The following is a 112,439-nucleotide window of genomic DNA, read 5'->3' as shown; positions in this document are numbered from 1 at the left end:
GGTTGCCACCGCCGCGCTTGCCGCAGGTCCCGCCCTGGCCGCCGAAAAGGTGAACCTTGGCGTTTCGATCCCGGCCGCGACGCACAGCTTCATGGGCGGCATCAACTACTGGGCCAACCAGGCCAAGAAGGACCTGGAGAAGGAGCACAAGGACCTCAAGATCACCATCAAGACCGCGGCCAATGCGCCCGAGCAGGCCAACCAGCTGCAGGACCTCTCGACGGTGACCAAGATCAACGCGCTGGTGATCTTCCCCTTCGAATCCGCCGCGCTCACCAAACCGGTTGCCCAGGTCAAGGCCAAGGGCACCTACGTCACCGTGGTCGACCGGGGCTTGACCGACACCAGCGCGCAGGACGCCTACGTCGCCGGCGACAACACCGCCTTCGGCAAGATCCCGGCCGAGTACATCGCCAAGAAGCTGGGCGGCAAGGGCGAGATCGTGGCGCTGCGCGGCATCGCCACCACGCTGGACAACGAGCGCATGGACGCCTTCAACGGCGTGCTGAAGAACTACCCTGACATCAAGCTGCTGGACGCCAAGTACGCCAATTGGAACCGCGACGATGCCTTCAAGGTCACGCAGGACTACCTGACCCGCTTCAAGAAGATCGACGCCATCTGGGCGGCCGACGACGACATGGCCGTCGGCGTGCTCAAGGCCATCGAGCAGGCGAAGCGCGACGACATCAAGGTCATCTTCGGCGGCGCCGGTGCCAAGGGCATGGTCAAGACCATCCTCGACGGCAAGGACCCGCGCATCCAGGCCGACGTCAGCTACTCGCCGAAGTTCATCTACGACGCCATCAAGCTCACGGCCGAGGCGCGCCTCAAGGGCGAGAAGTTGCCTGCGACGACGATCATTCCCTCGGTGCTGATCACCAAGGAAAACGCCAAGGACTTCTACCACCCGAACTCGCCTTTCTAAGCTGCTGAAAACGGCTACCGGATGACCCAAACCCTCCCACGCAAGCTGCGCTACGCCATGGTCGGCGGCGGGCGCGATGCCTTCATCGGTGCGGTGCACCGCAAGGCGATCGCGCTCGACGGGCAGGCCGAGCTGGTGGCCGGCGCGCTGTCGTCCAGCGCCGAGAAGGCGAAGGCCTCCGGGCGCGAGCTCTGGCTGGCCGACGACCGCAACCACGGCGACTGGCGAGCCCTGCTGGACGACGAGCTGAAGCGCCCCGAGGAAGAGCGCATCGACTTCGTCTCCATCGTCACGCCCAACCACCTGCACTTCCCGGTGGCACAGGCCTTTGTCGAGGCCGGCTTCCACGTGGTGTGCGACAAGCCGCTGGTGCACACCGGCGCGCAGGCCGATGCGCTGGTGGCGGCCGTGGCGCGGCAGGGCACGGTGTTCGCCGTCACCTACAACTACACCGGCTACCCGATGGTGCGCGAGGCGCGCGAGATCGTGAGGAGCGGCCGGCTCGGCGAAATCCGCAAGGTGGTCGTCGAATACAACCAGGGCTGGCTCGCAACACAGCTCGAGAAGGAAGGCAACAAGCAGGCGGCCTGGCGCAGCGACCCCGCGAGGAGCGGCGCGGCCGGTGCCATCGGCGACATCGGCTCGCATGCCGAGAACCTGGTCGCCACCGTGACGGGCCTCGAGATCGAGAGCCTCTGCGCCGACCTGAGCGCGCTGGTACCTGGCCGCGCACTCGACGACGACGGCAGCGTGCTGCTGCGCTTCCGCGGCGGGGCGCGCGGCGTGCTGATCGCATCGCAGGTCAACACCGGCCTGGAGAACGACCTTCGCCTGCGCGTTTCCGGCACGCTGGGCACGCTGGCCTGGCGCCAGGAGCAGCCCAGCGAGCTGCTGCACCTGCCGCATGACGGCCCGCGGCGCGTGCTGACCCGCGGCGCACCGTGGCTGGGCGAATCGGCGCGGCGCGCGAGCCGGCTGCCCAGCGGGCATCCGGAGGGATTCATCGAGGCCTTCGCCAACGTGTATGCCGGCGTCGTGGCCGATGTTCGCGCGCGGATCGCCGGACGACAGGCCGACGCGCTGGACGCCGACTACCCGCGGGTGGAGGACGGCGCGCGCGGCGTGCGCTTCATCGAGCGCGTGGTGGCGTCGGCCGGGAGCGAGGCGAAGTGGACGGCGTGGTGAGGGCCCGATCGCCAAGAAGTACCTTCGCCAGCCGCGCGAGGGCTGCTTCGGCGGTGGGCTCGATCGCTGTCGAGCAGGCCAGCATCAGGTTCAGCCGCTGGCCCAGGCCTTCCACCATCACCCCGCTGTCGCGCTCCCGCGTGACGCCGCTTGCGTCCTGCGCGCACGCCATGGCCGTGCAGACCCGGCTCGCATAGCTGCCCGCCGGCACCCCGTAGACCACCACCGGCTTGCCCAGCGCCACTGCGAAGCCGACCTCGAACACGGTGCCCGAATCCGGCTCGAGGCCGCGGAAGTCCATCAGGTTGGCAATGACGCCGTCGGCTTTGCGGATCAGTGCGACGTTGCCCTCGTAGATGCGGCGCGCCCGCTCGTCGTCGCTGCCCGTGAAGTCCGCGCCCAGGCCGTCGTCGGTGGGCTCGATGCCCTCCAGGCCCAGGCGCTCGCAGGCGGCCTTCAGATCCCGGTAGATCCGCTCGAAGTCGCGAAAGAAGATGTCCGGGCCGGCGAGATAGACGCGAGGCCGGGGCGGTCGGGGCTGGTGCATGGTCGCGTTCATGTTCACGGGGCGTGGCTCGCATTCTCCGGCACGCGAGGGCCCGGCGCACGTGCGCCGAGGGGGCGTAGGTGCGGTCCCACAGCAGTTACGTCCCTGCGCTGCCGGCCCTGCTCCGCGGGCGAAATCAGCATTCACCATCCGCACGTGGTCGCTGCTGCATCCGCGGCGCGCACGGTCGGTGCTTCGATGTGAAGGGGAGATGTATGGACGCCGACAGCATGCAAGCCCTGTGGGTACTGGGCATCATCGTGGTTCTGGCCCTGGTCGCGCTGGCCGCCTACTTGTTCTACCGAAAACGCCAGTCGGCCCTGCTCGCGGCGCGCTTCGGCGACGAGTACGAGCTCGCCCTCAAGCAGCATGGCAGCCGTGCGAAGGCAGAAGCCGAGCTCCGGCAGCGCGCGGCGCGCGTCGAGCAGCTGCACATCGTTCCCCTGGCACCGGGCGAAGCCGCGCGCTTCAGCAGCACGTGGAACAGGGTGCAAGCCGAGTTCGTCGACAACCCGACAGGCGCGGTGACGCAGGCGGACCAACTGGTGCGCGAGCTGATGCAGAAGCGCGGCTATCCGATGGGCGACTTCGAGCATCGCGCAGCCGACATCTCAGTGGACCATCCGGCGGTGGTGAGGAACTACCGCGCGGCGCAGGCCATCCACGCGCGCACCCTGAGCGGCGAGGTCGAGACCGAGGAGCTGCGCAAGGCCGTGGTGCACTACCGTGCGCTGTTCGATGAATTGCTGGAGGTCCGCGTCGAGGACCCGCAGCGGGGCATGCCGGGAAGACCGGTGGAGGCACGATCATGATCTTCGATACCAAGCGGAACGAGCGTAAAGAACGGGACGTTGCGGCCCGAGCCGAACAGGGCCGGAATGTGGATGCCGGCCTTGCGCCGGACGACCTCGAGCGGCCGGTCGCACAGCAGCCGCAGCAGCGACACGACCTGGAGCAGTCGCAGATGTCACAGGCGTCGCAGGTGGCACAGCAGCCACGGCAGCCGCAGCCACAGCCACAGGAGCCACGCATGGCCCAAGCTGATGGCGCCGACGAGTCCCTGGCCCCGCTCTTCACGCCCGAGGCAGCTCGGGACTTCCGTGCCAGCTGGGATGCCGTGCAGATCGGCTTCGTCGACGACCCGCAGCGGGCCGTGCGCCAGGCCGATGAGCTGGTTCGGCAGATGCTGCAGAACCTGTCGCAGACCTTCTCGGACGAGCGGGCGGGATTGGACGCGCGCGGCGACGGCGTGGCCGATGCCGCGTCGACGGAGAAGCTGCGCGTGGCCCTGCGCCGCTATCGCGCCTTCATGCAGCGGCTGCTGTCGCTGTGAGCCGGAGATCGTGATGGCGCAAGGAAGAACGCAAGCGGACTCGCCGCCGCGCGACATCGCCAAGGCGCCCGGCAACAAGCCCTTCCTGCGGCAACGCGTCGGGGCTGCCGGGCCGAAGCGGCGCTATTCCGAAGGCGCGAGCACCGGACGCAGCGCAAAGTCGACGGCCGGCGGCGCCACCGGCCAGTTGACCGCGAAGGACTGACTACTCGGCGCGGATGTCGTTGTCCTTCACCACCTTGCCCAGCAGCGCGTAGTAGTCCTTGGTCAGCGCGGCCAGCTGCTCGGGCGTGCCGCCGCCAGGATCGTCGCCGCGGTCGGCAATGGTCTTCTGCACCGCAGGGTCCTTGAGCGCGCTGTTCATCGCGGTGTTCACCTTCTTCACGATGTCCGCGTTCAGGCCGGGCGGTCCGTACAGGCCGATGAAGGAGATCACCTGGAAATCCTTGATGCCCTTCTCCGCCGCCGTGGGCACGTCGGGGAAGGCCGGCACCCGCTTGGGGCCGGTGGCCATCAGCGCCTTGAGCTGGCCGGACTTGAGGAAGGGTGCGACCACCGAGGAGGCGTCGAACATGGCCGGCACGCGGCCGGCGATCAGGTCGGTCATCGCCGGCGCGCTGCCCTTGTACGGCACATGGCTCATCTTCGGCTTTCCGATGCGTTCGCGGAACAGCTCCATCGTGGTCTGCACCAGGCTGCCCGGTCCGCCGGAGGCGTAGTCGACGGTCTTGCCCTCCTTGTCCTGCGCCTTGACCCACGCGATGAAGGACTCGAGGTCCTTCACCGGCAGACTGGCCGGCACCACCAGCATGAGCGAGGAGGTGAGCAGCAAGCCGATGGGCGTCATCTTGAGCGGGTCCGCCACCGGGCTGTTACGGTAGGTGTGCGGGTTCAGCACCATGTTGCTGCCGTTGCCCACCAGCAGGCGATAGCCATCGGGCGGGGACTTGAGCACGTAGTCGGTGGCGATGTTGCCGTTCACGCCGGCCTTGTTGTCGATCACCACCGGCTGTCCCAGGCTGGCCTGCATGCCGGCCGTGAGGATGCGGCCCGCGAAGTCCGTCTGGCCGCCCGGCGGATAGCCCACCACCAGGGTGACGGACTTGGTGGGCCAGGCCGCCTGGGCATGGGCGAAGGCGGGAAGCAGCCCGGCGCCGAGGCCGCCGAGGCCAAGTCGTAGGGCGCTGCGGCGCGACAGAGAGGCATCGGACTCGATCGGCATCATGTTCTTTCTCGGACCTTGGCAAGGTCTGCGCAGCCATCATAGGAGCGCCCCGCACCGCCCACAAGGGCGGCAGCGCAGAGCCGCGTGCAGCCCGCCAGCGGCGTCGGCGCGTTCCTACGTGCGGCGGCGGCCTGTCCGGCCCCGGCCGTCGGTGTCCTCCGCTCGCGATGCGGCGGCCGCGCCCCGTAGTGTCGGCTTCCCATGTGGAAAGGAGCGCGACATGAACGAGCCCCAAAAGCCCAAGAGCCCCGACATCCAGGGCGAAGGCAATTACGAAGCCGCCCGGCACTACGACAAGGCCACGACGGACTTCGTGAAATCGGGCAAGGTCGACGCGGCGGCGCGCGAGGCGCGACCGAAGAGCGAGGCCGAAGCCGAAGCGATGCGCAAGGCCGAGCAGGAGGGCAAGTCGCATGCGAAGGGCGAGGACCCGGCCTTGCGCAAGGGCGGCGCCTCGAACAAGGGCAGCGCCTCGAAGTAAGGCAAGGTCTTGCGCGGAAGGGCCGGGCTGCAGGCCGCGGGCGGCATCAGCCGCGTGAGGCCACAATCCGGCTATGACCGAGCACGAGTTCCTCAATCCCTACACCCACGGCTTCGCGCGCCTGGCCGTCGCGGTGCCGCGCAACCGGGTTGCCGACCCGGTGTTCAACACTGCCGAGACCCTGCGGCTGTACCGCGAGGCCGCGGCCGACGGCGCCGTCCTGGTGGCCTTCCCGGAGCTCGGTCTCTCGGCCTATACCTGCGACGACCTGTTCCACCAGGCCGCGCTGCTCGATGCCTGCGAGCGCGCCCTGCTGGAGGTGGCCGCCGCGTCGCGCGGCATCGGCGCGGTCGCAGTGGTGGGCCTGCCGCTGCGCGTGGACCACCGGCTCTTCAACTGCGCCGCGGTCGTCGCCGATGGGCGAGTGCTGGGCGTGCTGCCCAAGACCTACCTGCCGAACTACGGCGAGTTCTACGAGGCGCGCCAGTTCAACGGCGCCGACACCGCGCTGGCCACGGAGCTGGTGCTCGGTGGCCAGCGCATTCCCTTCGGCACCGACCTGCTGTTCCAGTCGCGCCAACTGCCGCTCTTCAAGCTGCACGTCGAGATCTGCGAAGACGTGTGGGTGCCCATCCCGCCCTCCAGCTATGCCGCGCTGGCAGGCGCGACGGTGCTGGTCAATCTCTCGGCTTCCAACATCACGATCGGCAAGTCGGACTACCGGCACCGCCTGGTCAGCCTGCAGTCGGCGCGCTGCCTGGCGGCCTACCTCTACAGCTCGGCCGGCATCGGCGAGTCGACCACGGACCTGGCCTGGGACGGTCAGGCGCTGATCTACGAGAGCGGCGACATGCTGGCCGAAAGCGAGCGCTTCAGCAACAGCTCGCACATCGTCGCGGCCGACGTGGACCTGGAGCGCGTCTCGCGCGAGCGCATGCGGCAGAACAGCTTCGGCACCTCGGTCCACAAGCACAAGGAGGCGCTGGCGGGCTGGCGCACCGTCGAGTTCGAGTTGCCCGTGCCGGCGCAGGTGCCGCACGGCCTGCTGCGGCAGGTTGCGCGCTTTCCGTATGTGCCCTCGGACGCGGCCACGCGCGACGCACGCTGCAGCGAGGTCTTCAACATCCAGGTGCAATCGCTGGTGCAGCGCATCGAGGCGGCCCGCATCGACAAGCTGGTGATCGGCGTCTCCGGCGGGCTCGACTCCACCCATGCGCTGCTGGTGTGCGCGCAGGCGATGGACCGGCTGGGCAAGCCGCGCTCCGACATCCTGGGCTTCACCATGCCCGGTTTCGCGACCACCGGCCGCACGCTGGCGCAGGCGCACCGGCTGATGACCAGCATCGGCTGCACCGCGCGCGAGATCGACATCCGCCCCAGCTGCCGCCAGATGCTCGAGGACCTCGGCCATCCTTTCGCGAAGGGCGAGCCGCAGTACGACATCGCCTTCGAGAACGTGCAGGCCGGCGAGCGCACCAGCCATCTGTTCCGGCTTGCCAACTTCCACGGCGGCATCGTGGTGGGCACCGGCGACCTGAGCGAACTCGCGCTCGGCTGGTGCACCTACGGCGTGGGCGACCACATGTCGCACTACAACGTGAACGCGAGCGTGCCCAAGACGCTGATCAAGCACCTGGTGCACTGGGTCGAGACCACCAAGCTGCTGGGCGACCAGGGCAGCGCCGTGCTGCGCGACATCCTCGAGACCGAGGTCAGCCCGGAGCTGATCCCGGCGGCCGATGCGCCCGCGTCGGGCGAAGGCGTCGAAGCCCAGCCCGGCCAGCGCACCGAGGACACCATCGGCCCCTACGAGCTGCAGGACTTCCATCTCTACTACACGCTGCGCTACGGGTTCAGGCCGAGCAAGGTCGCCTTCCTGGCGCACGCGGCCTGGGGCGACCGCGAACGCGGACGCTGGCCCGACGAGTTGCAGACGGAGCGCAACGAGTACGGGCTGGCCGACATCAAGCGCCACCTCGGCACCTTCCTGTACCGCTTCTTCAAGACCAGCCAGTTCAAGCGCTCCTGCGTGCCCAATTCGCCCAAGGTGGGCTCGGGCGGCTCGCTGTCCCCGCGCGGCGACTGGCGTGCGCCCAGCGATTCGGAAGCCGAGGTCTGGCTCGAGGACCTGAAGCGCGTGCCGGCGCCCTGAGAAAGGTCGGCGCCTGCCGGCTCAAGCGCCTCGCGCCGCCACCGAGGCCGTGCGCAGGGTGATCGAATAGCGCAGCGATTCGACCGGGGTCAAGCGGTGCTGCCAGCGCCAGCGCGCGGGCCCGCGCATCCGGTAGAGCGAGCGCGGCTGCACCACCAGGTCGATGTGGGGGCCGGGGCGGCCGTGCGAATCCCTGACCGGCGGATAGGGCCTGAACTGCATCAGGCCCTTGCCCAGCAGCGAGATGCCCACGACCTCCTCGAACTCCGGCACGTCGCGGTGCCAGCCCAGCGGCGTGCCCGGGCGGTATTCCGCCACCAGCATGTGCACCAGCATCTCGGGCGCCACCTTCATCCAGCGCGCGACCCTGTCGCGCAGCGGCACCAGCTCGGGCGGCAAATCCGGCGAAGGCCGCAGCCGGTTGGCGTCGAAGTCGTAGTGGCCGCCGAAGCTGATGCCGCGGCGCCGTGCCGTGTAGTCCTTGTAGCGCATCTGCTCCAGTGGCAAGGCGCGCACGATGTGCAGCAAGTCCCGTTCCTCGCGCGGGTCGAGAAAATCGTCTTCGTAGCTCCAGCCCTCCAGCAGCGCGGCGGGCGTCTCGTCGAAGAGCGCGGCCTGCGCGGGGTGCGCTGCGGGCATGCTAGGCCGAAGCGTGCGTCCTGCGGTGCGTGAAGGCACCGCCGCGGCTCGCCCGCAAATGCCATTCGATGTCCGTCGCCCGGCTGCCGACGGCCCGCACCGCTTCGCGCAGACGGTCGTGCGAGACGTGGAGCCGGCGCGACCATTTGTCCAGCTCTCTGGCGCTGCTGATGTCGATACGTTCGGGCTGGGCGCTGCCGCGCGCACCGTCTGCCGGGGTCTTCATGGCTTCGCTCCTGTGGATGCTTGACTCGTCAGGGAGACCGTAGGGAGCTCGGCTTGGCTCATCTGTAGGAGATGAGCCATCCGGCCTGCCCGCCAAGCCGAACAGGCGGTTCGTTCGAGATGCCTGCCGCACGCGGCACGCAGGGCGGCGGCGAAAGCCCGGCGTCGTCGCGACGCGGGCCTACACGCGCGCCAGCGGAGGCGGGGCTAGCATGGCCAGTCATGCCCCCCGAAGACCTCGTCGTTGCGCGCCCCGAAGGCCTGTATTGCCCGCCCGGCGACTTCTACATCGACCCGTGGCGGCCGGTCGAGCGCGCGGTCATCACCCACGCGCATTCCGATCACGCGCGCATGGGCCATGGCCATTACCTCGCGCACGAGGACAGCGCCGGAACCTTGCGCACGCGACTGGGCGACATCACGCTGCAGACGCTTCCCTACGGCACGGCAATCGACCATCTCGGCGTGCGCCTGTCGCTGCATCCGGCCGGGCACGTGCTGGGCTCGGCCCAGGTGCGGCTCGAGCACGACGGCCGCGTGTGGGTCGCCTCCGGCGACTACAAGACCGAGCCCGACGGCACCTGCGCGCCCTTCGAGCCGGTGCCCTGCAACACCTTCATCACCGAGTCCACCTTCGGCCTGCCGATCTACCGGTGGCCGTCACAGGCCGCTCTCTTCGCGGAGATCGACGACTGGTGGCGCACCAACGCGAAGCACGGGCGCGCCTCGGTGCTGCTGTGCTATGCCTTCGGCAAGGCGCAGCGCATCCTGCACGGCGTGGACGCGAGCATCGGGCCGATCGTGGTGCATGGCGCGGTGGAGCCGTTGAACGCGGTCTACCGCGCGGCCGGGGTCGCGCTGCCGCCCACGCTGCGGGTGACGGATCCGGGCGTGGACGCGGCGCTGCTCAAGCGCGCGCTGGTACTGGCGCCGCCCTCGGCCGCCGGCTCGCCGTGGATGCGGCGCTTCGGCCAGTACTCGGATGCCTTCGCCAGCGGCTGGATGCAGCTGCGCGGCACGCGAAGACGGCGCGGCGTGGACCGGGGCTTCGTGATGTCGGACCACGCGGACTGGCCGGGGCTGCAGCAGGCCATCGCCGCGACCGGCGCCGAGCGGGTGTTCGTGACGCACGGCAGCGTGGCGGTGATGGTGCGCTGGCTGCACGAGAACGGCCTGGATGCGCGGGCCTTCCAGACCGAGTACGGCGACGAGGACATGGAAGGCGATGGGAACGCCGGGAGCCCCCGTCCCGACCTTGCCGCAGAGGAAGAAGTCCCCGGCGAGTCAGGAGCGACCGGCGCGCCATGAAGCAGTTCGCCGCGCTGTACCGCGAGCTCGATGCGAGCACCTCCAACCTCGTGAAGCAGGCGGCGCTGCAGCGTTACCTCCAGGCCGCCGACCCCGAGGACGCCGCCTGGGCCGTGTACTTCCTGGCGGGCGGACGTCCGCGGCAGCTGGTGCCGACCAAGCTGCTGCGGCTGCTGGCACAGCAGGCCGCCGGGCTGCCGGAGTGGCTGTTCGACGAGAGCTACGAGGCGGTGGGCGATCTGGCCGAGACCCTCTCGCTGCTGCTGCCGCCGCCCACCGAGGCGCACGACCTGGGCCTCGCCACCTGGATCGAGCGGCACCTGCTGCCCTTGCGCGGGATGCCGCCCGAGCCGCTCGCCGACGCCCTGCGCGCGCAATGGCGCCAGTTGGCGCCCGAGGAGCGCCTCGTCTACTTCAAGCTCATCACCGGCGCCTTCCGCGTCGGCGTCTCGCGCCTGCAGGTCACGCAGGTGCTGGCGGCGATGAGCGGCCTCGACCCGAAGCGCGTCGCGCAGCGGCTGATGGGCTACACCCACATCACGGGCCGGCCGACCGCAGCCGACTTCGCGGCGCTGATCGCGCCCGAGAGCGACAACGAGCAGGACCGGCAGGCGGGCGGGCAGCCTTACCCCTTCTTCCTTGCGCATCCCTTCGCATTGCCGCTCGATCAGTTCGATGCGGTGCTGGGACCGCCCTCGCAGTGGATCATCGAGTGGAAGTGGGACGGCATCCGCGCGCAACTGGTGCGGCGCGCCGGGCACGTGTGCCTGTGGTCGCGCGGCGAGGATCTGGTGACGGACCGCTTTCCCGAGCTGGCCGAGATGGGCCGGGCGCTGCCCGACGGCACGGTGCTCGATGGCGAGATCGTGGTCTGGCACAGGGATTCGACCTCGCCTCACGGCGAGGGTCGCGTGCAGCCCTTCGCCGAGCTGCAGAAGCGCATCGGCCGCAAGACGCTGACGCCCAAGCTGCTGCGCGAGATCCCCGTGGTGCTGCTGGCCTACGACCTGCTCGAATGGGAAGGCCGCGACCTGCGGGCGCTGCCGCAGCACGAGCGGCGCGTGCTGCTCGACGAGCTCATCGCGACGGTGCAGCACCCGTCGCTGATCGCGAGCCCGATGCTGCACGGCGAGAGCTGGCAGGACCTCGCGCGCCAACGCGAATCGGCACGCACGATGGGCGTGGAGGGCATGATGCTCAAGCAGCGCCACGCGGCCTACGGCGTCGGCCGCACCAAGGACGTGGGCCTGTGGTGGAAGTGGAAGATCGACCCGCTCTCGGTCGACGCCGTGCTGGTCTACGCTCAGCGCGGGCACGGACGGCGCGCAAGCCTCTACAGCGACTACACCTTCGCAGTGTGGGACGCACCGCCCGAGGTGGAAGGGCGCAAGCTCGTGCCCTTCGCCAAGGCTTATTCGGGCCTCAGCGATGCCGAGATGGCGCGTGTCGACGCGATCGTCCGGCGCACCACCATCGAAAGCTTCGGGCCGGTGAGGAGCGTGACGCCCACGCTGGTCTTCGAGCTCGGCTTCGAGGGCATCGCGCGCAGCGCACGGCACAAGAGCGGCATCGCAGTGCGCTTTCCGCGCATGCTGCGCTGGCGCGAGGACAAGCCGGTGGAGGAGGCGGACACCCTGCAGACGCTGGCGGCGCTGTTGCCGGAAGCGGCATCGACGCCCGCATGAGCAAGAGCATGATGCGGTCGGAAGAGTGGTTCGCGTCGCGTGGGTGGGCGCCCTTCGCCTTTCAGCGCGAAGTCTGGCAAGCCCTCGCCGAAGGCCGCTCCGGCCTGCTCCACGCCACCACGGGCGCCGGCAAGACTTACGCCGTCTGGCTCGGCGCGCTGCAGGCCTTCGCGACGAAGGCCGCGGGCAAGACGCCGCCGCCGCTCACCGTGCTGTGGCTGACGCCGATGCGGGCCCTGGCCGCCGATACCTTGCGTGCGCTGCAGCAGGCCCTCGACGCCCTGCAGCCCGGCTGGAGCGCAGGCGCCCGCAGCGGCGACACCTCCTCGGCCGAGCGCAGCGCGCAAAACATGCGCCTGCCGACGGTGCTGGTCACCACGCCCGAGAGCCTGGCGCTGCAGCTCGCGCGCGCCGATGCCAGGGAGGTGCTGGGCTCGCTGCGCCTGGTCGTGGTCGACGAATGGCACGAGCTGCTGGGCAACAAGCGCGGCGTGCAGGTGCAGCTCGCGCTGGCACGGCTGCGCCGCTGGAATGCGGGACTCTGCATCTGGGGCATGTCGGCCACGCTCGGCAATCTGCAGGAAGCCATGCGCACGCTGCTGGCCGGCGGCGACGGTGTTCTGGTGCAGGGCGAGGTGCCCAAGCAGCTGCTCATCGACTCGCTGCTGCCCGGGCGCGCCGAGCGCTTTCCGTGGGGCGGGCACCTGGGGCTCACCATGCTGCCGCAAGTCGTCGGGGAAATCGCCGGCAGCCCCAGCACGCTGGTCTTCACCAACACGCGCTCGCAGTCCGAGATCTGGTACCAGGCCCTGCTCGAGGCGCGGCCCGAGTGGGCGGGGCTGATCGCGCTGCACCACGGCTCGCTGGACCGTGCGGTACGCGAGTGGGTCGAGCTGGGCTTGAAATCCGGCGCGCTCAAGGCCGTGGTCTGCACCTCGAGCCTGGACCTGGGGGTGGACTTCCTGCCGGTCGAGCGCGTGCTGCAGATCGGCTCGGCCAAGGGCGTGGCGCGGCTGCTGCAGCGCGCCGGCCGCTCGGGGCATGCGCCGGGGCGGCCTTCGCGCATCACGCTCGTGCCCACGCACAGCATCGAGATCGTGGAGGGCGCCGCCGCGCGCGATGCCGTGGCGCAAGGTCGCATCGAGGAGCGCCGGTCGCCGGCGCAACCGCTGGACGTGCTGGTGCAGCACCTGGTCACGGTCGCGCTCGGCGGCGGCTTCGTGCCTGACGATCTCTATGCGGAGGTGCGCTCCACCGTGGCCTACGCCGGGCTGTCCCGCGAGAGCTGGCAATGGTGCCTGGACTTCGTCGCCCAAGGCGGGCCCTCGCTGGCGGCCTACCCCGACTACCGCCGCGCCGTGCCCGACGCCGAGGGTGTCTGGCGCGTGCCCGATACGCGTCTGGCGCGCCGGCACCGCATGAACATCGGCACCATCGTCAGCGACGCCAGCATGGCCGTGCAGTACTTGCGTGGCGCCAGGATCGGCAGCGTGGAGGAAAGCTTCGTCGCCCGCATGAAGCCGGGCGACTGCTTCCTGTTCGGCGGCCGGCTGCTGGAGCTGGTGCGGGTGCACGACATGACGGCCTGGGTGCGGCGCGCGAGCGGCCGCAAGCCCTCCGTGCCGCGCTGGAACGGCGGGCGCATGCCGCTGACCAGCACCCTGGCCGATGCCGTCGTGCGGCAGCTTGCGCTGGCCGATGCCGGCTGCTACGACACCCCCGAGCTGCAATGCGTCCGGCCGCTGCTCGAGATCCAGCAGCGCTGGTCGGCCCTGCCGGCGCCCGACACCCTGCTGGCCGAGTTGCTGAAGACGCGCGAGGGCTGGCATCTCTTCCTCTATCCCTTTGCGGGGCGGCTGGTGCACCTGGGCCTGGCCAGCCTGCTCGCCTGGCGCGTTGCGCAGCACCAGCCGCGCACCTTCTCGATCGCGGTGAACGACTATGGCTTCGAGCTGCTCTGCGCGACGGACCCGGACTGGACAGCGCTGCTGCCGCGGGTGCTGGCGCCGGTGGACGAGGTGCAGCTGCTGCACGAGGTGCTCGCCTCCCTCAACGCCACCGAGCTGGCGCGCCGGCGCTTCCGCGAGATCGCGCGCGTCTCCGGCCTGATCTTCCAGGGCTATCCCGGCGAGCGGCGCAGCAGCCGGCAGCTGCAGGCTTCCTCCTCGCTGTTCTACGAGGTGTTCTGCAAGTACGACCCGGCCAACCGGCTGCTGCAGCAGGCCGAGGAGGAGCTGCTCGCGCAGGAGCTGGAGATCGGCCGGCTGCGCGCCGCGCTGGCGCGCATGGCCTCGCAGCGGCTCATCGTGCGGACGCCGCAGCGGCCCACCCCCTTCGCCTTTCCGCTGATGGTCGAGCTGTTTCGCGAGAAGCTGTCGAACGAGAGCGCGGCCGAGCGTATCGCGCGCATGGTCGCTCAGCTGGAGCGGGCCGCGGGCGACATGGCCGAGGCGGCCGACCCTGATCGCGTGCGCAGGACACTGGCCTTCGAGAGGCCTGTGGAAGACGGCCAGGGGGACACCCGCGAAGGCGCACCGCGCCGCAGTTCACGCGGGCGCGGAAAAGTCCCGGAAGGGCGGAAGGGCGGGGGGTAGCGTGACAATTGACAAGATTCTGCCGCGCGACCTTCTGTGAAACTCCAACGCGTGCATGCCGCTTCCTCCTCCTGCCGGCTCGACATTGCCGGCCAATCCCTCGAGCTCCTTCCAGAGCGAGCCCTCTGGTGGCCGGCCAGCGAAACGCTCTTCGTGGCCGACCTCCACCTGGGCAAGGCGGCCAGCTTCCGGGCACTGGGGCAACCGGTGCCGCACGGCACGACGGCGCAGAACCTCGCCCGGCTCGACCGCCTGATCGAGCAGCACCGGCCGCGCGAGCTGGTCGTGCTCGGCGATTTCCTGCACGACGCGCAGGCGCGCACGCCGCAACTGCTGGCGAGCCTCCAAGCCTGGCGCGAGCAGCACGCAGACCTTCGCTGCACGCTGGTGCGCGGCAACCACGACAGCCATGCCGGCGACCCTCCGCCGGCGTTGCGCTTCGAGAGCGTCGACGAGCCCTACCTGAGCGGGCCCTTCGCCGCCTGTCATCACCCCCGGCCTCATCCGACGCACTTCGTGCTCGGCGGTCATCTCCATCCGGTCTGCAAGCTGCAGGGCAGCGGGCGCGACAGCCTGCGCATGCCCTGCTTCGTGCGCGAGGAACGGCGCCTGATCCTGCCGGCCTTCGGCGAGTTCACCGGCGGTTGGCTGATGGAGGCCATGCCGGGCCGGTGCTTCTACGGCATCGGCGGCGATGCCGTGTGGCCGTTGCCGATCTGAAAACTTCCACTCATGGCACAAGCACCCAAGCCTCCCCACCGCAACGACCTGCGCGAACATGCGGTCGAACTGATGATGCAGGCCGCTCCCCTGGCCGGCATGAGCCGCGCCGAAGCGGAGGTCGTGGTCGACGTCATGAAGCCGGTGCACGTGCTGGCCGACACGCTGCTGTTCGAGGAGGGTGACGCGGCCGACAGCGACTACCTGGTGCTGGTGCTCGAAGGCCAGTTGCGGGCGGTGAACAGCTCCGGCATCCCCGACGGCGAAGTCGTCATCACCGTGGTCGGTCCCGGCAGCCTGCTGGGCGAGATGGGTGTGATCGACGGCGGGCCGCGCTCCGCCAGCTGCACGGCGCTGACGGACGTCAAGCTGGGCGTGCTCCCGCGCGCTTCGCTGCTGGGCCTGATCGAGAGCCACCCGATGGTGGCGGCCCGGATGATGCTGGGCATCTCCACCATCCTGGCCGGGCGCCTGCGCGAAGGCAACCGCCGCATGCGCACGCTGTCGCAGGTGTCGCGCGCGCTGCAGCTGGAGCTGGACGCGGTTCATGCGGTCAACCGGCGGCTGCTGGAGGAGCAGGCCGGGCGCGGCGCCTGAACCTGTCGTCGGCTCCCTGAGCGACTTGGCCGGCGGGCCGGTGTCTTGCCACCGCGCCCGCCGGCTCGCAGAATTCTGTTTTGCACGGCACATGGCTGTTGGGGGATGCGATGAACCTCGACCCTGTCCCTCCCGCCGCGCTGGTGGTGGACGACGAGGCGGTGACCCGCCTGATGGTGAAGCGGACACTGGAAACCCTCGGCTGCGCTCCGGTCCTGGAGGCGACCGACGGAATTACGGCGCAGCAGGTCCTGCGCGAGCACCCGGACGTCGCCCTGGTACTGACGGACATCATGATGCCGCGGATGGACGGCCTGGAACTGCTGCGCTGGGGACGCGAGGCAGTCCCGGACGCCATGTGGATCGTCCTCTCTGGGCTGGAGACCTTCGACTCGGCGGTGACCGCGATCCGGCTGGGGGCGTTCGACTTCCTGCCGAAGTCGCCGCGCACGGAAGAGATGGGTGTCGCGGTGCGCAACGCGCTCGAGCGCCGGCAACTGCTGGCCGAACGGGAGCGCCTTCACCGGGAACTGAAGCGCAAGGTCTGCGAGCTCGAGGAGACTTCCGAAGTGCTGCGCCGCGATCTCGAGCGCGCGGAGGTGATCCAGCGCGCCTTGCTGCCGCGCAGCCCGCCCCCCATGGAGGGTTATTGCATCCAGGCGGTCTACCGCCCGGGGCAGCACGTGGGCGGCGACCTTTACGACGTGGTCCGGCTGGGCGAGCAGCACCTCGCCTTCTACCTGGCCGACGCCACCGGCCACGGCGTGACCTCGGCGATGCTCTCGGTGCTGTTCAAGCAGCGGCTGGTGCTGGTCGACCCGTCGACGGGCCTCGCGCTGCCGCCGGCGGAGGTCTTGGCCGCGGTGAACCGCTCGATCTGCGAGACGCACGCCGCGCCGGGACTGTTCCTGACGGCCGTCTTCGGCCTGCTGGATACCTCGGACGCCAGCCTCACGCTCGCATCCGCGGGCCATCCGCCCGTGCTGCACGCACGCGAGGGCCGGGAAACACGTCTGATCCGCCGCACCGGGCCCGCGCTCGGGCTGGCGCCGGACGCGCATTTCGCGCAGGAGCGTCTCGAGCTCCTGGCGGGCGACCGGATCCTGCTCTACACCGACGGGCTGCTGCCCTCCGGGTCGGAGCGCGAGCTGGAACTGCTGCAGCAGGTGCTCGCCCGGCCGCTCTCCAGCGCGCAGGAGGCGATGACCCAGCTTCACGGCGACACCCCGGCGGGAGCCGACCGGGACGACGTGACCATCCTGCTCATCGACGCGCACGCGGGCGCCTCCTGGTTCGACAACGGCGCCGAGCTGCCCGCAGCTGCCGCATCCGGCGCGCCGCGGCCCGAGTGCGAAGCGGTGTTCTACGGCGAAACTGTCGATGCGGCCTACCTTGCGCTGCGCAGCCGGGCCACCTGGATGCATTGCGATGCCTTCCATGAAACAGCACTGGCCGTGCTGGGCGGGCGGCGTCCGCTGGTGCTCGAGCTCTCCGGCTGCGAGTACATGGACAGCACCTGCCTCGGCACGGTGCATGAACTGGTCGCCCGCGGCGGGGTGGTGCTCGCGGGGGTGACGCCGGCCGTGCGCGCCCTGTTCGAGGAACTCAGCATGGAGCAGGTACTGGCCGCGGTCCGCGAGGACCTTCCCGCCGCGCCCGAGCTCTACGCGCTGGGCACGGGAGGCGACCTGGCCGCGGTGCAAAAGCGGATCCTGCAGGCGCACGAGGCCCTCTCCGGGCTGAGCGAACGCAACCGCGAGGAGTTCAAGGACGTCGTCGAGTCGCTGCGTGGCGAGCAGGATGGGGCGAGATGACCATCCGCGTGCTGCATCTCGAAGATGAGCCTGCCGATGCGCAGCGCATCGGGGCCGGGCTGCGGGCCGAGGACCTGGCCTGCGACATCACTTGGGTGCAAACGCGCGAGGACTTCATCGCCGCCCTGCAGCGGCAAGCCTTCGATCTGGTGCTGTGCGACTACGAAGTCGGCGGCATGGCGCTGCTGCGGCAGGTGCTGCAGCAGCATCCGGGCATTCTGCTGATCGTGGTGACCGCCGAGTTGATGTCCGAGGAGGAGGGCGTCGAGTGCCTGGAGGCCGGCGCCACGGACTACGTCATCAAGCGGCGCTTGCGCCGGCTGGGTTACTCGGTGCGGCGAGCGATCGCCGAACGGCAGCATATGGCGGCGCTGCGCCAGGTGGAGGACGACCTGCGTGCCCTGAATGCCGACCTGGAGGCGCGCGTTCACCTGCGCACCGCCGAACTGGAAACGGCCAACGCCTTCCTGAACTCGGTGATCCATCACATTCCCTACCAGGTCATCGTCAAGGACGCCAAGGACCTGAAGGTGATCCGCGTCAACCGGAGCGCGGAGGAAATGACGGGGCGCAGCGAGCAGGAGTTGCTCGGCAAGACGGCTTACGAATTCGTCAGTTCCAGGGAAGAGGCCGACTTCTTCACGGCCAAGGACCGGGAAGCGCTGGCCCTGGGCCGGGAGGTGGACATCCCCGAGGAGGAACTGCATAAGCGCGATGGCAGCGTGCACGTCCTCCACGCGAAGAAGATTCCCATCCTTGACGACACGGGCCAGGCCCGCTACGTGCTGACCATGTCGGAAGACGTGACGGAGAGAAAGAAGAAGGAGCGCGAGATCGAGCGGCTGAATGCGGCCCTGGCCCAGCGCAGCTCGGAGGTGGAAGCCGCCAACCGTGCCAAGAGCACCTTCCTGGCCACCATGAGCCACGAGATCAGGACGCCCATGCACGGCATGCTGGGCATGCTGGAACTGCTGAGCCTGACCGAACTGGACACCGAGCAGCGCGAGACGCTCGGGCTGGTGCGGGAATCGAGCCGGGCGCTGCTGCGCATCATCGACGACATCCTCGACTTCTCGAAGATCGAGGCCGGCAAGCTCGAGGTCCGCCCCGAGGTCGTCTCGATCAAGCGCGTGATCGAGGAGGTGCAGAGCATCTACCTGGGCAATGCCAGCAGCAAGGGCCTGATCGTGCGGCGGATGGTCGACCCGCGCATCAGCCCGGCGCTGCGGGTCGATCCGGTGCGCCTGCGCCAGATCCTCAACAACTTCGTCAGCAATGCAATCAAGTTCACGTCCGAAGGCTGGATCGACATCAACGTGCAATGGCTGGGGCGAGCGGATGGGCACGAAAGCCTGCGCTTCGAGGTGAAGGACACCGGCATCGGCATCTCGCCCGAGGACCAGAAGCGCCTGTTCCAGCCCTTCACTCAGGCCGTCGGCGACGAGGGGCGGCGGCGACCGGGCGGCACCGGCCTGGGGCTGGTCATCTCCCGGCAGCTGGCGCAGATGATGGGGGGCACGATCAGCCTGGAAAGCGCGCCGGGGAAGGGCTCCACGATCTCCCTGGAACTCTCGCTGCCCGTCGCCGAGCCCCTGCCAGGGAGCGGCGCCGACGCCGCGCGCGCATTCCCGGCGGGCGCGGCCATGCGCCGCATGGCGCCCGGCACCGCGCAGGCCGAGACGGAAGGAACGCTGGTGCTGCTGGTGGACGACCACCCCGTCAACCGCATGCTGCTGCTGCGCCAGGTGCGAACGCTGGGCTATGCCGCCCAGACCGCCGACGACGGTGTCCAGGGCCTGGAAATGTGGAAGTCAGGTCGCTTCGGGCTCGTCATCACCGACTGCCACATGCCCCACATGGACGGCTACGAACTGGCGCGCAGCATCCGCAGGCTGGAGTCCGACGCGGGGCGCGAGCGCGTGCCGATCGTCGCCTGCACCGCCAACGCGCTGCAGGGCGAGGCCGAGGCGTGCCTAGCCGCCGGCATGGACGACTTCCTGGTCAAGCCGGTGGAGCTGGCGCAGCTGACCGAAAAGCTCGATCGATGGCTGCCGCTTCCCGAGGCGCCCTCGGCGCCCGCCGCCGCCGCCGGAGCGAGCCCGCAGGCTGCCCCCTCCGCCGGCCCGATCGACCAGGCGCTCCTCACGGCGACATGCGGCGGCGACGTGTCGATGGTGGGCGAGGTGCTTGCAGCTTTCCGGCGAACCTGCGAAGACGACTCGGCCGGACTCGGGCGGGCAGTGGCCGTTGACGACGTCGCCCAGGTCACGCAGTTCGCCCACCGCATGGCGGGCGCCAGCAAGATGGTCGGTGCGCTCGCGTTCGCAGCCGCATGCGAGAACATCGAGCGCGCCAGCCGCACCGGCGACTGGAAGGCGGTTCTCGCCGGCATGCCGGCTTTCGAGCAGGAACGCACGCGCCTGGCGGCGTATTTCGAGGCTCGCAAGGAAGCGGCTTGACGCGCGAGCCTGAGGCGACCGCTACATCACCACCACCGGTTCATCGGGCAGCTCGTTGCGGTCGGGCTCGCCCTCGGCCAGCGGGAAGTGCGCCACCAGCAGCGCCGAGACTTCTTCCAGCGCCTGCGTGAGCCCGTCCTCGAAGCGGCCCTCGCGGAAGGCGGCGGCCATCCGCCTGGCCATCGCAGCCCATTCTTCCGTGCTCACGTGGGCATCGATCCCGCGGTCGGCCACGATCTCGATCGCGTGCTCGGCGAGCAGCAGGTAGATCAGCACGCCGTTGTTGTCTGCGGTGTCCCACACGCGCAGCTTGCCGAACATGGTGATCGCGCGCTCGCGCGCTGGCGCGCCGCGCCGGATGTAGGACCAGGGCAGCCCGGCCTCGATGCAGATGCGCACCTCGCCGCGATGCCGGCGCTCGCTGGCCGCGATCCTGCCTTTCAGGCGTTGCAGGGCCTCGGGAGGCAGGACGCGCCGCACGTCGGCCGCGTCGACCCAGCGGTGGCGCCACAGGCGTCGGAGCGTGGAAAGAAAGGAGTGCGTGGCCATCGCTACCAGTCCCCCGAGGCGCCGCCGCCACCGAAATCGCCGCCCCCGCCGGAGCTGAAGCCGCCGCCGGACGAGGACCCGCCGCCCCAGCCGCCGCCACCACCCCAGCCGCCGCCGAGCCCGCCGATGCCCGGCCCCCAGCCGCCGCCACGGCCGACGCGCCGTCCGGCGCCGGCGCCGAAGGCGCTCGACAGCAGCGTGAAGAGCAGCGCCGCAAGCCCCGCGAGCACGGCGATCACCAGGCTCGCGGTCAGCACCATCACCACCGCCCCGGTCACGCCGCCGAGCGCCACCGGCCCCAGCACCTTGCCGAGGATGGCGCGCGCGATCGGCGCGCCGATCAACACGCCGAAGAACAGGAAGATCGCCAGGTCGCCCCAGTCGAAGCCGTGCTCCTCCTGCCCGCCGCCGAAGTCGCCGCTCCTGGCATCGACTTCGGGCAGCGGCTCGCCCTTGACGCGCGCGATCAACTGGTCGGCCGCGGCGTCGAGTCCGCCCGCGAAGTCGTTCTCGCGAAAGCGCGGCTTCATCGCGAAATCGATGATGCGTGCCGCCGCGATGTCGGGCACCGCGCCCTCGAGCGTCTTTGCGACTTCGATGCGCATCTTGCGGTCGTTCTTGGCAACCACGACGAGGATGCCGTCGCCGACCTCCTTGCGGCCGATCTTCCAGGCATTGGCCACGCGGTTGGCGTAGCTCGCGATGTCCTCGGGTGCCGTGGTCGCGACCATCAGCACGACGATCTGCGAGCCCTTCTCCTGCTCGAAGGCGGCGAGCTTGGCTTCGAGTGCCTGGCGCTGCGCGGCGTCCAGCGTGCCGGTCTGGTCGATCACCCGCGCGCCGAGCGGCGGCACCGGCAGCAGGTCCTGCGCCTGCGCGCCCACGAGCGCGAAGGCCAGGAGGAAGAGAGCTGCCAGCGCGCGCCGGATGCGGGCGGCCGTCATCGAGGCTTACTTCTTCGGCTGCTGCTGCTGGCCGAAGTCGACCGTCGGCGGCGTGGAGATCTGGGCTTCGTTCTGCACGCTGAAGTTGGCCTTGGGGTCGTAGCTGAAGATCTTGGCCGTGATGTTGGTGGGGAAGCTGCGCGCCAGCACGTTGTACTCCTGCACCGTCTGGATGTAGCGGTTGCGCGCCACCGTGATGCGGTTCTCGGTGCCTTCCAGCGTCACGCGCAGGTCGCGGAAGGCCTGGTTGGCCTTCAGATTGGGGTACTGCTCGGCCACCACCATCAGGCGCGACAGCGCGCTGGAGAGCTCGCCCTGCGCCTGCTGGAAGCGGTTGAAGGCCTCGGGGTTGTTGAGCGTCTCGGGCGTGACCTGGATCGAGGTGGCCTTGGCCCGCGCCTCGATCACCTTGGTCAGCGTCTCCTGCTCGAAGTTGGCTTCGCCCTTGACCGTGGCCACGATGTTGGGCACGAGGTCCGCGCGGCGCTGGTACTGGTTGAGCACCTCGCTCCAGGCCGACTTGCTCGCTTCGTCGAGGCGCTGGAAGTCGTTGTAGCCGCAGCCCGCGAGCGACAGCGTTGCAAGGAGGATCAGGAGCCAGCGTTTCATGATCACCATATCGGAGCCTTCTTGGTCGTTCGTGCGAAGTGGCGAAGTTAGCATAGGCCGATGGCGGTCGATCCTCTTCAAGCATTGCAGGCCGCGAACCGCGGGGTACCAGCCCTGCGCCGGGACGAGGGCACGCTGCTGATCGCCGGCGCCACCGGCGCGCTGGGCCAGGAGCTGGTGCGGCGGCTCGCGGGTCGGCATCGCTTCGAGCACACGCGCGTGCTGGCGCGCGAGCCCATCCGCGACGGGCTGCGCGGCGTCGAGACCGTGCAGGCGCCGAGCCCCGACATCGCGCATTGGCCGCGCACCGCGGCGGACGCGGCGCTGGTCCTGTTCGAGCCGCCGCGCCTCTATTACGACCGCGAACGCGCGCTGTGGACGCCCGAGCCGGCGCAGCTGCCCGCGCTCGCAGCCTGGCTGAAGGCCTGCGGCGTGCGCACGCTGGCCGTCGTGCAGCCGCACGACCAGGGCCGGCTGCCGGAGGCGCTCAAGCGCGGCCTGGCGAGCCTCGACGAGGAGGCGGTGGTGGCCCAGGGCTTCGAGCGCGTGATCATCGTGCGCACGGCGCGCAAGCCCGCCGCGGCACGCTTCGCCAATCCGGCCGAGCGGCTGGCGGCCTGGATGCTGTCCATCGCGCGCTTCATGGTGCCGACCAGCGAGCAGCCGGTGCGCGCCGGCAAGGTGGCGGAGCTGGTCGACGTGGCGCTGCGCATCGCGCCGCCGGGGGTGCACGTGGCCGCGCCCGAGCTGGTGTGGCAGGCGGCACAAGGCGAATTGCTGGCTGTGGCCGAGGGCTGGCTGTTCGGCGGGCCGGGGCGAAGTCCGGGCTGAAGCGGCCTGACAAGCCCGCCATGCCGGGCTCATTGCGGCCTGCTGATGCGCGTGCGACCGATGCGCGTCGCGCGCCCGAGGCAAAATCGCCAGCTCCAGCCGCAGCCACCATGTCCAAGACCAAACTCCGCGCCGCCGCCGTGGCCGGCACTGCCGACGATATCGAGGCCACCTTCTACGAGGCGCTGCAGCGCGGCGACATCGACGGGCTGATGGCCTGCTGGGCCGACGAGGACGAGGTGTTCTGCGTGCACCCCGGCGGCCCGCGCCTGGTGGGCGCCAGCGCGATCCGGGCAGCCTTCGAGCAGATGTTCGCCAACGGCGCGATCCATGCCACGCCGGCCCGTGTGCGCCGGGTCGAATCGCTGGCGAGCGCGGTCCACAACGTGCTGGAGCGCATCGAGGTGCTGACGGCCGAGGGGCCGCGCCATGCTTTCGTGCTGGCCACCAACGTCTATCACAAGACCCCGCAGGGCTGGCGCATGGTGGCCCACCATGCGAGTCCGGGCATGGTTCATGCGCCCGACGAGGCGGACGAGATCCCGCAGGTTCTTCACTGATGCAATACGTCGCGCCACGGTGGTTGCCCGGCGGCAACCTCCAGACCATCTGGCCCGCGCTCTGGGCGCGGCGTGTGGAGGCGCCGTTGCCGCCCTACCGCCGCGAGCGCTGGACCACGCCGGACGGCGACTTCATCGACGTCGACTTCCTTGCGGCGGAAGGGCCCGCGCCGCGGCCGCTGCTGGTCCTGTTCCATGGGCTCGAGGGCTCGTCGAAGAGCCACTATGCCGAGGCCTTCGCGGCCCATGCGCTGGCACGCGGCTGGGACTATGCGGTGCCGCATTTCCGCGGCTGCAGCGGCGAGATCAATCTCGCGCCACGGGCCTACCACTCGGGGGACTTCGAGGAGGTGGGCTGGATTCTTGCGCGCCTGCGCCAGCGGCACGTGGGACCCGAGCGCAGCGCCGGGCCGCCCCAAGCAAGCGAGCGCCCCCTTGGGGGGCAGCGAGGACACGAAGTGCCGAGCGTGGGGGCGCCAATCTTCGCGGCGGGCGTCTCGCTGGGCGGCAACGCGCTGCTGCGGTGGGCCGAGGAGGCGGGCGCCGAGGCTTCGAAGCAGGTCGATGCGGTGGTTTCGATCAGCGCCCCGCTGGACCTCGCGGCCGGCGGGGCAGCCATCGGGCAAGGCTTCAACCGGCTGGTCTACACGCGCATGTTCCTGGCCAGCATGAAGCCCAAGGCGCTGGCCAAGCTCGCGCAGCATCCGGGCCTGTTCGACCGCGAGGCCTTGATGGCGGCGGCCGACCTGCATGCCTTCGACAACGTGTTCACCGCGCCGCTGCACGGCTTTCGCGACACCGACGACTACTGGCGTCGGGCTTCGGCCAAGCCGCACCTGGGTGCGATCCGCGTCCCGGCGTTGGTCGTGACGCGACCAACGATCCCTTCGTGCCGGCCGCCAGCCTGCCACGGCCCGAGGACGCGGGCCGCCACGTCACGCTGTGGCAGCCGGCCCACGGCGGGCATGTGGGCTTCCCGATGGGGCGGCCGCCGGGTCATGTGCGCGGCATGCCCGAACGCGTCGGCGACTGGCTGGCGCAGCATCTTTGACGCGGCTTCGTCCGATGGCGCAGGGGCACCATCCGCGCCAGAATCTGCGGCATGGACGACATCGTCAAACAGGCCATCGCCAAGTGGCCCAACGTGCCGCACTGCCATGGCTGGCTCGGCCTTGACGCGCGCGGCAACTGGTACCTGCGGGACGACCGCACGCAGGCGATGGGGCCCTTCCCGACCGCCAAGGGCTCGCTGCTGAAGCATGAGAAGCTGATCGACTTCATCCAGCGCAACTACGAGCACGACGAACGCGGTCAATGGTTCTTCCAGAACGGACCGCAGCGCGTCTACGTGGAGCTCGAGGCCGCGCCCTGGGTGTGGCGCGTCGGCGAGGACTTCAGCGTGCGATCGCATGCGGGCGATCTGGTCGAGCCTTCGGCCTGCCTGGTGGACGAGCAGGGGCGCCTCTATCTAACGACGCCGCTCGGGCTGGGCCTGGTGCACACGCAGGACATGGGCTTCGCGGCCGAGGCGGTCGAGCGGGGGCGCTGGGTGCCGGAGAACGTGCGTGCCGCGGACCTGCCGGGGCGCTATGGGTATGTCATGAGCCCGGCGGCGACCTCACCTGTCCAGGCACCGCACTGAGAGAAGCCGAACGCCGCACGCCCAAAAACAAAGAGCCCGCATTGCGGGCTCTTTGTCTTGGCGAGGTCCGGAGACCGCTTACGGCTTGGTGGCAGTTGCCGAGGCTGGTGCCGCTGCCGCATTCGCGGCCGGCGCTGCTGCCGCATTGGCTGCCGCGCCCTCCGGTGCGCCTGCGGCCGCCGGGCGGTCCGGCACCGGGAACTTGGCGCCGCCTGAATTGGCCAGGTAGACGACCGCACGGCCGATCTCGACGTCCTCGAAGTCGCCGCCGCCCTGCGGCGGCATGGCGCCCTTGCCCTTGAGCGCGTGTTCCAGCAGGGTCTCGTAGCCCTGGCCGATGCGCGGGCCCCAGCCTGCGGCGTCGTTGAGGTGCGGGGCACCTGGAATGCCCGGGGAGCCGTGGCAGGCCACGCACTGTGCCTTGAACACTGCCTCGCCGGTGGCCAGCGGCCGGTTGGCGTCGCGGATCTCGATCGAACCGACCTTCTTCAGGCGCTCGGCGAGCTCGCGGTCGCGCTCTTCCTTCGTCACGCCGTAGAGCGCCATGCCCGAGCCCTGCACTTCGCCCGAGGGGTGGTTGGCGGAGGTCACGTACGCGACCAGGCCGACAATGATCAGGATCGGCGCAATGAAGGAGAAGAAGACCGCCAGCAGCAGTTGTTTGGGGTTCTTGATCGGGCCCGTGTGGGCGTCTTCTGTGGCCTGGTAGTGCGCGTCGTCGCTCATTGGGTCCTCAGTGTGGGGGGCTCGTCGGGCTTTTTGTAATCAACCGCGGATTATAGAGAGCACCCGAAGGCGCCCCGTGACGGTCCCCCGGGCCTCAACGCGTGGCCCATCCGCCGCCCAGCGCCTTGTACAGCACCACCTGGTTCTGCAGTTGAGCGAGCTGGACCTGCACTGCAGCCTGCTGCGCGCCGTAGAGCGAGCGCTGGGAGTCGAGCAGGTCCAGCGCGCTCGCGATGCCGTTGCGGTAGCGCAGGTCCGAGAGCCTGAAGCGCGCCGATTCGGCTTCCGTCTGCGCGCGCAGGGCGCGCAACTGCTCGCTCAGGGTGGCGCGGCCGGCAAGCGCGTCGGCGACCTCGCGGAAGGCGGTCTGGATCGACTTCTCGTACTGCGCCACCGCGATGTCGCGGCCGGCCCTGGCCGAATCCAGCCCGGCCTGGTTGCGGCCCGCGTCGAAGATCGGCAGCGTGAGCTGCGGCGAAAAGGCCCAGGCCTTGGTGCCGCGGTCGAACAGGTTCGAGAACTCGCTGCTGGCGGTGCCGATCGAGGTGGTCAGCGACACGCGCGGGAAGAAGGCCGCGCGCGCCGCGCCGATGTTGGCGTTGGCCGCGATCAACTGCTGCTCGGCGGCGCGGATGTCGGGCCGCTCGCCCAGCAGGTCGGAAGGCAGGCCCGCGGGCAGTTCCGCCATCGGCGCAACCGCGCCCAGGCCGCGCGCGCCGCCTTCGGTGGCTTCCGGTGGCACCGGCGCGCCGAGCAGCAGGGCCAGCGCATTCTCGTCCTGCATGCGCAGGCGCTGCTGCTCCGCGTAGGAAGCGCGGGCACTCTCGGCCAGCGAATCGGCCAGGCGCAGGTCGATCTCCGAGACCACGCCACTGTCGAAGCGCAGGCGCGTGAGCTTCTGCGACTCCTCACGCGTGGCCAGCGTCTGGCGCGTGAGCGCGAGCAGCTCGTCGTCCGCGATCAACGTGAGCCAGCCGCTGGCCACCGCGCTGATCAGGCTGATCTGCGTGGCCTTGCGCGACTCCTCGGTGGCGAGGAACTGCGCCAGCGCCTGCTCCTTGAGGCTGGCGATGCGGCCGAAGAAATCGAGCTCCCAGGCCGTGATGCCGAGGCCGACCGAATAGGTCGATGCCACGCTGCCGCCCAGGCCCGCCGCCTGCAGCGGGTTGGGGCTCGAGCGCGAACCGCTGGCCGCCAGGTCGAGCGCGGGGAACTGCGCCGCGCGCTGGATCTGGAACTGCGCCCGGGCCTGCTCGATGTTGGCAACGGCCACGCGCAGGTCGCGGTTGTTGGCGAGTGCCGTCTCGATCAGCTTCGCCAGCCGAGGATCGGTGAAGTAGTCCTGCCAGGCCAGCGTCGACACCGGCGACGCGCTGGCCGCGGCGGGCTGCGCGCCGGGATAGCTGGCCGGCACCGGGGCCACCGGGCGTTCGTAGGTCGGAATCAGCGAGCAGCCGGCCAGGAACATGGCGGCTGCGCTGGCCAAGGCGGTCGAAGCGAAGTTTTTTTTGATCATTGGGCGGGGCTTTCCTCGATGCCTGCGGCCTGGGCGTGGCGCCTGTCGACCTCGCGCTGGCGCTCGCTGCCCTTGAACAGGCTGCGCACCACCACGAAGAACACCGGCACGAAGATCACGGCCAATACCGTGCCGGTCACCATGCCGCCGATCACGCCGGTGCCGATCGCGCGCTGGCTTGCCGAGCCTGCGCCCGAAGCCACCACCAGCGGCAGCACGCCGAGGCCGAAGGCCAGCGAGGTCATGATGATCGGCCGGAACCGCAGATGGGCAGCGGCCAATGCCGACTCGACCACACCCTTGCCCTGCGCCTGCAGGTCCTTGGCGAACTCGATGATCAGGATCGCGTTCTTCGCCGACAGGCCGATGATGGTGATCAGCCCGACCTGGAAGTACACGTCGTTCGAATAGGCGCGCAGCAGGGTCGCGAGCAGCACGCCCAGCACGCCCAGCGGCACGACCAGGATCACCGCCAGCGGAATGGTCCAACTCTCGTAAAGCGCGGCCAGGCACAGGAACACCGCGAGGATCGAGAAGGCGTACAGGACGATTGCCTGCGCGCCCGCAAGCTTCTCCTCGCGCGACTGGCCGGTCCATTCGTAGCCGAAGCCCGGAGGCAGCTGTGCGGCGAGCTTTTCCACCTCGGCCATCGCGGCGCCCGAGCTGTAGCCCGGCGCGGCCGAGCCCGAGATGCGGACGGCCGGATAGCCGTTGTAGCGCACCGTCTGCTGCGCACCGGTGATCCAGCGCGTGCTCGCGAAGGCCGACAGCGGCACCGGCTCGCCCTTGCTGTTGCTCGCGTTGAGCCTGAGCAGGTCGTCCGGCTGCATGCGCGCCGGCGCGTCGGCCTGCACCACCACGCGCTGCAGCCGGCCCTGGTTCGGGAAGTCGTTGATGTAGCTGGAGCCCAGCGCGGTCGACAGCGTGCTGTTGATGGCATCGAACCCCACGCCGAGCGCATTCGCCTTGTCGCGGTCGATGTCGATCTGCAGCTGCGGCGCGTCTTCCAGGCCGTCGGGCCGCACCTGCGTCAGCAGCGGGCTCTGGCTCGCCATGCCCAGGAGCTGGTTGCGCGCGTTGGTCAGCGCGTCATGCCCGGCGCCGCCGCGGTCCTGCAGGCGGAAGCTGAAGCCGCTCGCGTTGCCCAGCTCGGGGATCGGTGGCGGCGACAGCGGATAGATGAAGGCGTCGCGGATGCTCGACAGCGCCCCGAAGGCGCGGCCGGCCACCGCATCGGCCGACTGGCCCGGGTCGTGGCGCTGCTCCCAGTCCTTGAGCGTCACGAAGGCGAGGCCCGCGTTCTGGCCCTGGCCCGAGAAGCTGAAGCCGAGCACGCCGACCATGCTCTCCACTTCCGGCTGCTTCAGGATGTACTTCTCGACGTCCTGCATCACCGACAGCATGCGTTCCTGCGTCGCGCCCGGCGGCAGCTGCACGTTGACGATGATGTAGCCCTGGTCTTCCTGCGGCAGGAAGGAGGTCGGCAACTGCCGGTACACCAGCACCACCGCGCCGATGATTGCGGCGTAGATCACCAGGTAGCGCGCCGCGCGCTTGAGGATGCGCGCCACCAGGCTCTCGTAGCCCTTGGCGGTGCGCGTGAAGCCGCGGTTGAACCAGCCGAAGAAGCCGCGCTTCTCGTGATGGTGGCCGGCTTCCACCGGCTTCAGCAGCGTGGCGCAGAGCGCGGGCGTGAGCGACAGCGCCAAGAAGGCCGAGAAGCCGATCGACGCCACCATCACCGCCGAGAACTGGCGGTAGATGTTGCCGGTGGAACCCGCGAAGAAGGCCAGCGGCACGAACACCGAGATCAGCACCACCGTCACGCCGACGATGGCGCCGGAGATCTGGCGCATCGCCTTGCGCGTGGCTTCGAGCGGGGAGAGTCCCTCCTCGCTCATGATGCGTTCGACGTTCTCCACCACCACGATCGCGTCGTCCACCACGATGCCGATCACCAGCACCATGCCGAACATGGTCAGCACGTTGATCGAGAAGCCCAGCGCGAGCAGGACGGCGAAGGTGCCCAGCAGCGCGATCGGCACCACGATGGTCGGGATGAGCGTGTAGCGCCAGTTCTGCAGGAACAGGAACATCACCAGGAACACCAGCGCCACCGCCTCGAAGAGCGTCTTCACCACTTCGGTGATCGAGATGTTGACGAAGCGCGAGCTGTCGTAGGGAATGCTCCACTTCACGCCCTGCGGGAAGAAGCGCTCGAGCTCGGCCATCTTGGCCCGGATCGCCTTGGCCGAGGCCAGGGCGTTGCCGCTGGGCGCGAGCTGCACGCCGATGCCGACGGCCTGCTGGCCGTTCAGCCGCGCCGAGGTGGCGTAGCCCTGGCCGCCCAGCTCGATGCGCGCGACGTCCTTGAGCCGCACGGTAGAGCCGTCGGTATTCGCGCGCAGCACGATGTCGCCGAACTGTTCGGTGGTGGTGAGCTGGCCGTTGACCACCACGGTCGCCGCGATCGACTGGCCCGCCACGTTGGGCAGGTCGCCGATGGTGCCGGAGGACACCTGCGCGTTCTGCGCGCGAACCGCCGCGTTGACGTCGGCCGCCGACAGGTTGTAGCCCCGCAGCCTGGCGGGATCGATCCAGATGCGCATGGCGCGCTCGGTGCCGAACAGCTGCGCCTGGCCGATGCCGGCCACCCGCTGCAGCTCGGGCACCACGTTGCGCGAGGCGTAGTCGCCAAGCGCCGTGGTGTCGATCGCGGGGTTGTCCGAGGACAGCATCGTGAACAGCAGGAAGTTGTTGCGCGACTTGTCCACGCGCACGCCCTGCTGCGTCACCGCCGCCGGCAGCCGGGGCGTGGCGCGCGACAAGCGGTTCTGCACGTCCACCTGCGCCAGGTCCGCATTGGTGCCGGTCTCGAAGGTGATGGTGATGGTGCCCGTGCCGTCGGCCTGCGCCACCGATTCCATGTAGATGAGGCCGGGGGAGCCGTTCATCTCGCGCTCGATGACCGACAGCACGCTGTCTTCCAGCGTCTGGGCGGAGGCGCCGGGATAGGCGACATTGACGACGATGGCCGGGGGGGCCACCGGCGGGTACTGCGCGATCGGCAGCTGCGTGATGGACACGGCGCCCACCACGATCACGAACAGCGCGATCACCCACGCAAAGATGGGCCGCTCGATGAAGAACTTTGCCATGCGGGCGCGCTCCTTACGGCTTCGCGGCCGGAGCCGCAGCAGCGTTGGCGGGCGCGGCCGGGGCTGCGGCGGAGGCGGGGTCGGGCGCCTTCCAGGGCACCGGCTTCACCGGTGCGCCGGGGGGCATCATCATCAGCTTCTGGAAGCCGTCGACCATGACCTGCTCGCCGGCCTTCAGGCCTTCGGTGACCACCCACTGGTTGTTCTGGGCGGCGGTGATCTTCACCGTGCGCTTGTGCATCTTGCCCTCGGCATCGACCACGGTCAGGGTGTCGCCCTGCTGGGTGCGCGTGACCGCCTGCTGCGGCACCGTGATCGCATTCGTCGCCTGGGCCTGCTCCACCTTCACGCGAACGTAGAGGCCGGGCAGCAGCTCGCCCTTCGGGTTCGGCACCTCGGCGCGCAGCGTCACCTGGCCCGTGGTCGAGTCCACCGTCAGGTCGGAGAACAGCAGCTTGCCGGGCAGCGCGTACTCGCTGCCGCCTTCCAGCAGGATGCGCACGCTGGCCGAATCGCTGCCGCTCGCGCGCTTGAACTGGCCGGCATCCATCGCGCGGCGCAGCTTGAGCACGTCGTTCGCCGATTGCGTGAAGTTCACGTACACCGGGTCGATCTGCTGGATCACCGCCAGCGGCGTGGCGTCGCCCTGGCCGACCAGCGCGCCTTCGGTCACCAGCGCGCGGCCGATGCGGCCTGCGATCGGCGCCGTGACGCTCGCGTAGCCGAGGTTGATCCTCGCGGTCTGCAGCTCGGCCCGCGCGACCGCGATGTCCGCTTCGGCGGTCTTGGCGGCTGCGACGGCGTTCAGGTATTCCTGCTTGCTGACCGCGTTGGCCTCCACCAGCGGCTTGTAGCGCTCGGCCAGTGCCTTGGCCTGGACCGCATTGGCCTCGGCACGTGCCAGGCTCGCCTGGGCACTCTGCTGCGTCGCCAGGTAGGGGGCCGGATCGATGCGGAACAGCGGCTGCCCGGCCTTCACGTCGCTGCCTTCGCGGAACTGCCGCTGCTGCAGGATGCCCGCGGCGCGGGCGCGCACCTCGGCCACACGCGAGGCCTCGAGGCGGCCCGGCAGCTCGGTCACCAGCCCCACATCGGTCGGCGTGGCCACTACCACCCCCACTTCGGGCGGCGGCGGTGCGCCGCCGCCGGCACCGCCCCCAGGGGCGCCTCCGGCCGGGGCATCGCTCTTGCCGCAAGCGGCGAGCGCCAGCACCGCGGCGGCTGCGACGGCGGCGAAGGCGGGGCGACGCGACATGGACAACAACGAATGACGCGAGACATGCAGAACGGGCATGCGATTCCTTTGGAGCAGGGACGAGGAACGGCGCGTGGTCGCGGCGGGTGCCTAAAGCAACACGGCGAGCTTGGCCATCGGGAGGGACCCGAGTTTACATACATTCGTGAATGTATAGTGGCAGTCGCACGCGGGTTCGATGTTTTACATGTTTAAGGAAGGGGAGCAAAGTGGTCCGTCGTACCAAGGAAGAGGCACTGGCTACCCGGCATCGATTGCTCGATGCGGCGGAAGTGCTCTTCCAGTCCCAGGGCGTGTCGCGGACCACGCTGCAGCAGATCGCCCAGGAGGCCGGCGCCACCCGCGGTGCGATCTACTGGCATTTCAAGGACAAGCCGGACCTCTTCAACGCCATGATGGAGCGCGTCACCCTGCCGCTGGAGTGCGCCACCCGCGAAGCCAGTGCGGCCAACGAGGACCCGCTGGCGGCCATCGAGCAGGTGATGGTGCAGGCCCTGAACCTAATGGTCACCGACCCCCAGGCCCGGCGCGTCTTCGAGGTGGCCACGCTCAAGGTCGAGTACACGGACGAGATGGCCCCGGTGCTGCAGCGCCACCGCAGCGCCCGCAACGAATGCGTGACCGATTTCGTCCACGCGCTCCAGCATGCCGCGGGCCGCGCGGGCATCGAACTGCCCATCCCGGCGAAGACCGCCGCCTTCGGGCTGCATGCGGTGATCAGCGGGCTGATCCAGGACTGGCTGCTCGAGCCCGGCGCCTTCGACCTCGTGCCGGCCGGGCGCCATCTGTTCCACGTCTATCTCGCGGGGCTCGGATTCGAGCGCAGGCCTGCGGTGGGGGAGGGGAACTGCAAGCAGCTTGCGTGATCAGTGATAATCACGGGCTTCGGGCCTTGCCTGAAGCGCCCCTCTCGCTGTATTTCAATGGATAGAATTCGGCCCTCCGAAGGCTGAGATCCAGGTTCGATTCCTGGCGGCGGGACCAGAACATCGTTTCGCACGGTCTCAAACCAGCTCAGAACCCGCATGCTTCCTGGCATTGCGGGTTTTTTGTTGCCCCTCGCGGTCTCGCTCCGTACCATCACATCGCAACGAAATACCATCATTTTTGTTGGTATCCGCTGATTCGGGAAAGGCCGATACCAACAGGAGGCAAGGCGATGGCACTGAACGACACCCGCGTGAGGCAGCTCAGGCATGAGGGCGCGGCCAACGGGGAGAAGTACGCGGACGGGGGCGGTATGTACCTTCACGTGACGGCGACCGGCAAGTACTGGCGCATGAGCTACCGGTTCTTAGGGAAGCAGAAGACCCTCGCCCTGGGCGTCTACCCTGACGTATCGCTCGTCAAGGCTCGTCAGCGACGCGAAAAGGCGCGGGAGCTTCTGGCGGATGGAATCGATCCCGCCGTCGCCAAGCGCGAGGAAAAGCAGGCCAGGACCGAGGCCGCGGCGAACACCTTCGAGGTCGTGTCACGCGACTGGCTTGCCAGAACGGCGAACAAGCGCGCAGCGGTCACGCAGGCCAAGGTCACAAACTGGCTTGAGAAGGACGTTTTCCCGTTCATCGGCAGGCTGCCCATCTCGACCATCCGAGCCAAGGACGTGCTCGACAAGGTGGCCCGTCGCATGGAGGCGCGCGGCATTCACGAAAGCGCCCACCGCGTCGTGCAGATCTGCTCGCAGGTGTTCCGCTACGCGGTGGCGGTGGGTCATGTGGAGCGCGACGTTACCGTCGACCTTCGAGGCGCGCTGGTATCGGTCGACAAGACCAACTATCCCGCCATCACGGACCCGAAGCAGGTCGGGCAACTCATGCGCTCGATCCATGCCTACGAAGGGCACCCGACCGTGCGGGCGGCGCTGCAGCTGTCGCCGCTGGTGTTCGTGCGCCCGGGCGAACTGCGGGCGGCAGAGTGGAGCGAAATGGACCTGGACGCGGGCGAGTGGCGCATTCCCAGCTCGCGGATGAAGATGAAGGTTGAGCACCTCGTACCGCTGTCACGGCAGGCCGTGAGGATCCTGCGAGAGGTGCAGCCCATCAGCGGGCACCGTCGGTACGTGTTTCCCAGCATTCGCACGGGAGAGCGCTGCATGAGCGAGAACACCGTCAATGCTGCGTTGCGGGGCATGGGCTATGCGAAGGAAGTGATGACTGCCCACGGCTTTCGCGCGATGGCCCGGACGATCATGGACGAGGTGTTGGGCGAGCGCCCTGACTTGATCGAACACCAACTCGCGCACACGGTGAAAGATCCCAATGGGCGAGCCTACAACCGCACTGCCCATCTGCCGGCGCGCAGGGCAATGATGCAGCGCTGGGCGGATTACCTGGACGATTTGGGCCAAGGCGCCAAAGTCATTGTGTTCAAGGCGACATGATTTTCCACATGGCCGCCCGCGGCTCGCCGAGAGCCGTCGATCACTGCCGAGCGAAGGCCTGTTCGCTCAGGCCACCTCGCTGACGTGCTGCACCTTCCCCAGGCCGACGATTCGGTATCTGTTGCTGCGATCCTCGCCATCGAGGCGGCGGTCGTCGAGCTCCTCGGAGAAGGAGACCAAGCCCCACGCGACCAGAACCTGGACAGCCGGGCCGATGTCGGCGCGCCGCACCCCGGTCCATCGTGAGAGACCCGTCCAGCTGATCGAGGCGGTGTTCGTCTGCTGCCTGCGCAGCGAGAGCAGGGCGGCGTAGACCCGAAGCGCGTGCAGGGTCGCCCGCTTGCGCTCCAACTTCTTGATGGAGAGGGTCCCGTCGGGCCGCAGCAGCGTGCTTTGCGGCAGTTGGCACCAGCGCCCAGGCTCGTTTACGCCGTGCATCGAGTAGGAGTTGGCGCGGCCGATCTTCGAGCGCGAGATCGCCCCCAGCTCCTCGAGCAGGTCGATCCCAGAGCTCACGGTAGCGCGGGCGAAACCCGTCATCCTAGTCAGCTCGTCGTAGGTCACCGCCACGGCCGTCGGCCGCGGCTTGCCCTGCTCGAAGCGCTCACCGCGCAGCGATTGATTGAGCTTGATGCTCAGTGCCATCACGATCATCAGCGCCGCCATGGAGCTCGATCCGTCCTTGCGCCACTCGAAGAGGGACAGCGGATAGAACTTCGCGGGCTTGGAGTCCAGGTCGATCAAGTCGTCCAGGTCGACGTCATCAACGTCGCATCGCGCCTTCCGCGGCTTGGCCGCTTGAGGCGGCGCAGGCAGTTCGACCGGCCGCAGCCAGCCGGTCGGCATCTTGGCCCAGCTCACTTCTTCTCCAAGGCTGCGTGAACGATGCGCAGCGCCAGCGCGACCACGGCGAAGCCGCAGATCGCGACGACGGCCAGCAGCAGCATGGAGTTGGATTGCATGATCGAAAGCAACTCGCCGAGGGCCTTCAACAGATCGGGGACGGTGGTCATTGGCGACTCCAAAATATCGACACTTCGCATTTTTAGCGAAGAGCAATCTTCGTTCTAGAAGGAGTTCCAATTGCGGATTCCCAAGAAATCGCGAAAAATCCTTTCAAATCATATGCTTGTGTTTACCAAAATCAGTTTTTTTATTCCAAGACCAGTTCACCTTTGGAGGGGTGGCTGTATGCCAAGGCTGGTCATCTGAGCACAAATCCGTGTCGGACCAGTTCATCTTCTAAGCGCTTGGCGCGTCTAGGGCGACCGAAAATGACGCCGTGCGCGTGAAAAGTGGTCGCTGACGCGCGCGCGTTGGAGCCTCAGACGCGCGCCGGCGACAGGCGCGCGAGTCGGGTAAGCTTGCCCGATGAGTTGCAACATCGTCCCGGTGGGCCGGCGCCGAGACGGCGGCACGCGCTATTGGTGCCTTGGTCATCACGCCAACGCCACGGCGAAATACGGCACGCCCGCGGAGAAGTGCGTGGCGGCCGACGACGAGCCTATCGCGCCCGAGGACATGCTGGACCTGGATTTCCGCGCCTATCCCGGCGGCATCGCGCTGTGGGGATCCGTCCCCGCCGTATACGACACGACGAGCAAGCCAACGGACCGGGGGATCCACGTGCACGCTCGGCTCGAAAAGGGCGGGGCGAAGGTGATCGACCGGACGTACCGCAAGCTGCGCATCCCGCTCGCAAAGGACTTGCTGTCCGACGGGTGGGCGGAGGTCGACGAGATCGACGCCATCAACTACATGGTCTCGGGCGTGTTCGGGTTCGAGACGACGACCGTCAACTGCACCTACTGCGGCTTTCCGCATCTGGACCGCGACTGGTTCGCAGTCCACGCGCACCGGCGCCACCAGTGCCACGGCTGCGGCAAGCAGTTCTCGGACAGCGGCGCGGGCGTCGGCAACCCTTTAGCGACCGTGAGGCACATGCTGGGCGCGCAAAAGCCCAAGCTCGTTCCTTCCAAGAAGAAGGCCAAGTTCAGGCAGAGCGACTTTCCCGGCGGCGTGCAGATCTGGGGCTCGAATCCGGCGATCTTGTGGACGTCGCAGCGCGCGGAGGAGGACGGCGTCCACGTGCACGCCTTCAAGACGCCAGACGAGGAGATGCCCAGCGGCTTGGACGACACGTTCGCCGAGGTGGTGATCGACGGCGTGGCGCTCAACGCCGCGCACGTTCGCGCCTTCATGGCGCAGTCGGCGATGCCCCACCTGGAGGGCAGGGTGGTGGACCTGGTCTGCCCGGGCTGCGGAGATCACCACTTCGACGAAGCCGAGCACGCGTTCACGCCGCACGTCGAGCACTGCTGCCACTCCTGCGGCCGCTCCTTCGGTGCCTCCGGCAAGATGAAGAAGACGATCGCCAATCCATTCGCGGGCGTCCGCCAGGCTCTCGCGAAGCTCGCGCCCAACCCCTTGCGCAACGACAAGCTAGGGCTGCGCCCGGAGACGATCTGATCTAGAACTCGGCTTCCGCGACGGTCGGCAGGAAGCCGCCGCGCTCACGCATCAGGCTGTAGGCGGCGAACGCCTCGGCCTGGGTGAGGAGCCCCGCCCTCGCGGCCTCTCGCAGCAAGCCGATGGAGCCGGTGAGGCGCGACTCGCCGAGCACCCTCGCGATCACCTTCCGCGCAGCCTTGTCGTCGCACGCGACCGAGCAGCCGACCTCCGCGGCCGCCAGGATGCACTCGGTCTCGCCGTTGTCCAACTGCCACTCCGCCTTCGCTCTGAGGAAACGCGAGACGCTGATCAACTTGTCGTCGACTAGAGCCAGGCGCCCGGCCGCGACGGCGGCGTCGATGGCCTGGGCGACGGTGCGCGACTCGTCGCGCACGACGCCGCTGACTTGAAACGACGTGCCCGGAAGGCGCAGGACTTTCGAGAGGACTTCGCCGTTGGCGAGGTTCAGGAGAGTCGAGGCGTCCAGGATGCGGATCACGCGGTTATTTCGGCGTTGGCCACGAACAGCGCCGAGACCGGGACGTTTAGAAGCTCCGCGGCGCGCCCCACCGAGATCTCCCCGGCCCTCACCTTGCGCGCCGCCGCTTGCAGGAGTGCGGGGGACGCGTCCACCGGGATGTCGGGCCGGGGCGGAATGCCGAGCTCCGCCGCGCGCTGCTCCGGATTCTTGTAGTCGTCTAGCAGCTTCTGATACAGCGCGCGCGCTCCGCGCGGCGGCACGAGGCCGAGCCCCTCGCATCTGCGCGCGGCGACCTCGAAGCTGACGTGGAAAAGGTGCGCGAGCCAAAGGATCTCGATGTCGCCCAGCGGCCCGTTGGCCCCGAGCTGCTCGCGGATGGCCTTCACGGCAAGAAGCACGCCGTGGCGCGGCAGAACGAGCGCGGAGCCGAAGGCATCGGCGAACTTCTCTTCGTGCTTGCGCGGAGCGCCCTGTATCCCGTCGAAGTCCTCTTCGCGATCGAAGTGCGCGTAGCCGCTCGCCTGGTCGTCGTGGTGCGCGACCAGGTGCCCGAACTCGTGCGCAATGGTGAAGAGCAGCCGCGGCTTGAACGCGCGAGCGCCGAGGATCATCAGCGCGTAGCCCTCGACGATGACTGAGACGCCTTCGATGGCGGAGTCGCGCGAGTAGAGGACGAAGACCCCGAGCTCGTGGGCGACCTGCGGCAGGCGCGGGAAGGGCTCTTTGTCGTCCAGGCCCGCGAACGCCTTGCGGAATAGCTGCGCGAACTCCTCGGCCGCCTCGAACCTTGGCTCCATGCCCCGAAACAGATCGAGCCAACCGGTGTTGCCGGGCATGCCCCGCGCGATCGCCAAGGCGTCGCGCACCTGGGCGGACACGACGTCGAGCTCCGAGGAGACCTCGACCTCGCGCTGCCCCAGCGTGTGGCGGAACAACGCCTTCACCGGCTCGGCGGGCTCCGGATCGAGCAAGCTCTCCAAGGGCAGGCGCAGGGCCTTGGCGATAGCGCGCATCTCCGCCAGGCTGGCGTCGGCGCCGGCCGCGATCTGCGCAAAGCGCTCGGGCGGGAGCTTCGCCTTCGCCGCCACTTGATCGACGGCGAGCTTGCGGCTGGCCAAGTGCTCGCCGAGGTTCATCACGCGGCGGCCTCGCGCTTGATGTCCATCAGCTCCCGGCGCAGCCTGTCAGCCTGCTCGTCGGTCAGCTTACGGTGGCGCCCAACGATCTGCGCTACGCGCGGGCCCGAGCGGTCGAAGAGACCCGAGAGGATGTCGATGGTGCGCTCGCGCCCCAGCTCCACCTCGCGCGGGCTTTCAAGCACCACGGGGTTTTGGCCCACCAGGTAATTCTTGATGCGGTTCTCGAAGGTCTCCGGCGGGTGGGTGTCCTCCGGATGCTGGTAGCCGTCCCGGGTCACGATGATGTTGCCCATCTTCTTGCCGGCGTCGAAGCGCAGCGCGTTCTCGGGGAACTCGCGCAGCGCTGCGAGCTGGTCCTCGAGCTTCGCGGCGATCTCCAAACCGCCGATGACATATTGCCGGTGCTTCGGACCCATGCTGCCGCTGATCACGAAGATCTGGTCGCCCGGGCGCACGAGGCGGCGGAGGTCCGGCCTGCAAGTGCCCATGGTCGGACGCGACCCGGAGGTGAGCAACGGGTCGGCCAGCGGGCGGCCCATGCCGGGGTCGGACCGAGGCGAAATGAAGATGTAGCTGGACAGGGCGCGCTCCTCGAAGTTGCGGCTAAGGCTGTATTTTTGAACAGTATTGGATTCTGTGCAAGAACCGTCGGCGTTGTTGGAGACGACGCCGCCCGCGACGTCAAGACCCGGAGGGAATCGAACTTCCATCGGCACGGCCTATCGATGCTTGTCTCTAGTTGAGCTTGCGTCGAAGATCCCGGCAAAAGTACCGACAAAACTGTCGGTCTCATGTGTGGACTAAGTTGAACTTTGCTCGGGTGGGGCTAGGTGGGGCCATGAACCATCCTCACGTGGGTGAACCCGGTCTGTCAACAGCCTGAAGGCCTGAGATCAAGTGAAAAGAGGCTGTCTCATCCATAAGCAACTTCCGCTCGAGACTGATAGCCGTCGGTCAAGGTCCAGGCGTCGAATGGCCGGTCTTTGTGTGAGCGGGCATTAGAGTATGCAGGCCGAGGCTTCACGTGGGTGCTGCCGCCTGAGCCCGCGCGCCAACGACACGCGCCGTCTAGCCCGTCTTGTAGGGTAAGCTCGCTCATGAAAACGTCAGCTTCATGACGTTATCGAAAGGCTTCTGTTCCAAAACAGCTCGTGGCTTCGGTGATTCGGATACATCTGTCCCGGTTGATGGCCGAGAACAAAGAAAAGATCGTTGACCTGCTGCGGGCCACCGATCTGTCGCGGAACACCGTCACGAGCCTCTATCGTGAAACTTCGATGCGCATTGACCTCAACACCTTGAATGCGATCTGCAGGCACTACGGCTGTAGTGTCGGAGACCTTCTCGAGTACGCGGGCCGACGATGAGCCGACGGATGCGTTGAAGTGATGCTGACAGGTAGCACCACGGAGCCGAAGAGCGACCTGGCATGCAAAGGGAGTTTCGGGTGGACAAGCACGACCTGAGCGAACGCGACATCTGCACCAAGTTCATCACGCCGGCGATTCAGCAGGCGGGTTGGCTGCAGCATCAGTTTCGCGAGGAAGTGAATCTCACCGACGGCCGAGTGATGGTGAGAGGCAAGCTCGCTGCGCGGATCCGTAATCCCGATGCAAAGGGCGGCCCGAAGCGCGCCGACTACGTCCTCTACGCACGCCCGGGCGTTCCTATTGCAGTCGTCGAGGCCAAGCAGGCGCGTTTCAAGGTTGGGCATGGAATGCAGCAGGCGCTGGCATACGCTGAAATGCTGGACGCCCCGTTCGCGATCAGCAGTAATGGCGACGGGTTTCTGCTCCATGACCGGACAGGCCTGACGCAACCCGTGGAGCGAGAGCTTCAGCTGAACGAGTTCCCCGCACTGCCTGACCTGTGGTTGCTGTACCAACAGTGGAAGGGGCTGACGGAACCGCAGTCAGTCAAGCTCGTAGAGCAACCCTACTACGCGGACGGCAGTGGCCGGGAACCCCGCTACTACCAGCGCGTAGCCATCAACCGTGCCATCGAGGCTATTGCCAAGGGCCAGCAGCGCGTGCTGTTGGTCATGGCCACCGGCACCGGCAAGACCTACACCGCCTTCCAGATCATCTGGCGCCTGTGGAAGGCCAAGGCCAAGAAGCGGATCCTGTTCTTGGCGGATCGGAATATCCTGGTCGACCAGACGATGCAGCAAGACTTCGCCCCCTTCGGCGAGGTGATGCACAAGGTCACCAACCGCGAGGTGAAGAAGAACTATGAGGTCTACCTGGCTCTTTATCAGGCCGTCACCGGGCGCGAAGAGTGGAAGCAGATCTACCGTCAGTTCCCGGCCGACTTCTTTGATCTGGTCGTCATCGACGAGTGCCACCGCGGCAGTGCGGCTGATGACTCCGCCTGGCGCGAGGTGCTGGACTACTTCACCGCCGCCACGCACCTTGGCCTGACGGCAACCCCGAAGGAGACCAAGGAGGTGAGCAACCTCACCTACTTCGGGGACCCGGTCTATACCTACTCATTGAAGCAAGGTATCGAGGACGGCTTCCTCGCGCCCTACAAGGTGATCCGCATCGCGACCGACGCGGATGCCGTCGGCTACACGCCGGAGAAGGGCAAGGTCGACAAGCTCGGCCAAGCGGTGGAGCAGCGGCAGTACACCACCAAGGATTTCGACCGCAATCTGGTGCTAGAGAAGCGAACCCGCCTCGTGGCCAGCAAGGTTTGGGAGTACCTAAAAGCCACGGATCCGATGGCGAAGACCATCGTGTTCTGCGACGACCAGGATCATGCCGAACGCATGCGGCAGGAGCTGGTCAAGATCATCCCTGCTGCCGCCAGCAACCGCCGCTACGTCATGCGCATCACCGGCGATGACAACGAGGGCAAGGCTCAGCTGTCGTACTTCATCGACAACGACGAGCCGTACCCCGTCATCGCCACCACGTCGAAGCTGCTGACCACCGGGGTGGATGCCAAGACCTGCAAACTGATCGTGCTGGACCAGAACATCAACTCGATGACCGAGTTCAAGCAAATCATCGGCCGCGGTACCCGCTTGCGCGAGGACTACCAGAAGCTGTACTTCACCATCATGGACTTCAAGGGCGCCACACGCCTATTCGCCGACCCGGACTTCGACGGCGAGCCCGTGGTGATCTACGAGCCCAAGGACGATGAGCCGGTGGTGCCGCCCGATGTCCCCCCAGGCACTGGCGAGTCTGATCCTCCGTCCCATGGCCCCGGAAAGCCCGGCGAGGAGGCCACACCGCCCGGCATCATCACCGGCGGCGGGGGCGAAGGCCGCACCAAGTACGTCATCGACGACGTGAACGTGCGCGTGGCGGTCGAGCGCTCGCAATACCTCGATGCCGACGGCAAGCTGATCACCGAGGACTATCGCGTCCTGCTCAAGGACGACATTAAGAAGGCGCTGCAGGCCGAGTTCGGCAGCTTGACCGACTTCCTCCGCCGGTGGAACAGCGCCGAGCGCAAGCAGGCGGTCCTTGAGGAACTGGCCGACCACGGCGTCCCTCTGGAGGTCTTGCAGCAAGCCGTGCCGAACGGCGCCGAGCTGGACGTTTTCGACCTGGTAGCCCATGTCGCCTTCGACCAGAAGCCGCTGACCCGGCGCGAGCGCGCCAACAACGTCAAGAAGCGCGACGTCTTCGGAACGTACGGTGACCAAGCTCGGGCTGTGCTGGAAGCGCTGTTGGACAAATTTGCCGACCACGGCGTGCAGAACATCGAAGACGCCAAGGTCCTGGAGCTGCCGCCCTTCGACCAGTTCGGCAGCAAGACGCAGATCCGGCGCGGCATTTTTGGCGGCGTCGAACAGTTCACCCAGGCCGTGCAAGCCCTCGAACAAGCCCTCTACGAAGAGAACGACAAGAAGCAAGCCTGACCCGCTGGCGGGCAGCTTGATCCGAGAACAACGATGAACCTCAGCAGCACTATCAAGTCCATCCAGGACATCATGCGAAAGGACGACGGGGTCGACGGCGACGCACAGCGCCTGGGCCAGCTCACCTGGATGCTCTTCCTCAAGGTCTTCGACCAGCGAGAGGAAGAGTGGGAAGACGATAACCCGAAGTACGAGTCCCCGCTACCGGAGGCTATGCGCTGGCGCAATTGGGCTGCCTACGTTGCTGGACCCGACGGCAAGAAGAAGCCGCAGATCGCAGGCAGCGCCATCATCAGCTTCGTCAACAACGAGCTGTTCCCCACCCTCAAGGAGCTGGACGCCAGCATCAGCCCGCAGCACAAGGTGATTCGCAGCGTCTTTGAAGACGCCAACAATTACATGAAGACTGGCACCCAGTTGCTGGCCGTGATCGAGAAGCTGGAAGAGGCCATCAACTTTCACGACTTCAAAACGCGCGCCAATCTGGGCGACGTCTACGAGCAGTTGCTGAACGACCTGCGAGGCGCGGGCAACGCGGGCGAGTTCTACACCCCGCGTGCTATCACCCAGTTCATGGTCGACCGCGTCAACCCTAGGCTCGATAAGCGTGAACGGGTATTGGATCCGGCTTGTGGAACGGGCGGCTTTCTGACCGCTGCGATCGACCACTTGCGAAATCAAGTCACGACCAAGTCGAAGGTTGAAGATCGACGCGCCGTAGATCGACTGATTCGCGGTATCGAGAAGAAGCAACTCCCGCATCTGCTCTGTACAACCAATTTGGTTCTTCACGATGTGGAGGTGGATGGGCAGGTTGAGCGAAAGAACACGCTGGCTACGGGTTGGAACGATTGGAAGGCTCAAGATCGAGTCGAGTGCATCGTGACCAATCCGCCCTTTGGCGGCTACGAGGACGACAGCATCGCGGCGGGCTACCACCATCCGACGAAGGAGACAGCCGACTTGTTCATGCAGCTAATCGTCAAGCTGCTTGAAGAACAGGGGCGTGCCAGCGTCGTACTGCCGGATGGCTTTTTGTTTGGGGACGGCATCAAGAACGAAATCAAGCGCCGACTAATGCAGCAGTGCAAGCTGCACACCATCGTGCGCCTGCCCAAGGGCGTGTTCGCCCCGTACACCACCATCAAGACCAATCTGCTGTTCTTCACCAAGGGCACAACAGTGGATGATGGCACAGGGCGCTTCCACACTGACACCATCTGGTACTACGAGCACCCGTACCCGCCGGGCTACAAAAGCTACAGCAAGACCAAACCCATCCGATTCGAGGAGTTCAAGCCCGAGCAAGATTGGTGGGGCAGCGAGGCGAACGACTTCGCCGACCGGGTGGAGAACGAGTTCGCCTGGAAGGTGGACTTCAAGGCCAAGCGCAAGCAGGCTGAAGCCGCCGCGGAGCCGCATTGGGACCGTGCCGAGCAGTTGAGCATCGAGGCCAGCATGCTGGATAACCGCATCCGCGATCTGCGCGAATCCATCAAGGGCGTGGGCGATGCCAAGCTCCGAAAGCCGGTGGAGGCTGAGATGGAGACGTTGCGCACACAGCTCGACTCGCTGCGACTGCAGGCCCGCGATGCACGGGCCGCCGGGGACCGGCTCTACTGGCCGATCTACAACTTGGACCTCAAGAACCCCAACGCGCCCGAGGGAGAGAGTCACGACCCCGACGTGCTGCTGGACAAATACAAGACGCTGCTGGGCCAGATCGAAGAGACCGAGAACCGCCTGAAGAGCGAGCTTGCTGCTGCCCTGGCGCACCACTTTGTGGACGAGGACGCCTGATGGATGCGCAGCAGTTCCTGGCGGAGTTCGGATACTTCGCCAACGCACCTGGGGGAGTTGCGAGGCTGCGGGGGCTTGTCCTTCACCTTGCCATTTCTGGACGGCTGACGGAGCGTGTGGAGGGCGACGTCACGGCGGACTCGTTGATTGAGCTGAACAGGCGGCACCAGAAGACCCTGATCGCCAGGAGGGAGCTCAAGCGGCAACCGGATCCGACCGTAGTTTCGATCGGTGATCAGCCATGGGCACTGCCGGATGGCTGGGCATGGACCCGACTTGGCTACGTCACCAACTACGGGGATGCGCCCAAGGTTGAACTCGGGGATGTTGACCAGGACACGTGGGTCCTTGAGCTCGAGGACATTGAAAAGAGCACCTCAAGGCTGTTGAGCAAGGTCTTGGCTCGGGATCGTCAGTTCAAGAGCACTAAGAACGGTTTTCCAGCTGGTTCAGTCCTTTATGGGAAGTTGCGTCCGTATCTCGACAAAGTCCTGATCGCGGACTCACCCGGTGTGTGCACGACGGAGATTAACCCGATCTCGTTCTTTGAACACATTGAGGCGGGGTATCTGCGGTGGTACATGAAGTCTCCGTACTTCGTTGCCTATGCTAACGGCTCGACCTACGGCATGAACCTTCCCCGTCTGGGAACAGACGCTGCGCGCGAGGCGCCGTTCCCTTTCCCGCCAAGACAGGAGCAATCCCGCATCGTCGCAAGAGTCGACGAGCTGATGGACTTGTGCGATCAGCTGGAGCTGCAACAGCAAGACCGCCGCAAGCTGCAGAACTCCCTGCGGAAGTCGACCCTTCAAGCGCTCGCGGGCGCCCAGAGTCCCCACGAGTTGCAGGCGAGTTGGCAACGGCTGCAAGCCAACTTCGGGTGCTTGTTCAGCGAGCCCGACGACGTTCGACCATTTCGCGATGTCCTCTTTGACCTATCTCTGCGTGGGATGCTATTGCCCAACTCTAAGCTGATCGCCGATGGTGAGGAGATGACCGACGAGCTGGGACCGTTGCCCGACGGCTGGACGTGGAAGACTCTTGCCGAACTGTCCGAGTACATCACCAGTGGGTCGCGGGGTTGGAAGGCCTACATCTCAAACACTGGGGATTCTTTCATTCGCTCCCAGGATATCAGGCAGGACGCCCTGGTTTTCGACAATCCAGCGTTCGTCACCCTGCCTGACCGAGCAGAAGGGAAGCGAACGCTAGTACGGCAGGGCGACCTGCTGCTAACGATCACCGGCGGTAATGTCGGGCGCTGTGCAGCGGTCCCAGAACTCAAGAGCAAGGCCTACGTCAGCCAGCACGTCGCGTTGATCCGGCTGAATCGGCCTGAACTGTCCGAGTTCATCCACTATTGGATGATCAATGCATACGGTGGACGCGCATTCTTGGCACGCTACATCTATGGCGATAAGCCTGGCTTGAACTTGACGCAAGTGGGCAGCGTTCCGGTACCGGTCCCACCAGCGACCGCTCTCCCCGAGATCCTGGCAAGCCTACGTAAGCACCAAGCGCTGTGCGGCGAACTGTCGGACCAACTGGACGCTAGGAACGAAGTGGCGTCGAGGTTGGCGATTGCTGCTGTCGCCGCCCTCACCGGCATCAACACCGAGCAACACGAGGAGACCGCCGTGAAAGCACCGCATACCGAACTCATCGCGCCGCTGCGCTTGGCAACGCCGCCCGACGTGAAAGCCCAGGCACCGCTGGCCACAATTCTGGTCCGCCACGAAGGCGAGATGGCGGCGCGAGACCTCTGGCAGCGCTTTGGCGGTGAGATTGACGACTTCTACGCCCAGCTGAAGAACGAAGTAGCGCACGGCTGGATCGCGGAGCCTGTGCCGGCACTGGTGCGTGAGAAGCCTTCCGCCGACGCGGCCAAGGCTTGACCATGCAGTTGCGGCACCTCGCTATCCCACAGTTCCGCAACCTGCGCGGGGTGGCTATCGACTTCGCGACTCAGCGGGAACCCGAGCCGGGAGGTGCTCCGGATGCGGCGCCTAAGCTGATTCGAAGCCATGTGCTAATCGGCCAGAACGGTGTGGGCAAGTCCAACCTGATCGAGGCGCTGATCACTATCTTCCGCAATGTCGATCTGGACCTACCTGCCGAAACACACGACAAGCGGCCACTGGACTACACGCTCGAGTACGAAATCCGCGGTCGCATCGTCAAGCTGCAGGCCGAGACCGCCAAGCAAAAGCGGCCTTTCGTGTGGGTGGACGGCAAGTCAGAGTCGCAGGGGTATCTGCTGAAGAACCGGGAGCTGCTGCCTTCCCACGTCTTCGCCTACTACTCGGGGCGCAACGAGCGCATCGAGGCACTGTTCCAGGAACACCAGCGCCGCTTCAACGAGCGGCAGGAGATCACCACGGACGAGGTACTGCCCGAGCAACTGCTGAACCAATTCTCGGCCAGCGATGCTGACATCCGCGCGTTGGAAGAAGTGCGGCGGCGCCGCGAGGTCCGCCTGAAGCAGGCTGGCGACGACCGCCTGCGGCGGCTGTTCTACTGCCGGGGCGGCCACAGTCAACTGGTGCTCTTGGCCTGCTTGCTGTCCGATGACCTGGTCTTCCAAAAGGTGCTGAAGAACCTGCACATCGAGGCACTGGAGTCGGCCCTGTTCGTCTTGAAGGAGCCGCATAAGCTACGCGAGAAGCGCCGGGGTGGCCGCTTCGACGAGAACGAGCTCAACGAGGGCGACCCGCGCTTCTGGTACGCTAGGGGAAATGTGGTGAGCGAGTTCCTCGACAAGCTGTGGCAGGTGGCCTGGGCGCCGATCGAGAAGACCGTGCCCGTACCAATCGACTTTCGCGGGCGTACTGAGGAGCAGCGTCAGCTCTACTTGTACGTGCCGAGCCAAGCGAAACTCAGAGAGCTGGGTGAGCTCGTGGGCGGCACCGACAGCTTCTTCCGCTATGCCGAGGGCGCCTACATCGGTGATCTCATCGAGGAAGTGCGCATCACGGTCAAGAAGCGCGACGAACACGGCGGCGCAGTGAGCTTCACTCAACTGTCCGAGGGCGAGCTGCAGATGCTGACCGTGCTGGGGCTCATGCGCATCACCCGCGAAGACCATTGCCTGTTCCTGCTCGACGAACCAGACACGCACTTGAACCCGATCTGGAAGCTGCGCTACTTCGACGACATCGAGGGGGTCCTGGCCGCCGACGCTGGCCAGGTGGCGCAAGGTCAATCGCAGATCCTCATCACCACCCACGACCCGATGATGGTGGGCAGCTTGAAGCGCGAGCAGGTACACATCCTGCGCCGAAAGGGCCAGAAGACAGTGGTGGACGCACCCGACGAGCACCCCCAGGGCATGGGCGTCACGGGCTTGCTGAAGAGCGAACTGTTCGGACTGACCTCCACGCTCGACATCGAAACCGAGCGGCGCCTGTTCCGACGCAACGAGCTGTTCGTCAAGCAGCCCCGCACGGCCGAGGAAGATGCCGAGCTGACCCGCCTGTCGGCCGAGCTGTCGGACCTGGGCTTCTCAACGGCGGACTTCCGAGATCCGGATTACGCGCTGTTCGTGCGCAAGATGGCGGAACACCGGAAATTCCGCAAGCCAACGCTCAGCCCGGAAGAGCAGGCCGAGCAGAACAAGGTCGCAGACGAAATTATCGACGAGATCCTCCGCGAGGAGGCCGGCAAGTGATCTTCATCGACTTGGAACACAAGCGACCGACTGACAACGACATTCCCGGCTGGAACCCATGGACACAGGCGCAGTGGGACGCATGGCTGGCGAAGTCGGCGCACCTGGTGACAGGCATGGCGGCATTGCACGCTGCTGGCAAACGCGACGAGCGCAATGCCTTGATCGATGCCAACGGCGCACACTGGGGAGCACTGAAGCAGTGGATGCTGGCGCTGTCGGGTGGCAAGTGTTGGTTCTCCGAAGTCCGCGACCTCTATTCGCATTACGACGTCGAGCACTTCCGCCCTAAGAAGGAGGCCAAGACTTTGGACGGCACCGAACGTGACGGCTACTGGTGGTTGGCGTTCGACTACATGAACTTCCGGGTCTGCGGGAACGTCGGCAATCGCAAAAAGGGCGGCTGGTTCCCCTTGCAGCAGGGTTCACTTTGCTCGATGTTCGACGCGCGTTGCGAGGAGTCCGAGGCGCGCTACCTGCTAGACCCTATCGACGACGACGATGTCTCGCTCATCGCCTTCGATGAAGAAGGCAAGCTTATCCCGATGCCGGGCAGTTCCCCGTGGGAGCAGGAGCGCGTGAGCGAGACCGTGAAGCGCCTAAAGCTGAACGAGCATGTGCCGCTGGCAGAGGCGCGCCGGAGTGTTTGGCAGAAAGTCGATGCCTTGGTCGAAGACTTCCTGGCCGCGAAGGCCAAGTGCGCGGGCGGCAAGAATCCGGCGGCGAAGGCCAAGCTCTTGGAGGTGCGCGCGAAGGTGCGCGAACTGACGCACCGGTCGGCCGAACTGTCGTCGGTGGCGCGTTGGTGCCTGCAGGTTCGCAACGAGCCGCAGCTGTTGAAACTGGTGGCCTAACCGAGGAGCGCGCGATGCCCATTCACCACGCCGTCTGGTGCGTTGGCGATGAGCCTGCCCCGTTGGCCGCCAGCCGTCTTGCCAGTGAGCAGCAGCTCGAAGACATGATCGTGCGGGATTCGCGCATCCTGTCCAGCGAGTGGATGCTGATCGGACGCCAGGAGCTGACGTCGCACGGTGGGCGTGTGGACTTGCTGGCGCTTGCGCCGGATGCGTCACTGGTGCTCATCGAGCTGAAGCGGGACCGGACGCCGCGCGAAATCATCGCGCAAGCTCTGGACTACGCATCGTGGGTCGAACAGCTGACCCCCGACCGAGTGGTGCAGATCTTCCAGCGGTACTCCGGCGGCAAGGGCCTTGATGTTGCCTTTCAGGAGCACTTCGGCGTCGAGCTCGAGGAAGACACGCTGAACCAGTCGCATCAGATCATCATCGTGGCCGCCGAACTGGACCCGTCCACCGAGCGCATCATTGGCTACTTGAATGCCCGCGACATCGCGATCAACGTCGTCTTCTTCCAGGTCTTCGAGCATGGGGCCCACAAGCTGCTGAGTCGGGCCTGGCTCATCGACCCCGGAGCGACCCAGGCCAACGTCGCCTCGACCACTACCGCCAAGGGCGACAAGGAGCCCTGGAACGGTGAGTTCCACGTGTCCTTCGGCGACGCGACTTCTCGCAGCTGGGAAGACGCCCGCCGCTTCGGCTACATCAGTGGCGGCGGCGGCAGCTGGTACAGCCAGACCCTGAAGCTCTTGTCCCCGGGGGATCGGGTGTGGGTCAAGATCCCCAAGAAGGGCTACGTCGGCGTCGGTACCGTGCTGGAGTCGGTTCAGCCGGTGAAGGACTTTAAGGTGCAGACGGAGAACGGAGAGCAGCCCGCCTTGATGGTGCTGAAGCACGCCGACAAGTACCGTCTTGCTGCCGACGATCCGGAGAAGGCCGAGTACTTCGTCCGGGTGCGATGGCTGGACACCGTTCCGGAGAACAAGGCGGTCAACGAGGTCGGCTTGTTCGGAAACCAGAACACCGTGTGCCAGCCGACGACACCCAAGTGGCGCCACACCGTGGAGCGGCTGAAGGTCGCTTTTCCGCAATGGTCGGCATGACTCTCCGCCAGGGGCAATTGCATCGGCTCACCAAGCACTGGCGCTGCTGAGTCATGCGATGACACAAAGGCTGCGGTTCCTGCTGGACACGAACGTTCTGATTCCACTTCAGGACTCGTATCAGGTCCTGGAGCAGAACCTGGCGAACTTCGTACGCCTGGCTGGCGTCGGCGGCCATCAGCTTCTCTACCACCCTGCCACGGTAGCCGACTTCGACCGGGACCCGAACGCGGAGAGGCGGGCAAGGAACCTTCAGCGTCTCCGCCAGTACAACGCGCTGCAGCAGCCTGCGCCGTGCCCGTGGAACACGGACGCGACCACCCCCAATGACGCCTGCGACAACGAGATTCTGTATGCCCTGGAGTGCGATGCCGTCCACGCGCTCGTCACTGAAGATCGCGGCATACATGCCAAGGCGGGCGCACGCAACCTAGGCGATCGTGTCTACACGATCCAGACGGCGGAAGACTGGCTTCGGCGCCTTCACGAGCCGCGGCTCGTCGTACTACCGAACATTCAGGACGTTCCGCTGCACAGTCTTACACCGCTGCTGGGCTCCAGCTTCTTCGACAGCCTGCGCGACGGTTACGAGGGGTTCGACGACTGGTTTCGGCGCAAGGCCCGCGAGAACCGTATGGCGTGGGTGTATCGGGATGGTGGTACCGAGTTGGCGGCGATCTGCGTCTACGCTGTGCAGTCTGACGAGGTCATCAACGACGAAGGCGCCAAGCTGGACGGGGCGTCGCTGAAGCTCTGCACCTTCAAGGTCGGGGAGACCGTGCGTGGCAGGAAGATCGGCGAGCTATTCCTCAAGGCGGCGTTCAGGTACGCGACCGAGAATGCGTGCGAGCATGTATTCATCCACGCCAGTGCAGAGCGCCATGACTATTTGATCCGCATGTTGGCGGACTTCGGCTTCAAGGAGCACGGTTCGTACCAAGGGGATCTGGTTCTCGTCAAGCGACATCCACGGCAGCCGCCAGACGCATCGGCGGCGCAGCCACTGGAGTACGCCCGGCAGTTCTTCCCGCACTACCGGCGCGATCCAGCAGTTCGGAAGTTCTTGATTCCCATCCAGCCGCAGTTTCACGCCGAATTGTTCCCCGACTACAGCGCGGTGCAGCGGCACCTCTTCGGCACCAGCGGAAGCGTTGGCAACGCCATCAAGCTGGCCTACCTGTGCCACGCGCAGACGAAGGCGATCTCTGCTGGCGACGTGGTTCTGTTCTACCGCACGGGCGATGAGAAGGCCATCACCTCGGTTGGCGTCGTCGACCGCTTCGAAATGCTGACCGACGCCGCTCGCATCGCCAGCCTGGTCAGTCGCCGCACGGTGTACGGCATTGATGAGATCAACCGTATGGCCGCGAGCCTGACGAAGGTGATTCTCTTCCGCCTTGTCGAGCACCTACCCAGGCCTGTTTCGTATGACCAGCTGCTAAGCCAGGGCGTCGTAAGCGGCCCCATCCAATCCATTCGTCAAGTTTCCGATGAGTCCTTTTCCAGAGTCCTCACCGCCGCCGGGCGGTAGAGCCGTCCTCCTCTCAGTCAAGCCACGATACGCTGACCTGATCGTCGCCGGTACGAAGCAGGTCGAGTTCAGGCGCGTTTGGGCCCAGGAGCCCGTGCCTTGGATCGCGGTCTACAGCAGCACCCCTACCCAACAAATCGTGGGCATCGTCGAAGTCGAGTCCGTCGTCTTGGCTTCGGCATCGACCCTTTGGACCTTGAACGGCCGCCGGGGCGGAGGCCTGACGAGAACCGAGCTGCGCAGCTACTTTGCCGGCAAGCCCAAGGGCTACGCAGTGATGCTGGGGCGCGTCTTGAGGCCGCACGCCCCGGTCGAGCCCGCTGACATCATGCAGGGGTTTCGCGCGCCTCAGTCATTTCGATACCTGACCGACCCTGAAGTGTTGCGTCTTTCTCGGAGCTTCCTACCGTGACAGTGCTCGTCGCTGGCGCGCATGGCGTCGGCAAGACGTTTCTGGCGAAGCCGGCGGCGGAGCGGCTTGGCTTTCGCTATGCCACTGCAAGCCAACTGATTCGCGAAGAGCGCGGTCACGCCACCTGGACCGAGACAAGGCAGGTCACTCAGATTGACGAGAATCAGGTGGCGCTGGTCCGGTCAGTCACCCGCATCCTTGACGGTGGCGAGCAACTTCTGCTGGATGGGCATCTGGTTCTTCGCAGTCGTCCCAACGAGCATCAGCGCCTAGCTGAATCGGTCTTCCGCAGCCTTCGATGTCGGCGCATCATCATCCTGACTGCACCTGTTGATGTGCTCTTGAGTCGCCTGCGGGCGCGCGGAGACGAAACCTGGACCTCCAGCGAGCTTGCCGCATTCAGCGAGGCCGAAATCCGGCACGGTGAAGTGATCGCTGTACAACTCGGCATCGACATCGCGATTCTCAGTTCCCCCACCTGTGCTGATTTCGATGCCGCAGCGAACGCATCGCCTCGACCCTAGCCGGGAGCGGTGGTGGAACAGCGGTTCCGCGCCGCGACCGCAGTCGGTCCGCGTTTAACACCGACGCATGTATCGACGGCGGTGAATAGCCATCGAGCTGCCATTAAATCTGCGGGGCCAAATGACTGCAACCGCTGCGAAGCCGCCCATGGGGCCATGGGCAACCCCTCGCAGGTCACCTCGCGGCGCACATCGAACGTACCAACTCAGTCTCGCGCTGAAGCACTTTGTTACGGTGCAAACGGGGAGTCGCACTACATGGCGCCTCATCCTGGGCCCTGCCCCGGGGCGCTGGCGCTCTGCGCAACTCCGCGACAGAAAAGACGTTTGTGGACCACCCTGGGATGTCGCCCGGAACGGGCCGCCGGGCTACAGGCCGCGAAAAAGCTCACCGAGCGGCGCCTTTAGGGCCGTGGCCAACGTTTGGATTGCATCTAGCGATGGATTGGCCCCGCCCGTCTCGATTCGACTCATGTAGGTTCTGGCGAAACCACACTTCTCTGCGAACTCTTCCTGCGACAGTCCTGTCGCGCGACGGAGGTCGCGAATGCGGTGGCCGAATCTAATCCGAAGAGGTTTCACTGACCGCGAAGGTTCGGGTCTTGTGCTCTAATTGAGAACACACTAATCGTGACATATACGCTCACCACCACGCCGCTCACAGGCAGGCCACATGAACTCCGCGCGTCGACAGATCGCTTCGCCCCTGCCAATGGCTCGACCTCTACGGCTGCCGGTCTCGGTGACGCGCGCCCGGACACGGCGACCGGCACCTGTCGTGCGCAGCCAATCGGCGTCGCTTATTGGCGCGCAGGTGAGAGCGCTTCGCATCGCAGCTCAGGTGTCTGGCGGCGCGCTGGCAAAGATGTCGGGCATTTCCTCCTCGATGCTCTCGCGAATCGAGCGCGGCCTGGTCTCGCCTTCGGTGGAGACCTTAGAGCGTCTCGCAAAGGGTCTGCAGGTGCCGGTTTCGCGCTTCTTCAGCGACCAGGCGCGCCGCACGGACTTCTGCCACGTGCGCGCAGGTAAGGGACCGGTCGTCGATCGCATCGGTGCGGTGGCGGACTATCGCTACGAGCTGCTCGGTCATCTGCTGTCGGGCAACCTGTTCGTCGAGCCTTACCTGGTTACGCTGCTGCCCGGTGCCGATCCCTACGTGACCTTTCAGCATCCGGGTCTGAAGTTCCTGTACTTCCTGTCTGGGGAGGTCACCTATCGCTACGGGGCGAAGACGGTTCTGGTGAGGGCAGGGGACTCGCTGCTGTTCGATGCCACCGCGCTGCATGGGATCGAGGCGATCCGGGTTCAGCCGGTCTCGTACCTGTCGGTGGTATTCACGCTTCGCGAATGAAAGCGGAGGGTATTTCGAGTTTCAGCGGAAACGATGTCTGGAGTTCTCGCTGTGTGTTCTGCAGGTTCATGAGGTCCCGATTGGAGGGGCGGCCGGCGGGCTTGCTGGCGATCGCGGGGCCGCACTCCGAACTCACCGTCCATGCGGCGGTTGTGGGTTCAGATAGCCGTGAGACTTGCGCTGGTTCGGGCGGAGACTGACAACCTCGAGAGCCTCCGGCCGGTGCTTGTCTTGTGGGATTGACGCTCAGAACGGAATCTCGTCGTCCATGTCGTCAAAGCCAGACACAGGGCTCGGCGCGGCCGGCGCTGCGGGCGTGCTGGCGCTCGTCTTGGCTGCGGCCGAGCGCGGTGCCGGCTCGGGTGCTGTTGTCACCCCGGCACCATCCAGCGCCGTCTTCAGCGCTTCCTCCACGGCATCGATGCGCTGCTTGCACACCTTGTACGCGTTCACCGATTCGGTGACGATGGTCAGCAGGTCGTCGATGTTGGGCTCGTCCTGGTTGCGCAGGGTCTGTGCGTGCCGCTGCAGCACACCATAGGCTTCGCGAAAACTTTCCATCACTCATTCCTTTTCGGTCTCGTCGTCCGGACGGGCGGGAACCATCCCGTCGCGGAACTGGATTTCAAGGGCGGTGAGCGCACGCGCCTGGGCCTGGGCCGTCACGGGCTTGCCCTCGGGAGTGCGCACGATGGCAAACCCGCGGGCCAGGGTCTTCTCCGGCCCCTGGCCCGTGACCTCGCGCATGAGCGCCTCGGCCTGGGTGCGGGCAGCCTGCAGGCTTCCTTGGGCGCGTTCCGCTACATGCTGCAGCCGGTCCTCGACGGCCCGGCCCGCCGCACGGGCCGCGGCGCGGCCGCGGTCCACCACCGCGTGGAGCGCGAGCTCCGAACTTCCGCGGGCCTCGACGACGCAGGCCTGGGCCCGGGCGCGCACGTCGTGGAGCAAGGCAGGCACCCGCTGGCGGGCGGCCGCCAGATGCTGGCGGGCCTCGCCCTGAGTCTGGTTCCACAGCGCCAGGCTGCGCGCCGCGGCGTCGTGGACCTGCCGCATCGAGGCCACCTCGACCTGGCCCATGGCCTGCGTGCTGCCGTGGCGAGCCCGGGCGAGATGGGCTCGGGCATCGGCACGCACCTGGGCCTCGCTGCGGTCCAGCTCGGCGCGCGTGCGCTGGGCGAGGCGACCTGCCGCCGCGAACACCGCGTCGGCCGCAATCTGGGCCTCGCGGGTGCGTTGAAGGATCTGGTGCTCGATGCCCGCGATCACCTTGCTGGGCGTATCGAAACGCAGGTGGGCCACTTCGTCCGGCAGCGTGTTGTCGCGTTCATGGCCGATGCCGGTGAGCACGGGGATGTCCAGGTCGCAGATGAAGCGCGCCAGGTCATAGTCGTTGAGCCAGGCCAGGTCGTTGACTGCGCCGCCGCCGCGGATCAGCGCGATCGCGTCGGGAGGCGCGTCCTTCGGGAACGTCTCCAGGGCACGCACCATGACGGACACGATCTCCCGCGCCGCGCCTTCCCCCTGGAACCGGCTGTTGGCATGGACGAAGCGGCAGACGCCGAAGCGCTCCAGCCGCTCGGACTCCTTGCGGAAATCCCCCAGGCCCGCAGCATCCTCGGGTGCGACCACGAGCACGCAGCGGTAGTCCCACGGCGGCTCCAGGTGGCGGTTGTGCTCGAACACGCCTTCGCGCTGCAACCGCTCGCGGATCTCGCGCTTGCGCGCCTCTAGGTCCCCGAGCGTGTACTCCGGATCGATGGCCTCGATCTCGAGGCTGAAGCCGTACTGCGCATGGAACACGGGTCGGGCCAGCACCAGAAGCTTGATGCCGGCGCCGATCACTGCACCCGTGGCCGTCTCGAACTCCGGCAGGATGCGCGCGGCTGTCGAACTCCAGATCATGGCCCGGGCCTTGGCGACGGGCTGGCCGTTGCGATCGCGCTCGGACAGCTCCAGGTAGACATGGCCGCGCGCACGCACCTCGACCACCTCCACCAGCGTCCAGACACCCTTTGAGAACGCCTGCGCCACGGCGCCGGCCACGCCATTGAGCAGACGCGAGAGCGGAATTCCTTTGGCGCGTGGAGCGGAGACCGTTCCCTCGGAGACCGGCAGCGACAGATCGCTTGAAGGGGAAGAGGGTGAAGGGGGCGATTCCGCGGGAGCAGGCAGCCACTGGGAAAATGCCGCCAGATCGCGACCTTCGTCGACGTACCAGCGCTTGACCGTGCCGTCGAAGCGTGCGCCGAGCGACTTGGCGGCGTCTTTCTGAGTGAAGGGAACGTTCAGGTACTGCCGGGACATGGAGGTCTTCGGGGCTGCAGAGCAGCGCCATTGTTGCCGAAGGGCCGCGGCAAGGCGGCGCATCGGCTACAGGCGAGGATTCGTCACCTCTTGGCGGAAGGCTTGGCTTCCATGAGCGCAGAGGGGCATCAACGCAATTGCGAGCGCCTGCTGCCCACGGGGTGCCTGGCCTCATGCGAAGCCTGGTTCACCCGACGCTTTCTGCCCTGGGCACCCATGGATGGCTTGACGACGTGCGCGTTGCCGTGAAGCAGATCTGGAACCGTCGTCTTCAATGCGAATGCCAAGGTGCCGAGCGTCCACAAGGATGGATTCGCCAGACCTCGTTCGATGAGCGAGATGTAGGTTCGATCAAGTTCACAGTCGAAGGCGAGTTCGGACTGGGATCTGTCGGCTGCTATTCGAAGTTCCTTGAGGCGCTTGCCGAGCGCAACCGAAATGGCCTCCTTGTGCGTCGGAGGCCGTGGCTTTGGCTGTTTGGCGGGAGCGGTCGGCATGCCCGCTGACGATCCCTGTTTGCAGCGCTAGAATCGACGGCATATACACTGCATAGAAAACCTGTCATGCGTGTCTATCAAGCATCCCCCCTACCGACCGCTCGCGCCTTTCGACTGCCTGCATCGGTCACTCGCGAACGACCTGCCGCTGCCCCGGTGCTTCGAAGCGACTCGGCTTCCCGTATCGGCCATCAAGTCCGAGCCCTGCGCACGGCTTCAGGAACTTCCGCCGGCAAGCTCGCCAGCATCTCCGGTGTGTCTGCCTCGATGCTCTCGCGCATCGAGCGCGGGCTGGTCTCGCCTTCCGTCGAGACCCTCGATCGCATTGCCAAAGGCCTGGGCGTGCCGGTCTCGCGCTTCTTCGGCGACCAGGCCAGCCGCACCGACTTCAGTCACGTTCCCGCGGGCAAGGGCATCCTGGTGGATCGGATCGGGGCAGTGGCCGACTATCGCTACGAGCTGCTGGGTCACCTCCTCTCGGGCAATCTGTTCGTCGAGCCCTATCTGGTCACGCTGCAGCCCGGCGCAGAGCCCTACGTGACCTTCCAGCATCCTGGTACCAAGTTCCTGTACGTGCTGACGGGGCAGGTCCGTTATCGCTACGGCCGCAAGGTCGTCGGCCTGGCCGCGGGCGACTCGCTGCTGTTCGACGCCACTGCGCTGCACGGCATCGAGGAGATCCATGTTCAGCCGGTCTCGTATTTGTCCGTGGTGTTCACGTTGCGCGAATGAGAGCTGGGGTTCGCGCCTGCAGCTAATGCCAGAGCGTGTCAGTCGCAGGGTGTTCGGCATGCCGAACATCGAGGAACTCGCGTGGGAAGGAATGACACGTTGCAGGAGGTGGCCTTCGGCGCGGTCGGCTGCGCCTTCCCGCTGGGGCGTTGCGGCCTCGTCGAGGTGATCATCGAGCGCTATGCTGCCTATCTCGACAGCTGGCTGCAGGTGCTCAGGAACGATCTTCACGGCCGCGCGGCATGCGGGCGAACCTTCGAGTACATCTTGCGAAGGGAGACGGCGCTGCTTGCGACTGCGCCCCCGGCAGCATCGAAAGAGTGAGTCCTTCTGCGAAGTCGACAGAAGCAAACTGCTCCGGCGCAGAGCGGCGCACGATGTGCGGCTTGACGCCGCCGCATTGACGTCGTTCACCGGCACTACGTTTGCTTCAGAAGAGCGTGCGCGGGTAGGCAGACGCGGGGCGCCTGCTTTACTGGTCACAAGTGTTGACGAAGCGTGATCGGGCGTGGGGAACCTCTACGATTGCCGCAGCGCGTCAGGTCTCGTCGAGCATCCGATTTCGAGCTGAGCACGGCGCAAAGGCCAATGCGAAGTGGCGTTGCGGACGATGACAAGCAAGCCGGCTGCTGACGGTTCTATCGCCCGTCCGCAGCACCTGCGTTGCGAGGCCCTGGCGCGAAGTTGATCCCTTCGACGCCATAGAGATTGCGGATCTCGTCGTCGCTGAACAGCGCTGCACTGATTCGGAACGATGCTTGATGTAGCGGGGGAGGAGAAGCCCATGAGTCAGGGAGCATCGGCATGGCTTGCGATAGCGGGAGAAGCAGAAGTTTCGGCATGCCGAACACCCAAGGCCTTGTGCGGTGTTGAGGGCAGGATAGACTGCCGTCAGACATTGTTAACAGCCACGGCGTTGCGATGACCAAGACCTCTCGATCGAGCGTGATGGGGATCCGGGTGTCGACCGACAAGCGGGCCAGAATCGCCGCCCTCGCCGCGCGCCACCAGCTCAGCGAGTCGGGTCTGCTCGCCAAAATGATTGACGAGGTGCTGCGGGCCAATGGCCCGCTGGTGCATCAAGCGGGCGAGCAACGCCCCCGCCAAAAGTCGACCGTCGATGGTTTCCGGGAGGACCGCGTTACGCTGCGCCTTCGCCATGGCGATCGAATGCTCGCGGCAGAGCGGGCATGCGCCCGTGGCATGAAGACCGGCAGCTACCTGGCCATGCTGGTCCACAACCATGTCCGAGGCTCGGTGGTGCTGCCGCCGAACGAACTGGATCTGCTCAAGGCGACCGGGGCGCAACTGGCTGCGCTCGGGCGGCAGCTTCAAAGGTTCGGCATGCCGAACACGCTGGAAGAGCCGCTGGCGGCCGAACTGCGCGATGCAATCGCGGTTGCCAGGCGCGAGGTCGAGGCCGCACGCGAAGCCACGGCCGCGGTCGTGCGCCGGAACCTGACGAGCTGGGAGACTGGCGAGGTGGGCCATGCCTAAGCAGACGGTTCGGGTCGGGCGAAGCCGTCTCGAGTCGGCGGGTGGATCGCGCGATCTGGCGCTGGACATCGTGAGCTATGGCCGGCGGGGACCGGGCGGCACGCTGCAGCTGGGCGCTGAGGAGATCGCGCAGATCCAGCGCACGGTGGGCCGCACGCCCGAGGTGATGGTGAAGGTTTCCGGTGGCGGGCGGAATCTTGGTGGCGTCGAAGCGCACCTGCGCTACATCGGCCGGCACGGCAAGCTGCCGGTGGAAACCGACGAGGGGCTGGCGTTGCAGGGCCGGGGAGCCGCCAGGGAGATCACGGCAGACTGGCAGCTCGACCTTTGCAGAAGCCAGTACAAGCCCAAGCCGGCCGAAGGGCAGAAGGACACCCGTGCGAAGCTCGTGCACAACATCGTCCTGTCGATGCCGGCCGGCACGCCTGCCGGGAAGGTGCTGGCGGCGGCCCGCGTCTTCTCGCGCGAGAACTTCGCGCTGCAGCACCGCTATGCCATGGTGCTGCACACCGACCAGGCTCACCCGCACGTGCACCTGGTGGTCAAGTGCGAACACGAGTTCGAGCCCGGGAGGCGCCTGTACATTCGCAAGGAAACCCTGCGGCAATGGCGCGAGCAGTTCGCCGCGCTGATGCGCGAGCAGGGCGTGGCGGCCAATGCGACGCCGAGGCAGGTACGGGGCCAGATCCGCAAGCCGTACCGGGATGCGATCCATCATCGGCTGCGCGCGCTTCGCGCGTTCGGGCAGTTGCCAGCAGACGAACGTGCCAGGCGTCAGCCGCCCAGAAGCTCGAGCTTTCTGCGCGAGAAGCTCGATGGCGTGCTCGAGGTGCTCCGATCGGGGCGAGGCGCCTTGGATGCCGGCAAGCCGGCCATGCAGAGCACGCGACGGGACGTGGAAGCGGACTGGCGGGCGACCGCGGATGTGCTTCGAAGACAGGACAAAGGCGAGCTGGCTGCCCAGATCGATCGCTTCGTCGCGCGCATGCCGGCCGTGCAGACCGATGCGCAGCGTCTGGCTGAACGCTGGAAAGAGCAGGGCAGAAGCAGGGCGCCAGAGCGCACGAAAACGAAGTCGCCGGGCGACCAGGTGCGGTGAACTGCAATGCGATCAGGGCCCTCACCATGCTTAGCCCATTGCTTCGAACAACATCGAGTCACCTGGCTGGAGATCGATCGTCTCATGACCATGGGCCTGCCTCGCACAATCCGGAAGCGGCAGCAAAGCTCATTGCAATTGCATGAACCTATGAAAACTGACAGTTGAACTTGGCTGTCCTTCGGCGCACCCTCACAAGAAGCCACGCAGCGATGAAGCGAGAGGCTCGAGCCATAGCCGCCTGGCGAGTGTTGATTGTTGACCGTGTCATACGGCGGAGTCGCAACTTGGCCGCATCCGGATGCAGTAGTTATGTAGCTATTCAGCGAGGACCCCGCCATGGAAACCCGCATCCGCTCAAAGACACGGCCGCAACTTGAGGACATGTCATGGACTTCGAACATCATGCGAGCCGCCGCCCCATTGGTCCACAGCCTGTAGGAGATCCCGCGTTCTTTCGCATGGCGGATGTGATCCGCATCACGGCATTGAGTCGTGCTACGTTGTATCGAAGGATTGCCGGAGGAAAGTTCCCGCCCCCTGTGCACCTAGGAGGGCGCGCCTGTGGATGGCCGCGTGCAGCGCTCCAATCCTGGATTGACGATCCCGAGGGCTACATCGAACGACATTCGGCACCACTTTCGACGAGAGGCTCAGACACGCAAAATCGAGGAAGCAGGCGGCTCCGCAGTTGAGGCCACACCTCAGGAACCGCCTTTTCGCAACAGACCAGCGATGCAAGGGTATGCAGCTGGTCGTCGCACCTTGACGACCTGAGGGCTCTGGAAGTCGGAGACTAGACTTCGGCGTCGGCCAACAGCATCGGTGATCGTGCAGCGCATCACGGACGTTCCAAAATGAAGACCCCGACCGAGGCCGTTGAAACGACGTTTCGCCTTGCGCGCGGCGTGACGAAGGAGGAATTCATCACTGCAACGCAGATGTCGATGCCTGGCTAAGACTTCAGCCCGGCTTCGCGATCAAGCCGCCGAAGCCGGGTTCCTTGCGCAGGCGCGCGTACTCGGCGGCCGCTTGCCAGTAGGCGGGGCGAGATGTATCCGCACCTGCTTCGCCATTCTGCACCGCGGCCAAGCCGGACCGCATCCAAGTCAAGGTGTCTGCCTGGATCACCGCGCGGGTGTTGCCAGAGACGCGAGTCATCGCCTGTGGGTCTCCCTCGGGGTAGCCCTGGGTCGGCGCACTTTGCAGCCACCCTTGCGCGTCGGCCGCAATGTCCGTACGGCTCGCTGAAGAGGTCAGGGTTGCGGGTCTGGGGTCCCCCTCGGCGTAGTTGCCTGCCAAAGCAGGGCCAGCCATGGCGGCCATCAGAACGGAAAATGCCAGGGGAGTCTTGAGGAAGCGCATCATTCAGATCCTTTGCGTCGGTTGCGGTTGAGGTTCTCCGGCGGTGATGAACACGCTGATGCGGCTTCATCGCCGGCGGTGAAACCAACTCTACGCAGCCGACCTGACAATGTGCGAACCGATCGATTACGGTTTTGTAATCGATGAGGTGCCTGCTCGGACGTCGCGCGCGCCTGCGCCAGCGGTGGAACACGGCAAGCAAGGTTAGTCGAAAGCGGCCCGTTTTTTCAGTTGAGAAGGGGCAGAGGATGGTTCAGCAGTGGTCAATGGGATCTCTTGGCCATTGAGATCTACCGATACGATTCTCCAATCACCATTCTTGACAAGCCTCGCATACAACTCGGCAGTGCCGCTGAGGCCTTCTAGCGAAGTTGAAAACTGCGCGCTTCCACTTGGCCCCGACACCCGGATCGAGTACCCGAAGAAATGAAGGCGCATCTTCGGATGACCTCCGACTCTTTCTCTTACGGCATCTGAGGTTTGGACGAAATCGCTCAGTTTCTGGTACGCGTCAGTCCGTTGGACTATGAGGTGGCTAGCAGCCTCTGCGAGCGCAAGAACCGCCAGAACTATTGCTGCCGCCCACTTTATGAACTTCATGCTACCTTCCTGACCCCTATATCGTTCCCTCCAAGCCCATTCCTCCTCTCCCGCGGAGGCTCCGGCTATTACCCAAGCTCAAACTCGGCGGCCGCCATCGGCGTATGACCGAGCCGCAAGTGAAGATGAGGACGGCCGACGGCAGAGTGGCGATGGCAATAGGCATCGTCATCGAATCGATGAAAGTGGGTCCGTTTGAGCGCGTTGCCGGCGCCGACGTGCGCCTACTTGGAATGTTACTGAGGTCCGCGCGGCCGAAGTGCTGGCCGCCGGTGGTGACGCCGGCTCGGTCGTCCGCCCGCGCAAGCGTGCTGCCATCGCCAAGGCCACCCGGAGCACGTCTGAGGGCACAACACACACCGGGCGCCTGCAAGCGCCTCATAGCAGCCGTAGCAAGCGGCGCCGGGCATACTTGACCTTTTCGGAGCAACTGGATGGCGGTGGATCTGGACATGGAAGCGCTTGGCGCGCATTGGCGAGAGAACGGCTTTGCGGTACTGCCGAGGTTTTACTCGGACGATTGGATCGAGGCCGCTCAAGAGGCGGAACGGCTCGCGTGGGATGACCCCGCGTCGCGCGTCGTCGTGGACGACATGTCGATCGACAAGCGCAGCCGTATCCGCGACGTGACCGAGCAGGATCGCGGCGCTCATCGCTTCAAGGTGAACGACCTCTACCTCGAATACGACGAGGTTCGCCGGCTGGCGCTGAACCACCGGATGACCCCGATCCTCAAGGCGCTGCTGAAACACACGCCAGTCCTTTGCAACTCGCTCAACTTCCTGCACGGCAGCACGCAGGCCGATCACGTCGATTCGCTCTTCATGACGCCCCGCACGCAAGGGCACCTGATCGCCATCTGGGTCGCGCTGGAAGATTGCCATTGGGACGCCGGTCCGCTGCGCTACTACCCTGGCAGTCACCGGATCGAGCAGTACGTGTTCTCGACCGGCAGCAATCACTACGTGCCCGAGGAAATGGCGAAGTGGCACGCGTACATGGATGACCAGGTTGCCAAGCATGGGCTGACCGCGCGGACCTTCGAGGCCAAACGCGGCGACGTTTTCATTTGGGACGCGCATCTGTTGCATGGCGGAAGCCCGATCGAGACGCCGGGCAAGACGCGGCAGAGCATCGTCTTCCACTACTTCTCGGAAGAGGACAGCCGGGCGTTGCGCCAGCGCCTTGTGCCGGAGCATGGCGCCTACTGGGTGCATCGCCAGCACCAGCCGGTGCCGGGCGTCGGCGAATCCCCCGCTCCCGCGCTGCCTGCTTCGGCCGCCTTCGCGACAAAGCTGCGAGATCTCGGGTTCCGCTTGAAACGCAAGATCGCCGCCTGAACCATTGAGCAGCTCCGGACAACCCGGAACTGCTGGCAACGTGGGCGCACTACGGCTTGCGCATTGCCGAATCGGCGTGTCCTTTTGCTCCCCTCAACTGTCGGAGCCTGCCATCATCGAATGCTGGATGAATCGCCGCTGGTTCGAGCCGCCGGCGAGCTGGATGGCTTGGCCAAATCCCTCACCTCGGTCGCATCCGACCCGCTAACGCTCAGGCAGCCAGGCGCGCTGCCAGCTGCCGCGCGGTTCGCGCGCTGGCGCCCTTGCCGGTCATCGCCAGCGCCGGAGGGTTGGCCAGCATCCGCTCGAAGACCGACCGCACTTCTTCCGCTGCGATGTCATCGATCATCGCAAGCGCTTCGCCCATCGGCGTCACGGTCCCGCTGGCAAAGAGCTCTTCGACGGCACGCTCCATCGTTGCGTAGGTCCGCTCCTCTGCGCGCACGCGGGACACGGTCAGCTGATTCTTCGCCCGCTCCAGGTGCACCGGATCGATGGTGGTGACCTGCGCACGCAGCAGGCCGCCCGTCGCCGTCATCAGGGCATCCAGCTTGTCCGGGGTAGTGACCGCATGCACCACGAAGTTGGCCCAGACGTCGCCGCTGTCCATTGTGGAATGCGCCGTGTAGGCCAGGCCGAGCTGCTCCCGGACGGTGTCGACCAGGGGCGCCGACATCCCGCCTCCAAACAGGTTGGTCGCAAGCGTTGCCGCAAGGCGCCAGCGCTGCTGCGATAGCTCCTCCTGCTGCACGGGCGCAAGCGGATAGGCGATGTTCAGGGACACCTGCGACACCTGCGTGAAGCGCCGGGCCATGGCATGACCGATGTACTTCGCGGGGGCCGGCTGTCGCGACACGAGTCGGTCGGCCGACGGGGGCACCGCTGCAAAGAGTTCCCCGGCGAGGGCGACCCAGGCTTCGACGTCGAAATTCCCGGCCGCAGCGACGACGGTATTTTCCGCGACGTAGTGGGACTGCACGTGGCGGATCAGGTCGTGCCGGGTAAAGCTTTCGATGTTGCCGATGGTGCCGATCACAGGCATGCCCATCGGGTCGTCGCCCCAGATTGCGCGGTCGAGCAATTCGTTGGCGTAATCCTGCGGATCCTCCTCGTACTCGATGGCCTCCTGGCGAATCACTTCGAGCTCGCGCTGCAGTTCACTGTCGGGAAATGTGCTGTTCAAGACGATGTCGGCCGTCATGCGCAGCAACTGCTCCGCGTGCCGCCCCAGGCCGGTCATGAAGTAGCCGGTGGTGTCCTTGCCAGTGAACGCGTTGACATCCGCTCCGAGCCGCTCCGCATCCAGGTTGATGGCCTGAACGGAGCGGGTGGTGGTCCCCTTGAACGCCATGTGCTCCAGGACATGGCCGATGCCGTTGGTGACCGGCGTCTCGTCCCGGGAGCCGACACGCAGGAACACGCCCACACTGGCGCTCTGCACATGGGGTATGTGAATGGCGAGCAGCCTCACCCCGTTTGGAAGCGTGTGGAGGACCGTGGTGGTGCGCTCCGCGTGCAGCCGGACCATGGCTCAGCGGCCTTCCGGCTGCTGCAGCCTGACGCCGATGCCGTAGAGCGCGAGCAGGCCCAGCGCGTGCCCGATGGCCACGCCGGGCTCACCCGCTTCAATGCGGCCGATGGTTTGGACATGCACACCAAGGCGCGCGGCCGCGGCTGCCTGGCCCTCGCCGGCCGCCGATCGGGCCGACCTTGCCGCTGCCCCCAGTTCCCGGATTGCATGCAAGGCGTCGTCGCCGATGTCTGCCGATATGCGCTTTCCTTTGGTCATGGGTGCATTGTCGTTGCGTCGGTGAGGGCCCGCGCGCCGGGGAGGGTGCCGTTTGATCTCCGCCAGACCAGAGTGAAGTTGTTTGCCGGCATGGGTACGGCCTCCTCCAGCGCAAGGCCTTCATTGCCCGCGACTTCCGCCACCTTGTCGATGTCGCGCACGCCCCAGAGCGGATTCGTTGCTCGCAGGCTCGCGTCGAAAACTTCATTGCTCTGCGACGTATGCGCGCCGCCCCGCGTATACGGGCCGTAGGTCACAAGCACGCCACCGGCGGGCAGGATCCTGCCGGCGCCCGCCATCAACGCGAGCGTGGCTTCCCACGGGGAGATGTGAATCACGTTGATGCACACGACCGCGTCGGCCGCGGATACGGGCCAGGGATGCTTTGTGACATCGAATGCGAGGGGCGGCTTTACGTTCGACAAGTTGCCTTGGGCCACCCACGCCTCGATGGAAGCATGGCGCTCCACGTCCATCTCGCTGGGCTGGAAAGTGAGGGCGGGCAAAGCCCTGGCGAAGTGCGCCACGTGCTGCCCGGTGCCGCTGCCGATCTCGAGCACGAGGCCGCGTGGCGGCAATACGCGCGCAAGTACCTCGAGGATCGGCTGCTTGTTGCGCTCGGGGGCGCCGGCGATCTCGCGTGAGTCCATGCAGCGATGGTAAGCCTCAAGGCGTGCCCGGCACCTCAACCGCTCCGTCTGCTGCCTGTTGTTGTGTGCCTTCTCGGGGCCGAATCCCACCCTCCGCTGCGGGACTTCTTCGGGTGCGTCGGCGCGTGCTCGGCCGGCAGCCTTTCGGCAACGAGATTCGGCGCACACGAAAACTCAGCGGGTGGCTTGCGCCTGCGACACTGCAGTCTTGGAGGTGGGGCTTTCGACCAAGCCGCCGAAGGCGGGTCCGTTGCGCAGGCGCGCGTACTCGGCGGCCGCTTGCCGGTAGGCGGGGCGAGATGTGTCCGCACCTGCTTCGCCATTCTGCGCCGCGGCCAAGCCGGACCGCATCCAAGCCAAGGTGTCAGCCTGGACCACCGCGCGGGTGTTGCCAGCGACGCGAGTCACCGCCCGTGGGTCTCCTTCGGGGTAGCCCTGGTTCGGCGCACTTTGCAGCCACCGTTGCGCGTCGGCCGTAATGTCCGCACGGCTCGCTGAAGTGGTCAGGGTTGCGGGTCTGGGGTCCCCCTCGGCGTAGTTGCCTGCCAAAGCAGGGCCAGCCATGGCGGCCATCAGAACGGAAAATGCCAGGGGAGTCTTGAGGAAGCGCATCATTCAGATCCTTTGCGTCGGTTGCGGTTGAGGTTCTCCGGCGGTGATGAACACGCTGATGCGGCTTCATCGCCGGCGGTGAAACCAACTCTACGCAGCCGACCTGACAATGTGCGAACCGTTCGATTACGGTTTTGTAATCGCCTTTGACCATCGAATCTTCGGTGTCGAAACGCAGGTAGCCTGGCGCCCATCCGACCGATCAGCCCGTCCGGACCCGCGGCAGTGGCTGCGCTCGGCGAGGGCCGGGGCAACTGGCCGGAGCCGCACGGCACCAGCCCCAGAACGATGAGCTGGGGACTGCAACTGCAGGTGCGCTGGTAGGCGATCGACATGTCCCTGACACATTGGGTTCGTTCTATTTCGCCGGTACTTCCAAATGCGTCAGCGGTATGACAGCACCAACCCGTGCACCAGACGCGTCCAGCCGTCCAGCATCACGAAGAGCAGAAGCTTGAAGGGAAGCGAGATGGTGGTCGGCGCAATCATCGACATGCCGAGCGCGAGCAGCACGGTGGCGACGATGAGGTCGACCACCACGAAGACCAGGTAGATGATGAAGCCGATCTGGAACGCTCGCGTCAGCTCGCTGAGCGTGAAGCTGGGCACCAGCACCATGAAGTCGTCGGCCTGCAGCTGCTCGGCGCGCGCTTTCGGCCAGATGTTGGAGGCCGACTTCAGGAAGAACTGCCGCTCGCGCTCGTGCGTGTGCTTTTGCAGGAACTCCTTCACCGGCGCCTTGGCGGCATCGATCACCGCGACGATGTCGTTCAGCCCTTCGCCCTTGGCGCCGAAGCTGCGGCTCTTCAGCGCGTCGCCGACGTCCATGCCCACGGGCGCCATGATGTAGACCGACAGGATGATCGCGATGCCGTTGAGCACCATGTTGGGCGGCGTCTGCTGCAGGCCCAGCGCCGTGCGCAGGAGGCCGAAGACGATGACCAGCTTGGTATAGCTGGTCACCATCAGCGCCACGAAGGGCGCGACGCCGAACGCGACGATCAGCGCGACGAGCGTGAGAGGTTCGGGGAGTCCGCCTTGCATCGCTCAGACTTCGCCGGGCGCGAATTCCGACACGCGCACGCCCAGCCGGTCGCCCACCGCGACCAGGTAGCCCTTGCCCAGCACGTTGCCGTGCGCAAGGATGCGCACCGGGCTGCGGTTGAGCGGCTGGCCGAGTTCGAACACGTGGCCGGCGCGGATGCTCTTCAGTTCGCCCAGCGTGAGCGACAGCTCGCCGACTTCGAAGCGCAGCGACACCTCCAGCGCATCGAGCCGGTCGAGCGGCAGGTTGGCGCTGTCGGCGGCGTCGGCGGAACGGGCGGGCATGTCTGGCTTCATGGCACTGTCTCTCGATTGCTGAACTGTGATGCGCGAGCCCTCCGCGAAGGCCGTGAGCTGCCGCCCCGCCGGCCCGGCGAGCGCGGCCGTGACCACGATGGCGGCGCCCGACGAGCTCCATTGCTCGATGCCGACGATGTCGCCGGGGCGGATGCTCGTGATTTCGCCGAGCGAGATCGGCGTGCTGCCGAGCAGAAAGTGCACCGGCAGGCGCAGCGCGTCGAAGGCAGCGCTCGATCGCACGGCGCGCGGACCGGCGCCGGCCGGCAGCAGTGCATCGAGCGTTGCAGCATCCTCGAACTGCACGAAGCCGCACAAGCTCGCGCCATCGTCCGAAGGCGTGGCGACGAAAAAGGCCGCGCGCTCGGGGTCGCAGCGCGGCGGCGCCTGCTCGCGCAGCTCTCGCGCCTCGGCCTCCGAGGGCTGCCATTCGAAATGCAGGCGCAGCGCCTTCTCGAGTGCGTCGACCATCGGATGCAGCGCATCGGCCAAGAGTATGTAGCGCAGCTCGCGCGGCAGCAGCTCGATGCGGCGCTCGCCCAGCAAGACCTGCAGGCTCGGCGCGTCCAGCGCCAGGTGGCCGACATGCGCACCAAGCTTGAAGCGATAACTGTCGCGCGCGATCTGCCCGAGCCCCGCATCGTGCTTCCACTGCAGGCGATAGCCCGTGTCGCCGGCCCTCAATTCGCATGGCGGCGCGGCCGCATAAAGGCGATTGAGCGCGCGCACGCTGGCCGCATCGGCGCGGGGCAGCGCGCGCGAGTCGCCGAGCTCCGTCACCGCCTCAGCAGCGTGCGGCGGCATGCATGCTTTCGTTGAACAAATCGCTGCTACTCGTCACTGTCGACAGACCTCGAAGCCATGCATACATCTCGCATCGGGACGCGCAGCTTAGCCAATGGGAGGTGTCGCAGGTAGTACGCAAATGCGTAGTGCCGCGCATGCGACAAGTTCCGCGCGCCTACGAGAACTCGTGGTTGCCGTGAATAGTTGGCGCCGCTTAGAGTCCGCCGCGACGTGACTTTTTCCACGTTCGATTCAGTTTGGTGCGACGCGCATCGGCGCCACAACTCCAAGAACCCATCAGGCAAGGACGCAATGGCGAGCCCCTCGCGATCTCTGGCGCAGTACCGTGGCGGTGTCCGCGACCTGCTCGGCAATGTCGGCCGCTACAACGATCTGCTGCTTGCCGGCCTGCTCGTGGTGGTGGTGGCGCTGTTCGTGCTGCCGCTGCCGACGCCGCTGTTGGACCTGCTGATCGCGAGCAACCTGGCGATCAGCCTGGTGCTCCTGATCGTGGCGATGTACGTGCCCTCGGCGTTGTCGCTGTCGACCTTTCCGTCGCTGCTGCTGTTCACCACGCTGTTCCGGCTGGCGCTCAATATCGCGTCGACCAAGCTGATCCTGCTGCATGCCAATGCCGGTCACATCATCGACACATTCGGCAAGCTGATTGTCGGCAACAACGTGGTGGTCGGCGGCGTGGTCTTCCTGATCATCGCGATCGTCCAGTTCATCGTGATCGCCAAGGGTTCCGAGCGCGTGGCCGAGGTGGCTGCGCGCTTCGCGCTCGACGCGATGCCGGGCAAGCAGATGAGCATCGACGCCGACGTGCGCGCCGGCGCGCTCTCGTCGGCGCAGGCGCAGAAGCGCCGCCAGCTGCTGGAGCAGGAATGCCAGCTGCACGGCGCGATGGACGGCGCAATGAAGTTCGTCAAGGGCGACGCCATCGCGGCCATCGTGATCGCGCTGGTCAACATCCTCGCCGGCATTGCCATCGGCACGCTGATGCACGACATGAGCCTGGGCACCGCGCTGCAGCGCTACGCGATCCTCACGGTGGGCGACGGCATGGTGTCGCAGATCCCGTCGCTCCTGGTATCGATCGCCGCCGGCATCGTGATCACGCGCGTCAGCACCGGCGACCGGCGCGACACGCAGCTCGCGCACCAGATCGGCGAACAGCTGATGGCGCACCCGCGCGCGCTCATCATCGCCGGCCTCGCAGTCGCCAGCTTCCTGGTCGTGCCCGGTTTTCCGAAGTGGGTGTTCGGCCTGCTGGCCGCCGTCATCCTGGGCCTGGGCTTCAGCATGCGCATGCTGCGCGAGCGACGACGTACGCCGGGCTGGATCTCGCATCGCGAAGGGGTGGCGTCCGAGGAGACCGAGAGCGACCATGCGATCGCGGCACCGCTCGCGGTGCGCCTGTCCAGCGACCTGCGCGGTACGGTCGACCGCTACCAGCTCGATCAGCACCTGGCCGACGTGAAGACCGCGGTCGAATCCGACCTGGGGCCGGTGTTTCCACGACTGCAGCTCGGCTATGCCGACGGGCTGCCCGAACACGGCTACCAGGTGCTGGTGCACGACGTCGCGGTGTCCGAAGGCAGGCTCAAGCCCGGCTGGCTGCTGCTCGATCCGGCGGAGGCGGCAGCGCCACCGGGCGGGTCGGAAGTCGCCGAACCCTTCGGCCCGTTCGCGCGCGCGGTGTGGGTGCCGGGCGCGCAGCCCGGCCTCAAGGCCTGGAACAACGAGGAGGTCGTCGGCCTGCACCTGGACCACGCGGTGCGCCGCAACGTGCGCGAGCTGATCGGCCTGCAGGAAGTGCAGCGCCTGCTGCATTCGGTACAACGCGATGCGCCCGAGCTCGCGGCCGAGGTGTCGCGCGTGGCCTCGCCGCAGCGCATCGCCGAAGTGCTGCGGCGCCTGCTGCAGGAAGGCATCCCGATCCGCAATCTGCATGCGATCTTCGAATGCCTGGCGATCTGGGCGCCCAAGGAGCAGGACGCGATCGCGCTGACCGAGCTGGTGCGCATCCACCTCGGCCGCTACATCACCAGCCGCTATGTCGGACCCAACCGCCAGCTCGAAGCCATCCTGTTCGAGTCCAGCCTGCTGGAGCGCGTGCAGAACGCGATCGAGCGCTCGCCGCGCGGCAACCTGCTGCTCCTGAGCCCGGCCGTCACGCAAGACATCCGCGAGCAGGTGCGCCGCATCCTCGGCGCCACCGCCAACCGCGTGGTGGCGATTGCTTCCTCGGACGTGCGCCGCTACGTCAAGACGCTGATCGAGCCGGTGGCGCCGCAGCTCGCCGTGCTGTCCTACCAGGAAGTCGACGAAGACGTGGCACTGCAGCCGGTGGGCTGGGTCACCAATCCGCAAGCTCATTGATGAATCAAGAAACGCGCAATGACACCGCAGAACATCCTGGACATCACACGCGAAGGCCTGCTCCTCGTACTGTGGATCTCGCTGCCGGTGGTGGTGGTCGCGACGCTCACCGCGCTCATCGTGGCGGTGCTGCAGGCGGTGACGCAGGTGCAGGACCAGAGCATCGGCCAGTCGATCCGCATGATCGCGGTGATGGTCGCGATCATCGCCACCGCCGGCTGGATGGGCCGCGACGTGATGCGCTTCGCGGAGCGCGCCTTCCAGACTCTGGCTTCCTTGCCATGATGATCGCGCATCTCGATGTCATGCGCCGGCAGGCCTTCCTGCTGCTCGCCTGCGCCGTCCTGGTGCTGCTGCTCGCGGCCCAGCAGCAAAGCGTGGCGGCCGAGCTGCGCTGGGGCAACAACCGGCCCTTCCAGATCGTCGCCAACGAGAAGCCTTTGCCGGACTTCCTGCGCGAGCTGGCCTCCTCGCAGGGCGTCACCGCGGTGATCGATCCCAAGGTCGGCGGCGTCATCAGCGGCAAGTTCTCCGGGCCAGCGCAGAACATCCTCAACAGCGTGTGCTCGGTCAATGGGCTCACCTGGTATTTCGACGGCGCCTTCCTGTTCGTCGACCTGGCGGCCGACGCGAAGAGCGAGGTGCTGCCGATCGCCGCCGAGAACGCCGCGCGCATCGCCGAGACGCTGGTGCGCCTGCGCATCTCCGACGAGCGCTACCCGCTCAGCATCAGCGAGAGCGATGCCAGCGTCTACGTGACCGGCCCGCGCCGCTACGTCGAGATGGTGCGCCAGGCCGTAAGGCTGGCGGATCAGAAGACCGCGCTGGCCGACGGCGCCGAGATCCGGCTGTTTCCGCTCAAGTACGCCTGGGCATCGGACTTCAAGATCAACCGCTCGGGCAAGGAAACCGTGATTCCCGGCATGGCCAACGTGCTGCGCAGCCTCTACGGCCGCAACGGCAGCCAGTCCGGCGGCAGCGGCCGGGCGCCCAATGCGCCGTTCTCGGTCGGTCCCAATCGGCAGATCAAGCTGCGCAGCGGGGAGAGCATCAATGCGCCGAGGATCGACATGCCGGGCATGGGCCCGAGCGCCGACGGCAGCTCGGGCGGCAGCCTGCCGAGCTTCGGCAGCGAGCTGCCGCAGTTCCAGGCCGACACGCGCATGAATGCGGTGCTGGTGCGCGACCGTCCCGATCGCATGGTCCAGTACGAGCAGCTGATCCGGTCGATGGACGTGCGCCCGCGGCTGGTCGAGATCGAGGTCACGATCATGGACATCAGCTCCGACAACCTCAGCAGCCTGGGCATCGACTGGCGCCTGCATGGCCGGCACGGCGACTTCCAGACCGGCCGCGGCGACCGCGGGCCGCTCAACTGGGAAGGCGCGACCACCGAGGCAGGCCAGATCGGCGGCGTCAACGCCCTGGGCCAGGTCACCACGCCGCTGGGCGCGATGTTCACCGCCGCCATCGGCAACAGCGCCCGCAACTACCTGCTGGCCCGCGTGACTGCGCTGGCCAGCAATGGCGATGCCAACTTCGTGGCGCGCCCGAAGGTGATGACCCTCGACAACACCGAGGCCTTGCTCGAGAACCTGAGCGAGTTCTACGTGCGCGTCGACGGCTTCCAGGACGCGGGCCTGTTCAGCATCACCGCCGGCACCGCGGTGCGCGTGACGCCGCTGATCATCGACGAGAAGAGCGGCCGCGGCGTGATGATGTCCATCGACATCGTCGACGGCGACCTGAGCGCGCAGGCGGTGGACCGCATTCCGATCGTGCGCCGCCGCACCGTCAACACGCAGGCGCTGGTCGACGAGGGCGCCAGCCTGCTGATCGCCGGCTATTCGTCGGAAGAGAAGAGCAACGCGACCACCGGCGTGCCGCTGCTGAAGGACGTGCCGGTCGTGGGCAACCTCTTCAAGTACGCCGACAAGAAGCAGACCAACATGGAACGCTTCTACCTGCTGACGCCGCGGCTCGTCGTGCCCGGCTCCACGGCCTCGGCACCGCTCTCGTCGACACCGCCCCTGTCCGGGCCCGGAGGCTGAGCATGGACACCGAGCCGAGCTTCGACGACGCCCTCGGCGCGCCAGCCGCTGCGGCGATGGCGGCCGGCTGGTGCCTGCGCTTCCTGAGCGGCGCGGTGAAGGGACGCACCATCGTGCTCAAGCCCGGCATCAACGTGCTGGGCTCGGGCGGCGAATGCGAGGTGATGCTGCCGGGCAGCGACGTGCTGCCGCGCCACCTGGTGTTCACGGTCGGCGAGCTGGTGGTGGCGATGCAACGGCTCGGCACCGCCTCGGCGCGGCTCAACGGCGAGGAGATGCTGCAGCCGCGCAGGAGCGTGGTGGCCGGCGACATCGTGAGCGTCGGCCAGATCGACTTCCAGCTCGACCGCAGCTACCCCGCGAGCACGCAGGAGGACCGCATGTTCGCGCCGGCCGCGGATGCATCGGCAGGCGGCGCTGCCGAAGCGCGGCAGCCGATGCAGGGGGCGCGGCGCCTCGGTCTCTGGGCAGGCGGCGTGGTGGCCTTGCTGGCCGTGCTCGGCATCGCCGCGGTCCTGTTGGGCGGCAGCGGCGGCGCAGCAGGCGGCGCCGCCGGCCACGTCAACCTGGCCGAGGTGGAAAAGGCGCTCGTGCCTTTCCCCGAAGTGGAGGTGGTCGCCGCGCCGGGCGGGCAGTTCAGCGTCAAGGGCTACGTCGAATCGAAGCAGCGCCGCCAGGCCTTGGAGCAGGCGATGGCGCCCTTCGGCCGCAAGGTCAGCGTCAACGTGCATTCGGCCGAGGACATGGTCGAGCAGGCGCGGCGCTATGTCGGCGACCCCGGGGTGGCCGTCACCTACACGGGCCAGGGCCGGCTGGTGCTCAGCGGCACGGTGGAAGACAGCGCGGTGCGGCAGAAGATCCGGCGCCTCGGCGAAGACCTGCACCCTTCGGTGCTGGTGTCCGACAAGGTGCAGTACCGGGAGAAGCCGAAGACCGAGGACAAGGACGCCGAGCTGCGCGCGCGGTGGGACGGCTGGCAGAGCGTGCTGCCGGCGCGCATGGTGAGCATCACCGAGGACGGTAACGGCCTGCGCCACATCCAGCTGTCCAACGGCAACCGCTACTACGAAGGCTCGGTGCTGCGCTCCGGCGCCGAACTCAAGCGCATCGATGCCGACGGGCTGGTCCTGAGCGGCGGCGTTCCGAACAACAAACCTGCGAGATGACGAGATGAGCAGCCAGCCTTCCGCAGCTCGTGTTCCCCGAATTTCGTGCGGCGATCCAGCGTCCGCGCGGAATGCCTCGTCCTGCCGGGACGAGGACCTTCAACCCAGTGAACCATCAACCTTTGATCAGGAGTGAAACATGGCAGGCTCAGTCGACAACTCGATCCAGCAAATGAACCAGGCCGCGGCGGACAACGCGCGGCTGATGTCGGCCAGCATGGCGGCATCCACCGCCATCCAGGGCGCGGCCTCGACCGCGCACACGGTGAACGGCGCCAGCGCTGCCGGCGGCGAAGTGGCCAAGTCCACCGGCAACGACATCCGCCAATCGGCGAAGTCCTCGTAAAGAGCGGGTCCGCGCGCTGCCGGCTTCTTTTCGGTAGCGCGCGGCCTTTTTTCCAAGGAGGTGAACCATGACCGATCCCACAGTGCTGGCCGCCGCGAGCGCGCCGCCGGCCGAGCTCGCCGGACCCGCCGCGCAGCAGCAGGCCACGACCGCTTCGCGCTTCGATCCGGGCGAGACCCGGATGTTCGCCAACATGATGCAGGGCGTGCAGGCGCCGCCGTCCTCGGTGGCCGCGCCCAGCGCGCTGGGCGACGCGGCCCAGTCGCTGGCCGCCCAGTTCTCGGGGAACGTGCGCTCCTACGAGGACATGCGCAAGAGCATGCTCGAGTCGATCGACATGTCCGACCCGATCAAGACCATGTTCGCCATGACCGACCATTCGATGGAGGCGCACATGATGTTCGCCAAGATGCACATCTCCACGGGCCTGGCGAGCGCTGCCACCAGCCTGTTCGGCACCTTGCTGAAGAACCAGCAATGAAGCGCTCTCGCTGGTTTGCCGCGCTCGTCCTGCTCTTCGCGCTCGCGGGCTGCAAGGTCGCGCTCTATTCCAATCTCAACGAGCAGGAAGCCAACGAGATCGTCGCCGCCTTGTCGGCGGAGGGCATCGACGCAGCCAAGAGCCGCCTGGAAGGCAGCAACTGGCAGGTCGAGGTCGAAGAGGCCCGCATGGGCAGCGCGCTGGAGCTGCTGCGCGCCCAGGGCCTGCCGGCCGAGCGCTACGCCACCATGGGCGAGGTGTTCCAGAAGCAGGGCCTGGTGTCCACCCCTTCCGAGGAGCGCATGCGCTACATCTATGCGGTGTCGCAGGAACTGTCGCAGACCTTGCGCAACGTCGACGGCGTGGTGGCGGCGCGCGTGCACGTCGTGATCCCGGCCAACGATCCGCTCGGTGACAAGATCCGTCCGTCCTCGGCGGCCGTCTTCATCAAGCACCGGCCCGACGTCGACATCCGCTTGCTGGCGCCGGCCGTGAAGGACATGGTGGCGCACAGCATCGAAGGGCTCGCGCACGACCAGGTCTCGCTGTCGCTGTTCGAGACGCGCAGGCCGGCGAGCGCCTCGGCCGCCGGCGCGGGCGGCGTGCCCAGGCCGCTGGTCCTCGGCATGTTCTCGACCGAGACCGCGATGGTGCTGCTGGGCCTGCTGTTCGCGGCCGCGGTGTGCCTGATGGTGCTGCCCACGCTCCTGCGCCGGCAAGGCCTCGACTGGCGCAGCTGGACGCGAGGCCAGGTCTTCCGACGCTGATGCCGATGCAGGCCGCCGCCACTGCGCCCACCCCGCCACAGGCCGCGCCCGGCCCGATGGACCTGGTGCGCCTGGTGATGCGCTTCAACCTGCATCCCGAGCTCGACCTGCATCCGAGCTGGCTGCCCTCGAACTGGCCCGCGCGACACCGTTCGCCGGCGCGGCTGGGACGAGCCGGGCGTGCGGTGCTGGCCGACTTGCTGCGGCACGGCCAGGCGCCGATCGTTGCGGCGGCCGACTACAACTTCGATTCGCGGCTCAAGCGGCTGGCGCTGCTCGACGCCGCCTCGCTACGCAGGCTCGCGGCTTACCTCGGCTTCTGCGCTCACCTCCCGCTCTTCAGGTTGCGCGGCGGTGCCGGCTCGCAGATCCGGCGCCAGGCCTGCCGTTTCGATGCCGACGCGGTGGACTTCGTGCTCGACCGCGTGCCGCAGCTCACCGAACTGCGGATGGACAGCGCGGCTGTGCAGCAGCGTCCCATCGCCACCGGCCGCGTCGTCGTCGACCGCGGTTATCGCCTGCTGCTGGGCGCAGCCGCGCCCGAAGGCGACACCGTGCTGCGCCGCCTGCAGCACAAGCTGCCGCGGCGCATTTCGGACTTCCGTGTGCCGCAGCTCGCGCCACCGCAGTCCCGCCAACTCCACGAACTGATGCTCTCGTGCATCGTTCCCGAAAGACTGCCGCAATGGGACTGGCTTTTCTGATCACCACCGAGAACCTGCAGCTCCTGAGCGAGCGCAAGGTGCTCAAGGAAAACGAGTACGCGGCCCTGCTCGATGCCTCGGCCGTGGTGGACACCGCGCGCAAGGAAGCGCGCCGAATCGTCCAGCAGGCCGTGCACGAGGCCGAGGCGAGCCGCAGGCAAGGCTACGAGGAGGGCTTGCAGCGTGCCAAGGCCGAGTACGCAAAGCAGCTGGTGTCCGAAACGCTGGCCGCCGAACGGCAGCTGCACGCCTTGCGCACGTCGATGGCGCAGATCGTGGTCAAGGCCGTGGGCCAGTTCATCGCCGATGCGGAACCGGCAGCGCTGTTCGAGGCCGCGCTGCTGCGCATCGACACGCTGATCCGCAGCGAGCCTTTCATCACAGTGCGCGTGGCGCCGGCACAGGAAGCGACCATGCGCGAGGTGCTGGCTCGCCTGCAGGTCGAAACCAACTGGCACATGACCGTGAGCCTCGCCGCCGATCCCGTGCTGCCTGCGGGAGCCTGCGTCGTGCAGACGGCCTCCGGCGTGCTCGAGATCGGCGTCGATGCGCAGCTCGAAGCCTTCCGCCGCGCGATGGAGCGCAGCGGCATGGTCGAACGCGCGGAAGGAGGCCAGCAATGAGCGCGCACGGCCCGCTGGTGTCGGACGCGGCGCTCGGCATCGTCGCCGATCTCGAGCAGGCCTTCGGCCGCGTCACGCCGGTCGCGATGCGCGGGCGCGTGAGCAAGGCGGTCGGCATGTTGATCGATGCCACCGGCATCCAGGCCCACGTGGGCGAGCTCTGCGAGCTGGTCACGCCGGGCGAGCCGCCGCTCCTGGCCGAAGTGGTGGGCTTCCGCAACAACACCGCCATTCTCACGCCGCTGGGCCCGATCAACGGCATCTCGGCGCTGACCGAAGTGCTGCCGACCGGGCGCGGCCATGTCTGTCCGGTGGGTACCCAACTGCTGGGCCGCGTGCTCGACGCGCTGGGCCAACCGATCGACGATCTGGGCCCGCTGGCCACGCACCTGCAGCAGCCCGTGCACCGCGAACCGGTGAGCCCGCTCGCGCGCCGCATGATCGAGGCGCCGCTGGCCACCGGCATCCGCGCCCTCGACGCGCTGCTGACGCTGGGCGAAGGCCAGCGCGTCGGCGTGTTCTCGCCGCCCGGCGTGGGCAAGAGCACCTTGCTCGGCATGCTAGCGCGCGGCTCGACCGCCGAGGTCAACGTGATCGCGCTGATCGGCGAGCGCGGCCGCGAGGTCAAGGAGTTCATCGAACACAACCTCGGCGCCGAAGGCCTGGCCAGAACCGTGATGGTGGTCTCCACCTCCGACCGGCCGCCGATGGAGCGCATCAAGTCGGCCTATGTCGCGACCACCATTGCCGAGCACTTTCGCGACCAGGGCAAGAAGGTGCTGCTCCTGGTCGATTCGCTCACGCGCTTCGCTCGCGCCCAGCGCGAGATCGGCCTGGCCAGCGGCGAGCCGCCGACCCGGCGCAGCTATCCGCCGTCGATCTTCTCGATGCTGCCGCAATTGCTGGAGCGTGCGGGGCAGGGCAGGACCGGCTCCATCACCGCGGTGTACTCGGTGCTGACCGAGGGCGACGAGGAGAACGACCCCATCGCCGAAGAGGTGCGCTCGATCCTCGACGGCCACATCGTGTTGTCGCGCAAGCTCGCGGCCGCCAACCGCTATCCGGCCATCGACGTGCTGGCCAGCATCAGCCGCGTGATGCCGCTGGTCGCGTCGCGCGAGCACCGCGCCGCGGCCGCGCATTTCCGCGGCCTGCTCGCCAAGTACCAGGAGATGGAGCTCCTGGTGCAGATCGGCGAATACAAGCCGGGCAGCGATGCGCTGGCCGACGAGGCCATCGCGGCGCGGCCGGCGATGCTCGACTTCCTGTCGCAGCCGCCGGAGACCAGCCAGGCCTATGCGCAATCCCTGGCGGCGCTGCGGCGTTTCGGAGAGCGCTGATGGCCATCGACTGGAAACTGCTGATCGACGTGCGCGAGCGCCAGAAGAGCGTCGCGATGGGCATCGTCGCACGCGACCGGGAGGCTGCCGAAGCAAGCCATGCGCAGCTGCAGCAGGCCGAGGCCCGACGACAGCAGGAGATGCAGAGCAAGGCGCAGCACTGGCAGGCCACCGTGGGCGCGCTCTCGGGCGGGCAATGCAGCATCGCGCAGCTGCGGCATGCTGGCGCCTGGAGCGGCGCGCTCGACGCGCAGATTGCACAAGCCAGTCGGGCCGCAGCGCAAGCGGGACAGGCGCACGCGCAGCGCGAGCAGGTGCTCGAAGCGAGCCGACTACAGCTGCGCGCGGCCAGCGGCGAACTCGAGAAGGCGCAGCAGATGCAGCAGCGCGCCCGCATCGAGCGGCTGCGCCTCACGGAACTGCGGCAGGACGAGACGGCCGAGGAAACGGCTTCGCAGGCCTGGGCCGCGCGGCGAATGGTCTAGCCATGGACACCATCGAACTCGCCAGCATCGAGAAGCTCTTCTCCGCCGTGGTGCTCACGCTGCCGCGGCTGTTTGCGATCTTCGCGGTCGTGCCCTTCCTGTCCGGCGGCATGATCACCGGCATCGTGCGCAACGGCCTCTTGCTGATGCTCGCGGTCTTCATGTCGCCGGTGGCGGGCGACATGCCTTCGGCTTCCATCGGCACCTGGGTGCTGATCGCCGGCAAGGAGGCACTGATCGGCCTGCTGCTGGGCCTGGGCTTCGGGATCTTCATCTGGGCCATCCAGAGCGTCGGCGACCTGATCGACTTCCAGACCGGCTCCGCCAACGCCTCCTTCTTCGATCCCGTGGCTGGCCACGAGAACGGGCCCACCGGCGAATTCCTGGGCTGGATGGTGATCACGCTCTTCGTGTCGGCCGGAGGCCTGCTCGCGATGCTGGGCGTGGTCGTCGACTCCTATCGGCTATGGCCGGTCGCCTCCTTCTTCCCGAATCTCGGCGCGGTGCTGGAGCAATTCGCGATCCGCCAGGGCGACACCCTGTTCCTCTGGATCGTGAAGCTCGCGGCGCCGGTGATCTTCGTGCTGCTGCTGGTAGAGCTCGGCATGGGCCTCATCAGCCGAGTGGCGCCGCAGCTCAACGTGTTCGTGTTCTCGCAGCCGCTCAAGAGCCTGCTGGCGCATCTGATGATGCTGCTCTTCCTCTTCTTCGTGTACGAGTCGCTGCAGGAATTCCTGCGGCCGGAGAACGGTGTGCTCGACTTTCTGAGGGCAACGCTGTAGCGACCATGGCCGAGAAAGACCAGAAGCCCACACCCAAGCGCCTGCGCGATGCGCGCAAGCGCGGCGAGGTGGTGTTCAGCGCCGACGTGGCGTCGACCACCGTCTTCACCGTGGTGGTGGTCTCGATCTGGCTGGCCGGCGAGGCCATCTACAGCCTGCTGAGCGAACTCTGGCTGCACGCGACCAGCACCAGCTTGCTGACGCAGCCCGACGACCGCTTCGGCGAGCTGCTGCTGCACACCGGCGAGGCGCTCGTGTGGGGCACGCTGCCGATCATGGGCATCGCCGCAGCGGCCGGCATCGTCGGCTCGCTGTTCCAGGTCGGCGGCGTCGCGGCCTGGGAACGCCTCAAGCCCGACATGAACCGCCTGAACCCGGCCGAGGGCTTCCAGCGCGTCTTCTCGACGCGCAACCTCATCAACCTGCTGAAGATGAGCATCAAGACGATGCTGCTTGCGGCGCTGATGTACCTGGTGGTGCGCGGCTTCGTCGATACCTCGCTCAAGCTGGGCTATGCGCGTCCGGCCGCGATCATGACCGCCGCGGCCCATATGACGCTGGTCGCCTTCGGCTGGGCGGTGCTGATCTACGCGCTGATGGCGCTGGTGGACTACGCCCACGAGCACTACGAGTTCATGAAGCAGCAGCGCATGTCCATCGAGGACATCCGGCAGGAATACAAGGAAAACGAAGGCGATCCCATCAACCAGTCGCGGCGGCGCTCGGCGCACTTCGAGGCCGTGTATGCGAGCCTCTCCGACCGCGTGCGCATGGCCTCGGCGGTGATCCATTCGGCGCGCGTCGCGGTGGCCTTGCAGTATTTCGGCGAGACCGACCTGCCACGCGTGATCGCGCGCGGCGAAGGCGAGGCCGCCGCGCAGATCCGGCGCTTCGCCGGCGAAGGCCTGGTGCCAATGGAGTTCGAACCGCAGCTCGCCGAGCGCATCTACGCCGAAGTGCCGGTGGACCAGGCCATTCCGCGTTCCCTCTATGCACCGGTGGCCAAGCTGCTGCGCTGGGCACAGGGCCAGGAGTGACGCTGCCGTGCGCTGTCCCTTTCCATTTTCCTGAACCCACGCATCACTGGAGTTGCCATGGTTGCACCTGCCCATTCATCGTCCGGCGCCTCGCAGGCCGCCATCGACAACGCGGCGGCCCAGAGGGCTGCCGAGGAGCAGCGGCGTCGCGCCGAAGAGGCCGCGCGCCGGGCAGCGGAAGAAGCCCAGCGGATCGCAGCCGAAGCCAGAAGGCTGGCCGCGGAGGCGCGCAAGAAAGCCGACGAAGCGAGAAAGCTGGCCGACGCCGCGGAGGCGAAGAAGGCGCAGACCCAGGCCGAGCAGGACGCGGCGGCGAAGCTGCGCGCGCAGGCCAAGACCGATGAGCTCGATGCGCTGAAGAAGGAAGCCACCGCCAATCTGCGCACCAAGGAAGAGACGCTCGCCAATTCCAAGCTCGACGACGTGCGCCAGCGGCGCGCGCCGAGCGATCCGTCGGAAGCCACCCGCGCGGCGCAGAGCGAGGTCGATGCCGCGCAGAAAACGCAGGCGCTGTATGCGCCCGCGGCCGGCGCGCAGGGCGCCGACCAGCCGGCCCCCAGCACAGGCACGCAGGCCCTGCTCGAGAAGGCGCAGGCGGCCGCCAAGCCGGTGTTCGACGCGCAGGCCCGGGGCGGCGACGGCAGCAAGGAAGAGAAGGCGGCGCTCAACGTCGCGGTCACAGACTGGCTGGACGCCGCGCAGCAGGACATGCGCACCGCGGGCCTGAAGGCGCAGGCCGATGGCAAGGACTCGAACGCCGCCATCGATCAGGAGGCCGCCAGGATCAACCAGGCCATCGACAAGGGAGGCGTCTTCGACCCCGAGCAGATGGGCGCCTACATCGACAAGGCACAGGCCGGCGTGAAGGGGGAGACGCCGGAGATCCGCCAGCTGCGCAGCGAGCAGTACAACGTCAACCAGTCGGGCAAGAAGCAGGTCGCCGATGCGCGCACCGAAGCGACGGATGCCGATGCCGCGGCCGACAAGGCCGAGCAGTACGCCGCTGGCTTCGGCGACGGCCCCGGCGGCAACGACACCATCGTCACCGCCAAGCAGAACGCCAAAGACGAGGCCGCGCGCCTGCGTGGCGTGGCGAACCGGGCCGACGCCAGGCTAGACGGATTGATCAAGGCCTTCGGCACCAGCGACCCGGCGGACCCGGCCAATCCGAACACCAATGTCGTTGGCGCGGTCAACGCCGACTACAACGCGCGTGCGGCCGATCTCGAGGTCAAGGACTTGAACGCCAAGTACGACCAGGTGGTGGCCGGCGGCGACCCGGCCAAGATCGCCGAGGCCGACGCGGCATTGCGGGATGCGCAGGATGGCCAGCGCTACATGCGCGCGCTCGCCGACGACGAGGCTGCCAAGCTCGATCGCAGCGACGCCGAGATCGAGTACACCGACGCCGAGGGCGCCTGGAATGCCGAGTCGCAGGTGCGGCCCGGAACCTACACGGTGACCGAGCGCGACGGCGACAAGACGACCACCAAGACCGTCGAGGCCGAAGGCTACGACCCTGCCTTCTGGGCCAAGCCGGGCAGCGAGGAGGGCAAGAAGGTCCAGGCGAGCGACGGCAAGTACTACTACGTCGACGGCGACAAGAAGACCGAACTCGACCCCGTGACCTCCCGCCTCTGGGCCGCGCACGACAAGCGCGAGGCCGATACGAAACGCGTGGGCGATACCGGCTCCGCGCTGGCCAAGGTCAAGGAAGACTTGATCGGCGGCGCCGACGGCAGCGGGCCCAGGCTGGACGCCGGGCGCTACCTCGACAACGCCGATGCCATCAACCAGCGGCTGGCCGATGCCAATGCCGGCGTGGCGGCAGCCCAGGCTGGAACGACCGCGAAGCGGCCGGAAGGTTTCATCGGGCCGGTGGCCGCCACGCCGGCCACGCCGCAGCAACTCGGCGCGGCATTGGAGAAGCAGCGCACCGCGCAAGCCGAGGCTGACGCGCTGAAGGCGATGCAGGACCTGCGCAGCGCCGAGCGCGACCAGGCTGCGGGCAAGCCGGTGGGTGCGGCGAAACTCGAGGGCCTGCGCAAGACCGCGCGCGAGGCGCAGAACAAGCACGAGGAATCGCAGCCCAGGCTCTCGGCCGCCGACGAGAACAAGATGCGCAACGAGCAGTTGCCGCAGGCGCGCAGCGACTACCAGGCCAAGTCCGACAAGGTCGACAAGCTCACTGCACCCGGCAGCACCGCGACCGAGGCCGAGCGCGACAAGGCGCTGGACGAGCTCGATACGGCGAAGCTCACGGTGCGCGACTACGAGACGCAGCTCGAGCTGATCGACGCCGAACGCGACTGGTACGCGGCGCAGAACCAGTACGGGCAGACCGATTTCGCCAAGCCGAAGCTGTCGATGTTCATGAAGAACGGCGAGTCGGTCACGGCGGACGTCTACCCGGAGAACTACGACCCGACCTGGAATATCAAGCCCGGCAAGGACGGCAAGGTCATTGCCGAAGGCCTGCCGCGCGGACTCTCGCCCGACGACATCGAAGTGCGTTTCGACCAATGCGGCGGCGGCTACACGGTGATCGTCAAGAAGGACTCCGATGTCGTCGGCTGGCAGAAGTCCGAGCGCTATGGCGACATGCGCAACTTCGTCGTGCGCGAGGGCGAGTACAAGATGAATCCTGCCACGGCGCGGCTGTGGGACACCTCGGAGTTCGGCAACGGGCGGCTGGCGCAGGCGCGCAGCGAACGCGGCACGGTCGAGCAGCAGCTGCGCGATGCCAAGGCCGAGGCCCCGCCCGCGCCCGGCGAAGAGCCGCTGATCGGTCCGGACGGCAAGCCGGTGCCGACGCTGCGGCTGGGCGACGACCTCACGCAGCGCAAGAAGACGGTGGACCAGAACGTCGGCACCGCAACCACCGAGCGTGACAAGGCGCAGGCCGCCTACGACGCCGGCACCGGCGATCGCACCGCGCTGAAGAACGCCCTCGACGATGCCAACTCGAGCCTCACGATCGCGAAGAACGAGCAGGCGGCGGTGGATGCGGTACTGCTGTGGCAGGAAGCCAGCCGTACGCGCCAGCTCTACGAGGCCAACGAGCGCGCGGGCCGTGCGCAGCCCGTGTGCTACGCCAAGCCGCCGTCGGAGCTGGAGAGCGACGCGCGCGCCAAGGCGGTCGAAGCACGCAGCACCTGGCTGGGCTCGCACAACACGTTCCACACCGCGAGCGCGAAGCGCGATCTCGGCACGGCCCAGGCGGCGCACGACAAATGGAAGCGCGAGAACCCGTCGCTCGCCGAGACCGGCAGCGACACCTGGCAGGCGCTACAGGCGGCGCAGGGCAAGGCAGACATTGCCCAGCGCTACCTGGCGGCAGGTGCCACCGAGGGCGCGAGCGCACGCGAGCAGAACTTCATCGCCCAGAACCTGCGGCCCGACCAGCATGGCGACGGCGCCGAGCTCTACAAGCTCTTCATGAAGGATCCGGAGCTGATGGCGCAGTCCATCATCAACAGCCACTACGTGCAGTACGGCGGCCAGTTCACGCAGATGCAGAACCGCACGCAGCTCGCGAACCAGGTCGCGATCGCGCTCGGCTGGACGCCCGACATCGCGCTCGATCCGGCGACGCCGGCCAACAACGAGCGGCTGCAGCAGACGCAGAACCTGTTCGGAAATCTCGGCAAGGACCAGAAGGAAATCCTTGACAAGACGGTGGACAAGCTGGTCGAGCTGGGCGGCGACAAGGCCAGGGTGATGGTGCTGCCGGTGGTCTACGGCATCGAGGGCGAGCAGGGCGGCATCGTGAAGACCGCGCTGTTCAAGGTGGAGACCAAGCCGGGCGAAGCGAAGTACGTCGACGAGCAGGGCTGGGAGTACGAGAGCCTGGACGACTACCGCGCCAACAACAACCTGCCGGTCGAAGGCGTGAACCTCGTGACGCCGGAGGACGGCAACTTCACGCTCGATGCCGACGGCAACGTCAAGCTCTTCAGCGGCGATGCGCGCACCGAGACCGGCTGGGAGACCTTCAGGCGCAAGTCGCACCTCGACGTCGTGGCCGGCGTCGCCGGCGTCGTGGCCGGCGTCGTGCTCACGGTGGGTTCGCTCGGCACGCTGTCGGCACCGGGCGTGATGCTCATTGCCGGCTCGGCGGCCGCACTGGCTGCCGGCTATGGCATTGCGACCTCCACCGAGAGCCTGGTCAGGCAGAGCAGCCACGGCCAGAACATCAATCCGCTCACTAGCACGCAGGCGCGCCTGGACTGGCTCAACCTCGGGCTGTCGGCGGTCAGCGTGCCGGTGGTCGGCGCCTCCACGCGCGCCACCATGCAGGCGATGCGCGCGCGTAGTGCGCTGAAAGCCGCGACGACGGCCGGCCAGGCGGGCGATGCGGCCGCAGCCGGCAAGCACCTCGCCGATGTCAAGCGCTATGCGGAAAGCGCCGCGACATGGGGGCGGCCAGCCGCGGCGGCGGCCAAGCCGCTCGGCGTGGGCAGCGTTGTTGCCTTCGAGGAAGGTGCGCGCTACACGATCGAGAACTGGGAGCACATGAGCTCCGCTGACCGCGAGAAGCAGCTCGGCATGCTGGGCCTGAATCTCGCCGGTTTCGCCTCGCCGGTGTTCGCACGCGGCTACGTTCGCGTGCACAACGCGGTCAAGCCGATGGTGAACACTGCGCAGGGCCAGATGCCGCCGGCCACGCATGCAACCCAGGTCAACGAAGGCGCGCCGGACGGAAGCAATGTCGTGCCGCTGGCCAGCCGGCGCAACCCCGCGGTAGTGGACGATCCGCAGCGGATCGCGGCCGCAGCTGCGGAAGATCCGTTGTTGCCCTTCCGCGAACAGCCTGCGCCGCCGAGCGAGCCGCGGCCCGACAACGTCCGCGTGCTGCATCCGGACGGCGCTCCGTTCATCCCGGCGGAGGTGCCCGATGCGCCGCTGGCCCCAGTGCATTCGCTGCTCCTGCGCCGTTCCGGCGAGGGGCCGGACCCGGGGCCGGGCTCGGTGCCGGCATCGGCGCGCAGGTCGCAGGAGCAGCAGCTGTCCCTGGCCGTCGGCGCGGACGTTCAGGCGCCCAATGCGCCGTTCACGCGCTCGCCGCATCGCCAGGCGACCGTGCGCCAACTCAGCGCGCAGGCATCGGCGAACAACCAGGGCGGGACCGGCGCGCGTGGAGAGGGCGGGCAGGGGCAGCAGCCGGTCAATCCGCAGGGGCAAGGGCAGCAGGGCTCGGGTCCTTCGGCATCGCTGCCTTCCGGCAGCACGGGTGCGCGGCCGCCCGCCACGAACCCGACAGCGCAGGCTTCGTCCGCCGCCGGCGGCCGCAGCACTGCGGGCTTCGATGCCGACGGCGTGCCGCTGCCGCCGACGACGCTGGGCCGGAACCGCAGCTGGGCCAGCGTGGCCGGCCACGCGAACGGCCTCATTCGGCGGCAGCAATTGGCGGGGCAGCAGGATCCGCATGCCAAACCGCTGCAGCCGTCGGCCGACGAGGCTGCGGTCACTGCCGCGTTGATGGAGGATCCGCCGGCGGGCTCAAGCGTTCGCTTCGTGGTCTCGAAGCTTGGCCCGCGCGACACTATCTATGCCAACAGGGACGCCTCGCCCGACGCCGTCGATGCCGGGAAGGGCGGCGTGCGGGTCCGCAACCGCGACACCTACGACAATTTCGCCGAGGCCAGTGCGGCCGCTGCGCGCAATGGCGGCGGTTGGGTCCATCGGGTGCAGCCGGATGCGGCCAAGCTGCCGCTGAGCGCGCGCCGCAAGGCTGCGGCAGACGAGATCGCGGGTGCGGTGCATGTGAACGGCGAGAACCAGGTGCTGCCGATCGGCGTGCCCAACGCGAGGGACGCCGCGGCGCTCGCCGCGGCGACCGGTGTACCGACCTGGAAGCAGGGCATCAAGGGCATGTTGTCGGCGGAGCCGAAAGACGGCTTGATCCACGCAAAGCGATGGGCGGCGTTCGCCGCAGGCGCGCGCATGGGCGCCGAGGTGATCAAGCCGGTGTTCGGCTGGCCTGCGGACCGGGCCGGCGGGGCCACGGCCGGCTACCTCAGCTACCCGCTGTCGAGCTTCGGGCGCGCCGCCTATCTCACCGCGGCGCAGCGCATGAAGGAGTCGATGGCCGCGGCCACGCGCGGTGACCGCGAAACGGCCGAGAAGCTGGCCAACAAGGTTATCAACGGCAGCGGCTGGCGCGGCGACAAGATCATGGACGAGGCCAAGGCCCAGTCGCTGCGCGACAAGGTGAACGAGGTCGCCAAACTCGGCGAGACCCTCAAGACAAGCCGCGAGGCATGGCCGGATGCACCTTCCGAGAAGAACTTCCAGCTGCACACCATTCGCTCGCCCGGCGAGATGGCCGAGACGCTGGCACCCGCCCGGTACATGAAGGGCGTGGCGGGACTGCGCGACTTCTACGACGGGCTGCGCAGCGAGTTCCCGAACAAGAGCAAGAGGGAGATCGGCAGCGAGCTGCTGCTGCGCATCGACAAGATGAGCGCGGACGAACTGCGGCTCGCGGGCGACCGGTCGCATCCCGACAACTCGCCCGAGGCTCGGTTGCTGCGAGAGTTTCCCGAGGTGCATGCCAGGTTCAGCAACTCCGCCAAGCAGCGGACCGAACTGCGCGATGCGCATGCGGCGCTCTACGAGAAGCTGGAAACGCTTTTCTCGAACAAGAAGAACGGGGGGGTCGATCCGCAGGAGGCGGAAGGCCTGGGCGGCAGCACCAATTCGCCCAGCACGCGGCTCGGCCAGGTCAGTCGCCGCGCGACCATCGCGGTGAGCCTCAACACCTTCGTGGGTACCTTCTTCAAGCCGCTGAACGCAGGCAACTCGCTGCAGACACATGCAGGCAACTTTGCCGACGGGCTGTCGATCGGCACGCTCGCCGCGAACTACATCTACAACAACAAGGTGGATGCGCTCGAGACGGTGAAGAGCAATATCACCGCCAAGGCCAAGGCGGCGAACATGAACGAGGACGACTACCTCGGCGCCCATCCCAAGCTGGCGGCCGAGAAGGAAGCGGCCCAGATAAAGAAGGACGCCTGGAACAAGTACCGCGACTACGCCGGGCTGCTGAGCGCCGGGCGTGCCGGCGCGGTGGGCGTGGGCCTGCTCGAGACCGGCCCCGAGATCCTGGCGTACGGCGCCTTCGCGCAGGGCGCGCTCACGCTCACCTGGGTCGGCCTGCAGCAGATTCCGGCGTTGCGCAACGGCGCGTTCCCGACCACCACCAAGATCCTCAAATGGTCGGCGGTCGGCTCCATCGCGGTCGTGCCGGCGGCGACGGTGCTCTACAAGGCCCTCGCCGGCACCGAGCAGGAGAAGAAGGACAGCGTGGTGCAGATGGTCTGGAACGGCTTCACCGGCCTGTTCGAAGCGGACCCGGCCAAGCCGGGCCAGCCGACCCCATCGACCGGTCCGACGCCGACCAGTCCGCCGTCAAGCAGCCCGACCACGCCACCGGGCCACGAGCCCGGCGAACCCGAGAAGCCGGGTGAAGGCGAAGAGCAGAAGCCGCCAAAGCAGCCGATCGTGAAACCGATCTTCGTCACCGTCGACGGCGAGCGCCGCGAGACGGCGACGCTGTGGGGCATCTCCGAGACTAACCTGCAGACGCTGTTGACGGCGGCCGAACTCGGCGCCGCGCGGCAGGAAGGCGGCAAGAACCATGTGGTGAGCGAGGCACTGTCGCAGCTCTTCAACCTCAACCCACGCTTCGACAAGCGATTGATGGATGGCATCGCGACGAACATCGAGGGCGACCCGGATACGCTGATCGACGGATGGCAGATCAAGGTCGGGCAGACCACCACCTGAGGCGGCCTGCCTTTCGGATGCCTTTCATCGCCGAGCGGGGCAAGTCCGGGTTCGGACTCACTCAAGCGATGGCACCATGCAGGGCATGAAGCTGCTGCTGGTGGAAGACGATTTCGACCTTTCGGGGGTGCTGTCCCGCAGCCTGTCCTCGCGCGGATTCGAGCTGCTGTGCTGCGCCGATGGCGTCGAGGCGCTGGCGGCGGCGCGCAAGAAGCGCTTCGACGTGATCGTGCTCGATCTCTCGCTGCCCGGCCTGGACGGGCTCGAACTGCTGCAGCGCCTGCGCGGGGACGGCAACCTCACGCCGGTGCTGGTGCTGACGGCGCGCGGCGCGGTCGGAGATCGCATCGCGGGCCTGAATGCCGGTGCCGACGACTACCTCGCCAAACCCTTCGACCTGGACGAGTTGATCGCGCGGCTCGGTGCACTCACGCGCCGGCTCGGGCGCGACGGCGAGCTGCGCTGCGGCCAGCTTCGCTATGAGGCGGCGTCGAATGCCTTCTACCGCGACCAGAGCCCGCTGGAACTCTCGCCGCGCGAGGCCGAGCTGCTGAAGAGCCTGATGTCGCGCGTCGATCACGTCGTGCCCAAGGACGCGTTGCGCGATGCGGTGTTCGGCGCCGACGATGCGGCGAACGTCGATGCGGTCGAGGTGCTCGTGCACCGGCTGCGCAAGAAACTGCACGGCGCCAGCGTCGAGATCCTCACGCTGCGCGGTGTCGGCTACCTGCTGTGCGACGACGCGAGCACGGCTGCGCAACGGGCCTAGGGTGGAAATATGGCCTCAACGCCTGCTCCGCGCGGCATCGCTGCGTCACTTCCTGCTGGCCTGGCTGCTGGGCGGCCTGTGGTTGACCGTGGCACTGATCACGCTGTGGCACGGCGCCGCGACTTTCCTGCAGGTCGCGCAGGCGCAGGACGAGCGCTTGGCCGTCGCGCTGTCGCAGATCGTTCAATCGGCAGCGCAGGGCGAGGAATTCGCTTCGGCGCCGCCGATCGCCGAGCCGCTCTTCTACCGGGTGAGCACCATGGGCGGTGAGTGGCTGGCAGGCGATCGCGCGCTCGCGGCCTATCCGTGGCGCACCGGGCTGCCCGACTCGGGCTTGCCGCGGCTCTACATCACGCAGCGCGGCCGCTCGCCGATGCGTGCGGCCTCGGCGCTGCGCCACGTGCCTGGTGCCGCAGCCGGCGAAGGCGTGGTCGTGCAGGTGGCCGAGCCGCTGCGCGAGCGCGTCGCGCTCTGGCAGGAACTGCCGACAAGCTTGCTCGGTTGGGTCTACGGCGCGGCCGCCGCAATGACGCTGGTGATCTGGAGCGGCGTCGCGATCGCTTCGCGCTGGCTCGAACGCGCGCGCCAGGCGCTCGATTCGCCGCAGGTGGACGTCTCGGTCTATGACGGCCCGGCCGAGCTGCGGCCGGCGGTCGAGCGCATGCACGGACTGCATCGCCGCCAGCGCGAATGGGTGGGGCAGCAGCGCCGCTTTCTGGCCGACGCCTCGCACCAGCTGCGCACGCCGATGTCGGTGCTGCGCACGCAGCTGCAATCGGCCATCGCCGGCGACGTGCCGGCCTCCGAAGTGCTGCCGCAGATGCTGCACACGGTCGATCGCGCCACCGGCATGGCCAACCAGCTGCTGAGCCTCACCAAGCTCGAGCAGATCAAGCGCGCGGGCGAGCTCAAGCCGGTCGAGCTGCGCGCGGTCGCACGCGATGCGGTGATGGAGCTGGCACCGCTGATCGCTGCCAAGCGGCTCGATTTCGCGCTCGAAGGCGAGGCGCTGTGGGCGCCCGCCGACGCGCTGATGCTCGGCGAGCTGCTGCGCAACCTGCTGGCCAACGCGATCCACCACACGCCGCCGGCCGGCCGGCTCGGCATCCTGCTGCGCGCCTATGCCCGCACCACCGAGCTCGTGGTGTGGGACGAGGGCCAGGGCCTGGACGATGCGCTGCGGCCGCGGCTGTTCCAGCCCTTCACAGCCGCCAAGGGCGGCGTGGGTCTGGGCCTGTCGATCTGCCGCCAGATCGCAGATGCGATGGGCTCGACCATGGAGCTCTACAACCGCGTCGAGGACCGCCGCGTGATCGGCGTCGATGCGGTGGTGACCTGGGGCCAGGGCCCCTGAAACAACGCGCCGGCGCGCTGCCGGATTTTCTTCGCACTCCCGAACGATCGGCGCCGATGCAGCCGCGGGGACAGTGCTTGCTACAGAGATTTCGAAAAACGACAGGAGATGATGATGAAAAAGACCCGCCGTTCCCTCGCCGCGCTGGCGCTCGCCGCCGGCGCATCCTTGGCACAGGCGCAGTCCGCCGGCCAGCTCAACGTCGTGTGCTCCGTGCAGGACGAGTGGTGCTCGCTGATGAGCACGACCTTCACGCGCAGCTCCGGCATCAAGGTCAACGTGCTGAAGCGCGGCAGCGGCGAAGCGCTGGCGCAATTGATCGCCGAGCGCGCCAATCCCAAGACCGACGTGTGGTTCGGCGGCACCGGCGACCCGCACCTGCAGGCGGCCGAGCAGGACCTCACGCTGGCCTACAGGTCGCCCTCGCTCGCGCGGCTCCATCCGTGGGCGCAGGCCCAGGCCGAGCAGTCGGGCTGGCGCACCGTGGGCGTGTACTCGGGACCGCTGGGCTTTGCCTTCAACACCGAGCTCCTGGCGAAGAAGAAGCTCCCCGCGCCCAGGTGCTGGAAGGATCTGCTCTCGCCTGCGCTGAAGGGCGAGGTGCAGGTGGCCAATCCGGCGAGCTCGGGCACCGCCTACACGATGATCGCCACCATCGTGCAGCTGATGGGCGAGGACAAGGCCTACGAATACCTGAAGGGACTGCACGCCAACGTCAGCCAGTACACGCGCTCCGGCACTGGTCCGATCAAGGCGGCGGCGCGCGGCGAGACCTCGGTGTCGATCAGCTTCGTGCACGACGCGCCGGGCGAGCAGATGCAGGGCTTCCCGATCGCGACCGACACGCCTTGCGAAGGCACCGGCGCCGAGATCGGATCGATGTCGATCGTGAAGGGGGCGCGCAATCTCGAGAACGCAAAGAAGTTCTATGAATGGGCGCTCACGCCGGCGGCGCAGCAGCTCGGCGTCGCGGCCAAGCAGTTCCAACTGCCGTCGAACAAGACCACGCCGCTGGACAGCCGCATCCCGGATTTCCGCAAGATCAAGTTCGTCTCCTACGACTACGCGAAGTACGGCCGGTCGGCCGAGCGCAAGCGGCTCATCGAGCGCTGGGAGCGCGAGGTCAATTCGCTGGCGCGCTGAAAACGCCATGAACTTCAACGAGAACAACCGCGCGATCGCGCTCTGGTCGGCGCTCGGCCTTGCCGCCTTCGCACTCCTGCCCTGGTACAGCCTGCCCAGCGGCATCTTCGGCCTGCAGGGCCTGGGCGAGCTGATGGCCGGGCACGACAGCTCCTCGGCGCTGGCCCAGGTGCTGCTGCACCGGCGGCCCTGGCTGCTGCTCGGCGCCTGGCCGCTCATCGTCGGGCTCGCCGTGCTCGGCATGGCGCCGGCGCGTGCGCAAGGCCGGCTGCTGGCATGGGGCGGCGCACTGGGTTTGGCGGGCGTGCTCGCGCAGGGTTTCCTGATCGGGCTGCCCGACCCGGCCACCGGCACCGGCCAGCCGGGCTTCGGCTGGGGCGCGACGCTGGTGCTGGCGGCGCTCATGATGCTCTGCGCCTTCGGTATCGCGCGCTGCGGCGCCTTCAGGGGCGACCTGTTCGTCGCCGCGGCGGTGGTCGGCAGCGCAGGCCTCTTGATGGTGTTCGTCGCCTTTCCGGTGCTGCGCTCGCTGGCCAGCGCCTTTCTCGACGAGGCCGGGCGGCCCAGCCTCGTGGCCTGGTTGTCGCGGATCGCCAGCGAGCGCATCTGGGGACTCGGCTGCCTGCACTCCAGCAAGAGCTGCGGCGTGGCCTGGAACACGCTCTCGCTGGCGGTGCTCACCGGCTTGAGCACGACGGTGCTCGGCACGCTGCTCGCGTTGATCGAGGATCGCAGCGACTCGCGCGTGCGCCGCGCGCTGCGCCTCCTGGCACCGCTGCCGATCATCACGCCGCCCTTCGTCGTCGGCCTGGGCCTGGTGCTGCTGTTCGGCCGTGCGGGCCTGGTCAACCAGTTCCTCGAGTGGGCCTTCGGCATCGAGCCGGGGCGCTGGTTCTACGGCTGGTTCGGCGTCTGGCTGGCGCAGCTCTTCGCCTTCACGCCGATCGCCTTCCTGATCGTGCGCGGCGTAGTGCAGGGCATCAGCCCTTCGCTGGAGGAGGCCTCGCAGTCGCTGCGCGCCGATGTCTCGAAAACCTTCAGGCACGTGACCCTGCCGCTCATGCTGCCGGGCCTGGCCAACGCCTTCCTTGTCGGTTTCATCGAGAGCATCGCCGACTTCGGCAACCCGATCGTCGCAGGCGGGCAGTTCTCGGTGCTGTCGACCGAAATCTTCTTCGCTATCGTCGGCGCGCAGTTCGACCAGGGGCGGGCCGCGGCGCTCGCTTGGATCCTCACGCTGTTTGCGCTCGGCGTGTTCGCGCTGCAGCGCGGCTTGCTGGGGCGCAGGAACTTCACCACCGTGTCGGGCAAGGGCGATGCGGGCATTCCGATGCGCCTGCCCGATGGCCTGCGCCGCGTAGCGCTGGCGGTCGCGGTGCCGTGGCTGCTGTTCACGCTGGTGGTCTACGTGTTCGCCTTCAGCGGCGGCTTCGTCCAGACCTGGGGCCGCAACTACACGCCGACGCTGGACCACTTCCGCACCGCCTTCGCCATCGGCTTCGAGAACGGCGCCGTGCAGTGGGCGGGCCTCGCATGGGATTCGCTCTTCACGACCGTGCAGCTCGCGGCGACGGCCGCGCCGATCACGACCGGCCTGGGCCTGCTGATCGCCTGGCTGCTGGCGCGCGTGCAGTTCCGCGGCCAGGGCATGTTCGAGTTCTCGGCGCTGATGGCCTTTGCGATCCCAGGCACGGTGCTCGGCGTGAGCTACGTGCTGGCGTTCAACGTGCCGCCCTTCGAGATGACGGGCACCGGGCTCGTCATCGTGATGTGCTTCATCTTCCGAAACCTGCCAGTGGGCGTGCGTGCGGGATCGGCGGCCTTCCGGCAGCTGGACAAATCGCTCGACGAAGCCTCGCTGATGCTGCGCGCGTCCACCGCGCGCACGCTGTGGTCGGTCGTGCTGCCGCTGCTCAAGCCGGCGCTCGCGGCCTCGCTGATCTACAGCTTCGTGCGCGCGATGACCACGGTGTCGGCCGTGATCTTCCTCGTGACGGCACAAACCGAGCTGGCCACGACCTTCATCATCGGCCGCGTGGGGCAGGGCGACTACGGCGTGGCGCTAGCCTACAGCACGGCTTTGATCGTGCTCATGGCGCTCGCCACGGCCTGCATCCAGTGGCTGATCGGCGAGCGCAAGCTGGGGCGGCGGCGTTCGTCGAAGGCGGTCGAACCCCTCAATGCCGAGCGTGCCGCGCCGATGGCCGCACCACTCTAAGGACATCCTCATGTACGGCTTCGAATTCCAGAACGTCTCCAAGCGCTACGGCACTGCCGCCGACGCGCCGCTGGCGGTGAAGAGCATCAGCTTCGGCGTGCCCAGGGGAACGCTGACCACAATCCTCGGGCCCTCGGGCTGCGGCAAGACGACCACGTTGCGCATGATCGCCGGCCTCGAGAGCCCCACGTCGGGGCGCATCCTGATCGACGGCGAGGACGTCACTGCGCTCGGCCCCGCCGAACGCAACGTCAGCCTGGTATTCCAGAGCTATGCGCTGTTCCCGCACATGAACGTGATCGAGAACGTCTGCTATGGCCTGCGCATGTCCGGCCTGCCGCTGCGCGACGCGCAGGACAAGGCGCGGCAGATGCTCGAGACCGTCGGCTTACGCGGACTGGACGAGCGCATGCCCAGCGAGCTCTCGGGCGGCCAGCAGCAGCGGGTGGCGGTGGCGCGCGCGCTGGCCCTGGAACCTGCGGTGCTGCTTTTCGACGAACCGCTGTCCAACCTCGACGCGCGGCTGCGCCGCTCGATGCGCGAGGAGATCCGCGCACTGCAGCAGCGCCTGGCGCTGACGGTGGCTTACGTCACGCACGACCAGAGCGAGGCACTCGCCGTCAGCGACCACATCATCGTCATGGACCAGGGCGTGATCGCGCAGCAGGGCACGCCGCACGAGCTCTACGAGGCGCCGCAATCGGAGTTCGTCGCCGGCTTCATGGGCGAGGCGATGCTGTTCGACGGCGTGTGCGGCGAGGATCGGCGCGTGTCGCTCGGTGGACTGACCGTGGTCGCGGCGCCGGAAGTGCAGCCAGGCCCGGTGAAGATCGCAGTGCGGCCGGAAGCCTGGGTGATCGGGCCGGTCGCGAACGCCGGGCTCGCGGCGCGCGTCATCAAGAGGACTTATGTGGGCAGCATAGTCGAGTACACCTTCCGCAGCCCGCTGGGCGACATCTTCGTGGTGTCGCCCGAAGTCAAGCAGCCGCTCAACCACGGCGCGCCGGTGAGCCTCTATCTGGCCGATCACGGTGTCTCCGTCGTCGCTGCGCAGGCCCTGTCCCGATGATTGCTCCACCCCTGTTGTCGAATCGCGCCATGGTGTCGGCGTCCACCTCGCGACACGTCGAACGTCCGACTCCGGACGACGGCCCGCTGCTGTATTCCGACGAGCAGCTGTCGGCACCACGCCCGGCACGGCTGCGGGGGCACGTTCCGCGCGCCGTGGGCGATCTGCTGGGCGCAGCGGACGCGCACGAAAGGCGCAGCCTGCTGCGCGGCATGCTGCATGCCATAGGTTTCGAATGGCTCGGCTACGGAACGATCAGCTCACAGCCCGGCGCTGCGGTGCCGCGGAGCTTCTTCACCAGCTACGCGCATCCGGACTGGGTGCATCGCTATTTTTCGCGGCGCCACTACGAGGTGGACACGCGGCAGCGCGAGCTGCCGAGTTCCAGCGTGCCGCTGATCTGGGAGACGGGCGAGCTGACGCCCGCGCACGCCGGCGCCGATCCGGGCGGTAGGCATCGCCGCTTTCTCGAGGACCTGGGTGCATGCGGCATTCGCAGCGGCCTCATGTTCCGTCTAGCTTCGCCGACGCAACCCGGCGAGCACACGGTGATCAGCCTGATGTCCAGCGTCGCCCATCGGCGTTGGATCACCGAAGGCGTGGCCGGCCGGGCGCTGATGCTGGGTCTCTGCGTGCACGACTACCTGTCGCGCCACGCGCGGGTCTCGGCCCCGTCGCTGGCGCCGCGCAGCGACATGTCGGCCACTCAGCTGTGCATCCTCGAGCACCTGCGGCAGGGCCGCAGCGACAAGGAGATCGCCTACCTGATGCATCTGTCGCCGCACGCGGTGGACTATCACATGCGGCAGCTGCGTCGCCGTTTCGCAGTGCGCAACCGCGTGCAGCTCATGAACGCCGCGAGCCAGTGGCAGCAGGGCGAAGGCTGATTCCGGCGCAGCCAATGCCGGCGTCGACGATGCCGTTCCTGGCCGAGGGCGGCTGCAGAGCATCGTGCACCGAGAGCCTGCGGTACTCGCCGGGCGTCACTGCGTAGGTGCTGAGGAAGGTCTTGTGCAGGTGGCTCTGGTCGCTGAAGCCGGCCGCGTGCGCCGCGTAGATCACGCGCGCGCCGCCGGCGATCAGGTCGCGCGCGTACTCGATGCGATGGCCCACCAGCAGCTCGTGCGGCGTGAAGCCCAGCGCAATCCTGAAGCGGCGCTGCAGGTGCACCGGATGCCAGCCGATTTCGCCCGCCAGGCCGTCCAGCGTGATGCGCTGATGGAAACCCGAGGCGATCATCCGGTAGAGGCGATCCACACGATCGTCGCCCGCGTCGGCGAGCGCGAGCGGTGCGGCGCCCTCTTCAGCCAGCGGTGGGTGAAGCGGGATCCACTGCGCGAGCCGGTCGCGCACGAGCTGGCGGCCGGACGCTGCGGCATCGTCGCTCCCGCTGCGCAGCGCTTCGCGCAACAGCGCATGGCACTCGATGAAGTCGCGCGCGGCCGAAGCCTGCGGAAAGAGCGCAATCTCCGCATCGCCTTCGACCGGCAGCGGCTCGCGCGACGTGTCCGGTGCATTGACGCAGCGCGCCACCGCGAAGCTGCAGTACATCGCATCTTCGCGCCATGGTGTCGTGCGTGCCTCGACCGAGTGCCACACCTGCGGTGCGATACGCACCAGCGTGCCCGGCGGCACGACCGTCACGCCCCGGCTGGTGCGCAGATGCAGCTCGGTGTCCGAAACCGAGAGCGCGAAGCCGAAGTGCCGGTGCGGCCGGACCTGGCCCTGGCGAAAGCGATTCGCAGTGAATTGCAGGCCCGCGAGCTCAGCGTCGCGCCAGTAGCAGGAGTCAACGAGGTCCATCGAAGGGCAAGTGCGTTGAGCACTAAGAATTTACAAGGCGGGAAAGCCGCCACTTGATAACTTCACTGGCGTCGATTGCGATGCAGCCGACACGCCGATTCGAGTGCACGGAGCATGCCAGCGCCGGACGAATCTGTGAAGCCGCGATGTCCAAAGCCCCAGGTCTGCGAGCCGGGCGCCGAGGCTCGTGCGAACTGATCTTTTTTGAGGATGGAGCAACAAGCCCGGCTGATCCCCGCTTTGGCAGCCTCGTGGCGCACGCTCGACGACACGACCTGGGAGTTCAAGCTGCGCGATGGCGTGAAGTTCCACGACGGAAGTGCACTGACGGCGGAAGACGTGATCTTCTCGCTCGACCGGCCCGCGACCATCGCCAACAGCCCGAGCTCCTTCGCGACCTACACGCGCAGCGTCACAGGCAAGAAGGCCATCGATCGGCTGACGGTGCAGCTGAGGACGGCGACGCCGTCGCCGCTGCTGCTCCTGACCGAAGCCATGCACACGGTCGACGACGAGAGGCGCGAGCAGCTGCTGCAGCAAGCCGCCGAGCTCGCGCTGAAGAAGGACCACGCGATCATCCCGCTCTACAACCAGGTGGCGACCTGGGCCGCGCGCAAGGGCATCGCTTTCGTGCCGCGCGTCGACGAGTTCACGCTCGCGTCGCAGTCCGGCCGGACTGAGGCGGCCACGCGATGCTTCAGCAACTCCATCATCTGCCTTCCGGCTTCGCCACCACCTCGTCGCGCGACCTGCATCGCGTACTGCCGGGGCCGACGCTGATCCACCCGCCGGGTGAAGCGCAGCCGCCGCTCTTCGTCTCGATCCTGCTGCACGGGAACCAGGACGTGGGGCTGCATGCGCTGCAGTCGGTGCTGGCGAAGCATGCGGCGAAGCCGCTGCCGCGCGCCTTGTCGATCTCGTCGGCAACGTGGAGGCGGCCAAGGAAGGCGTGGGCCGGCTCGACCACCAGCCTGACTTCAACCGCATCTGGACCTCTGCCCCACCCGTAACGGAGTTCGAGCACATGGCCGCGGCAGAGGATCTGTTCGATGAGCCGTTGCACCCTTACACGCAGGGTCTGCTGGAAGAGGCGCCGCGGCTGGAGGCGCGCAGGAAGACCTATGTCGCGATCCGGGGAGAGATCCCGTCCCCGATGAACCCGCCCCGGGACTGCCATTTCCATCCGCGCTGCCCGCAAGCCCTGCCGTGCTGCGCGGAAGAAGTGCCGGCGTTGCGCAATGTGACGGCAGGCCGATGGGTGGCCTGCCATCGCGTGCAAGCCGACGAAGGCTGGCATGCCGCCACTCCCCGGAGGGCTGTGACCGAGAGCGCGTCTTGAAAGTCGTCCCGTCGCGCAGCCGGTCGCGTGCGTACGAAAGCATTCAGATCGCCATCGACGAGCTGCTTTCGAGGCAGCCCGCACCCCGTGGAAGGCGCCTCGCTAAGCGTCGAAAGCTAAGAATTTACAAGGCGGTGTCACGGGCGTTTGGTAATTTGCGTCGAGGAGAAGAGTTCCGGTCTCGACACGATATCTGGAAGCCCCAGCGGGCTGGATCACCATGAAAACCATTCACGCCAAACGCACCTCGAGGTGCCACCGATGATTCTTTCGTCGTTGCTGCAGCGCGCCGCCGCTTCCTCGCTCGATCCGGGTGCGGATCTCGCAAAGTCCGGGCGCGATCCGCGGCCCGACCTCGAGGGACCACCGCCGCATCTCTACGCGGACGAGGACCTGTCGGCGATGCCGTCCATGGCCAGGGGCCGCGCGGAGCCATCGGGCATCGTCGGCGAGCTGGTCGATGCGGGCGATGTGGAGGCACGCGCGCGCCTCGTGCGCGGCCTGCTGCACCAGCTCGGCTTCGAGTGGCTGGGCTATGGCGCCGTCACTTTCATGGCCGGGCGCCTGTGGCCGCTGAGTTTCTTCACCAGCTATGCCAACGCAGGATGGATGCGGCGCTATTTCGCGCACCAACACCACGAGGTCGACACGCGGCACCAGGATGCACCGGCCTCGAGCATGCCGCTGGCCTGGGATGTCGACCAGCTGGAGGCGCAGTACGACCGCTCCGATCGTCCGGCCCAGTGCCGGCAGTTCATCGAGGACTTGCATGAGAGCGGCATCCGCAGCGGGCTGTTCCTTCGCCTCCCTTCGCCCACTCACGTCAACGAGCACACGCTGATCAGCCTCCTGTCCAACGCACCCGGACGCGATTGGATCGATGGTGGCGTGACGGGCCGTGCGCTGCTGCTCAGCCTGAGCGTGCACGAGTACCTGTCGCGCCATGCGCGCCTGCCGGCGGCGCCGGCGGCGGCACGCATCGACCTGTCGCAGCTCTCGCCCACGCAGCAGTACATCCTCGAACACCTGCTGCAGGGGCGCAGCGACAAGGAGATCGCCTACCGCCTTCAGCTGTCGGCGCACACGGTGGACTACCACATGCGCCAATTGCGTCGGCGCTTCTCGGCACGCAACAGGGTTCAGCTGGTGAAGGCCGCGACGCAATCGCAGTTCGGCGAGAGCAACTTCGGCATGGCCGGATAAGCCTCCCGCCCGTCGACGTCGAGGACCCCCTAGACCGGTGTCGGACTGCACTCCGAGAACTGCCCGTTCCAGTGATAGCAGGCGTAGGGCGGCGTGACGGCGCTAGCCGGGCCTCCGGTTAAGGCGCCTTAGAAGGCATCTTCCGGTCGGGGCACGGGCGAACTGAGCGGGCGGCCTTTCCAGTTCGACGCGCGACAGCCATACTGGCGCTGAATCCTGAATGTCGCGGCGCCCCTTCGCTTTCGCCGTTCTTGCCGTTCTCGCGCTATCGCCATGGCTCGCGAGGTCGGCTTCCTGCGCCCCTGTCGAGCCCGCGGAAGAAATCCTCGAACACGCGGCCGCGCCGGACCCCCCCATCATCGCAGGCGCGGACTGGGAAGGCCTGCGGCGCGACACCTGGTACTTCGTGGGTTACCAGGCTGCGACGGTGGCCGTGCTCTACGCGCTGCCGGCCGAGCAGACGCGTTTCGACCGAAGCGGCGCGAGCTACGGCAAGTGGCGCGACAACGTCACGAAGCCGGCGTGGGACAGGGACGATCATTTCGTCAACTACGTGCTTCATCCCTACTGGGGTGCTGCGTACTACATTCGGGCCCGGGAGCGCGGCCTGGACCGCTGGCAGTCCCTGGGCTACTCCGCCTTCCTCTCGGCGGTCTACGAATTCGGCGCTGAGGCCTTGTTCGAGCCCGTCTCCTACCAGGATCTCGTCATCACGCCCCTGGCCGGCTGGCTGCTCGGGGAGTACGTCTTCTCGCCCATCCGCGAGTCGATCAAGGCGAAGCCGGGAGAGCCCGATGCCATGGACAAGGTCGCACTGGTCCTCACCGACCCCTTGGGCGCGCTCAATGGCCTGACCGATCGAATCTTCGGCGTCGAAACCCAGGTCAGCTTGGCGCCGATCCGACCGATCAGCCCGTCCGGACCCGCGGCAGTGGCCGCGCTTGGCGAGGGCGGGGGCAGGTGGCCGGGGCCGCATCGCACCAGCCCCAGAACGGTGAGCTGGGGCCTGCAACTGCAGGTGCGCTGGTAGGCGATCGACATGTCCCTGACACATTAGTTGGATCGCTGTAATGAGCCCCCCGAAGAGCGCTGGGGATCAAACGGACGTCTCGCGATCCTGCTTGTGCTGTTCTGCTCTAGGCGGGTGCACAGCGCTGCACGTCTCACGGAGTTGATATGCTGTCATATTGGTATGGCTGGGGTTGCGGCAGCGCAACATTTCCTATTTTGCCGGTATTTTTGTCGGTATCTCGGCAGGGCTGAAGTCGCCAATCCAGGATTCATGCGGGTTTCTGCGCGGTTTTTGGTTCCTGGCGGCGACCAGATACAAATCCGGATGAGTCAAGACTCTTCCGGATTTTTTTATTGCCTTTCTGAGAACCGTCGCAGAGCTCCCGGGCGTCGTGCGCCTAAGGGGCAATGCCCTCGCCGTCGCGGAACGGGATACCTACAGCGCGCGGAATCGTGTTCGCGCCCCTGTACCTTCGCCAACACCTCCGGACGCTATCGCATGCAAAACACCGCCACCCCGCCCGCCTCCAGGTTCTCAGGCGCGCAAGCTCTCACAATCTTCCTCTCGCTCTCTTCAGTCGCGGTCGTCGTGCTTGCGCTGCTTGGCTACGGCGTGGCCCTCTCGGCCGAGGTGCGCTTCGGTATCCCGCATGCCGTGATCTTCAGTTCCACATCTGACCTGCTCACGCTTGGCGGATGGGCAGTGCTGCACATGCTGAACTATCTCGGCAGATTGTCTGAATGGGAGCTCTATGTCGGTCTTTGGGAAAGGACCTGGCCAGTCACCAGGTTGGCGCTCATCCTGGCGGGAGCAGCGTTTGCGCTCGGGCTCGCGGCGTTCGGTGTGCAGCATCTCGCAGGTCGTTGGCAGTGGTTGAAGATCCGAACCGCGCAATCAAGGGCTTTTATCGCAGCCCATGGTAGCCTCGCCCGCATCGCCGCGTTCCCGGTCGTCATGCTGACGTGCATATTCCTCGCCGTCCCGCTGATGGCAGTCGTCAGCCTCTTCGGACTTACGCTGCTCGCCTGCTTCTTGAGCATCCTCCCTATTGCGGGCCTCGAGGCCGGCACTGGGCACATCGACAAATGGGTGATAGGCCCGGAAATTTGCGTTCCTGTGAGGTCGCGCGACACACGCCTGCAAGTGCAGCCGCAGCAGCAAACGGACGAGAGCAAGAAGCCCAAGGCGGCGACCTGCGTCACGGTGAAGAAGACTGGAGGCGAAGAGCATCGCGGCCGGGTGGTTTTTGCGACGTTCAATGCGGTGGTGCTCTACGACCCGGGAGCGGGTTCTGTATGGCGCGTATCGACTGATGGGGCAAGCGTCGAGGTGATTGACACGGTCCATGCTTCAAGGGATTCCTCGCTCAGCCGGTGACTCACAAGATGGCCAAACTACGGCCAGAAGGTGCTCAAACCAATTGCAGCCCCACTCACCAATGCCGCGGCACCGGATCATGCGAAACACAACGCCCCGCACTATGCCTCGGCTGCTCCCTCAACAGCGCGCTCGTGACCCCATTGGTCCACCCGAACCCATCCTGCAGCGGATACTCCCCGCCACCCCCACCCGCGGAGTGTTCGCGCTTCACGGACCGCAGCGCGTATTTCTCGACCAACTTCCCCTCTCGTTCGTACACCGCCGCGACGGTGGCGAGCCAGCGGTTGGCGATCGTGCTCGAGAGCGACTGGCATCCGTAGGCGGCGAATCCCTGAATCCCCATCCACTGGAGCGGCGCCCAGCCATTGGGCCGGTCCCACTGCTGGTCGCTCCAGCACTCGGTGGTCGACAGTCCGCCCGGCGCGAGCATCCGTGCCGACACGGTGTCGGCCAGCGCTCGCGCATGCGCCGGCTCGGCAAGCCCGATGAAAAGAGGCACGACGCACGCGGCTGTCAGGCAGGTCCGCCGCCCCTCGGTGCGCCAGTCGTAGTCGAAGAAGGCCGCTTGCCGGGCTTCCCAGCAAAGTTCGATGACCGCGTTGCGGCGCTCACCGGCGCGGTCCGCAAACTCCCGGGCAGTCGCGGTGTCGCCGGTGCGCTTCGCAAGTTCGGCGATCTTTGCCTCCAGCTTGTGGAGGAAGGCGTTGAGGTCGACCGGCAGCACGTCGGTGGTGCAGATGCTGGTGAGCGAGGGTGCCGTCGCGGCGCGCGCGTGCACCGGCACCGGACCATTGCCGCGCGGTGGCGTCTCCCGAAGCCAGCGCGTGCTGAAGTCCCACCCCGATTCGCAGGCCGCTCGCAGATCGCGGTAGACCTCGGCGGGCTCGCGCCGGCAGGCCTGCACGGTGGACACGTCCTCGAGCCATGACTCCTCGCGCGGCGTGTCCCGGTCGTCCCAGTAGCGATTGAGCAGCCTGCCGTCGCGCAGGCGAACGACGCGGCGCCGCGCCTGGCCGGGTGCCAGCCCGTCGCTGCCGGCCATCCAGTAGGCGTGCTCCTGGCGCAGCTGCGGCAGGAAATCCGCCTCTTCGATGGCACCGTGCCGCTGCGCGAGCTCGACCATCAGCGCAAACACCGGTGGCTGCGAGCGGCTCAGGTAGTACGTGCGCGTGCCGTTCGGGATGTGCCCGTAGGTGTCGATCAGGTAGGCGAAGTTCTGGACCATGTCGCCCAGCTGCTCCTGGTGGCCGCCGCAGGCCAGCCCCAGCATGGTGAAGTACGAATCCCAGTAGTAGAGCTCGCCGAAGCGCCCGCCCGGGACCACGTAGGGATGCGGCAGCTGCAGCAGCGAGGCATGCGGCGGATGCACGCGGGGATGTCGGGTCAGGACTTTCCAGAGGCTCTCGATGTGGTCGCCGATGGGCTGGCCCGGCACCGAGACGTACTCGCTGGGCGCTGGGAGTACGGGCCTGAAGTTCGCATGCACGAAGGCCGACAGGTCGAAGCCCGGTTCCCGGCATCGGGCGCGATAGGCCTCGAGGATGGCTGCCGGCTCGCCCCGAGGCGCGCAGTCCACGAAGGTCTTGCTGTCGGAGAAGATGCCCGATTGCTGGACCGCGGTGAAGAGCTCCTGGTAGCGGTCCGCCGGGGTGAGGATATCCGGCGCAGGCCCCTGGGCCGCCCTCTTCGAACGATGCGCGCCACCCTGCGTGCCGAGCGCCTTGGCATCATTGCTCGGCATAGTTCCAGAGCAGGCCGCCATCCACCACCATCGTCGTGCCCGTGATGTAGTCGGCGTCCGCGGAGGCCAGGAAAGCCGCCATGCCCGCGACATCGCCGGGCCGGCCCAAGCGCTTGAGCGGAATGTTCGCGAGCAAGGCATCGCGCAGGGCGGGGTCGCTCAGCACGCGCGCATTGATGGGTGTCTCGATGGCGCCCGGCGCGATGTTGTTGACGGTGATTCCGAGCGGCGCGAGTTCGATGGCCAGGTTGCGCGTCATCATCCTCATGCCGCCCTTGCTGATGCAGTAGGCGGTGAAATGAGGAAAGGGCAGGTCCTCGTGAACAGAGCTGATGTTGATGATCCTGCCGCCGCGCCCGGCCGCCTTGCACCGTGCGGCAAACATCTGCGCGAGGAAGAACGCACCCTTGAGGTTCACGTTCATCACCTGGTCGTAGTCGGCTTCGGTCACGTCGAGGAAGTCCGCCCGCTTCTCGATGCCTGCGTTGTTGACCAGGACATCGACGCCGCCGACCTGGTCGGCAGCCGCTGCAAAGGCCGCGCGCATGGGCTCGATCTGCGATACGTCGCACGGCATCACCGCACAGCGGCGCCCCAGGGCTTCGATCTGGACGCGCAGCGCTTCCGAGCGCTCGTCAGCCCGGCGAACGTTGAGGACGATGTCGGCGCCCGATTCTGCAAGCCGCAGCGCGATGGCCTTGCCGATCCCCTGCGAGGCGCCTGTGACCAGGGCAGTCTTCTTGTGCAGATCCATTGAACAGGCCTCCGGAAAGATGCTCGCACGCGGCAACTCTTCCAAACCGGTGCTGGTGGACCGTAGGCCTTCGCCAGGGCGGGTGCGTGTAGGAGCGGGCCGCGCGAGAATCACCGCGGAACGCACTTGCGCCATGCCCCGTTTTGCGGAAGTGTTTTCTGCAAGTTTGGGGAATGCCCGCCGACCCGCGGGTGACGACGTGGCTTCGCGTTGTGCTGCTTGCACGGCGGGAGCGGAGAGAAAGGGTCGGTGGGCGGCAGGCCTTCAGCAGCCCGGGCATCCGCCTTGCTCTGACCTGTGGCATGAACGAAGCTCATTCGTGCCTCGGGTATGCATCAGGACGCCCGGAAAGCGAAGGTCCCCATGATCTGCGCGCAGGCGCAGCAACGCCGCACAGCCTGGAGGCCAGAAAGATGAAGGAAAGCAGAGCACGGTCGGAACACTTCGGGCCGCCGAGTCTCCCAGTCGGGTCGAGGCCGGAACCGGCCCTGTCGGAAGCGGGCGTTGCCCGCGCCTACAAGCGCCTCGCGCCTGTGTACGACGTGCTTTTCGGGCAAGTGCTCGAGCCCGGGCGAAGGCGGATGGCGGAGGTCGTGCGCACGCTGCAGCCCGCGTCGCTCCTCGAGGTCGGTGTCGGGACCGGGCTGGCCCTGGCGCACTACCCGGCCACCTCGAAGATCGTGGGCATCGACCTGTCCCACGAGATGCTCGAGCGGGCACGCGAACGGGCGCGCGCTCTGCCGGACCACCAGATCACCGTCGAGTACATGAACGCGGAGCGCACGAGCTTCGCGGATGGGACGTTCGACTGCATCACGCTGCCTTATGTGCTCTCGGTCACGCCCCGCCCGGCCGAGCTGGTGCGGGAGATCCGCCGGATATGCAAGCCGGACGGGACCATCGTCGTGCTCAACCACTTCAGTGGAAGCAGGTTCTGGTGGCTCATGGAGCGGGCCTTTCGTGCTGCGGCCGAGCACATCGGCTTTCGTTCCGACTTCCGCTACGAGGAGCAGATCCTCTCTCACGATTGGCAAGTGGTGAGCGTCGAGCCGGTCAATCTGCTCGGCCTCTCCAAGCTCGTCGTGCTGAAGAACCGCAGGACGTAGACGAGTGCGCCATTCTTCGCACACGCAGGTGCTGGGTGTTCCTACAGGCCTGGAAAGCCCCGCCACGAGACTCACCGAAATTGTCGCAACCACTTTTTTCAGGAGCTTTCCATGCCAGTCAAGTCCGTCTCCGAGCTTTTCATCCACGAGCTCTCCGACACCTACAACGCGGAAAAGCAGATGACGCGTTCCCTTCCGAAGCTCGCCCGCGCCGCGACCGATCCCGAACTCGCCGCTGCGTTCGAGACGCACCTCGAGGAGACCCGTGGCCAGGTGGAGCGGATCGAGGAGGTTGCCGAGACGTGCGGCATCAAGCTCAAGCGCATCAAATGCGAGGGCATGGAAGGCCTGGTCGAAGAAACGATGTCGCTGGTCGACCAGGTCGAGGCAGGGCCTGTTCTCGATGCAGCATTGATCGGTTCGGCGCAGAAGGCCGAGCACTACGAGATCGCGAGCTACACCTCCTTGTGCCTGCTCGCCACCAAGCTGGGCTTCAAGCAGGCGGTGCCGCTCCTGGAGGCCAGCCTGGCTGAAGAGAAGGCCACCGACCAGAAGCTCGGCGTGCTGGCCGAGGCCGCGCAGATCGAGGAAGCGCAGCAAGCCTGACAACCCGCGGCACGCAAGGCGATGTTCCGGCCGCCGAGTCGTGCCGGGACTGGCCTGTGCTGCACGCAAGAGCCCGCGTCGATCGACTTGCGGCAAACACCATGCTGATCCCTTCGTCGACGATGCGCTACCGGGAGCCCGGCGCCGAATTCGCCACCTCCCGCCTGAAGCTGCCGCACATCGAGCGGGTCGCCGGCGTGCCGTACTTCGTCACCTCGACCGGACAGCCATGGACGCCGATCGGGCATAACGACGCCATCAGCTGGCCCGAGCTCGCCGGCTTGTTCCGCCGGCGCCAGGTCGACGCGGTACGGCGCCACCTGCACTGGCTCAAGGACCACGGCGTCACCTGCCTGAGGGTGATGCTCGAGTACGCGCAAGGCCGCCACCGCTACATCGAGCGACCGGTCGGCCGCTTCGTCGACAACGTCGTCAGGCTCTGGGACGATCTCTTCGCGCTGTGCGAGGAGGTCGGCCTGTACCTCCTGCTCACACCCTTCGACACTTTCTTCACCTGGCGCCACTGGCGGCACCACCCCTACAACCGTGCCAATGGCGGGCCCACCGAGGACCGCAGCCGGCTGATCACCTGTGCCGCGACACGGGAGGCCATCAAGCGCAGATTCGAATTCGCGACCCGTCGATGGGGCGGCAGCCCGGCGCTCTTTGCCTGGGATCTGTGGAACGAGCTGCATCCTGCGCACGGCAAGGACGATCCCGTCGCGTGCGGGGCCTTCGTGTCCGACATCTCGCAGTTCCTGCGCAGCCTGGAGCAGCGCGTGCACGGCCGCGCGAACCTGCAGACCGTGTCGGTCTTCGGTCCCGAACTGGTGCGCTCGCCGGCGCTTTGCGATCCGGTCTACCGGCATCCAGGGCTCGACTTCGTCAACACCCATCTCTACGAATCCGGAACGATCGACGACCCTCGCGACACCGTTGCACCGGCGCTGGCAGTCGGGCGGCTGATGCGTGCGGCAATCCTCGAGGTGGCGGACATGCGCCCGGTATTCGACTCCGAACACGGGCCGATCCATGCGTTCATCGACAAGCATCATGTGCTGCCCGAAGCGTTCGACGACGAGTACTTCCGCCACATGCAATGGGCCCACCTGGCAAGCGGCGGCGCGGGTGGCGGCATGCGCTGGCCGAACCGGCATCCGCACGTGCTCACGCCCGGAATGCGGCAGGCGCAGCGCGCTCTCGCCAACTTCCTTCCGCTGGTGGACTGGACGCAGTTCAGGCGCCGCAATCTCGGCAACGTGGCCGTTCGTCCGGGCGGCTTCGCGGCGTTCGCGTGCGGCGACGACCGCCAGGCCATTGCCTGGCTGCTGCGCACGGACACGCTCGGCCCATCCGGCATGCTGCGTACCGACGTGCCGCCGTCGGCTGCGCACATCGCCGTTCCCGGCCTGTGCGCAGGCGACTACCGGGTCGTGCTGTTCGACACACGGCTAGGTGAAGTCATGCAGGCGTGCGAGACCGCCCATGGCGGCGGCGAGTTCGGGTTCGATGTCCAGCCCATCGCACGCGATGTGGCCATCGCCATCGCACGCCGGTAGCAAGGAGCGAGGCTCATCGGCCTTCGAGCACGCCGCATGTCGGCAAGCGGCGTGCCCGGAGTCAGCGCAGGCAGCTGGGGCAGACGGCACGGAGGAAAGCGCGCCGAATCTCCGACGCGCCCAGCAGGCTGGGCTCGATCGTGCGCGTGAACCAGGCCGGCTCGCCGCGCAAGAAGTGCGCGTGCAGGTCCACCAGCCGTCCGTGGCGCTGCGCCAGGCGTGCGATGACCTCGTTCACGCGGCGGTGGTTGGCGCGCGCGATGCTCGCCGGCACCCCGAGGAAGTTGCGGCTGTCATCGCCGAAGGTCGGGTCGTACACCGTCCCGAGATAGACAGGCCGCACGCGCAGCGACATCAGGAAGGCGTCGAGCTTATTTTCGAAAGCGCGAACGCCGGGCCCGGAATCGGAGGCCAGTCCCCGCAGCAGGTCGTTGCCGCCGACGGTGAGCAGCGCGACGCCGCGCGCGGGCGGCGCGCCGCGCGGCAGCTGTGCCGGGAGGCTGTCCACCGTCGCGCCGTCCTGTGCGCAGTGCAGGAGCCGCGTTGGTCCGAGCGTCTGCAGGTCGCGTCCCTTGAACTCGGGGAAGAGCGCATCGTCGTTGCGCACCAGCAGCGCGCCCGGCGTGATGCCGCGGTCGTTGTAGTGCCCGCAGTCCAGCACGGAGTCGCCGAAGGTATGGACGGTGAGCGGTTCGGGATCGCCCGCCGCCTTGCCCTCGGCTTGCGCACCGGGCACCAGGTCGTGCACTGCCATGGCGGCCAGCGAGGCAGCGGTAGCGAGCATCCAGCACCTGCGCGTGCCAGGGTCAGCCGTCGCAGCGTCGGATCCGCAGGGGATGATGCGCATGGCGGACTACGAACCCGGCGCCTTCTCCGTCGCCGGTCGCGGGTCCTGGACGGTCGGGGCGGAAGCCGGCAGGGCGGCCGCATCGGGCGGTGGCTTCCTGAGCCAGAGCAGCCCGAGCACGACCGCGACCACGATCAGGAGCGCCGCGACGACCGCGGCCAACCGGAACACCCGCTTGTCGCTCCGGCCTGCAGAAGGATCGGGCATGTTCATGGCAGTGCACTCCGGCAGTTGCGATGGTGCGCCCGGGAGAAGTCGAATCTCCGGCCTCTGCCTTCGGAGGGCAGCACTCTGTCCGCTGAGCTACGGGCGCATGGGGTGGAGCGATGCGGGCAGCGCATGGGGGATCTCCCGCTCCAGGAACTGGAGCCCCGTCAGGCTAGGACCGAAGGATGGCCTCCAATGTCGGACGGCGGCTCGGCCCCTTGAAGCACCAGGCTGGCGTGAACCCGGTAGGAAAGTACCGACCCCGAATGGCGGCGGCAGCCCGCGCGGGCGCGCAGCACTTGCGCCTCACATGGCGCCACTGCATTGAGCAGAGCAACGGAGGTGATTCCATGCGCGCAAGAGTCCGTCTCCTCGGCCACCCGGTGCACCAGATGCTGGTGGTCTTTCCGCTCGGGCTGCTGGCCACGGCGGTGGTGTTCGACATCATCTACCTGGCCGGCGGCAGCCAGATCATGGCGGCCGTTTCCTACTGGATGATCGCGGCAGGCCTCGTGGGCGGGTTGCTTGCGGCGCCCTTCGGCTTCATCGACTGGCTGGGCATTCCGGAAGGTACGCGGGCCAAGCGCATCGGTGCGATGCACGGGGGCGGCAACGTCATCGTCATGCTCCTGTTCGTCGTGAGCTTCCTGCTGCGCGACACGAACTACGCGCCGCAACTGGGCCAGATCGTCTGGGCTTTCGCGGGTGCCGCGCTTGCCCTGGTGACGGCCTGGCTCGGCGGCGAACTGGTGGACCGGCTTTCGATCGGCGTCGACGAGGATGCCGGCGTGAACGCTCCCAGCTCGCTGCACCGGGAGCACGCAGCGCTCGGCAAGTAGCGCTGCCCAAATACCGCTGCGTCACTCCTTCTTGCCCGGAAGGATGTGACTCAGCACTTGCCTTGCCGTATTCGCGATGATCGAGCCGGCCTCGGCATCGCCCTTGGCGAGCATTGCTACGAAGTTGCGCGCCTGCTTCAGGTTGATGTGCGGCGGCAGCGGCGGCACCTCCGGATCGGTCTTGAACTCGAGCAGCACCGGCCGGGTCGCTGCAAGCGCCCTGTCCCATGCGGGGCCGACGGCCTCGGGCTCGTCCACGTAGATGCCTTCGAAGCCGATGAGCTCGGCGAACTTGTGATACGGCACGTTGGGCAGCGTCTGCGTGGCCTCGAACTTCGGGTCGCCTTCCATGACGCGTTGCTCCCAGGTGACCTGATTCAGATCCTCGTTGTTGAGGACCATGACCACCCAGCGCGGATCGCTCCACCGGCGCCAGTATTTCGCCACCGTGATCAGCTCGGCCATGTTGCTCATCTGCATGGCACCGTCTCCCACCATCGCGAACACCGGGCGATCGGGGTGTGCGAACTTCGCGGCAATGGCGTAGGGCACGGCCGCCCCCATGGAGGCGAGCCCGCCCGAAAGCGAGCACATCATCCCGCGGCGTACCTTGATGTCGCGCGCATACCAGTTGGCACACGAGCCGGAGTCGCAGGTCAGGATGGCACCCTCGGGCAGCCGCTGCGACAGCTCGGTGAAGGGCCGCTGCGGATTGACCGGCGAGGCCGCCGCCATGGCCCGCTCGTGAAGCGTCTTTGCCCACGCGTCGTTCCAGCCGGCGATGTCGTCGCGCCACCCGGTTTCGGTCTTCTGATGCAGCAGCGGGAGCAATGCCTCCAGGGTGGCCTTGACGTCGCCCTCCAGGTTGACCTCCATCGGGTAGCGAACGGAAAGCATTCCAGGGTCGAGGTCGACCTGGACGCCGCGCGCCTGGCCTTCCTTCGGCAGGAACTCCGAATACGGAAAGCCTGAACCCAGCATCAGGAGGGTGTCGCACCCGGTCATGAGTTCGTCGCTGGGCTTGGTGCCGAGCAGGCCGATGGAGCCCGTGACCCACGGCAGATCGTCAGGCAGCGCCTGCTTGCCCAGCAGCGCCTTGGCCGCACCGGCACCGAGCTTGTCGGCGACGGCGATGATCTCGTCGGTTGCCGCATTGCCGCCCGCTCCAACGAGAAGCGCCACCTTCTTGCCGGCATTGAGCACATCCGCCGCGCGGGCCAGCTCTGCCGCGGCGGGCACCACGCGTGGCGCCGACCAGCCGACGCCGGAGAAGACGGAGCCGTGCGCACGAGGCGGTTGCTCCATCGGCATGTCCTGCAGGTCGTTCGGAATGACGAGTGCGGTGACGCGCCGGCGCCCGAGCGCAATGCGAACGGCTCGGTCGATCAGGTGACGAATCTGCGCGGGCACGCTGGCGGTGGCGACGAAATCGCCCGCGACATCCTTGAACATCGAATGCAGGTCGAGTTCCTGTTGATAGTGGGAGCCGATCGCCGTTCTCGCTTGCTGCCCCACGATCGCCAGCACCGGCACGTGGTCGAGGCGCGCGTCATACAGGCCCGTGATCAGGTGCGAAGCGCCGGGGCCGGAGGTTGCCAGGCACACGCCGAGTTCGCCGGTGAACTTGGCATGCGCCGAGGCCATGAACGCAGCCATTTCCTCGTGCCTGGCCTGCACGAACTCGAACTTGTCGCCTGCTCGCGCGAGCCCGCCCAACAATCCGTTGATGCCATCGCCCGGGTACCCGAAGATCCGTCGGATGCCCCACTGGTGCAGGCGCTGCCAGAAGAAATCGGAGACTTTTTCAGCCATGTTGCGTGGTCATACATGGCAGTGATGCCCGCGGTCTGTCGGACATCCTCGACGGATTGCGCGGCTAGAGAGGCCCGAAGCGATCTGCGTACACCTGCGTCACCCAGTCGATGAACACCCGGACCCGAGGCGAGAGCTGCCGGTGGTGCGGGTAGAGCACGGAATACACCATCGGCGGGCACGGCCACTGCGCCAGGATCTCGACCAGCGTGCCTTCGCGCAACTGCCGCTCGACGTGAAAGCGCGGCAGCTGGATGATCCCGCAGCCCTGCTCGACGCAGGTGACATAGGTGTCTGCGTTGTTGACGGAGATCCAGTCCTTCAACTGGTACTCCTCGACCTTGCTGTCCACGAGGAAGGTGAAGGGAAAAGGCTCGGCGCGCTGTGCAGAGAAGAAGTTGACCGCGCGATGCTGCGCGAGGTCGGCGAGCGTCAGCGGGGTGCCCTGGGCAGCCAGGTAGGCCGGGCTGGCGCAGGTGAGCTGCGGCAAGAGCGCGAGCCTGCGCGTCACGAGCGATGAATCCTGCGGCTCGCCCGCACGCACCACGCAGTCCACGCCCTCGCTGACCAGGTCCACCAGGCGGTCGCCGCTGCCGATCATGAGCTCGATGTCCGGATAGCGTTCGTGAAACTCGTTGATGCGCGGCAGCACGATCTCGGTCGCGGCAGCGCCGTGGATGTCCAGGCGCAGGCGCCCGCGCGGATGCACCGCCAGGTGGGCCAGCGAGGACTCCGCGTCCTCCAGTTCGTGCAGCAGATGGCGGCAGCGCTCGTAGAAGGCCTGGCCGTCCACCGTGGTTCGCACGCGTCGCGTGGTGCGTTCGAGCAGCCGCACGCGAAGCCGCGCTTCCAGCTCCTTGATGGCGTGGGTGGCGGTGGCGCGCGGCATGCCCAGGGCCGTGGCGGCCTGCGTGAAGCTGCCGAGCTCGACGATGCGGACGAAGAGCTGCAAGGCGTCGAAACGATCCATCGGCGATTGATTGTTGATTCAGGCTGAATAGTCTTGGCAATCTTTGCACATTTATCGCCCGCCGACGAACAGCCAGACTCCGTCGACATGCATCGCCGCCTCCTGCGGCATTGCCAAACCGAAGGAGTCTTTTCATGGAATCGCCTGCACCGCGCCTGATCGTGCCCCCCTTGCGTGGGCTCTACGACCGGCTGGAGCCCCTGTCCTGGCTGCTGCTGCGTGCGGGCTTCGGCCTGATCATGGTGACCCATGGACTGCCGAAGGTCCTCGGCACCAGCCACGGCTCGATGGCCGACCCGATGGCGGCCTCGACCAACCTGATTGCCAACGTCCTGCACCTGCCCGCAGCGCCGCTGTTCGCCTGGTTCGTCGCCTTGCTCGAGAGCCTGGGCGGCTTGCTGCTCGCGCTCGGATTCCTCACCCGCCCCATCGCCGCCATGATGGCCGTGCAGACCGCCGCCATCTGCTACGTGCTCGCGCCCCGCTTCCCGTGGATCGACCGCGGCTTCGAGTACCCGCTGCTGATGTGCCTCGTCTGCATCTGCCTGGCCCTTCGCGGCGGCGGCCGCGCCTCCGTGGACTGGCGCCTCGGGCGCGAGTTCTGATCCGCGGCGCCTCGGTCCATCGACAGCCCCCCGGAAGAAAGCACCACACGATGAACAAGACCCAGCCCTGTCCTGGCGATATGCCGGCCCTCAACCGCCGGACCTTCATGGCGAGCACCGCGACCGTGAGCGTCGCAGCGGCCGGTGCCGGCTGCGCCGCCATGAACGATGCCGTGCAGCCGCCCGCTGCACGGCACACACGGATGACCGTCAACGGCCAGTCGCACGTACTGAAAGTGCAGCCGCGCTCGTCGCTGCTGGACGTGCTGCGCGAGCAG

At 67.2% G+C, this 112,439-nt stretch carries 102 protein-coding genes, 2 tRNA genes and 2 pseudogenes (2 of these 106 running past the window's edge); 71 read left to right on the top strand and 35 right to left on the bottom strand.

Annotated elements, in window-relative coordinates:
* Both ACMGEZ_RS15920 and ACMGEZ_RS15915 read left to right on the top strand, forming a co-directional pair.
* Positions 1–928, top strand: the 3' portion of a protein-coding gene (locus ACMGEZ_RS15920) for a substrate-binding domain-containing protein (RefSeq protein WP_436823236.1). It extends 35 nt beyond the left edge of the window; the window shows 928 of its 963 coding nt (coding positions 36–963); the start codon falls outside the window, past its left edge; the stop codon is at positions 926–928.
* Positions 929–949: 21 nt separating this feature from the next.
* Positions 950–2,113, top strand: a complete 1,164-nt coding sequence (locus tag ACMGEZ_RS15915; protein ID WP_436823235.1) for a Gfo/Idh/MocA family protein — start codon at positions 950–952, stop codon at positions 2,111–2,113.
* Here the strand turns inward: ACMGEZ_RS15915 and ACMGEZ_RS15910 are convergent.
* The gene (locus ACMGEZ_RS15910; protein ID WP_436823234.1) at positions 2,058–2,660 is read right to left on the bottom strand and encodes a nucleoside 2-deoxyribosyltransferase; all 603 of its coding nucleotides are present in this window, start codon (positions 2,658–2,660) and stop codon (positions 2,058–2,060) included. The genes ACMGEZ_RS15915 and ACMGEZ_RS15910 overlap by 56 nt on opposite strands.
* A gap of 215 nt (positions 2,661–2,875) precedes the next feature.
* On the opposite strand from ACMGEZ_RS15910, the gene ACMGEZ_RS15905 reads away from it, so the two are divergent.
* The 3 genes from ACMGEZ_RS15905 to ACMGEZ_RS15895 are packed head-to-tail and all read left to right on the top strand — an operon-like array spanning position 2,876 to position 4,198.
* A complete protein-coding gene (locus ACMGEZ_RS15905) occupies positions 2,876–3,472 on the top strand; it encodes a hypothetical protein (RefSeq protein WP_436823233.1) in 597 nt (198 codons plus the stop codon).
* The gene (locus ACMGEZ_RS15900) at positions 3,469–3,993 is read left to right on the top strand and encodes a hypothetical protein (RefSeq protein ID WP_436823232.1); all 525 of its coding nucleotides are present in this window, start codon (positions 3,469–3,471) and stop codon (positions 3,991–3,993) included. Before ACMGEZ_RS15905 ends, ACMGEZ_RS15900 begins: the two co-directional genes overlap by 4 nt.
* A gap of 13 nt (positions 3,994–4,006) precedes the next feature.
* On the top strand, positions 4,007–4,198 hold the full coding sequence (locus tag ACMGEZ_RS15895; RefSeq protein WP_436823231.1) for a hypothetical protein: 192 nt from the start codon (positions 4,007–4,009) through the stop codon (positions 4,196–4,198).
* Here the strand turns inward: ACMGEZ_RS15895 and ACMGEZ_RS15890 are convergent, their stop codons facing one another.
* Positions 4,199–5,218 carry a Bug family tripartite tricarboxylate transporter substrate binding protein gene (locus ACMGEZ_RS15890; protein ID WP_436823230.1) on the bottom strand — a complete coding sequence of 340 codons (1,020 nt, stop codon included), beginning with the start codon at positions 5,216–5,218 and terminating at the stop codon, positions 4,199–4,201.
* Between the two features lie 220 nt (positions 5,219–5,438).
* On the opposite strand from ACMGEZ_RS15890, the gene ACMGEZ_RS15885 reads away from it, so the two are divergent.
* The gene (locus ACMGEZ_RS15885; RefSeq protein WP_436823229.1) at positions 5,439–5,699 is read left to right on the top strand and encodes a hypothetical protein; all 261 of its coding nucleotides are present in this window, start codon (positions 5,439–5,441) and stop codon (positions 5,697–5,699) included.
* Between the two features lie 73 nt (positions 5,700–5,772).
* Positions 5,773–7,851, top strand: coding sequence for an NAD(+) synthase (locus tag ACMGEZ_RS15880; protein ID WP_436823228.1), 2,079 nt, complete (start codon positions 5,773–5,775; stop codon positions 7,849–7,851).
* Between the two features lie 21 nt (positions 7,852–7,872).
* Here ACMGEZ_RS15880 and ACMGEZ_RS15875 read toward each other — a convergent pair whose 3' ends face one another.
* Both ACMGEZ_RS15875 and ACMGEZ_RS15870 read right to left on the bottom strand, forming a co-directional pair.
* Entirely contained in the window at positions 7,873–8,490 is a 618-nt protein-coding gene (locus tag ACMGEZ_RS15875; protein WP_436823227.1) for an alpha-ketoglutarate-dependent dioxygenase AlkB, read from the bottom strand.
* Between the two features lies 1 nt (position 8,491).
* Entirely contained in the window at positions 8,492–8,716 is a 225-nt protein-coding gene (locus ACMGEZ_RS15870) for a DUF3606 domain-containing protein (protein ID WP_436823226.1), read from the bottom strand.
* A gap of 221 nt (positions 8,717–8,937) precedes the next feature.
* On the opposite strand from ACMGEZ_RS15870, the gene ACMGEZ_RS15865 reads away from it, so the two are divergent.
* The 7 genes from ACMGEZ_RS15865 (at position 8,938) to ACMGEZ_RS15835 (ending at position 19,892) form a co-directional block, all read left to right on the top strand.
* Positions 8,938–10,023, top strand: a complete 1,086-nt coding sequence (locus ACMGEZ_RS15865; RefSeq protein WP_436823225.1) for a ligase-associated DNA damage response exonuclease — start codon at positions 8,938–8,940, stop codon at positions 10,021–10,023.
* Entirely contained in the window at positions 10,020–11,708 is a 1,689-nt protein-coding gene (locus ACMGEZ_RS15860; protein ID WP_436823224.1) for an ATP-dependent DNA ligase, read from the top strand. Before ACMGEZ_RS15865 ends, ACMGEZ_RS15860 begins: the two co-directional genes overlap by 4 nt.
* On the top strand, positions 11,705–14,302 hold the full coding sequence (locus tag ACMGEZ_RS15855) for a ligase-associated DNA damage response DEXH box helicase (protein WP_436823223.1): 2,598 nt from the start codon (positions 11,705–11,707) through the stop codon (positions 14,300–14,302). The genes ACMGEZ_RS15860 and ACMGEZ_RS15855 overlap by 4 nt, the downstream gene beginning before the upstream one ends.
* A 36-nt stretch (positions 14,303–14,338) precedes the next feature.
* Positions 14,339–15,022, top strand: a complete 684-nt coding sequence (pdeM, locus tag ACMGEZ_RS15850) for a ligase-associated DNA damage response endonuclease PdeM (protein WP_436823222.1) — start codon at positions 14,339–14,341, stop codon at positions 15,020–15,022.
* Between the two features lie 12 nt (positions 15,023–15,034).
* Positions 15,035–15,619, top strand: coding sequence for a Crp/Fnr family transcriptional regulator (locus ACMGEZ_RS15845; RefSeq protein ID WP_436823221.1), 585 nt, complete (start codon positions 15,035–15,037; stop codon positions 15,617–15,619).
* Between the two features lie 110 nt (positions 15,620–15,729).
* Positions 15,730–17,433, top strand: a complete 1,704-nt coding sequence (locus tag ACMGEZ_RS15840; RefSeq protein ID WP_436823220.1) for a SpoIIE family protein phosphatase — start codon at positions 15,730–15,732, stop codon at positions 17,431–17,433.
* Complete coding sequence (locus tag ACMGEZ_RS15835) at positions 17,430–19,892, top strand: PAS domain-containing hybrid sensor histidine kinase/response regulator (RefSeq protein ID WP_436823219.1); 2,463 nt, start codon at positions 17,430–17,432, stop codon at positions 19,890–19,892. Before ACMGEZ_RS15840 ends, ACMGEZ_RS15835 begins: the two co-directional genes overlap by 4 nt.
* A 21-nt stretch (positions 19,893–19,913) precedes the next feature.
* On the opposite strand, the gene ACMGEZ_RS15830 is transcribed toward ACMGEZ_RS15835, so the two are convergent.
* The 3 genes from ACMGEZ_RS15830 to ACMGEZ_RS15820 are packed head-to-tail and all read right to left on the bottom strand — an operon-like array spanning position 19,914 to position 22,003.
* Complete coding sequence (locus ACMGEZ_RS15830; RefSeq protein WP_436823218.1) at positions 19,914–20,441, bottom strand: TPM domain-containing protein; 528 nt, start codon at positions 20,439–20,441, stop codon at positions 19,914–19,916.
* A 2-nt stretch (positions 20,442–20,443) separates the two neighbouring features.
* Entirely contained in the window at positions 20,444–21,385 is a 942-nt protein-coding gene (locus tag ACMGEZ_RS15825) for a TPM domain-containing protein (protein ID WP_436823217.1), read from the bottom strand.
* Positions 21,386–21,391: 6 nt separating this feature from the next.
* The gene (locus tag ACMGEZ_RS15820) at positions 21,392–22,003 is read right to left on the bottom strand and encodes a LemA family protein (protein WP_436823216.1); all 612 of its coding nucleotides are present in this window, start codon (positions 22,001–22,003) and stop codon (positions 21,392–21,394) included.
* A 51-nt stretch (positions 22,004–22,054) separates the two neighbouring features.
* Between ACMGEZ_RS15820 and ACMGEZ_RS15815 the strand changes: the two genes are divergently transcribed.
* From ACMGEZ_RS15815 to ACMGEZ_RS15800, 4 genes and pseudogenes are all read left to right on the top strand, one after another.
* Positions 22,055–22,825 (top strand): SDR family oxidoreductase, encoded by a 771-nt coding sequence (locus ACMGEZ_RS15815; protein ID WP_436823215.1) that lies wholly within the window; start codon positions 22,055–22,057, stop codon positions 22,823–22,825.
* 110 nt (positions 22,826–22,935) lie between these two features.
* Entirely contained in the window at positions 22,936–23,385 is a 450-nt protein-coding gene (locus ACMGEZ_RS15810) for a YybH family protein (protein WP_436823214.1), read from the top strand.
* Positions 23,385–24,436, top strand: a pseudogene (locus ACMGEZ_RS15805) (YheT family hydrolase). Before ACMGEZ_RS15810 ends, ACMGEZ_RS15805 begins: the two are co-directional and overlap by 1 nt.
* A 51-nt stretch (positions 24,437–24,487) precedes the next feature.
* Complete coding sequence (locus tag ACMGEZ_RS15800) at positions 24,488–25,027, top strand: DUF2946 family protein (RefSeq protein WP_436823213.1); 540 nt, start codon at positions 24,488–24,490, stop codon at positions 25,025–25,027.
* 78 nt (positions 25,028–25,105) lie between these two features.
* Here ACMGEZ_RS15800 and ACMGEZ_RS15795 read toward each other — a convergent pair whose 3' ends face one another.
* The 4 genes from ACMGEZ_RS15795 to ACMGEZ_RS15780 form a co-directional block, all read right to left on the bottom strand.
* The gene (locus tag ACMGEZ_RS15795) at positions 25,106–25,753 is read right to left on the bottom strand and encodes a c-type cytochrome (RefSeq protein ID WP_436823212.1); all 648 of its coding nucleotides are present in this window, start codon (positions 25,751–25,753) and stop codon (positions 25,106–25,108) included.
* A gap of 94 nt (positions 25,754–25,847) precedes the next feature.
* Entirely contained in the window at positions 25,848–27,269 is a 1,422-nt protein-coding gene (locus ACMGEZ_RS15790; protein ID WP_436823211.1) for an efflux transporter outer membrane subunit, read from the bottom strand.
* Positions 27,266–30,427: an efflux RND transporter permease subunit gene (locus ACMGEZ_RS15785; protein ID WP_436823210.1), complete on the bottom strand. Its 3,162-nt coding sequence runs from the start codon at positions 30,425–30,427 to the stop codon at positions 27,266–27,268. Before ACMGEZ_RS15785 ends, ACMGEZ_RS15790 begins: the two co-directional genes overlap by 4 nt.
* Before the next feature lie 13 nt (positions 30,428–30,440).
* Complete coding sequence (locus ACMGEZ_RS15780) at positions 30,441–31,721, bottom strand: efflux RND transporter periplasmic adaptor subunit (protein WP_436823209.1); 1,281 nt, start codon at positions 31,719–31,721, stop codon at positions 30,441–30,443.
* A gap of 170 nt (positions 31,722–31,891) precedes the next feature.
* Between ACMGEZ_RS15780 and ACMGEZ_RS15775 the strand changes: the two genes are divergently transcribed.
* The 3 genes from ACMGEZ_RS15775 (at position 31,892) to ACMGEZ_RS15765 (ending at position 34,062) form a co-directional block, all read left to right on the top strand.
* Positions 31,892–32,548 carry a TetR family transcriptional regulator gene (locus ACMGEZ_RS15775; protein ID WP_436823208.1) on the top strand — a complete coding sequence of 219 codons (657 nt, stop codon included), beginning with the start codon at positions 31,892–31,894 and terminating at the stop codon, positions 32,546–32,548.
* A gap of 43 nt (positions 32,549–32,591) precedes the next feature.
* A tRNA-Arg gene (locus tag ACMGEZ_RS15770) sits at positions 32,592–32,666 on the top strand.
* A gap of 175 nt (positions 32,667–32,841) precedes the next feature.
* Positions 32,842–34,062, top strand: coding sequence for a tyrosine-type recombinase/integrase (locus tag ACMGEZ_RS15765; RefSeq protein ID WP_436823207.1), 1,221 nt, complete (start codon positions 32,842–32,844; stop codon positions 34,060–34,062).
* 66 nt (positions 34,063–34,128) lie between these two features.
* On the opposite strand, the gene ACMGEZ_RS15760 is transcribed toward ACMGEZ_RS15765, so the two are convergent.
* On the bottom strand, positions 34,129–34,923 hold the full coding sequence (locus tag ACMGEZ_RS15760) for a hypothetical protein (RefSeq protein ID WP_436823206.1): 795 nt from the start codon (positions 34,921–34,923) through the stop codon (positions 34,129–34,131).
* Positions 34,920–35,075, bottom strand: coding sequence for a hypothetical protein (locus tag ACMGEZ_RS15755; RefSeq protein ID WP_436823205.1), 156 nt, complete (start codon positions 35,073–35,075; stop codon positions 34,920–34,922). Before ACMGEZ_RS15755 ends, ACMGEZ_RS15760 begins: the two co-directional genes overlap by 4 nt.
* A 472-nt stretch (positions 35,076–35,547) precedes the next feature.
* Here ACMGEZ_RS15755 and ACMGEZ_RS15750 point away from each other — a divergent pair, with 472 nt between their 5' ends.
* A complete protein-coding gene (locus tag ACMGEZ_RS15750; RefSeq protein WP_436823204.1) occupies positions 35,548–36,531 on the top strand; it encodes a hypothetical protein in 984 nt (327 codons plus the stop codon).
* Position 36,532: 1 nt separating this feature from the next.
* Here ACMGEZ_RS15750 and ACMGEZ_RS15745 read toward each other — a convergent pair whose 3' ends face one another.
* The 3 genes from ACMGEZ_RS15745 to ACMGEZ_RS15735 are packed head-to-tail and all read right to left on the bottom strand — an operon-like array spanning position 36,533 to position 38,843.
* Complete coding sequence (locus ACMGEZ_RS15745) at positions 36,533–37,012, bottom strand: PIN domain-containing protein (protein ID WP_436823203.1); 480 nt, start codon at positions 37,010–37,012, stop codon at positions 36,533–36,535.
* Complete coding sequence (locus tag ACMGEZ_RS15740; protein WP_436823290.1) at positions 37,009–38,130, bottom strand: ImmA/IrrE family metallo-endopeptidase; 1,122 nt, start codon at positions 38,128–38,130, stop codon at positions 37,009–37,011. Before ACMGEZ_RS15740 ends, ACMGEZ_RS15745 begins: the two co-directional genes overlap by 4 nt.
* On the bottom strand, positions 38,130–38,843 hold the full coding sequence (locus tag ACMGEZ_RS15735) for a hypothetical protein (protein ID WP_436823202.1): 714 nt from the start codon (positions 38,841–38,843) through the stop codon (positions 38,130–38,132). The genes ACMGEZ_RS15740 and ACMGEZ_RS15735 overlap by 1 nt, the downstream gene beginning before the upstream one ends.
* A gap of 441 nt (positions 38,844–39,284) precedes the next feature.
* Here ACMGEZ_RS15735 and ACMGEZ_RS15730 point away from each other — a divergent pair, with 441 nt between their 5' ends.
* The 10 genes from ACMGEZ_RS15730 to ACMGEZ_RS15685 all read left to right on the top strand — a co-directional run bounded on the left by ACMGEZ_RS15730 (position 39,285) and on the right by ACMGEZ_RS15685 (position 51,901).
* The gene (locus tag ACMGEZ_RS15730) at positions 39,285–39,500 is read left to right on the top strand and encodes a helix-turn-helix domain-containing protein (RefSeq protein WP_436823201.1); all 216 of its coding nucleotides are present in this window, start codon (positions 39,285–39,287) and stop codon (positions 39,498–39,500) included.
* 80 nt (positions 39,501–39,580) lie between these two features.
* Positions 39,581–42,007, top strand: coding sequence for an EcoAI/FtnUII family type I restriction enzme subunit R (gene hsdR / locus ACMGEZ_RS15725; protein ID WP_436823200.1), 2,427 nt, complete (start codon positions 39,581–39,583; stop codon positions 42,005–42,007).
* Positions 42,008–42,040: 33 nt separating this feature from the next.
* Positions 42,041–43,807: a class I SAM-dependent DNA methyltransferase gene (locus ACMGEZ_RS15720; protein ID WP_436823199.1), complete on the top strand. Its 1,767-nt coding sequence runs from the start codon at positions 42,041–42,043 to the stop codon at positions 43,805–43,807.
* Positions 43,807–45,702 (top strand): restriction endonuclease subunit S domain-containing protein, encoded by a 1,896-nt coding sequence (locus ACMGEZ_RS15715; protein WP_436823198.1) that lies wholly within the window; start codon positions 43,807–43,809, stop codon positions 45,700–45,702. Before ACMGEZ_RS15720 ends, ACMGEZ_RS15715 begins: the two co-directional genes overlap by 1 nt.
* Positions 45,703–45,704: 2 nt before the next feature.
* Positions 45,705–47,474, top strand: a complete 1,770-nt coding sequence (locus ACMGEZ_RS15710) for an AAA family ATPase (protein WP_436823197.1) — start codon at positions 45,705–45,707, stop codon at positions 47,472–47,474.
* Positions 47,471–48,328 (top strand): HNH endonuclease family protein, encoded by an 858-nt coding sequence (locus tag ACMGEZ_RS15705; protein WP_436823196.1) that lies wholly within the window; start codon positions 47,471–47,473, stop codon positions 48,326–48,328. The genes ACMGEZ_RS15710 and ACMGEZ_RS15705 overlap by 4 nt, the downstream gene beginning before the upstream one ends.
* Before the next feature lie 14 nt (positions 48,329–48,342).
* A complete protein-coding gene (locus ACMGEZ_RS15700; RefSeq protein ID WP_436823195.1) occupies positions 48,343–49,434 on the top strand; it encodes a DUF8606 domain-containing protein in 1,092 nt (363 codons plus the stop codon).
* A gap of 58 nt (positions 49,435–49,492) precedes the next feature.
* Positions 49,493–50,965 carry a GNAT family N-acetyltransferase gene (locus tag ACMGEZ_RS15695; protein WP_436823194.1) on the top strand — a complete coding sequence of 491 codons (1,473 nt, stop codon included), beginning with the start codon at positions 49,493–49,495 and terminating at the stop codon, positions 50,963–50,965.
* Entirely contained in the window at positions 50,925–51,377 is a 453-nt protein-coding gene (locus tag ACMGEZ_RS15690) for an ASCH domain-containing protein (RefSeq protein WP_436823193.1), read from the top strand. Before ACMGEZ_RS15695 ends, ACMGEZ_RS15690 begins: the two co-directional genes overlap by 41 nt.
* The gene (locus ACMGEZ_RS15685) at positions 51,374–51,901 is read left to right on the top strand and encodes an ATP-binding protein (RefSeq protein WP_436823192.1); all 528 of its coding nucleotides are present in this window, start codon (positions 51,374–51,376) and stop codon (positions 51,899–51,901) included. The genes ACMGEZ_RS15690 and ACMGEZ_RS15685 overlap by 4 nt, the downstream gene beginning before the upstream one ends.
* 369 nt (positions 51,902–52,270) lie before the next feature.
* On the opposite strand, the gene ACMGEZ_RS15680 is transcribed toward ACMGEZ_RS15685, so the two are convergent.
* Complete coding sequence (locus ACMGEZ_RS15680) at positions 52,271–52,483, bottom strand: helix-turn-helix domain-containing protein (RefSeq protein WP_436823191.1); 213 nt, start codon at positions 52,481–52,483, stop codon at positions 52,271–52,273.
* A gap of 196 nt (positions 52,484–52,679) precedes the next feature.
* Between ACMGEZ_RS15680 and ACMGEZ_RS15675 the strand changes: the two genes are divergently transcribed.
* Entirely contained in the window at positions 52,680–53,252 is a 573-nt protein-coding gene (locus ACMGEZ_RS15675) for a helix-turn-helix domain-containing protein (protein WP_436823289.1), read from the top strand.
* Between the two features lie 246 nt (positions 53,253–53,498).
* Here ACMGEZ_RS15675 and xseB read toward each other — a convergent pair whose 3' ends face one another.
* The 3 genes from xseB to ACMGEZ_RS15660 all read right to left on the bottom strand — a co-directional run bounded on the left by xseB (position 53,499) and on the right by ACMGEZ_RS15660 (position 56,053).
* Positions 53,499–53,813 (bottom strand): exodeoxyribonuclease VII small subunit, encoded by a 315-nt coding sequence (xseB, locus tag ACMGEZ_RS15670; protein WP_436823190.1) that lies wholly within the window; start codon positions 53,811–53,813, stop codon positions 53,499–53,501.
* Positions 53,814–53,816: 3 nt separating this feature from the next.
* Complete coding sequence (gene xseA / locus ACMGEZ_RS15665) at positions 53,817–55,556, bottom strand: exodeoxyribonuclease VII large subunit (protein ID WP_436823189.1); 1,740 nt, start codon at positions 55,554–55,556, stop codon at positions 53,817–53,819.
* A gap of 128 nt (positions 55,557–55,684) precedes the next feature.
* A complete protein-coding gene (locus tag ACMGEZ_RS15660; protein ID WP_436823188.1) occupies positions 55,685–56,053 on the bottom strand; it encodes a helix-turn-helix domain-containing protein in 369 nt (122 codons plus the stop codon).
* A 183-nt stretch (positions 56,054–56,236) separates the two neighbouring features.
* Between ACMGEZ_RS15660 and ACMGEZ_RS15655 the strand changes: the two genes are divergently transcribed.
* The 5 genes from ACMGEZ_RS15655 to ACMGEZ_RS15635 all read left to right on the top strand — a co-directional run bounded on the left by ACMGEZ_RS15655 (position 56,237) and on the right by ACMGEZ_RS15635 (position 60,076).
* Entirely contained in the window at positions 56,237–56,785 is a 549-nt protein-coding gene (locus tag ACMGEZ_RS15655) for a helix-turn-helix domain-containing protein (protein ID WP_436823288.1), read from the top strand.
* Between the two features lie 99 nt (positions 56,786–56,884).
* Positions 56,885–57,109 (top strand): hypothetical protein, encoded by a 225-nt coding sequence (locus tag ACMGEZ_RS15650; protein WP_436823187.1) that lies wholly within the window; start codon positions 56,885–56,887, stop codon positions 57,107–57,109.
* Between the two features lie 597 nt (positions 57,110–57,706).
* The gene (locus ACMGEZ_RS15645) at positions 57,707–58,282 is read left to right on the top strand and encodes a hypothetical protein (protein ID WP_436823186.1); all 576 of its coding nucleotides are present in this window, start codon (positions 57,707–57,709) and stop codon (positions 58,280–58,282) included.
* Positions 58,275–59,381, top strand: a complete 1,107-nt coding sequence (locus tag ACMGEZ_RS15640; protein WP_436823185.1) for a relaxase/mobilization nuclease domain-containing protein — start codon at positions 58,275–58,277, stop codon at positions 59,379–59,381. The genes ACMGEZ_RS15645 and ACMGEZ_RS15640 overlap by 8 nt, the downstream gene beginning before the upstream one ends.
* A 389-nt stretch (positions 59,382–59,770) precedes the next feature.
* Positions 59,771–60,076 (top strand): helix-turn-helix transcriptional regulator, encoded by a 306-nt coding sequence (locus ACMGEZ_RS15635; protein WP_436823184.1) that lies wholly within the window; start codon positions 59,771–59,773, stop codon positions 60,074–60,076.
* Positions 60,077–60,344: 268 nt separating this feature from the next.
* On the opposite strand, the gene ACMGEZ_RS15630 is transcribed toward ACMGEZ_RS15635, so the two are convergent.
* Positions 60,345–60,749, bottom strand: a complete 405-nt coding sequence (locus ACMGEZ_RS15630; protein ID WP_436823183.1) for a hypothetical protein — start codon at positions 60,747–60,749, stop codon at positions 60,345–60,347.
* 1,031 nt (positions 60,750–61,780) lie between these two features.
* Here ACMGEZ_RS15630 and ACMGEZ_RS15625 point away from each other — a divergent pair.
* Positions 61,781–62,686: a phytanoyl-CoA dioxygenase family protein gene (locus ACMGEZ_RS15625; RefSeq protein WP_436823182.1), complete on the top strand. Its 906-nt coding sequence runs from the start codon at positions 61,781–61,783 to the stop codon at positions 62,684–62,686.
* 211 nt (positions 62,687–62,897) lie between these two features.
* On the opposite strand, the gene ACMGEZ_RS15620 is transcribed toward ACMGEZ_RS15625, so the two are convergent.
* The 6 genes from ACMGEZ_RS15620 to sctQ form a co-directional block, all read right to left on the bottom strand.
* Positions 62,898–64,214: a M16 family metallopeptidase gene (locus ACMGEZ_RS15620; RefSeq protein ID WP_436823181.1), complete on the bottom strand. Its 1,317-nt coding sequence runs from the start codon at positions 64,212–64,214 to the stop codon at positions 62,898–62,900.
* A gap of 3 nt (positions 64,215–64,217) precedes the next feature.
* Entirely contained in the window at positions 64,218–64,475 is a 258-nt protein-coding gene (locus ACMGEZ_RS15615) for a helix-turn-helix domain-containing protein (protein WP_436823180.1), read from the bottom strand.
* A complete protein-coding gene (locus ACMGEZ_RS15610) occupies positions 64,472–65,125 on the bottom strand; it encodes a DUF938 domain-containing protein (RefSeq protein WP_436823179.1) in 654 nt (217 codons plus the stop codon). The genes ACMGEZ_RS15615 and ACMGEZ_RS15610 overlap by 4 nt, the downstream gene beginning before the upstream one ends.
* A gap of 174 nt (positions 65,126–65,299) precedes the next feature.
* A complete protein-coding gene (locus ACMGEZ_RS15605) occupies positions 65,300–65,740 on the bottom strand; it encodes a hypothetical protein (RefSeq protein WP_436823178.1) in 441 nt (146 codons plus the stop codon).
* A gap of 381 nt (positions 65,741–66,121) precedes the next feature.
* Complete coding sequence (gene sctR, locus ACMGEZ_RS15600; RefSeq protein WP_436823177.1) at positions 66,122–66,781, bottom strand: type III secretion system export apparatus subunit SctR; 660 nt, start codon at positions 66,779–66,781, stop codon at positions 66,122–66,124.
* A gap of 3 nt (positions 66,782–66,784) precedes the next feature.
* Positions 66,785–67,882 (bottom strand): type III secretion system cytoplasmic ring protein SctQ, encoded by a 1,098-nt coding sequence (sctQ, locus tag ACMGEZ_RS15595; protein ID WP_436823176.1) that lies wholly within the window; start codon positions 67,880–67,882, stop codon positions 66,785–66,787.
* A gap of 294 nt (positions 67,883–68,176) precedes the next feature.
* Between sctQ and sctV the strand changes: the two genes are divergently transcribed.
* The 20 genes from sctV (at position 68,177) to ACMGEZ_RS15495 (ending at position 95,265) form a co-directional block, all read left to right on the top strand.
* Positions 68,177–70,249: a type III secretion system export apparatus subunit SctV gene (gene sctV / locus ACMGEZ_RS15590; RefSeq protein ID WP_436823175.1), complete on the top strand. Its 2,073-nt coding sequence runs from the start codon at positions 68,177–68,179 to the stop codon at positions 70,247–70,249.
* Positions 70,250–70,267: 18 nt separating this feature from the next.
* Positions 70,268–70,534 (top strand): type III secretion system export apparatus subunit SctS, encoded by a 267-nt coding sequence (gene sctS, locus ACMGEZ_RS15585; RefSeq protein WP_436823174.1) that lies wholly within the window; start codon positions 70,268–70,270, stop codon positions 70,532–70,534.
* The gene (gene sctC, locus ACMGEZ_RS15580) at positions 70,531–72,300 is read left to right on the top strand and encodes a type III secretion system outer membrane ring subunit SctC (RefSeq protein WP_436823173.1); all 1,770 of its coding nucleotides are present in this window, start codon (positions 70,531–70,533) and stop codon (positions 72,298–72,300) included. The genes sctS and sctC overlap by 4 nt, the downstream gene beginning before the upstream one ends.
* A 2-nt stretch (positions 72,301–72,302) precedes the next feature.
* The gene (locus tag ACMGEZ_RS15575; protein WP_436823172.1) at positions 72,303–73,466 is read left to right on the top strand and encodes an FHA domain-containing protein; all 1,164 of its coding nucleotides are present in this window, start codon (positions 72,303–72,305) and stop codon (positions 73,464–73,466) included.
* Positions 73,467–73,605: 139 nt separating this feature from the next.
* Entirely contained in the window at positions 73,606–73,812 is a 207-nt protein-coding gene (locus tag ACMGEZ_RS15570) for a hypothetical protein (RefSeq protein WP_436823171.1), read from the top strand.
* 67 nt (positions 73,813–73,879) lie between these two features.
* Entirely contained in the window at positions 73,880–74,293 is a 414-nt protein-coding gene (locus tag ACMGEZ_RS15565) for a hypothetical protein (protein WP_436823170.1), read from the top strand.
* Positions 74,290–75,060: a type III secretion system inner membrane ring lipoprotein SctJ gene (gene sctJ, locus ACMGEZ_RS15560; RefSeq protein WP_436823169.1), complete on the top strand. Its 771-nt coding sequence runs from the start codon at positions 74,290–74,292 to the stop codon at positions 75,058–75,060. The genes ACMGEZ_RS15565 and sctJ overlap by 4 nt, the downstream gene beginning before the upstream one ends.
* Positions 75,060–75,764, top strand: a complete 705-nt coding sequence (locus tag ACMGEZ_RS15555; protein ID WP_436823168.1) for a SctK family type III secretion system sorting platform protein — start codon at positions 75,060–75,062, stop codon at positions 75,762–75,764. Before sctJ ends, ACMGEZ_RS15555 begins: the two co-directional genes overlap by 1 nt.
* Positions 75,746–76,387: a type III secretion system stator protein SctL gene (gene sctL, locus ACMGEZ_RS15550; protein ID WP_436823167.1), complete on the top strand. Its 642-nt coding sequence runs from the start codon at positions 75,746–75,748 to the stop codon at positions 76,385–76,387. Before ACMGEZ_RS15555 ends, sctL begins: the two co-directional genes overlap by 19 nt.
* Positions 76,384–77,727: a FliI/YscN family ATPase gene (locus ACMGEZ_RS15545; RefSeq protein WP_436823166.1), complete on the top strand. Its 1,344-nt coding sequence runs from the start codon at positions 76,384–76,386 to the stop codon at positions 77,725–77,727. Before sctL ends, ACMGEZ_RS15545 begins: the two co-directional genes overlap by 4 nt.
* The gene (locus tag ACMGEZ_RS15540) at positions 77,727–78,212 is read left to right on the top strand and encodes a serine kinase (protein ID WP_436823165.1); all 486 of its coding nucleotides are present in this window, start codon (positions 77,727–77,729) and stop codon (positions 78,210–78,212) included. Before ACMGEZ_RS15545 ends, ACMGEZ_RS15540 begins: the two co-directional genes overlap by 1 nt.
* Positions 78,213–78,214: 2 nt before the next feature.
* Positions 78,215–78,994, top strand: coding sequence for a type III secretion system export apparatus subunit SctT (sctT, locus tag ACMGEZ_RS15535; RefSeq protein ID WP_436823164.1), 780 nt, complete (start codon positions 78,215–78,217; stop codon positions 78,992–78,994).
* A gap of 5 nt (positions 78,995–78,999) precedes the next feature.
* Positions 79,000–80,031 carry an EscU/YscU/HrcU family type III secretion system export apparatus switch protein gene (locus tag ACMGEZ_RS15530; RefSeq protein ID WP_436823163.1) on the top strand — a complete coding sequence of 344 codons (1,032 nt, stop codon included), beginning with the start codon at positions 79,000–79,002 and terminating at the stop codon, positions 80,029–80,031.
* 57 nt (positions 80,032–80,088) lie between these two features.
* Positions 80,089–87,825, top strand: coding sequence for a DUF4781 domain-containing protein (locus ACMGEZ_RS15525; protein ID WP_436823162.1), 7,737 nt, complete (start codon positions 80,089–80,091; stop codon positions 87,823–87,825).
* A gap of 85 nt (positions 87,826–87,910) precedes the next feature.
* Positions 87,911–88,594, top strand: coding sequence for a response regulator transcription factor (locus ACMGEZ_RS15520; RefSeq protein WP_436823287.1), 684 nt, complete (start codon positions 87,911–87,913; stop codon positions 88,592–88,594).
* Between the two features lies 1 nt (position 88,595).
* Positions 88,596–89,948: a sensor histidine kinase gene (locus ACMGEZ_RS15515; protein ID WP_436823161.1), complete on the top strand. Its 1,353-nt coding sequence runs from the start codon at positions 88,596–88,598 to the stop codon at positions 89,946–89,948.
* A 114-nt stretch (positions 89,949–90,062) separates the two neighbouring features.
* Positions 90,063–91,091 carry an ABC transporter substrate-binding protein gene (locus tag ACMGEZ_RS15510; protein ID WP_436823160.1) on the top strand — a complete coding sequence of 343 codons (1,029 nt, stop codon included), beginning with the start codon at positions 90,063–90,065 and terminating at the stop codon, positions 91,089–91,091.
* A gap of 7 nt (positions 91,092–91,098) precedes the next feature.
* Positions 91,099–93,309 (top strand): ABC transporter permease, encoded by a 2,211-nt coding sequence (locus ACMGEZ_RS15505; protein ID WP_436823159.1) that lies wholly within the window; start codon positions 91,099–91,101, stop codon positions 93,307–93,309.
* A gap of 10 nt (positions 93,310–93,319) precedes the next feature.
* Entirely contained in the window at positions 93,320–94,378 is a 1,059-nt protein-coding gene (locus tag ACMGEZ_RS15500) for an ABC transporter ATP-binding protein (RefSeq protein ID WP_436823158.1), read from the top strand.
* On the top strand, positions 94,375–95,265 hold the full coding sequence (locus ACMGEZ_RS15495) for a helix-turn-helix transcriptional regulator (protein ID WP_436823157.1): 891 nt from the start codon (positions 94,375–94,377) through the stop codon (positions 95,263–95,265). The genes ACMGEZ_RS15500 and ACMGEZ_RS15495 overlap by 4 nt, the downstream gene beginning before the upstream one ends.
* On the opposite strand, the gene ACMGEZ_RS15490 is transcribed toward ACMGEZ_RS15495, so the two are convergent.
* Positions 95,225–96,181: a helix-turn-helix domain-containing protein gene (locus tag ACMGEZ_RS15490; protein WP_436823156.1), complete on the bottom strand. Its 957-nt coding sequence runs from the start codon at positions 96,179–96,181 to the stop codon at positions 95,225–95,227. The two genes, ACMGEZ_RS15495 and ACMGEZ_RS15490, sit on opposite strands and share 41 nt — an antisense overlap.
* A 210-nt stretch (positions 96,182–96,391) precedes the next feature.
* Here ACMGEZ_RS15490 and ACMGEZ_RS15485 point away from each other — a divergent pair, with 210 nt between their 5' ends.
* The 6 genes and pseudogenes from ACMGEZ_RS15485 (at position 96,392) to ACMGEZ_RS15460 (ending at position 101,112) form a co-directional block, all read left to right on the top strand.
* Positions 96,392–96,961, top strand: a complete 570-nt coding sequence (locus ACMGEZ_RS15485) for an ABC transporter substrate-binding protein (protein ID WP_436823155.1) — start codon at positions 96,392–96,394, stop codon at positions 96,959–96,961.
* Entirely contained in the window at positions 96,874–97,191 is a 318-nt protein-coding gene (locus ACMGEZ_RS15480) for a M14 family metallopeptidase (RefSeq protein WP_436823294.1), read from the top strand. Before ACMGEZ_RS15485 ends, ACMGEZ_RS15480 begins: the two co-directional genes overlap by 88 nt.
* Before the next feature lie 17 nt (positions 97,192–97,208).
* Positions 97,209–97,520, top strand: a pseudogene (locus tag ACMGEZ_RS15475) (oligopeptide/dipeptide ABC transporter ATP-binding protein); the annotation flags it as partial.
* Between the two features lie 261 nt (positions 97,521–97,781).
* Positions 97,782–98,723, top strand: coding sequence for a helix-turn-helix transcriptional regulator (locus ACMGEZ_RS15470; RefSeq protein ID WP_436823154.1), 942 nt, complete (start codon positions 97,782–97,784; stop codon positions 98,721–98,723).
* Positions 98,724–98,943: 220 nt separating this feature from the next.
* Positions 98,944–99,753: a DUF3943 domain-containing protein gene (locus ACMGEZ_RS15465; RefSeq protein WP_436823153.1), complete on the top strand. Its 810-nt coding sequence runs from the start codon at positions 98,944–98,946 to the stop codon at positions 99,751–99,753.
* 480 nt (positions 99,754–100,233) lie between these two features.
* Positions 100,234–101,112 (top strand): hypothetical protein, encoded by an 879-nt coding sequence (locus ACMGEZ_RS15460; protein WP_436823152.1) that lies wholly within the window; start codon positions 100,234–100,236, stop codon positions 101,110–101,112.
* 55 nt (positions 101,113–101,167) lie between these two features.
* Here the strand turns inward: ACMGEZ_RS15460 and treF are convergent, their stop codons facing one another.
* Positions 101,168–102,856, bottom strand: coding sequence for an alpha,alpha-trehalase TreF (gene treF / locus ACMGEZ_RS15455; RefSeq protein WP_436823151.1), 1,689 nt, complete (start codon positions 102,854–102,856; stop codon positions 101,168–101,170).
* Entirely contained in the window at positions 102,843–103,610 is a 768-nt protein-coding gene (locus tag ACMGEZ_RS15450) for an SDR family NAD(P)-dependent oxidoreductase (RefSeq protein WP_436823150.1), read from the bottom strand. Before ACMGEZ_RS15450 ends, treF begins: the two co-directional genes overlap by 14 nt.
* A gap of 302 nt (positions 103,611–103,912) precedes the next feature.
* On the opposite strand from ACMGEZ_RS15450, the gene ACMGEZ_RS15445 reads away from it, so the two are divergent.
* The 3 genes from ACMGEZ_RS15445 to ACMGEZ_RS15435 all read left to right on the top strand — a co-directional run bounded on the left by ACMGEZ_RS15445 (position 103,913) and on the right by ACMGEZ_RS15435 (position 106,881).
* Positions 103,913–104,716, top strand: coding sequence for a class I SAM-dependent methyltransferase (locus ACMGEZ_RS15445; RefSeq protein WP_436823149.1), 804 nt, complete (start codon positions 103,913–103,915; stop codon positions 104,714–104,716).
* Positions 104,717–104,827: 111 nt separating this feature from the next.
* Positions 104,828–105,322 carry a YciE/YciF ferroxidase family protein gene (locus ACMGEZ_RS15440; protein WP_436823148.1) on the top strand — a complete coding sequence of 165 codons (495 nt, stop codon included), beginning with the start codon at positions 104,828–104,830 and terminating at the stop codon, positions 105,320–105,322.
* 101 nt (positions 105,323–105,423) lie between these two features.
* Positions 105,424–106,881, top strand: a complete 1,458-nt coding sequence (locus ACMGEZ_RS15435) for a glycoside hydrolase 5 family protein (protein ID WP_436823147.1) — start codon at positions 105,424–105,426, stop codon at positions 106,879–106,881.
* A 61-nt stretch (positions 106,882–106,942) separates the two neighbouring features.
* On the opposite strand, the gene ACMGEZ_RS15430 is transcribed toward ACMGEZ_RS15435, so the two are convergent.
* From ACMGEZ_RS15430 to ACMGEZ_RS15420, 3 genes are all read right to left on the bottom strand, one after another.
* Complete coding sequence (locus tag ACMGEZ_RS15430) at positions 106,943–107,665, bottom strand: SGNH/GDSL hydrolase family protein (RefSeq protein WP_436823146.1); 723 nt, start codon at positions 107,663–107,665, stop codon at positions 106,943–106,945.
* A gap of 69 nt (positions 107,666–107,734) precedes the next feature.
* Positions 107,735–107,941, bottom strand: coding sequence for a hypothetical protein (locus tag ACMGEZ_RS15425; protein WP_436823145.1), 207 nt, complete (start codon positions 107,939–107,941; stop codon positions 107,735–107,737).
* Between the two features lie 24 nt (positions 107,942–107,965).
* Positions 107,966–108,041, bottom strand: a tRNA-Arg gene (locus ACMGEZ_RS15420).
* Positions 108,042–108,285: 244 nt separating this feature from the next.
* On the opposite strand from ACMGEZ_RS15420, the gene ACMGEZ_RS15415 reads away from it, so the two are divergent.
* Positions 108,286–108,774 (top strand): DUF2231 domain-containing protein, encoded by a 489-nt coding sequence (locus tag ACMGEZ_RS15415; protein ID WP_436823144.1) that lies wholly within the window; start codon positions 108,286–108,288, stop codon positions 108,772–108,774.
* Between the two features lie 21 nt (positions 108,775–108,795).
* On the opposite strand, the gene ACMGEZ_RS15410 is transcribed toward ACMGEZ_RS15415, so the two are convergent.
* Positions 108,796–110,586, bottom strand: coding sequence for a thiamine pyrophosphate-requiring protein (locus ACMGEZ_RS15410; RefSeq protein WP_436823143.1), 1,791 nt, complete (start codon positions 110,584–110,586; stop codon positions 108,796–108,798).
* 64 nt (positions 110,587–110,650) lie between these two features.
* On the bottom strand, positions 110,651–111,556 hold the full coding sequence (locus tag ACMGEZ_RS15405) for a LysR family transcriptional regulator (protein ID WP_436823142.1): 906 nt from the start codon (positions 111,554–111,556) through the stop codon (positions 110,651–110,653).
* A gap of 134 nt (positions 111,557–111,690) precedes the next feature.
* On the opposite strand from ACMGEZ_RS15405, the gene ACMGEZ_RS15400 reads away from it, so the two are divergent.
* Both ACMGEZ_RS15400 and ACMGEZ_RS15395 read left to right on the top strand, forming a co-directional pair.
* On the top strand, positions 111,691–112,161 hold the full coding sequence (locus tag ACMGEZ_RS15400) for a DoxX family protein (RefSeq protein ID WP_436823141.1): 471 nt from the start codon (positions 111,691–111,693) through the stop codon (positions 112,159–112,161).
* A 50-nt stretch (positions 112,162–112,211) separates the two neighbouring features.
* Positions 112,212–112,439: the 5' end (the start) of a (2Fe-2S)-binding protein gene (locus tag ACMGEZ_RS15395; protein WP_436823140.1), read on the top strand. The gene runs 396 nt beyond the window's last position; the window shows 228 of its 624 coding nt (coding positions 1–228); the start codon lies at positions 112,212–112,214; its stop codon lies off the right edge, out of view.

The organism is Variovorax stachyos (genome assembly GCF_051400855.1).
In the GTDB taxonomy this organism is placed as follows: domain Bacteria; phylum Pseudomonadota; class Gammaproteobacteria; order Burkholderiales; family Burkholderiaceae_C; genus Variovorax.
The sequence above is the reverse complement of the archived record's forward strand: the minus strand, read 5'-3'. Positions and strand labels throughout refer to the sequence as shown.

Coding starts and splice junctions, on each gene's coding strand:
- ACMGEZ_RS15915 (WP_436823235.1), top strand. CDS start 950: ATGACCCAAACCCTCCCACGCAAGCTGCGCTACGCCATGGTCGGCGGC.
- ACMGEZ_RS15910 (WP_436823234.1), bottom strand. CDS start 2,660: ATGCACCAGCCCCGACCGCCCCGGCCTCGCGTCTATCTCGCCGGCCCG.
- ACMGEZ_RS15905 (WP_436823233.1), top strand. CDS start 2,876: ATGGACGCCGACAGCATGCAAGCCCTGTGGGTACTGGGCATCATCGTG.
- ACMGEZ_RS15900 (WP_436823232.1), top strand. CDS start 3,469: ATGATCTTCGATACCAAGCGGAACGAGCGTAAAGAACGGGACGTTGCG.
- ACMGEZ_RS15895 (WP_436823231.1), top strand. CDS start 4,007: ATGGCGCAAGGAAGAACGCAAGCGGACTCGCCGCCGCGCGACATCGCC.
- ACMGEZ_RS15890 (WP_436823230.1), bottom strand. CDS start 5,218: ATGATGCCGATCGAGTCCGATGCCTCTCTGTCGCGCCGCAGCGCCCTA.
- ACMGEZ_RS15885 (WP_436823229.1), top strand. CDS start 5,439: ATGAACGAGCCCCAAAAGCCCAAGAGCCCCGACATCCAGGGCGAAGGC.
- ACMGEZ_RS15880 (WP_436823228.1), top strand. CDS start 5,773: ATGACCGAGCACGAGTTCCTCAATCCCTACACCCACGGCTTCGCGCGC.
- ACMGEZ_RS15875 (WP_436823227.1), bottom strand. CDS start 8,490: ATGCCCGCAGCGCACCCCGCGCAGGCCGCGCTCTTCGACGAGACGCCC.
- ACMGEZ_RS15870 (WP_436823226.1), bottom strand. CDS start 8,716: ATGAAGACCCCGGCAGACGGTGCGCGCGGCAGCGCCCAGCCCGAACGT.
- ACMGEZ_RS15865 (WP_436823225.1), top strand. CDS start 8,938: ATGCCCCCCGAAGACCTCGTCGTTGCGCGCCCCGAAGGCCTGTATTGC.
- ACMGEZ_RS15860 (WP_436823224.1), top strand. CDS start 10,020: ATGAAGCAGTTCGCCGCGCTGTACCGCGAGCTCGATGCGAGCACCTCC.
- ACMGEZ_RS15855 (WP_436823223.1), top strand. CDS start 11,705: ATGAGCAAGAGCATGATGCGGTCGGAAGAGTGGTTCGCGTCGCGTGGG.
- ACMGEZ_RS15845 (WP_436823221.1), top strand. CDS start 15,035: ATGGCACAAGCACCCAAGCCTCCCCACCGCAACGACCTGCGCGAACAT.
- ACMGEZ_RS15840 (WP_436823220.1), top strand. CDS start 15,730: ATGAACCTCGACCCTGTCCCTCCCGCCGCGCTGGTGGTGGACGACGAG.
- ACMGEZ_RS15835 (WP_436823219.1), top strand. CDS start 17,430: ATGACCATCCGCGTGCTGCATCTCGAAGATGAGCCTGCCGATGCGCAG.
- ACMGEZ_RS15830 (WP_436823218.1), bottom strand. CDS start 20,441: ATGGCCACGCACTCCTTTCTTTCCACGCTCCGACGCCTGTGGCGCCAC.
- ACMGEZ_RS15825 (WP_436823217.1), bottom strand. CDS start 21,385: ATGACGGCCGCCCGCATCCGGCGCGCGCTGGCAGCTCTCTTCCTCCTG.
- ACMGEZ_RS15820 (WP_436823216.1), bottom strand. CDS start 22,003: ATGGTGATCATGAAACGCTGGCTCCTGATCCTCCTTGCAACGCTGTCG.
- ACMGEZ_RS15815 (WP_436823215.1), top strand. CDS start 22,055: ATGGCGGTCGATCCTCTTCAAGCATTGCAGGCCGCGAACCGCGGGGTA.
- ACMGEZ_RS15810 (WP_436823214.1), top strand. CDS start 22,936: ATGTCCAAGACCAAACTCCGCGCCGCCGCCGTGGCCGGCACTGCCGAC.
- ACMGEZ_RS15800 (WP_436823213.1), top strand. CDS start 24,488: ATGGACGACATCGTCAAACAGGCCATCGCCAAGTGGCCCAACGTGCCG.
- ACMGEZ_RS15795 (WP_436823212.1), bottom strand. CDS start 25,753: ATGAGCGACGACGCGCACTACCAGGCCACAGAAGACGCCCACACGGGC.
- ACMGEZ_RS15790 (WP_436823211.1), bottom strand. CDS start 27,269: ATGATCAAAAAAAACTTCGCTTCGACCGCCTTGGCCAGCGCAGCCGCC.
- ACMGEZ_RS15785 (WP_436823210.1), bottom strand. CDS start 30,427: ATGGCAAAGTTCTTCATCGAGCGGCCCATCTTTGCGTGGGTGATCGCG.
- ACMGEZ_RS15780 (WP_436823209.1), bottom strand. CDS start 31,721: ATGCCCGTTCTGCATGTCTCGCGTCATTCGTTGTTGTCCATGTCGCGT.
- ACMGEZ_RS15765 (WP_436823207.1), top strand. CDS start 32,842: ATGGCACTGAACGACACCCGCGTGAGGCAGCTCAGGCATGAGGGCGCG.
- ACMGEZ_RS15755 (WP_436823205.1), bottom strand. CDS start 35,075: ATGACCACCGTCCCCGATCTGTTGAAGGCCCTCGGCGAGTTGCTTTCG.
- ACMGEZ_RS15740 (WP_436823290.1), bottom strand. CDS start 38,130: ATGAACCTCGGCGAGCACTTGGCCAGCCGCAAGCTCGCCGTCGATCAA.
- ACMGEZ_RS15735 (WP_436823202.1), bottom strand. CDS start 38,843: ATGGAAGTTCGATTCCCTCCGGGTCTTGACGTCGCGGGCGGCGTCGTC.
- ACMGEZ_RS15720 (WP_436823199.1), top strand. CDS start 42,041: ATGAACCTCAGCAGCACTATCAAGTCCATCCAGGACATCATGCGAAAG.
- ACMGEZ_RS15715 (WP_436823198.1), top strand. CDS start 43,807: ATGGATGCGCAGCAGTTCCTGGCGGAGTTCGGATACTTCGCCAACGCA.
- ACMGEZ_RS15710 (WP_436823197.1), top strand. CDS start 45,705: ATGCAGTTGCGGCACCTCGCTATCCCACAGTTCCGCAACCTGCGCGGG.
- ACMGEZ_RS15700 (WP_436823195.1), top strand. CDS start 48,343: ATGCCCATTCACCACGCCGTCTGGTGCGTTGGCGATGAGCCTGCCCCG.
- ACMGEZ_RS15695 (WP_436823194.1), top strand. CDS start 49,493: ATGACACAAAGGCTGCGGTTCCTGCTGGACACGAACGTTCTGATTCCA.
- ACMGEZ_RS15690 (WP_436823193.1), top strand. CDS start 50,925: ATGAGTCCTTTTCCAGAGTCCTCACCGCCGCCGGGCGGTAGAGCCGTC.
- xseB (WP_436823190.1), bottom strand. CDS start 53,813: ATGGAAAGTTTTCGCGAAGCCTATGGTGTGCTGCAGCGGCACGCACAG.
- xseA (WP_436823189.1), bottom strand. CDS start 55,556: ATGTCCCGGCAGTACCTGAACGTTCCCTTCACTCAGAAAGACGCCGCC.
- ACMGEZ_RS15660 (WP_436823188.1), bottom strand. CDS start 56,053: ATGCCGACCGCTCCCGCCAAACAGCCAAAGCCACGGCCTCCGACGCAC.
- ACMGEZ_RS15645 (WP_436823186.1), top strand. CDS start 57,707: ATGACCAAGACCTCTCGATCGAGCGTGATGGGGATCCGGGTGTCGACC.
- ACMGEZ_RS15640 (WP_436823185.1), top strand. CDS start 58,275: ATGCCTAAGCAGACGGTTCGGGTCGGGCGAAGCCGTCTCGAGTCGGCG.
- ACMGEZ_RS15635 (WP_436823184.1), top strand. CDS start 59,771: ATGGACTTCGAACATCATGCGAGCCGCCGCCCCATTGGTCCACAGCCT.
- ACMGEZ_RS15630 (WP_436823183.1), bottom strand. CDS start 60,749: ATGATGCGCTTCCTCAAGACTCCCCTGGCATTTTCCGTTCTGATGGCC.
- ACMGEZ_RS15625 (WP_436823182.1), top strand. CDS start 61,781: ATGGCGGTGGATCTGGACATGGAAGCGCTTGGCGCGCATTGGCGAGAG.
- ACMGEZ_RS15620 (WP_436823181.1), bottom strand. CDS start 64,214: ATGGTCCGGCTGCACGCGGAGCGCACCACCACGGTCCTCCACACGCTT.
- ACMGEZ_RS15615 (WP_436823180.1), bottom strand. CDS start 64,475: ATGACCAAAGGAAAGCGCATATCGGCAGACATCGGCGACGACGCCTTG.
- ACMGEZ_RS15610 (WP_436823179.1), bottom strand. CDS start 65,125: ATGGACTCACGCGAGATCGCCGGCGCCCCCGAGCGCAACAAGCAGCCG.
- ACMGEZ_RS15605 (WP_436823178.1), bottom strand. CDS start 65,740: ATGATGCGCTTCCTCAAGACTCCCCTGGCATTTTCCGTTCTGATGGCC.
- sctR (WP_436823177.1), bottom strand. CDS start 66,781: ATGCAAGGCGGACTCCCCGAACCTCTCACGCTCGTCGCGCTGATCGTC.
- sctQ (WP_436823176.1), bottom strand. CDS start 67,882: ATGCCGCCGCACGCTGCTGAGGCGGTGACGGAGCTCGGCGACTCGCGC.
- sctV (WP_436823175.1), top strand. CDS start 68,177: ATGGCGAGCCCCTCGCGATCTCTGGCGCAGTACCGTGGCGGTGTCCGC.
- sctS (WP_436823174.1), top strand. CDS start 70,268: ATGACACCGCAGAACATCCTGGACATCACACGCGAAGGCCTGCTCCTC.
- sctC (WP_436823173.1), top strand. CDS start 70,531: ATGATGATCGCGCATCTCGATGTCATGCGCCGGCAGGCCTTCCTGCTG.
- ACMGEZ_RS15575 (WP_436823172.1), top strand. CDS start 72,303: ATGGACACCGAGCCGAGCTTCGACGACGCCCTCGGCGCGCCAGCCGCT.
- ACMGEZ_RS15570 (WP_436823171.1), top strand. CDS start 73,606: ATGGCAGGCTCAGTCGACAACTCGATCCAGCAAATGAACCAGGCCGCG.
- ACMGEZ_RS15565 (WP_436823170.1), top strand. CDS start 73,880: ATGACCGATCCCACAGTGCTGGCCGCCGCGAGCGCGCCGCCGGCCGAG.
- sctJ (WP_436823169.1), top strand. CDS start 74,290: ATGAAGCGCTCTCGCTGGTTTGCCGCGCTCGTCCTGCTCTTCGCGCTC.
- ACMGEZ_RS15555 (WP_436823168.1), top strand. CDS start 75,060: ATGCCGATGCAGGCCGCCGCCACTGCGCCCACCCCGCCACAGGCCGCG.
- sctL (WP_436823167.1), top strand. CDS start 75,746: ATGGGACTGGCTTTTCTGATCACCACCGAGAACCTGCAGCTCCTGAGC.
- ACMGEZ_RS15545 (WP_436823166.1), top strand. CDS start 76,384: ATGAGCGCGCACGGCCCGCTGGTGTCGGACGCGGCGCTCGGCATCGTC.
- ACMGEZ_RS15540 (WP_436823165.1), top strand. CDS start 77,727: ATGGCCATCGACTGGAAACTGCTGATCGACGTGCGCGAGCGCCAGAAG.
- sctT (WP_436823164.1), top strand. CDS start 78,215: ATGGACACCATCGAACTCGCCAGCATCGAGAAGCTCTTCTCCGCCGTG.
- ACMGEZ_RS15530 (WP_436823163.1), top strand. CDS start 79,000: ATGGCCGAGAAAGACCAGAAGCCCACACCCAAGCGCCTGCGCGATGCG.
- ACMGEZ_RS15525 (WP_436823162.1), top strand. CDS start 80,089: ATGGTTGCACCTGCCCATTCATCGTCCGGCGCCTCGCAGGCCGCCATC.
- ACMGEZ_RS15520 (WP_436823287.1), top strand. CDS start 87,911: ATGAAGCTGCTGCTGGTGGAAGACGATTTCGACCTTTCGGGGGTGCTG.
- ACMGEZ_RS15510 (WP_436823160.1), top strand. CDS start 90,063: ATGAAAAAGACCCGCCGTTCCCTCGCCGCGCTGGCGCTCGCCGCCGGC.
- ACMGEZ_RS15505 (WP_436823159.1), top strand. CDS start 91,099: ATGAACTTCAACGAGAACAACCGCGCGATCGCGCTCTGGTCGGCGCTC.
- ACMGEZ_RS15500 (WP_436823158.1), top strand. CDS start 93,320: ATGTACGGCTTCGAATTCCAGAACGTCTCCAAGCGCTACGGCACTGCC.
- ACMGEZ_RS15495 (WP_436823157.1), top strand. CDS start 94,375: ATGATTGCTCCACCCCTGTTGTCGAATCGCGCCATGGTGTCGGCGTCC.
- ACMGEZ_RS15490 (WP_436823156.1), bottom strand. CDS start 96,181: ATGGACCTCGTTGACTCCTGCTACTGGCGCGACGCTGAGCTCGCGGGC.
- ACMGEZ_RS15485 (WP_436823155.1), top strand. CDS start 96,392: ATGGAGCAACAAGCCCGGCTGATCCCCGCTTTGGCAGCCTCGTGGCGC.
- ACMGEZ_RS15480 (WP_436823294.1), top strand. CDS start 96,874: ATGCTTCAGCAACTCCATCATCTGCCTTCCGGCTTCGCCACCACCTCG.
- ACMGEZ_RS15470 (WP_436823154.1), top strand. CDS start 97,782: ATGATTCTTTCGTCGTTGCTGCAGCGCGCCGCCGCTTCCTCGCTCGAT.
- ACMGEZ_RS15465 (WP_436823153.1), top strand. CDS start 98,944: ATGTCGCGGCGCCCCTTCGCTTTCGCCGTTCTTGCCGTTCTCGCGCTA.
- ACMGEZ_RS15460 (WP_436823152.1), top strand. CDS start 100,234: ATGCAAAACACCGCCACCCCGCCCGCCTCCAGGTTCTCAGGCGCGCAA.
- treF (WP_436823151.1), bottom strand. CDS start 102,856: ATGCCGAGCAATGATGCCAAGGCGCTCGGCACGCAGGGTGGCGCGCAT.
- ACMGEZ_RS15450 (WP_436823150.1), bottom strand. CDS start 103,610: ATGGATCTGCACAAGAAGACTGCCCTGGTCACAGGCGCCTCGCAGGGG.
- ACMGEZ_RS15445 (WP_436823149.1), top strand. CDS start 103,913: ATGAACGAAGCTCATTCGTGCCTCGGGTATGCATCAGGACGCCCGGAA.
- ACMGEZ_RS15440 (WP_436823148.1), top strand. CDS start 104,828: ATGCCAGTCAAGTCCGTCTCCGAGCTTTTCATCCACGAGCTCTCCGAC.
- ACMGEZ_RS15435 (WP_436823147.1), top strand. CDS start 105,424: ATGCTGATCCCTTCGTCGACGATGCGCTACCGGGAGCCCGGCGCCGAA.
- ACMGEZ_RS15430 (WP_436823146.1), bottom strand. CDS start 107,665: ATGCTCGCTACCGCTGCCTCGCTGGCCGCCATGGCAGTGCACGACCTG.
- ACMGEZ_RS15425 (WP_436823145.1), bottom strand. CDS start 107,941: ATGAACATGCCCGATCCTTCTGCAGGCCGGAGCGACAAGCGGGTGTTC.
- ACMGEZ_RS15415 (WP_436823144.1), top strand. CDS start 108,286: ATGCGCGCAAGAGTCCGTCTCCTCGGCCACCCGGTGCACCAGATGCTG.
- ACMGEZ_RS15410 (WP_436823143.1), bottom strand. CDS start 110,586: ATGGCTGAAAAAGTCTCCGATTTCTTCTGGCAGCGCCTGCACCAGTGG.
- ACMGEZ_RS15405 (WP_436823142.1), bottom strand. CDS start 111,556: ATGGATCGTTTCGACGCCTTGCAGCTCTTCGTCCGCATCGTCGAGCTC.
- ACMGEZ_RS15400 (WP_436823141.1), top strand. CDS start 111,691: ATGGAATCGCCTGCACCGCGCCTGATCGTGCCCCCCTTGCGTGGGCTC.